This window comes from Bradyrhizobium sp. WD16, assembly GCF_024181725.1.
Classification (GTDB): Bacteria; Pseudomonadota; Alphaproteobacteria; order Rhizobiales; family Xanthobacteraceae; genus Bradyrhizobium_A.
The window spans coordinates 4,301,124-4,413,898 of record NZ_CP028908.1; the positions used below are offsets into that span (position 1 = coordinate 4,301,124).

Here is a 112,775-nt window from a genome sequence, read left to right on the forward strand (position 1 = left end):
TAAACACATCCGCCTGCCGGCGCAACTCGTCGGCGATCATCGGCGGCTGGCTGGCGATGGTGGAGACCACTGTGACACGCACGCCCCGGCGCTGCACCGCCTCGACCAGCGAGCGGAAATCACCGTCGCCGGAGAACAGCACCATCTGGTCGATGTGCTCGGCGAGTTCCATGGCATCGACCGCGAGCTCGATGTCCATGTTGCCCTTGACCTTGCGGCGTCCGGTCTGATCGACGAACTCCTTGGTGGCCTTGGTCACCACCGTGTAGCCGTTGTAGTCGAGCCAGTCGATCAGCGGGCGGATCGAGGAGTATTCCTGATCCTCGATGATGGCAGTGTAGTAGAAGGCGCGGACCAGATTGCCACGGGACTGAAACTCGCGCAGCAGGCGCTTGTAATCGATGTCGAAACCGAGGGTCTTGGCGGTCGCATAGAGGTTGGCGCCGTCAATAAAGAGCGCAATCTTGTTGGCAGCAGCAGAAGGCATCAGTGGGTGTCCCGATTCTTATTTTCGTTCGTGCGATTGGCGCGACCCGTGCCGCCGCGCAATTCTAAAATGGTCAGGTCGAAACCGGCGCCCACCGGCCAAACCTGCGGCGTGATCTCCTGACCCTTGGTCCGTGACCGCTGGTCGGTGACCTTTAAGTCGGCGACCCAGGTCTAGAGGTCTAGAGGCCCAAGTCTAGAGGCCCAACTCAGCGACCCAAGTCCGTAACCGTTGTCGGATCGGAGTGCCACTGTCCTGGTTGCTGACCTTCGAATGCCCTTGCAGCGAGCGCTTCTACGAACGTTAGAACCAAAGGGACACTAGCATGATTATGATTTTAGTGCGGTTTTGGATTTGACTCTCGGTCCGAGCGAGACGCTGCGACGCCGGTTTGAGCGCCAAATCCATCGAGCCCAACAATGGTAAAGCAAATTAGCCTTATTGGTGTCCATCGCCGCTTTCCCGGTGCAAAAACCTGAGAGTTGGTTCTGTACAAAGGCCTGGGATGGGAGCCCCTAGTGTGGCGTCTCGCAATTGCCTATGCCCTTTGCGGCAAGCCCCTGTAGGCAATTGCGAGACATAAGCCACACTAGCACTTTGATTTTGCTAGTGTCCCTATGTCTCCGAATGACCGTGCGAGCGCGAGGCAAACGTAGCGGTAATTCGGAGACGGGACACTAGTGTCCCGTTTCCAACGTTCGTATCCCATTGCAGCAGGCGCTCATACGAACGTTGGAAACAAGGGGACACTAGCATCATTATGATTCTAGTGTGGTTTTGGATCTGACGCTCGTTCGAAGAACTCGCTGCAATACTGAAACGAGCGTCAGATCCACCACACTAGGCGCCGACCTCGGAAAAATCCGCCGAGGTACCGTCCAGAGAGGGCGCGGCGGGAAATTGCTGCTTGCGGTTTGCCCCCAGCCGCTATACCTAGCGCAGATAATCTGAAACATCAGCCAATTGGACGGAGTGACGGTATGGCCCGCGTCACCGTGGAAGACTGCATTGACAAGGTGAACAACCGGTTCGACCTGGTCCTGCTTGCGGCGCATCGCGCCCGGATGATCTCCTCCGGCTCGCAACTGACGATCGATCGCGACAACGACAAGAACCCGGTCGTGGCGCTGCGCGAGATCGCCGACCAGACGATTTCACCCGAGGATCTGCGCGAGGAACTGGTTCATTCGCTGCAGAAGTTCGTCGAGGTCGACGAGCCCGAACCCGATTCCGTGCCGCTGATCGGCTCGGCCGGCGCCAGCATCGACGCCGACGATACCGAGGTCGCCGTCGAGCGCATGACGGAGGAAGAGCTGCTGAAGGGGCTCGAAGGGCTGGCTCCGCCCGAGGAGCAGCCCGAGGAAGAGGAATAACCCCTCTTCTGGCCGGCCGCGGCCGGCGCCGCGAAACGAACAATCGAGCCAAGGCCCGGCGTTGTCCGGGCCTTTGCATTTTCACGCGAATTTTCAGCATTCCTTGCGAGAAAGGCTGCTAGAAGCCACTATCTCTATCGAGTGTGGTGGGTCTGACGCTCTTTTCAGCACTGCAGCGAGTTCTTAAACGCGCGTCAGATCCAAAACCGCACTAGAATCATAACTATACCGGTGACCCTTTGGTTCGAACGTTAGAACCGGGACACTGGAAGCGGCTACATAGGAATCCGATGCCGCAGGGCGTCGGGGCGCCTTCCGGCGAGTTGTCGCCAGGGCTCCAGAGGTCAGTTGTCGAGGTCGTTACATGGCGTATTGGCGCCGCTTCCCCCGCCAGATGCAGGCTGCCGCCGATGCCGCGGCGGCGCCCCCTCCGGTCGCGCCCGTTGCCAGGTCCGCCAAGCGCTCTCCGACCCGGATGATGCGTCAGTACGACCTGGTCGAACGGGTGCGGGCCTATAACCCCAATACCGACGAGGACCTGCTGAACCGCGCCTACGTCTACGCCATGATGGCCCATGGCGAGCAGAAGCGGGCGTCGGGCGATCCCTATTTCTCCCATCCCCTCGAGGTCGCGGCGATCCTGACCGACCTCAAGCTGGACGATGCCACCATCGTCGCGGCCCTGCTGCACGACACCATCGAGGATACCGAGGCGACGCGGACCGAGATCGATCAGATTTTCGGTCATGAGATCGGAGCGCTGGTCGAAGGGCTGACCAAGCTCAAGCGGCTGGAACTCGTCTCCCGCGAGGCCAAGCAGGCCGAAAACCTGCGCAAGCTGCTGCTCGCCGTGGCCGATGACGTCCGTGTGCTGCTGGTCAAGCTCGCCGACCGGCTCCACAACATGCGCACCCTCGAATTCGTGCCGCCGGCGTCGCGACGTCGCGTCGCCGAGGAGACCATCGATATCTATGCGCCGCTCGCCGGTCGCATGGGTATGCACGAGATGCGCGAGGAACTCGAGGATCTGTCGTTCCGCGAGCTCGATCCCGAGGCCCATACGGTGGTCAGCGGCCGGCTCGGCGCGCTCGCCGAGCGCAACCGCAACCTGATCGGCGAGATCGAGAGCCAGCTCTCCGCCAATCTGACCAAGCATGGCATCTCGGCCCGGGTGGCCGGGCGGCGCAAGCGGCCTTTCTCGATCTGGACCAAGATGGAGCGCAAGTCGGTCGGTTTCGAACAACTGTCCGACATTTTCGGCTTCCGCCTCGTCGTGAAGACGGTCGAGGAGTGCTACGCCGCGCTCGGCATCGTCCACACCGTCTGGCCGATGGTCCCGGGCCGCTTCAAGGACTACATCTCGACGCCGAAGCAGAACGACTACCGCTCGCTGCACACCACCGTGATCGGTCCGGGCAAGCAGCGCGTCGAGCTGCAGATCCGCACCGAGGAAATGGATCGGGTCGCGGAATACGGCATCGCCGCCCACGCCTTCTACAAGGAGGGGGTGGGCTCGCCGACCGAAATGCTCAATCGGGAATCGAACGCCTTCGCCTGGCTCCGCCACACCGTCGAGGTGCTGTCCGAGGGCGCCAATCCGGAGGAGTTCCTCGAGCATACCAAGCTCGAACTGTTCCATGACCAGGTGTTCTGCTTCACCCCCAAGGGCAAGCTGATCGCATTGCCGCGCGAGGCAAATGTCATCGACTTCGCCTATGCGGTGCATACCGATGTCGGCAACAGCGCCGTGGGCTGCAAGATCAACGGCAAATTCGCGCCGCTGTCGTCGGAACTGCAGAACGGCGACGAGGTCGAGGTGCTGACCTCGCCGGCGCAGTCGGCGCCCCCGTCGGCCTGGGAATCGCTGGCGGTGACCGGGAAGGCTCGCGCCGCCATCCGGCGGGCCACCCGTGCGGCGGTGCGCGAGCAGTATGCCGGTCTCGGCCGGCGCATCGTCGAGCGCCTCTTCATTCGCGCCAAGATCGCTTACGACGACGACAAGCTGAAGGGGGCGCTGCCGCGGCTCGCCCGCACCTCGATCGAGGACGTGATGGCTGCGGTCGGCCGCGGCGAGATGAAGGCCTCCAACGTCGCTCGTGCGATGTATCCGGACTACAAGGAGGAACGTCTCGCCCTGTTCGGCGCCAAGAAGGAGGGCGCGGAGAAGGCGGTCAAGCCGGCGGCCAAATCGGCCATTCCGATCCGCGGCATCAACAGCGATCTGCCGGTCAAGTTCGCGCCGAACGGCGGCGCTGTGCCGGGAGACCGCATCGTCGGCATCGTCGCGCCGGGCGAGGGCATCACCATCTACCCGATCCAGTCGCCGGCGCTGAAGGATTTCGAGGACATGCCCGAGCGCTGGCTCGACGTTCGCTGGGACGTCGACGAGAGTTCGCCGCAGCGCTTCCCGGCGCGCCTGTTCGTGCAGAACGTCAATGAGCCCGGCAGCCTCGCTCAGATCGCGACGGTGATCGCCGAGCATGACGGCAATATCGACAACATCTCGATGAGCCGCCGCTCGCCCGATTTCACCGAACTCACCATCGACCTCGAAGTGTACGATCTCAAGCATCTCAGCGCCATCATCGCCCAGCTCCGTGCCAAGGCGGTGGTGGCGCAGGTCGAACGCGTCAATGGCTGATGGCTGATGATCCAATCCGGAGTTCGCTTGTTCGCTTCCCGTGAGTAAACTTCGGATTCCACGACCCCACCGCGACGGCGGCCGGTTCCGCTGCCGTCGCTCTCGCTCTCGGAGAAGAATTCCATGTCGCCTCCGCCGCCGCTGCGTCTAGGAGTCAACGTCGACCACGTCGCCACGCTGCGCAATGCGCGCGGCGGGCGGTCTCCCGATCCGGTACGCGCGGCGCTGATGGCGATCGAGGCCGGCGCCGACGGCATCACGGCCCATCTGCGCGAGGATCGCCGGCACATTCGCGACGACGATATGGCGCGCCTCATGGCCGAGATTTCCAAGCCGCTGAATTTCGAGATGGCCGCGACTCCCGAGATGCTGGCGATCGCGCTCAAGACCGCGCCCCATGCCACCTGTCTCGTGCCGGAACGCCGCTCCGAGGTCACGACCGAGGGGGGGCTCGACCTCGTGACCCATGAGGCGGCGCTGCGGGCCTTCGTCGCCCGCCTGAAGGATGCCGGCATTCGCGTCTCGCTGTTCATCGACGCCGATCCCCGTCAGATCGAGACGGCCGCCCGTCTCGGCGCGCCGGTGATCGAGCTGCACACCGGCGCCTGGTGCCACGCCGTCGAGGAGGGACTCCAGGCCGAAGAGGAGACCGAGTGGCTGCGGCTCGCCGCTGGCGCGGCGCAGGCCGCGGAGCTGGGGCTGGAGGTCCATGCCGGCCACGGTCTCGACTTCGCCACCGCCGAGACGATTGCCGGGCTGCCCCAGGTGGTGGAGCTCAATATCGGGCATTTCATGATGGGCGAGGCGCTCTTCGCCGGCCTCGATGCGACGGTGAGAACGATGCGCGCCGCGATGGCGCGCGGGCGAAAGAACGCAGGGTTCGCCAAATGATCCTCGGCATCGGCTCCGATCTGATTGATATCCGGCGAGTCGAAAAGGTGATCGAGCGCCACGGCGAGCGCTTCCTCGACCGTGTCTTCACTGACGTGGAGCGGGCGAAGGCGGGCCGGCGCGCCGCCAATGCCCGCATGGTGGTGGCGACCTATGCCAAGCGATTCGCCGCCAAGGAGGCCTGCAGCAAGGCGCTCGGCACCGGCATCCGTCAGGGGGTGTGGTGGCGGGACATGGGCGTCGTCAACCTGCCCGGCGGGCGGCCGACCATGCGCCTCACCGGCGGCGCGCAGGCCCGTCTGGAACTGCTGACCCCGCCTGGGTTCGAGGCCCGGATCGATCTGTCGATCACCGACGATTGGCCGCTCGCCCAGGCTTTCGTCATCATTTCGGCCGTCCCCGGTCCCTAGTGTGGCGTCTCGCAATTGCCTATGCCCTTTGCGGCAAGCCCCTGTAGGCAATTGCGAGACATAAGCCACACTAGCGCTTTGATTTTGCTCGTGTCCTTTATGTCTCCGAATGACCGTGCGAGCGTGAGGCAAATGGGGCGGTCATTCGGAGACAGGACACTAGTGTCCCGGTTCTAACGTTCGTATCTCTTTGCCGCGAGCACTGATACGAACGTTAGAACCAAAGGGACACTAGCAATGATCGTGATTCTAGTGCGGTTTTGGATCTGACGCTCGTATGAAGAACTCGCTGCAATACTGATACGAGCGTCAGATCCACCGCACTAGTGGCCGGCGAATCCCCGGCTGCAGCCCCGGCCGGGGCCTGAGTCCGGCCGCCGGTCAAGGCGGCGTGCGCCCCCGAAAATTGCGAGCGCGGGTCAAAAATCACTGATTCGTCAAATGATTACGTAGATTTACCGGTTCCATTGATTGCGCCGGGCCGGACAACCGTCTACAACCGCGCGGGCGCTTCGCATGGGCCCAGCCGCCCGTCCGACCGGCCCACTGCGGCGGGCGCCCAACAGGACCAAGAACGGGAATGAGCGTGACATCTTCGACCAAGACCGAGGGCGGCGTCGGCGAAACCGTTCGCGTCGTCATCCACGCGCTTCTCATCGCGCTGGTCATCCGGACCTTCCTGTTCCAGCCGTTCAATATTCCGTCGGGATCGATGAAGGCGACGCTGCTGGTCGGCGACTACCTGTTCGTCTCGAAATACTCTTACGGCTACAGCCACTATTCCTTCCCGCTCTCGCCGCCGTTGTTCTCCGGCCGCATCTTCGGCTCCGAGCCGTCACGCGGCGACATCGTCGTGTTCCGGCTGCCCAAGGACGACACCACCGACTACATCAAGCGGGTGATCGGACTGCCGGGCGACCGCATCCAGATGAAGGAAGGTCTGCTCTACATCAACGACAAGCCGGTGCAGCGCGAGCGCCTGTCCGATTTCGTCGGTGAGGATCCTTGCGGATCCGACGCGACTGCGAGGGTGAAACGCTGGAAGGAGACGCTGCCGAACGGGGTCTCCTATGAGACCCTCGACTGCGTCGACAACGGCTTCTACGACAACACCAGCGTCTACACCGTGCCGCCCGGCCATTTCTTCATGATGGGCGACAACCGTGACAATTCGACCGACAGTCGCGTGCTGTCGGCGGTTGGCTATGTGCCTCTGGAGAACGTCATCGGTCGTGCCCAGATGATCTTCTTCTCGATCGCCGAGGGCGAGCAGGCATGGCAGATCTGGCGCTGGCCGGTGTCGGTGCGCTGGAACAGAATTTTCCACATCGTGCGATGAACGACGACACGCATCTGATCCGGGCCCCAGCCAAGGCGGACGAGACCCCATCGCCGCCGCAAGCCGTCGCGCCGGAGCCTGCCCCGGCAAAGCGGGTGCGCAAGCGCGTCAGCACCAAGGCTGCCGCCAAGGAGATCGAGGAGCGCATCGGTCATGCCTTCGCCGATCCCTCGCTGCTCGCCACCGCCTTCACCCATGTTTCGGCGCTGAAGTCCTCGCGCAGCCGCGCCGACAGCTACCAGCGTCTGGAATTTCTCGGCGATCACGTGCTCGGGCTGATCGTGTCCGACATGCTCTACCGCGCCTTTCCCAAGGCCGATGAAGGCGAATTGTCGAAGCGCCTCGCCGATCTCGTCCGCAAGGAAACCTGCGCCGAGGTCGCAAGGTCGCTCGGCCTGAACGAGGCGATCAAGCTCGGTACCGTCGGCGCCGGTGTCGGCGAGCGGCTGCGCAAGTCGGTGCTCGGCGACATTTGCGAGGCGGTGATCGGGGCGGTATTCCTCGACGGCGGCTATGTCGCTGCGGCACGCTTCGTCGAGGCGAACTGGACCGAGAGGATGCGCAAGCCGGCGCGGCCGTTGCGCGACGCCAAGACGGTGCTGCAGGAATGGGCCCAGGGCAAGGGCCTGCCGACGCCGGTCTATCGCGAGATCGAACGGACCGGTCCGCATCACGATCCGCGATTCCGCGTGGCGGTGGAACTGCCCGGGCTGGCCCCGGCCGAAGGCGTCGGCGGCAGCAAGCGCGCCGCGGAAAAGCTCGCCGCCCAGGCGATGCTCAAGCGTGAAGGCGTGCCGAGCGGCAACAATGACAGCTGACACAGACGCAACCGGGACAGGCGCAACCGCGCCGGAGCATGCCGGGCCGGCCGCCGGATCGACGCGCTGCGGGTTCGTGGCGCTGATCGGCGCGCCCAATGTCGGCAAGTCGACCTTGGTGAATGCGCTGGTCGGCAGCAAGGTCACCATCGTCTCGCGCAAGGTGCAGACCACCCGGGCGCTGATCCGTGGCATCGTGGTCGAACAGGGCTCGCAGATCATCCTGGTCGATACGCCCGGCATTTTCGCCCCGAAGCGCCGGCTCGACCGCGCCATGGTATCGACCGCCTGGAGCGGCGCCCACGATGCCGACCTCGTTTGCGTCCTGCTCGATGCCCGTGCCGGCATCGACGCCGAGGCCGATGCCATTCTCGCCAAGCTCGAGGCCGTCGCTCGCCCCAAGATGCTGGTGATCAACAAGATCGATCTGGTGCCGCGGGACAAGCTCCTCGCCCTCACCAAGGCGGCCAATGAACGGCTTGCCTTCGTCCACACCTTCATGATCTCGGCATTGTCGGGGGATGGCGTCGACGACCTGCGCTCGGCGCTGGCGCAGGCCGTGCCGGAGGGGCCGTTCCATTATCCCGAGGACCAGATGTCGGATGCGCCGCTGCGCCATCTGGCGGCCGAAATCACCCGGGAAAAGATCTATCGCAACCTGCACCAGGAGTTGCCCTATCAGTCCACTGTCGAAACCGACAGCTGGACCGAGCGCAAGGACGGATCGGTGCGGATCGAGCAGACGATCTATGTCGAGCGTGAAAGCCAGCGCAAGATCGTGCTCGGCAAGGGGGGCGCCACCATCAAGGTGATCGGCGCCGAAGCGCGCAAGGAAATCGCCGAGATCGTCGGCCAGCCGGTGCACCTGTTCCTGTTCGTCAAGGTGCGCGACAGCTGGGGCGACGATCCGGAGCGCTATCGCGAAATGGGCCTGGAATTTCCGCAGGACTGATCCGGTCGCGGGCGAGGCGGAGCGATGGAATGGAGCGATGAAGGCATCGTGCTTGGCGTGCGTCGCCATGGCGAGGCCAATGCCATTGCCGAATTGCTGACCCGCGGCCATGGCCGCCATCTCGGCATGGTGCGCGGTGGCGCCGGCACCCGGCTCCGGCCGCTGCTGCAGCCGGGCAATACCGTCAGCGCCACCTGGCGTGCGCGCCTCGACGAGCATCTCGGCTTCTATCAGATCGATGGTATCCGTCTGCGCGCCGGCACCATGCTGGGCTCGTCCCATGGAGCCTATGGCGCGACGCATCTGTCGGCGCTGGCGCGGCTGTTGCCGGAGCGCGATCCGCACGGGGACATCTATGAAAGCCTCGAGGGCATTCTCGACGACTTCGATGATCCCCGGGTGGCGGCGGTGCAGATGGTTCGGTTCGAGCTCGCGATGCTTGCCGAGCTCGGCTTCGGCCTTGATCTTGCCCATTGCGCCGCCACTGGCGTCACCACCGAGTTGATCTATGTCTCGCCGAAATCGGGCAACGCGGTCTCGCGTCAGGCCGGCGAACCGTGGCGCGACCGTTTGTTGCGGCTGCCGCCGTTCCTGCGCGGGGAGGCTGATCCGTCCTGTTCGGTTGCCGATCTGCGTGACGGCTTCGCCCTGACCGGACTGTTCCTGATGCGCCATGTGCTGGAGCCGCGCGGCCAGCGCCACTCCGACGCCCGCGAGGGGTTCATCGCCGCAGTCCTGCGCCGTGCCGGCGAGGCTCCGTCGCCGATGCCGCTCGGCTCGTCAACGTGAGCGCAACTCCCTGCAATGCGTCGCCCTCAAAGCAAAACGGGCCGCGCTGGGCGGCCCGTCGGACGTCAATGACAGCTGCCCCGGTGGCTGCGGGGCAGAGAGAGGGCGATCAGTACCAGCCCCACGGGCGCGGCCCATAGTAATAGGGACGCGGCGCGTAGTAGCGGGGGCGCGGCGCGTAATAGCCGCCACCATAGTACCCGCCATCGACGTCGACGCAGCGGCGAACCCAGCGATAGCCGTTCCAGAAGCGGGTGCAGCGGACATAGACCTGTTCGGCCGCGCGGTCGGCCTTGGCAACGCCGGGCAGCGTCATGGCTTCGGCGCGGTTGACGCCCAGCGCACCGGCGGCGAGGGCCGCGACGGCTGCTGAAGCTAAGATGAAACGACGCATCGATATCCTCCTGTTCCCGACGCCCTCCGGCAGGGCCGCATGTTGCGATGGCCGGACTGTAGTTCAGGAGACAGCCGGCTTCCAGCATTGGTTCCGTCGACTCGGCGCCAGGTTCAATGATGCGTCACCAAATGCGGACAAGTCGTGGCCGGTGAATTCATTCCTTGTTCATAGGGGCGACAGGAGTTAACGGGAGGCATGGGCAAGAGACTGATTCCACCCGAACCCGCCGAGGTCGAGGAAGTCGCACTGCGCGAAGCGCTGGAGGAGCGCTACCTCGCTTACGCGCTGTCGACCATCATGCACCGGGCGCTGCCTGACGCGCGCGATGGCCTCAAGCCGGTGCACCGCCGGCTGCTCCACGCCATGCGCCAGCTCCGCCTGGAACCGGGCGGCGGCTTCAAGAAGTCGGCCCGCGTGGTCGGCGACACCATCGGTAAATTCCATCCGCACGGCGACCAGTCGGTCTACGACGCCCTGGTTCGCCTCGCCCAGGATTTCGCCCAGCGCTATCCCCTGGTGGATGGCCAGGGCAACTTCGGCAATGTGGACGGCGATAACGCCGCCGCCATGCGTTACACCGAGGCCCGCCTCACCGAAGTGGCCCGCCTCCTGCTCGAGGGCATCGACGAGGATGCCGTCGATTTTCGCGCCAATTACGATGGCAGCGAGCAGGAGCCGGTGGTGCTGCCCGGGGCCTTCCCGAATCTTCTCGCCAATGGATCGCAGGGCATCGCGGTCGGCATGGCGACCGCGATCCCGCCGCACAACGCCGCCGAACTGTGCGACGCGGCACTGCATCTCATCGACAAGCCGCAGGCGAAGTCGCGCAACCTGATGCGCTGGGTCAAAGGCCCCGACTTCCCCACCGGCGGCATCGTGGTGGATTCGCAGGAGAGCATCGCCGAGGCCTACGCCACCGGCCGCGGCTCGTTCCGCGTCCGCGCCAAGTGGCACCAGGAGGAGGGCGCCCGCGGCACCTGGACGGTCGTCGTCACCGAGATTCCCTGGCTGGTGCAGAAGTCGCGGCTGATCGAGAAGATCGCCGAGCTGCTCAATGAGCGCAAACTGCCGCTGCTCGGCGACATCAGAGACGAATCCGCCGAGGACGTCCGTATCGTCATCGAGCCGAAATCGCGCACGGTCGATCCCGGCCTGCTGATGGAATCGCTGTTCAAGCTCACCGAGCTGGAGAGCCGGATTCCGCTCAATCTCAACGTGCTGGTGAAGGGCCGGATCCCGAAAGTGCTCGGCCTCGCCGAGGTGCTGCGGGAATGGCTCGATCATCGCCGCGAGGTGCTGCTGCGCCGCTCCAACTATCGGCGCCAGCAGATCGAGAACCGCCTCGAAGTTCTCGGCGGCTATCTGATCGCCTACCTCAACCTCGACGAGGTGATCCGCATCATCCGCACCGAGGACGAGCCCAAGCCGGTGCTGATGAAAACCTTCAGCCTGACCGAAGTCCAGGCGGACGCCATCCTCAACATGCGCCTGCGCTCGCTGCGCAAGCTCGAGGAAATGGAGATCAGGAGCGAGGACAAGAAGCTCCGCGCGGAACTCAAGGGCATCCAGGCGATCCTCGGCTCCGAGACCGCGCAGTGGGCGAGGGTCGGCGAGGAGATTCGTTCGGTGCGCGAGAAGTTCGGCCCGAAGACGCCGCTCGGCAAGCGTCGGACCCAGTTCGCCGAAGCTCCCGAGCACGACCTCGCCGCGATGGAAGAGGCGCTGGTCGAGCGCGAGCCGATTACGGTCGTGGTGTCGGACAAGGGCTGGGTGCGCACGCTGAAGGGGCAGGTCGCCGATCTCTCCAACCTGACCTTCAAGACCGACGATCATCTCGCCTATGCCTTCTTCGCCGAGACCACTTCGAAGCTTCTGCTGTTCGCCACCAATGGCCGCTTCTACACGCTCGACGCGGCCAAGCTGCCGGGCGGTCGCGGCCATGGCGAACCGATCCGCATGTTCATCGACATGGAGCAGGATGCTGCAATCGTCGCGCTGTTCGTCAACAAGGGGGGCCGCAAGTTCCTGGTCGCGAGCCACGATGGCCAGGGCTTCGTCGTCAACGAGGACGACTGCATCGCCAATACCCGCAAGGGCAAGCAGGTGCTCAACGTCGCGCCGCCGAACGAGGCGCGCGCACTGACGCCGGTCGACGGCGACACGGTGGCGGTGATCGGCGACAATCGCAAGATGCTGGTGTTCGGCCTCGATCAGGTGCCGGAGATGGCGCGCGGTCGCGGTGTGCGTCTGCAGCGCTACAAGGACGGCGGCCTGTCGGACATCGTCACCTTCAATGCCAAGGACGGCCTGACCTGGCGCGATTCCGCCGGACGCGTATTCGGCACCAGCATGAAGGAGCTGGCCGACTGGCGCGGCAGCCGGGCCGATGCCGGGCGCCTGCCGCCGAAGGGCTTCCCGAAATCGAACAAGTTCGGCAAGACCATCGAATGAGGCGTCTTGCGCTTCGCCAACCATTGCGGGGCGAGGTTCTTGCGTGACACTCTCCGCCGCGCCCCGCAGATCGGGCGCGGCAATCGAGGGCGAGCAGCATGGCGAGCGAGGAATTCAGCGTCCGCGAAGGTGAGCTGGCGGTCGAGCCGCCGCCGCCGACCGATGCCGGTCTCGTCTTCATCGGGCGCATCCATACGCCGTGGACCTCACGCGAGGAGACACCGCGTCAGGGTCGGCAGGATGGTCCGGTCTGCCGTATCGAGATCTTCGATCCATGGGTGCCCGGCCTCAAGGGCCTCGAAGACTACAGGCAGGTCGAGGTGTTCTACTGGCTGCACCGCGCGCGGCGCGACCTCGTGCTGCAGAACCCGCGCAGGGATGGCGATATCCGCGGCGTGTTCGCGCTGCGCTCGCCGGTGCGTCCCAATCCGATCGGCCTGTCGGTCGCGGCGCTGGTGGGCATCGAAGGCAATGTCGTGCTGGTCCGCGGCCTCGACTGTCTCGATGGCACGCCGCTGATCGACCTCAAGCCAGACCGCTGCGCCTATTCGCCGCCGAAGCCCGGTCACTAGTGTGGCGTCTCGCAATTGCCTACCGCCTTTGCGGCAAGCCTGTCGTAGGCAATTGCGAGACGAGCGTCAGATCCATCGCACTAAGGCGTTTTCGAGCGAAGCGGAATGGCCGCGGCGTCATGGCCGTCGGGCTGCCTCGCCAGCGTCACCGCCGGCGACAGCAGGATGTAGCCGGCCTGGACGGCGAAGCCGGCCATGGCGAGGCACAGGCAGGCTTCGGCGCCAAAACGTGCGCCGACCACCGCGCCGATGGCGGCGCCGAGCGGTCGCGCGCCGTAGCTCAGGATGTTGATCGCCGAGACCCGGCCGAGCATCTGCGGCGGTGTCACCGCCTGGCGCAGGGTGGTGGTGCTGATCACCCACAGGATCGGACCGACGCCGAGCAGAAAGAAGCCGCTGGCGGCAAGTGCGGCGGACGGCACGATAATGGTCAGGGCGAGCAGGGCGGAGGCGGCAAACCCGGTCAGCGGGCCGAGCGCGACCACGGTGCCGAAGGCGACATGGCGCAGCAGCCGCGTCGCCGCGAGCGCGCCGATCATCATGCCGACGCCGTACATCGCGAGCGTGGTGCCGACGGCGGCGGCGCTCATCTGCAGATGGCGCAGCGCGTAGGGCACGAAGATCGCGAGGATGACGAAGAACGAGGTCCCGAAGACGAGCTGGGTGACGAACACCGGCCGCAGCAGGGGGTGGGCGGCGACGAAACGGACGCCGTCGCGGAATTCGTCCAATGGACGACGCCCTGACGCGCGCGGTCGAGGCGGTTCGGCGATGCCGGCGAGCAGCCGCGCCGCGACGAGCGACAGGGCCGCCGCCAGCGCGAAAGCCGGTGCCGGCCCGGTCCAGCCGACGAGGAGGCCGCCGAGGGCCGGTCCGCCGGCGAAGGCGACGGTGCGCGCCAGTTCGATCCGGGCATTGGCGGCGGCGAAGGCGGCCGGCGCGACCAGCGCCGGCACCAGTGCGGGCGCGGCGACGCTGAAGGCCACGGTCCCGCAGACCGAAACGAAGCCGAGGCCGGCCAGCGCCGCCATCGTCAGTTGGCCGGTCGCGATCAGTGTGACGATCAGCGCCAGGGCGAGCGCCCGCAGGACCTCGGCCGACGCCATCAGGCGTCGCCGCGGCATGCGGTCGGCGAGGAGGCCGGCCGGAACCGCGAGCAAAAGGAAGGGGAGGGTCAGGGCGGTCTGCAACAGGCCGCTCAGCCCTTCCCCGGCGCCGAGGAGCAGGACGGCGGCGAGCGGCGCGGCGGCCAGGGCGACTTGCTCGGCGCATTGGGCCGCGAGATTCGACCAGGCGAGACGGTGGAAAGTGGCGGGCAGGGGAGCGGTCAGGGACATTTGCGAATGACACTTGCGGCGGATCAGGGGGGACGGCGTGGGACTCGCGCTAGTGTGGCGTCTCGCAATTGCCTACCGCCTTCGCGGCAAGCCTCTCCTAGGCAATTGCGAGACATAAGCCACACTAGCTTTTTGATTTTGCTAGTGTCCCGATGTCTCCGAATGACCGTGCGAGCATGAGGCAAATGGAGCGGTCATTCGGAGACGGGACGCTAGTGTGGCGTCTCGCAATTGCCTACCGCCTTTGCGGCACCCCTCTCCTAGGCAATTGCGAGACATAAGCCACACTAGCTTTTTGATTTTGCTAGTGTCCCGATGTCTCCGAATGACCGTGCGAGCGTGAGGCAAACGAAGCGGTAATTCGGAGACAGGACACTAGGATGTCCGTGTCCATAGGATGGTCGGCGGGTTCCACCCACCCGATCTCCGACAAGGGATTTCTTGCAGTTGCAAATCAGTTGCAATAGAGGCCGGCTTCGTGTTGTCTGAGCGGATGCACGCCAAGTCCCCGCCCTCCGCCGACGTCATGACAGCCGGCCAGCCGCCCGGCGGCTGGCGCGCCGAGCGCGGCGAGCCGTCGTTGTCGGAGGTCTTCGGCTCGGTGCGGGTCGCCGCCGGGGCGTCCTTCTGGCGCAAGCTCGTCGCGTTTCTCGGCCCGGGCTATCTGGTGGCGGTCGGCTACATGGATCCGGGCAACTGGGCGACGTCGCTGGCCGGCGGCTCCCGCTACGGCTACGCACTGCTCTCGGTCGCCCTGATGTCGAACGTCATGGCGATCCTGCTGCAGGCTCTGTGCGCCCGGCTGGGGGTGGGGGCGGGCCGCGATCTCGCTCAGGCCTGCCGGGACGCCTATCCGCGCTGGGTGGCCTGGCCGCTGTGGTTGTTCGCCGAAATCGCCATTGCCGCTACCGACCTCGCCGAGATCATCGGCACCGCGATCGGGCTGAACCTGCTGTTCGGCGTGCCGCTGGCGATCGGGGTCCTGCTCACCGCGGCGGACGTCTTCCTGATCCTCGCCCTGCAGGCGCTCGGTTTCCGTTGGGTGGAGGCGCTGGTGGTCGCGCTGCTCGCCGTCATCGCCGCCTGCTTTTCCATCCAGATCGCGATGGCGCATCCCGACTGGGGCGGCGTGCTGCGCGGCTTCGTGCCGACCCCGGCGCTCGTCGCCGACCGTGACATGCTCTATCTCGCGCTGGGCATTCTCGGCGCGACGGTGATGCCGCACAATCTCTACCTGCATTCCGGCCTGGTGCAGACCCGCGCCTACGAAGCCGACGATGCCGGGCGGCGGCAGGCGATCCGACTCTCCACCATCGATTCGACCATTGCGCTGTGCTTCGCGCTGACGATCAACGCCTCCATCCTCATCCTCGCCGCCGCGACCTTCCACAGCACGGGCCGCTACGATGTGGCCGAACTCGACCGCGCCCACGCCTTCCTGGCGCCGTTGCTCGGCTCGTCGCTGGCGCCGACGCTGTTCGGCATCGCACTGATCTGCTGCGGCTTGAATTCGACAGTCACGGCGACCCTTGCGGGACAGGTCGTGATGGAGGGATTCATCGCCATCAAGCTCGCGCCCTGGCTGCGGCGACTGGTCACCCGCAGCATTGCCATCGTGCCGGCGGCGCTGGTGACGATCTGGTCGGGCGACAAGGGCGCCGGTCAGCTCCTGATTCTCAGTCAGGTGATCCTGAGCCTGCAATTGCCTTTCGCCATCGTGCCCCTGGTCTGGATTACCGCCAGCCGGGCCAAGATGGGCCGCTTCGTCGCGCCGCGATGGCTGACGGCGGCAACCGCGGTGATCGCCGCGCTGATCATCGCCCTCAACATCAAGCTGGTGGTCGATTTCGCGGTCGGATGACGCTCGCTCGTGCGGCGGATCTGACGCTCGTATCAGTCCTGCGGTTCGGGCGCGGCGGCGCCATCGTCGGCCCGCACCCAACCGCTTGCCGCAAGCCGCTGCTGCGGCATGAAACGGGCCTTGTAGTCCATCTTCTTCGAGCCCTCGATCCAGTAGCCGAGGTAGACATAGGGCAGGCCCATGCGGCGCGCCCGGGCGAGATGGTCGAGAATCATGAAGCTGCCCAGCGAGCGGTCGCGCTGGGCGGGGTCGAAGAAGGAATAGACCATCGACAGGCCGTCGCTGAGGATGTCCGTCAGCGCCGCGGCCACCAGCGTCTCGCCGCGGCCGCTGACGCCACTGTCGGGGCCGCGCAGGCGGTATTCGATCAGCTTGGTCTCGACATGGCTGTCCTCCACCATCATGGCGTAGTCCAGCACCGTCATGTCCGCCATGCCGCCATGGCGATGACGCTCGTCGAGATAGGCGCGGAAGATCGCGTACTGCTCCGAGGACGGGGCGGCGGGGCGCAGTTCGCCGACGATGTCGCTGTTGCGCGCCAGCACCTTGCGAAAGCCCCGGGTGGGGCGGAACTCGTTGGCCATCACTCGCACCGAGACGCAGGCGCGGCAATTGTCGCAGGCCGGCCGGTAGGCGATCGACTGGCTGCGCCGGAACCCGCCATGGGTCAGCAGGTCATTGAGCTCGCCGGCCCGGTCGCCGACCAGATGGGTGAAAACCTTGCGCTCGTGGCGGCCCGGCAAATAGGGGCAGGGCGAGGGCGCCGTCAGGTAGAACTGCGGGGTATCGCGCGAATGCTGCGTCACGAAGGTCTCGTCCGGCCTCCCGATGATGCATGATCGCGTCCGCGCGTCGCTCGGTCAACGAGTTTCACGCCGGAGGTGCTTTTTGCGGTGTCAGAATTCCGTGTCATCGGGGGGCGATCTCAGAACGTGCGGACCGGCCCATAGGCCGCGTCCTGGGCGGAGGCATTGATGATCACCGTGCCGAGCACGAAATCGTGCAGCAGGCGGCGGCGGGCGTTGAACAGGCCGACCAGCAGCACCAGCGGGCTCAGGAACGAGATCGACACCCAGAACAGGACGGCGTGACAGGCGCCCAGCACGAAATAACCGGGTGCACCGTACCAGGTCCTCAACTGCAGGTCCAAGGCGCGCATGCCGAGGGTCGCCGAGGCCGGTCCGCCGATCGTCATGCCGTAATAGACAAGAGCCCAGATCACCGACAGCGGCGACACCAGCCAGAACAGCATCCAGCCGAGGCCGAGTGTGATGACGCCGAACACGGCGATGAAGACGTAGGCCAGGATTACCGGGATCGCGAGCACGATCAGGTCGATAAGGAAGGCGAACATCCGGCGGGCTGCGACGCCACGGAACAGCTCCGGCTGGGTATAGGGATCATAGGCGTGCGGACGCGCTTCGAAGCCGCCGCCGCTGCGCCAGACATTGTTGCGCCCGGGATCGTCGCGCCCGGGATCGCTGCCGAAACCGGACCCGGGACCGTTCGAGCCGTCAGCATTCGACATGGCGAAGTCCTTCCCGTCTCATCCAGCCTTGTTCATCGCAGCCGCCCGGCCGACCAAACGCCAGCCAGGAAACTCCGACCAAGTGAGTCTGTCCAACAAATGGCGATGCCGGATTCCGGGCACAAGGGGCAGCGACCAGGGGAGGGTACCTCAGCGGTGGGCCTTGAGGCCCTCCGCCACCTTCGGTGCAAAATAGGTCAGCACGCCGTCGGCGCCGGCGCGTTTGAAGGCGATGAGGCTCTCCACCATGGCGCGGTCGCCATCGATCCAGCCATTCAGGGCGGCGCCGGCGATCATCGCGTATTCGCCCGACACCTGATAGGCGAAGGTCGGCATGGCGAAGGTGTCCTTCACCCGCCGGATGACGTCGAGATAGGGCAGGCCGGGCTTGACCATCACCATGTCGGCGCCCTCGGCGATATCAAGCTCGACCTCGCGCAGCGCCTCGTCGGAATTGGCCGGGTCCATCTGGTAGGTGCGCTTGTCGCCGCTCAGCGTCTTGGCCGAACCGATGGCGTCACGGAACGGACCGTAGAAGGCCGAGGCGTATTTGGCGGCATAGGCCATGATCTGCACGTCGCCGAGCCCGGCCTGGTCGAGGCCGGCGCGGATCGCGCCGACGCGGCCGTCCATCATGTCCGAGGGCGCGATGACGTCGCAGCCGGCCTCGGCCTGGGCCAGCGCCTGCCTGACCAGAACCTCGACGGTCTCGTCGTTGAGGATGACGCCGTCGCGCAGCAGGCCGTCATGGCCGTGGCTGGTGAAGGGATCGAGGGCGACGTCGCACAGGACGCCGAGCTCGGGGAATTCCTTCTTGATCGCCCGGACCGAGCGGCACACCAGATTTTCTGGATTGACGGCCTCGCTGCCGGTCTCGTCGCGCAACGCGGGGTCGGTGTAGGGAAACAGCGCGAGGCAGGGAATATCGAGTTTCAGGGCGCGCTCGGCGTCGCGTACCACCTGGTCGACGGTGACGCGCTCGACGCCCGGCATCGAGGCGATCGGCACGCGCTGGTTGTTGCCGTCGACGACGAAGATCGGCCAGATCAGATCGTCGGTGGTGAGCACGTTCTCGCGAACGAGCCGCCGGGCCCATTCGCTCTTGCGGTTGCGGCGCGGACGGATGGAGAGGCCGAGATCGGGCGCCTGCGCGGCCTCCGTGGCCCGCCGCTCCGTGTCACGCAATTCAATCGGCCGTCCAAACTTGATCGCCATCTTCTGGCCTCCTCACGGGTCCAAATCGCGGATCCAAGCCACGGATCCAAGGCGCAGGTCACACGCAGGGGCCAAGACGCGACTATCTGCAGCAACCTTTACTCCGCCGGCGCGGTGTAGCACCACGCTGCGGCGGCGTCACGATCGCTGTAAAGCCGCTGGATGATTCGTGACTGCTGTGGTTTGGTGCGCCGCAACGGGCGACCCGCCGGCGCTCGGCTCGAACGAGATCGAGCGCGAATCCGGCCTGCGTGCCTCGCATTCGAATCCGGAGTTCAGGATGGTTTCAGGCCACAAGGTGAGGGGATGACGGACGGCGCATCGCAGGAAAAGGTCCGCGAAGGCGTCCTCTCCGCCATTGTTGCCGGCGCCATCGAGCGCGGCGACGGCGCCTGGACGCGCCGGCTCGTGATCTTTCTGCGGATCATGGCGGTGGTCGCCGTCGCCAAGGGGCTCTATCACTGGGCGCAGGTGACGGGATTCATCGGCACCGAGGATCAGGCGTTCGAAAACCAGCCGATGTCGTGGCAGACGGCAACGGTCTATTTCGCCGTCATCGAACTCGTCGCCGCGGTGGGACTGTGGCTGGCGACGCCGTGGGGCGCTGTCGTCTGGCTGACCTCGATCGTCTCGATGGCCGTGATCGAACTGATGTTTCCGAACATCTACGGCGGCTCCATCTTCGTGATCGTCATCGAAGGGGTGCTGCTGGTCGGCTATCTCGCTCTCGCCTGGAAGGCGGCACTCGAGCGACCGCCATGACGCAGCGAAGTTCGTGTCCGGAAGACGCCCCCGCTGACTCGCGAACTTCGGAAGTGCGCGAACGCGCCGCCCAAAAAGCGGCGACTGAAATGAGCTGAAGGAACATGCCGCCGCAGGGCGGCTTTTTTTATGCGCGATTTTGAGATTTCGCGTCGCGGCAAGGTTGCCATGGTTACGACTTTCCCAAGACGCCGGGCACAGGTCTTACCGCAACGTTTCGAATTTGAAGCGTTCTGTTCCGCTTTGCGACAGCGCGTCATCCAAAGCGTGAACAGGGGCGCGTCTTGCTCAACGAGGAATTACGAAAACCCCCTATTTTACGGGCTTAATCGACGATTCACTCTCGCAAATTCATGATCTCTTTATGCTGTTGTTTAAGCTGATCTTCAAAGGGCAAGCTTAGGTTGGCCCTATCAGACGAGGCAGAAGTTTCGTCGAATAAGTCGATAAAAGACGACAGGGGAAGTGTCATGATCAAAGCCGTAGCAACGGCGGTCGAAACCGTCGAACGCGATGCGGGCAAACCGTCGATCCAGCCGCTCTATCTCGAGGCTCTTACTCTGGTGGAGCGTCTGCATCGCCGGTTGCTCGACGTCATCAAGGACGAATTCGATCGCCGCGGTCGCGCCGACATCAACTCCGTGCAGGCGCTGCTGCTCTACAACATCGGCGACAAGGAGTTGACCGCCGGCGAACTGCGCACCCGCGGCTATTATCTCGGCTCCAACGTTTCCTACAATCTCAAGAAGCTCGTGGAAATGGGCTTCCTGGATCACCAGCGCTCGCGCGTCGACCGCCGCTCGGTGCGCATTCGCCTGACCGCGCAGGGCCAGGAAATCCGCCGTATCGTCGAGGCGCTCTACCAGAAGCACGTCAAGACGGTCGAGCAGGTCGGCGGCATCTCCGGCGAGGAGTTCGCCACTCTCAACAAGTCGCTCCATCGCCTCGAGCGGTTCTGGACCGACCAGATCCTGTACCGGCTCTGAACCATCCCGCCGGGCCGCTCCCGCGTCGCGCGGGACGGCCCAAGCGGCCCATTCGCCTTCGCCAGTGCCCTCTGGCCTCTACGACGTGCGCGCAAGACGCACGCTTCTTCACCCGCGCGGGTTCCCCTGGCGCGGTCGCAACTCAAGGCGCCTTCGGGCGCCTTTTTGCGTTGAGCCGCCGGGATCGTGCCTCGCGGCGATCTTCGCGGCGATCTTGGAGGCTTGCGCAGTGTTCTTGCTTTGTTCATATTGCGAGGTGTCCGCGGCTCATCATCCCCCGGTGCGCTGCTGACGGTCGAAGGCCTTCGACATCCCCAGAGCCCCGCCTGCCGCGGCCCCGGCAGGCGGGATTTTTTCCCGCTCCAGGGGACGGCTCGGAGCCCGACGGCAGAATCGGTTTGGGAGCCGGTTTGGTAAACGAGACCTGAATCCGGCGCCCTGGCCGGCGAAAATAAACCGCGGGACTCTTGGCGCTGCAGTTTCCATCATCCACGAGCCATGAAGACGATTCTCCGATTGACCTCTCGGCGGGCCCAGGTCGCCCTGGCGGCGGCGCTGCTGCTCGGCTGTTCGCTGAACGTGATCGTCGCCGCGGCCTATGTGGCCCGGTCGGGCGACGCCGTCTCCGAGACGCCGGCGCGCTGGGGGAGCATTCCCCTCGTTCCGACCCGCCTGGCCGGCGAAATCGCCGGCAAAGCTGCGGGCCGCGCCGCGGGTGAGGGCGGGGCAGTGCGCTACCCCTTCCGACCGGGCGCCGGCAGCGCCCCGCGCGCCATCGGCCGCTCGTCCTGACCTGTTGTTCCCGGGCGGGGCGGGAGGTCATTCCCAGAGCGGGCGGGGGCCTGGCATCCCGCCTTTCGAATGACGCGTCGTTTGCCCATGCTCGGACAGTTATTCGGATCCGCACTGGCAAAACGCCATATCTGGGGAGCGCCGGCCGAACTTGGTCCTAGGCCCAAGATATGGTATGTCGCCGCGATCGCTTCCGCCCCACACAAGGATCCGCTCGCGCCGGCCATCGGGTGTCCCTCTCGACACCGCATCGCCCGCCGCAACGGGGGAGATATTTCCGCCTATGACCTCGTCCGCCAAGCCCGCCGCTTCTTCGATCGACACGTTTTTCGCCACGCCGCTCTCCAAGGCCGATCCCGAGATCGCCGCCGCGATCCAGGGTGAGCTCGGTCGCCAGCGTCACGAAATCGAATTGATCGCGTCGGAAAACATCGTCAGCCGCGCCGTGCTCGAGGCGCAGGGCTCGGTGATGACCAACAAATACGCGGAAGGTTATCCGGGCGCGCGCTATTACGGCGGCTGCGAATTCGTCGACGTCGCCGAAAACCTGGCGATCGATCGTGCCAAGAAGCTGTTCGACGCCAAGTTCGCCAATGTGCAGCCGAACTCCGGCAGCCAGATGAACCAGGCGGTCTTCCTGGCGCTGCTCCAGCCGGGCGACACCTTCATGGGCCTCGATCTGGCGGCGGGCGGTCATCTCACCCACGGCGCGCCGGTGAACATGTCGGGCAAGTGGTTCAAGCCGGTGCACTACACCGTGCGGCGCGACGACCAGATCATCGACATGGACGAGGTCGCGAGGCTCGCCGAGCAGCACAAGCCCAAGCTGATCATCGCCGGCGGCTCGGCCTATTCGCGGGCCTGGGACTTCAAGCGTTTCCGCGAGATCGCCGACAGCGTCGGTGCTTATCTGCTGGTCGACATGGCGCATTTCGCCGGCCTCGTCGCCGGCGGCGTCCATGCTTCGCCGGTGCCCCATGCCCATGTCACGACGACGACGACGCACAAGTCGCTGCGCGGTCCGCGCGGCGGCCTGATCCTGTGCAACGACGAGGTGATCGCCAAGAAGCTCAATTCGGCGATCTTCCCCGGCCTGCAGGGCGGCCCGTTGATGCATGTGATCGCCGCCAAGGCGGTGGCCTTCGGCGAGGCGCTGCGGCCGGAATTCAAGGTCTATGCGAAGAACGTCGTCGAGAATGCCAAGGCGCTGGCGGAATCGCTGCGGGCCAGCGGCTTCGACATCGTCTCCGGCGGCACCGACAACCACTTGATGCTGGTCGACCTGCGGCCCAAGGGGCTGAAGGGCAACGTCTCGGAGAAGGCGCTGGTGCGCGCCGCCATCACCTGCAACAAGAACGGCATTCCGTTCGATCCCGAAAAGCCCTTCGTCACCTCCGGCATCCGCCTCGGCACGCCGGCGGCAACCACCCGCGGCTTCGGCGTCGCCGAATTCAAGCAGGTCGGCGGCCTGATCTCCGAGGTGCTGAACGCGGTGGCGCAGTCCGGCGACGGCCAGGCGCCGCTGGTCGAGGCCGCGATCAAGGCACGGGTGCGCGAGCTCACCGATCGCTTCCCGATCTACCAGTAAGGCATCCGCATGCGCTGTCCGAGTTGCAGCAGTCTCGATACGCAGGTGAAGGATTCACGGCCGACGGAAGATTCGTCCGTGATCCGGCGCCGGCGCGTGTGCATGACCTGCAACTTCCGCTTCACCACTTTCGAGCGCGTGCAGCTGCGCGAGCTCACGGTGATCAAGCGCAACGGCCGGCGCGTGCCCTTCGACCGCGACAAGCTGATGCGGTCGGTGCAGATCAGCCTGCGCAAGCGCCCGGTCGATCCCGAGCGCGTCGAGAGGACGGTCTCCGCCATCGTGCGCGAATTGGAGAGCGCCGGCGAGTCGGAGGTGTCCTCGGAGGCGATCGGCGAAATCGTGATGGAGCATCTGCGCCAGCTCGACGACGTCGCCTATGTGCGCTTTGCCTCGGTCTACCGCAATTTCCGCGAGGCCAAGGATTTCGAGGCGGTGCTGGGCGAGCTCAGCGGTGACGACGAGCCGCGCCCGCTGCTCGTGCGCAAATGATCTTCCGCATCCTCGAAACCAAGATCGCCCAACAGCTCAAGGACGACAGCGCCGCCGACCGCCGCTTCATGGCGCTCGCCCTCGCGCTCGGCCGCCGCGGCCTCGGCCGCACCGCGACCAATCCCGCCGTCGGCGCCGTCGTGGTCAAGGACGGCATCGTCCTCGGCCGCGGCTGGACCGCGCCGGGCGGCCGTCCCCATGCCGAGCCGCAAGCCCTGGCGCGGGCCGGTGCCGCGGCCCGCGGCGCCACGCTCTATGTCACCCTCGAGCCCTGTTCCCATCACGGCAAGACGCCGCCCTGCGCCGATGCCGTGGTCGCCGCCGGCATCGCCCGCGTGGTCAGCGCCATGGAGGATCCCAATCCCGAGGTCGCGGGGCAGGGCCATGCGCGGTTGCGCGCCGCCGGCATCAAGGTCGACGTCGGCCTGTTTCGCGCCGAGGCGGAGCGCGACCACGCCGGACATATCCGCCGGGTCCGCGACGGCCGGCCCCACGTCGTCATCAAGCTCGCAGTGTCGCGCGATGACAAGATTGCCGGCGAAGGGCGCCGGCCGGTCGCGATCACCGGGCCGGCAGCTCAGGCCCGCACCCATCTGTTGCGGGCGCAGTGCGACGCCATTCTGATCGGCATCGGCACCGCGCTGGCGGACGATCCGTTGCTGACCTGCCGGCTGCCGGGCCTGGAAGTCCGCTCGCCGCGGCGCGTCGTGCTCGACAGTCATCTGCGGCTGCCGCTCGGCGGCCGGCTCGCCCGCAGCGCGCGCCAGGCGCCGCTGTGGGTGATCACGTCGGCGGCCGCCGAGGCGCCGGCCGCGGCGCTGCTCGGCGCCGAGGGTGCCGAGGTGATCCGGCTGGACGGTACGGCGCAGGCGGCCGATCTCGAGACGGTGTTGCGCGAGCTGTCGCGCCGCGGCGTCACGCGCCTGCTGGTCGAGGGCGGCTCCAGGGTGGCGGCCAGTTTTCTGCGCGAGGGCCTCGCCGATGAATTCTGGCTGCTGCGCGGTCCTGGCGAGATCGGTCCGAAGGGGCTCGATGCGCTCGACGGCCTTGCCCTCGCGGCCATCACCGACGCGCCGCAATGGCGCCTTCGCACGAGCGAGCCTCTCGCCGGCGACACCCTCACAATCTACGATCATCAGAGCTGAGCGGAAGGACCATGTTCACAGGCATCGTCACCGATGTGGGCGACATCGAGCGCGTCACCCCGACCGCCCAGGGCCAGCTTCATCGCCTGCGCATCCTCTGCAGCTACGATCAGGCGACGATCGCCGACGGCGCCTCGATCGCCTGCAACGGCATCTGCCTCACGGTGGTCGCTTCGGGCGTCGCCGGCGGGCGGACCTGGTTCGAGGTCGATGCCGCCGCCGAGACCCTCGGCGTCACCACCGCCGGTGACTGGGCGGCGGGTTCGCGGCTCAATCTCGAACGCGCGCTCAAGATCGGCGACGAACTCGGCGGTCATGTCGTCACCGGCCATGTCGACGGCATCGCCACCGTTCTGACCCGCGAAGACCTGCCGGACATGGCGCGGTTCGTCCTGCGCGTGCCGCGGGAGCTGGCGCGCTTCATCGCCGCCAAGGGCTCGGTGACGCTGGACGGCGCGTCGCTCACGGTCAACACCGTCGAGGATGACCGCTTTTCGGTGCTGATCATTCCCCATACCCTGTCGGTGACGACCATCGGCGCCTGGCGCGGCGGCCAGGCTGTCAATATCGAGGTCGACCTGATGGCGCGCTACGCGGCGCGGCTGACAGAGACGTCGCGTTGATGCGTTTTCGAGCGAAGCGGGGGCGCGCATGTCGGCATTTGGAGAGCCGCTGAAGACGCTGGCGGACATCGCGCGCTTCGAGCGCGAGGCGCCGCTCGAGGCCCGCTACGACGCCCGCAGCATCTACGACATCTTCAGGAAAAGCGCGGTGCGCCACGACGCGCGCGACGCGATCACCATGGTGATGACCGGCGCCGACGACGAGACGCCGCGCCGTGTCAGTTACCGCGAACTTCTCGCCGGCATCACCAAGGCCGCCAATCTGTTCGCGCGCCTCGGCGGCGAGGCGCCCGGCGTCGCCTATCTGCTGCCGAGCCTCGTCGCGACGCATTTCACCCTGTGGGGCGCCGAGACCGCGGGCTACGCGGTGCCGGTCAATTTCCTGCTGCAGGCGCAGAACATCGCTGATCTCGTCCGCGCGTCCGGGGCCGGCATTCTGGTGGCGCTCGGGCCGCATCCGCAGCTCGACATCTGGGACAAGGCGGTGGCGGTGCAGGCGCTGGTGCCCGGCCTCAAACTCGTCCAGGTCAGGGTCGGCGCCGCGCCGGTGCCCGAGGGCGTGACCGATTTTGTCGCGGCGCTGGCCGCCGAGCCGGCCGATCGCCTCGTCTTCGGCGAGGCGCGAGGGGGCGACGACGTCGCCGCCTATTTCCACACCGGCGGCACCACGGGGCTGCCCAAGCTCGTCACCCACACCCATCGCAACCAGCTCGCGGCCGCCTTCGGCGGCACGGTGATGCAGGACCTCGACGAGACCGACGTCATCCTCAACGCGTTGCCGATGTTTCATGTGGCGGCGACGATCTCCTGCGGGCTGTCGTTCTTCATCGCCGGCGCGGGCCTCGTGGTGCTGTCGCCGGCGGGGCTGCGCAATCCCGCCATGGTCGCCAATTACTGGCGCCTCGCCGCGCGTCACCGCGCCACGGTGATCGGCGGCGTGCCGACCGCGCTCGCCGCGCTGATCAATGTTCCGGTCGATGCCGATCTCTCGACGGTGCGCTACAGCATCGCCGGCGCGGCCTCGCTGCCCCGCGCCGTCGCCGAGACATACGAGGCGATGACCGGCACCCATATCCACGAGATCCTCGGCATGACCGAGGCCGGCGGCCTCGTCGCGCTGCTGCCCGGCGCCGCGGCGCCGGCGCCCGGCTCGGTCGGCTGGCGCCTGCCTTACAGCGAGGTGGTGGTCCGCCGCCTGACCTCCGACGGCGGCCTCGGCGAGCCCTGTGCGGCGGGCGAGATCGGCGTGCTCACGGTCCATGGTCCCCATGTCACGCCCGGTTATCGCGATCCGGCGCACAATGCCGGGCTGCTCCGCCAGGGCTGGCTCGACAGCGGCGACCTCGCTTACACGGACGGCGAGGGCCGCCTGTTCATCGCCGGCCGGGCCAAGGACCTGATCATCCGCAGCGGCCACAATATCGATCCCCTGACCATCGAGGAGGCGTTGCAGGCCCACCCCGCCGTGGCGCTCGCCGCCGCCGTCGGCCAGCCCGATCGTTATGCCGGTGAATTGCCGGTCGGCTATGTCAGTCTCAAGCCGGGAGCGTCGGTGAGCGCGGAGGAGCTGCAGCGCTTCGCCGAGCCGCGGATTGCGGAGCGGCCGGCCTGGCCGAGGCAGATCTTCGTGGTCGAGACCCTGCCGGTGACCAGCGTCGGCAAGATCTTCAAGCCGCAATTGCGGTGCGACGCGGTCGAGCGCCTGCTGCGGCCGCAGGTGGTGGCCGCGGCTCAAACCGACGCCGTCTCGGTCACGGCGACCGCCGGGGGCAAGCGCGGAACCGCGGTCGAGGTGAGGCTGCCTGCGGCCGCCGCCGCGCGCCGCGCCGAAATCGAGGCGGTGCTGCAAGGTTACTTGTTCGACTACGATGTTACGGTGGTAGGATGATCTGATCGCCGCACCGGGCTTGGCTTCATCCCTTGCGGCGACTAAAACCCGCCACACTTGCTCATCCGGCCTGCTCGTCCGGCTCGCTTATCCGGCCAGCCCGACCTGCTCGCTCAAATCCAGCCTGCTCGATCCGCCGAGCGCCACTATCCCGGAGATCCCATGGCCGACGCCCGCCGCGCGCCTCTCGACGACCAGACCGACATTCGCGGCGCCCGCGTGCTGATCGTCGAGGCGCGCTTCTATGACGATATCCAGGACGCGCTGCTCGAGGGGGCGCGGGCCGAACTCGATGCCGCCAAAGTCAGCCACGATGTCGTCACCGTGCCCGGGGCGCTCGAAATTCCGGCGGCGATCTCCATCGCGCTCGAGGCTGCGGAGCGCAGCGGCCGGCCCTATGATGCGGCCGTGGCGCTCGGCTGCGTCGTGCGCGGCGAAACCATTCATTTCGAGATCGTGTCGATGGAATCGGCGCGGGCGCTGATGGATCTTTCGGTGGCGCGCCGGCTGCCGCTCGGCAACGGCATCATCACCGTCAACACCGACGAACAGGCCTGGGCGCGGGCCCGGCGCAGCGATCTCGACAAGGGCGGTGACGCCGCCCGCGCTGCGCTGGCGATGCTGCGGCTCACGCGCCGCCTTTCGAAAGCATGACCATGACCGAGGCCAGGAAACCGGGCGGGCACGCCGCCGACAGCAAACCCGCCGACAAGAAGGCCAATCGTCGTGGCGCCGCGCGCCTCGCCGCGGTGCAGGCGCTCTACCAGATGGACATCGGAGGCGCCGGCCTCAACGAGATCTTCGCCGAATTCGACAGCCACTGGCTCGGCGGCGAGATCGAAGGCGAGACCTATCTGCCGGCCGAAGCGGCCTTCTTCCGCGACATCGTCTCCGGCGTGGTGCGCGACCAGAAGGCGATCGATCCGCTGCTCGACGAGGCCCTCAACAAGGGCTGGCCGCTCAAGCGCATCGACGCCATCCTGCGCGCGGTGCTGCGCGCCGGCACCTATGAGCTCGAGCACCGCAAGGACGTGCCGGGCCGGGTCGTCATCAAGGAATACGTCGACGTCGCCAATGCCTTCGTCGATCGCGACGAGACCGGTCTCGTCAATGCGGTGCTCGATCAGATCGGCCGCCGCTTCCGCGCCGACGAATTCACCGCGGCGGGGTAGGGCTTTCTTCGTCATGGTCGGGGACAGGCCCGGCCGTGACGATTGTTTCGAGAGTGGCCGCCGCCATGACTGCCTCCGCCATGACTGCCTCCGCCGAAGACGAGCTGATCGCCCGCTACTTCAAGCCGCTCGCCACCGCGCCGGGGGCGCTGGCGCTCGTCGACGACGCGGCGCTGCTGGCGCTGCCGGCGGGGGACGAACTGGTCGTCACCACCGACGCCATCGTCGAGGGCGTGCATTACCTGCCTGACGATCCCCCCGACAGCATCGCCCGCAAGGCCCTGCGGGTGAACTTGTCCGATCTCGCCGCCAAGGGCGCAGACCCGGCGGGTTTCGTGCTGACGATGGCGCTGCGGGCGCCCACCGACGTTTGGCTGGCGCCGTTCGCGCGGGCGCTGGGCGAGGATGCCGCCGCCTTTTCCTGTCCGCTGCTCGGCGGCGACACGGTCGCCACCCCCGGGCCCATGATGGTCTCGATCACCGCCTTCGGCCGCATCGCGGCCGGCACGATGGTGCGTCGCGATCGCGCTCGTGCCGGCGATCGCGTCTTCGTCAGCGGTGCGATCGGCGACGCCGCTCTCGGCCTCGACGTGCTCAAAGGCGGCCGCGCCCATGAGGTGCTGGCCGATGCGCCGCAAGCGCGTGCCGAACTGATCGCCCGCTATCGCGTGCCGATGCCGCGCAACGCCCTGGCGGGGGCGGTGCGCGCCCATGCCAGCGCCGGCATGGACGTTTCGGACGGACTTGCCGGCGATCTCGCCAAGCTCTGCGCCGCCTCCGGGGTGTCGGCGCGGATCGAGGTCGACAAGGTCCCGCTGTCGCCAGCCGCGCGCACCGTGCGCGATCGTGGGGGTTGTGCGTTGCCGGCGCTGCTCGCCGGCGGCGACGACTATGAGATTTTGTGCACTGTTCCGGCGAATCGCGGCGCGGCTTTCCGGGCCGACGCTGCCGCGGCAGGCGTGCCGGTGACCGAGATCGGCGTCATCGTCGAGGGCGCAGGTGCACCGGAATTCCGCGGCGCGGACGGCGCGCCCCTGGTGCTGAAAAGCCTGTCCTACAGCCACTTCTAGTGTGGCGTCTCGCAATTGCCTATGCCCTTTGCGGTAAGCCCCTGTAGGCAATTGCGAGACATAAGCCACACTAGCACTTTGATTTTGCTAGTGTCCCTATGTCTCCGAATTACCGTGCGAGCGCGAGGCAAACGTAGCGGTAATTCGGAGACAGGACACTAGCGTGGTTTTCGATCTGACGCGCGTACGACGAGCTCGCTGCAATACTGATACGAGCGGCACGAGCCTCAGGCGCCCCCCCCCCGACCAATTGCCGAGAGAAATTCCCCCCTCCGAGCCCGGCGCCGCCCGTGCAGCGTTGCGCCCAAGTAACGATTTTGGCATTGTTCGCGCCAAATTAAGGCAGCACGTGCCTTTCGGCGCGGCATGCCTGGTTTTTCGGGGCGCTGGCCGAACGACGCTCGGTCACCACGGCGGCTCGGGGGAACAATTCGGGGAAACAACAGGATAGGCGTACGTCATGACAATTCTTGGGGCGATTGTGCTCGCCGGAGCGCTTTCCATCGTCTACGCGATCTGGGCAACCAGATCCGTGCTCAGCGCCGATGCGGGCAATGCGCGCATGCAGGAGATTGCGGCGGCGGTTCGTGAAGGCGCGCAGGCCTATTTGCGTCGTCAGTATGCGACCATCGCGATGGTCGGCGTCGTCATCTTCATTCTGCTCGCCTATTTCCTCGGTGTTCTGGTGGCGGTCGGCTTCGCCGTCGGCGCCGTGCTGTCGGGCGCGGCGGGCTTCATCGGCATGAATGTGTCGGTGCGCGCCAATGTCCGCACGGCGGCGGCCGCGACCAAGTCGCTGGCGGGCGGCCTCGAGCTCGCCTTCAAGGCCGGTGCGATCACCGGTCTCCTGGTGGCCGGCCTCGCACTGCTCGGCGTCACGATCTATTTCGGCATCCTGACCGAGGTCATGAAGCTCGCGCCCAACAGCCGCACGGTGGTGGACGCCCTGGTGGCGCTCGGCTTCGGCGCCTCGCTGATCTCGATCTTCGCCCGTCTCGGCGGCGGCATCTTCACCAAGGGCGCCGACGTCGGCGGCGATCTCGTCGGCAAGGTCGAGGCCGGCATTCCCGAAGACGATCCGCGCAATCCGGCCACCATCGCCGACAACGTCGGCGACAATGTCGGCGATTGCGCCGGCATGGCCGCCGACCTGTTCGAGACCTATGCGGTGACCGCGGTCGCCACCATGGTGCTGGCGGCGATCTTCTTCGCCAAGTCGCCCCTGCTCGGCAACATGATGATGCTGCCGCTCGCCATCGGCGGCATCTGCATCGTGACCTCGATCATCGGCACCTTCTTCGTCAAGCTCGGTGCCAGCCAGTCGATCATGGGCGCGCTCTACAAGGGCCTGATCGCCACCGGCGTGCTGTCGCTGGTCGGCGTCGGTGCCGTCATCAACTTCCTGGTCGGCTTCGGCCCGCTCGCCGGCGTCGCCTACACCGGACTGTCGCTGTTCGAATGCGGCATCGTCGGCCTCGCGGTTACCGGCCTGATCATCTGGATCACCGAATACTACACCGGCACCGACTATCGCCCGGTGAAGTCGATCGCCCAGGCGTCGGTGACCGGCCACGGCACCAACGTCATCCAGGGACTCGCCATCTCGATGGAGGCGACGGCGCTGCCGGCGCTCGTCATCATCGCCGGCATCCTGATCACCTACAGCCTGGCCGGCCTGTTCGGCATCGCCGTCGCCACCACCACCATGCTGGCGCTCGCCGGCATGATCGTCGCCCTCGACGCCTTCGGCCCGGTCACCGACAACGCCGGCGGCATCGCCGAAATGGCCGGACTGCCCAAGGAGGTGCGCAAGTCGACCGACGCGCTCGATGCGGTCGGCAACACCACCAAGGCGGTGACCAAGGGCTACGCCATCGGCTCCGCCGGTCTCGGCGCGCTGGTGCTGTTCGCGGCCTATAACGAGGACCTGAAATACTTCGTCGCCAATTCGGCCACCTCGCCGTACTTCGCCGGCGTCGCTCCGGACTTCTCGCTGACCAATCCCTACGTGGTGGTCGGCCTGCTGTTCGGCGGCCTGCTGCCTTATCTGTTCGGCGCCATGGGCATGACCGCGGTCGGTCGCGCCGCCGGGGCGATCGTCGAGGAGGTCCGTCGCCAGTTCCGCGAGAAGCCCGGCATCATGCAGGGCAAGGACAAGCCGGACTACGGCAAGGCCGTCGACCTGCTCACCAAGGCCGCGATCAAGGAAATGATCATTCCCTCGCTGCTGCCGGTGCTGTCGCCGATCTTCGTCTACTTCGCGATCTACGCCATTGCCGGCGGCGGCACCGCCGGCAAGTCGGCGGCGTTCTCGGCGGTCGGCGCCATGCTGCTCGGCGTCATCGTCACCGGCCTGTTCGTGGCGATCTCCATGACGTCCGGCGGCGGCGCCTGGGACAACGCCAAGAAGTACATCGAGGACGGCCACTTCGGCGGCAAGGGCTCCGATGCCCACAAGGCGGCGGTGACCGGCGACACCGTCGGCGATCCCTACAAGGACACTGCGGGGCCCGCGGTCAACCCGATGATCAAGATCACTAACATCGTGGCGCTGCTGCTGCTGGCGGTCCTCGCGCACTGAGCAGGTCGCCCTCGAAACTCAAAAAGCCCGCGGCAGTCGCCGCGGGCTTTTTTATATCTAGTGTCCCTTTGGTTCTAACGTTCGTAGAAGCGCTCGCAGCAAGGGAATACGAACGTTGGAACCGGGACACTGGCGGTGTCCACATTCCGGCGTGGCCCCGACCGCCTCGTCAAAGACCGGCGCCGGCCTCGCCGTCGCCGCGCTCAGCGGAACGCGATGAGCTTGAACAGCGGCGTCAGGTAGCTGATCTCCTGGCCGCTGGTCGGCGTGGTGCGGCTGATGAAGTCGAAGATCTTGCCGTCCTTCAGGCCGTAATTGGCGAGCCGGGTGACGTTCCGGTTCTTGTCGAAATAGACCCCGATCACCCGCTGATCGATGATCTGCTGGTTCATGAAGGCGACCTTCCGCTCGGCGCGCTGCGAGATGTAGTAGAACACATCGCCGTTCAGCGTCGCCACGGTGGAGGGCGTGCCGAGCACGATCAGCACCTGGTCCTGGCTGGCGCCGATCGGGATCTGCTCGAGGGCGCCTTCGGGCAGGATGTAGCCCTTCTGGTACTGCTCGGCGGTACACCCGGCGAGGGCGGTGCCGGCGAGAGCGGCGGCGAGAGCCAGGGCGAGACCGCGGCGGCGCGGTCGAGAGGCGCCGGGCCGGGCGGCGCGGCGGCGGTAGCGGATCGTATCGGTCATTGGCGGGGCTGGCCCCTTCCTCTTGCATCGAGCGAGGCGTTGACGTACCGGGCAGGGCGCTGGCTTGCAAGCCGCAAGACCGTCGCAGACCCGACCGGAACCGGTGATGCTCTCGTCCCTGAAACGCCTTCTGAACCCCCGGGCGACATCGCGCGGCACCATCGAAGCCATCTATGGCATGATCGTGGCGCAGGCCCGAGAACCCCTTTTCTATCAAGCCTTCAGCGTGCCCGATACGGTGGACGGCCGGTTTGACATGGTAGTCCTGCATCTGTGGCTGGTGCTGCGGCGGCTGCGCCAGGTGCCGGGCGGCGCCGGCCTGTCCCAGGCCCTGTTCGACTGCTTTTGCAGCGATATGGACGCGAATTTGCGCGAAATGGGCGTCGGCGACCTGACGGTGCCCAAGCGGATGCAGAAATTCGGCGAAGCCTTTTATGGCCGCACCGTCGCCTATGACGCCGCATCCGCCGATCCGGTCGCCTTGCGCGCGGCGCTGGCGCGCAATGTGCTCAATAGTGCCGATCCTGATCGGGCCGCGGCGCTTGCCGCCTATGTCGAAACTGCCGCCGCGGCGCTCGGTGCGGTGTCCGGGGCGGACATCGCCGCCGGAACGCTCCGATTCCCGGCGCCGAAACCGCAAGGAGGCTTGCCATGAGCCCGAGCAAGGATAGCCCAAGCAAGGACAGCCCGAGCAAGGACGCCCGGACCAGGGACCGCGCGGCCGCGCTGCCGTGGAGCGCGACCATCGCGGTCGCGGAAATTCCCGAAGGAGGGCTGCATCAGGAGCTCGTCGCCAATGCCGCCCAGAACGCGGCGATGAGCGATCTCGCCGGCCTGCACGGCGTCTCCGGCGCCCATGCGAGCTTCGACCTGCGACCCGTCGGCCGCGGCCGCGTCCGTGTCACCGGGCGGGTCGGCGCCACCGTGGGGCAGACCTGCGTCGTGACGCTGGAGCCGCTGCAGAACGCCATCGACGAAGAGGTCGACGTGCTGTTTGCCCCGCAGGATCAGATCGAAGCGATCACCAGGGCGATGGAGGAAGAAGAAAAGGCGGGCGGCGAGGCGGGCGATCCGCCGGAGATCATCGAGGGGGACCGCATCGACCTCGGCAAGCTCGCCGCCGACGTGCTGTTCCTCGGCATCGACCCCTATCCTCGCAAGGAGGGGGTGGTGTTCGAGCCGCCGGCCGAGCCGGAAGACGCCGAAAGCCATCCCTTCGCCGCGCTCAAGGCCCTCAAGGAGCCGCCGCCGAAAAGCTGAAGGGTGATTCGCCCGGGAAGAGGGGCGGCCGCCGGTGCGCGCCTGCCGGCTGCGAACACCCGCGTCAAGATGTTGTATAGGGGCGCGGACACGCTATTGTCCCGCCGCTGCGGAGGTTCTGGGGGCTTTCGCGGGCCGTCGCAATTGCGACACGCCGCACCAGGACGGAAAACAGACTGACACCGCGACGCCGTCGCTACAGGGAATTGCCGGGACCTCCATGCCGCAAAAGGTTCGAATCGCGCTGGACGCCATGGGGGGCGATGTCGGCGCTTCGGTGGTGATTCCCGGCGCCGCGATCTCGTTGGCCCGGCACCCGGACAGCGAATTCCTGCTGTTCGGCGACAGCGCCAGGATCAATCCGCAACTCGAGGCCCATCCGGCGCTCAAGGCGGTGTCGCGGGTGATCCATACCGATGTCGCCGTCCGCATGGACGACAAGCCGAGCCAGGCCCTGCGCAGGGGCCGCAAGACCTCGTCGATGTGGCTGGCGCTGGACGCGGTGCGCAAGGGCGAGGCCGATGTCGCCGTCTCCGCCGGCAATACCGGGGCCCTGATGGCCATGGCGCGGTTCAACCTGCGCATGCTCGAAGGCATCGACCGGCCGGCGATCGCCGCGATCTGGCCGACCATCCGCGGCGAATCGGTGGTGCTCGATGTCGGCGCCTCGATCGGCGCCGACGCCCAGCATCTCGCGGCGCTTGCGGTGATGGGCAGCGCCATGGCGCGGGTGCTGTTCGATCTCGACCGGCCGACGGTCGGCCTGCTCAATATCGGGGTCGAGGAGGTCAAGGGCGTCGAAGAGGTGCGCGCCGCCGCCGACCTTCTACGCACGCTCAATCTGCCCCATATGGATTTCGTCGGCTTCGTCGAGGGCGACGGCATCGGCAAGGGTGCCGCCGACGTCATCGTCACCGAAGGATTTACCGGCAACATCGCGCTGAAGACCGCCGAGGGAACCGCGCGCCAGATCGGCGAATACCTGCGCAGCGCCATGAGCCGCACCTGGCGCTCCAGGATCGGCTATCTGTTCGCCCGCTCGGCATTCCAGGCGCTGCGCGAAAAGCTCGATCCGGGCAAGGCCAATGGCGGGGTCTTCCTCGGCCTGAACGGCATCGTGATCAAGAGCCACGGCGGCACCGATGCGGCGGGCTTTGCCGCCGCCGTGGATGTCGGTTATGAGATGGTCCGCTACGATCTCCTGACCAAGATCAATCAGACATTACACCGCGAAGGCGGCGGGCTGGTGCTACCCCCAGCCGCCCAGGAGGCTCTCTCGTGACAGTGACGCGTTCGGTCGTGCTCGGCTGCGGGTCCTATCTGCCGAAGCAGATTCTGACCAATGCGGAGCTGGCGACGAGGATCGACACCTCGGACGAATGGATCGTGCAGCGTACCGGCATCCGCCAGCGCCACATCGCGGCACCAGGCGAATACACCTCGGATCTCGGCACCAAGGCGGCGATCGCGGCGCTCGACGACGCCGGTATCGATCCCCAGTCCATCGACCTCATCGTGCTCGGCACCTCGACGCCGGACAACACCTTTCCTGCCACTTCGGTGGCGATCCAGAACGCGCTCGGCATCCATCACGGCGCCGCCTTCGATCTCCAGGCGGTGTGCTCGGGCTTCATCTTCGCGCTTGCCACCGCCGACAATTTCCTGCGCAGCGGCGCCTTCAAGCGGGCGCTGGTGATTGGCGCCGAAACCTTCTCGCGGATCCTCGACTGGAACGACCGCACCACCTGCGTGCTGTTCGGCGACGGCGCCGGCGCCATTGTGCTGGAGGCGCAGGAGCAGGCCGGGACCAACGCCGATTCCGGCGTGCTCACCACCCATCTGCGTTCGGACGGCCGGCACAAGTCCAAGCTCTATGTCGACGGCGGGCCGTCCACGACGCAGACCGTCGGCCATGTGCACATGGAAGGCCGCGAGGTGTTCAAGCACGCCGTCGGCATGATCACCGACGTCATCACCGACGCCTTCGAGGCCACCGGGACCAGCGCGGCGGACATCGACTGGTTCGTGCCGCACCAGGCCAACAAGCGGATCATCGACGCGTCGGCCAACAAGCTGCATATTCCCTCGGAGAAAGTGGTCTTGACGGTCGATCGTCATGGCAATACCTCCGCGGCCTCCATCCCGCTGGCCTTGGCGGTCGCGCGCAGCGAGGGCAAGATCAAGAAAGGCGATCTGGTCCTGCTCGAGGCGATGGGCGGGGGCTTCACCTGGGCTTCGGCGCTGATCCGCTGGTAGGCCCGGTCGGGATTGAACTGTATTTGAATCGATCTTTCGCGACATCGGCGGATGGAACAGGCTTGGCCTTGCAGTTGACCGCTGCAAGCTAAACCCCTAATTTCAGTGCCGAATTGTTCGCCGTATGGGGCAGGCGATGACCGGAACCGGAAAAACTGTAACGCGTGTCGATCTCTGCGAGGCGGTCTACCAGAAGGTGGGACTGTCGCGGACGGAGTCGTCGGCCTTCGTTGAATTGGTGCTCAAGGAGATCACGGACTGCCTCGAGCGGGGCGAGACCGTGAAATTGTCGTCGTTCGGCTCCTTCATGGTTCGCAAGAAGGGCCAGCGCATCGGCCGCAATCCGAAGACCGGCACCGAGGTGCCGATCTCGCCACGGCGGGTGATGGTGTTCAAGCCATCGGCCATTCTCAAGCAGCGCATCAACACCACCACCAATGGCAACGGGGCCAAGAACGGCGACAATTCGCCGGCGCGGTCCGGCGGCGCGCAGGCCTGAGCGCGCGGAGTTCGCGTCAGTCGCGTTCGCGTTGGCCGGTCGCTTGAGTTGACCGGCGAAAGCAGAAGTGCCGTTCTCTCGAGCGCTGTTCTCTTGACTTGAGAGATCGCTGCAATCGCTGCGGAGGAGCGCAATTGGACAAGGCACCCGACGCATTCCGCACCATCAGCGAGGTCGCCGACGACCTCGACATTCCCCAGCATGTGCTGCGATTCTGGGAAACCCGCTTCGCCCAGATCAAGCCGATGAAACGCTCCGGCGGCCGGCGCTACTACCGGCCGGACGATGTCGCCCTGCTGCGCGGCATCCGCCGCCTGCTCTATGGCGAGGGCTACACCATCCGGGGCGTCCAGCGCATCCTGCGCGAGCAGGGCATCAAGGCGGTGCAGGCGCTGGCCGATGCCGAGGCGCCATCGCCGTCCGCGGTGACGCGCCCCAGGGCGGGCGGGCCGAAGGACGCGGCGGCCGTCTTCGCCGGCGAGGAGGCGATCGAGGCCGAGGACTTCGATGCTACCGAGGACGCGGAGGACGCGGCCGCCGAAGCCATCGCTGCCCGCGGCTATGACGCCGGCGACGACGAAGAGCACGAGGGCCAAGACGAGGGAGAGGCCGACGAGGGAGAGGCCGAGGACGAGGAGGACGACGCCGAGCCGGCGCCGCTTCACCGGCCGGTTGGCGTGGCGCCGCCGGTGGTGGCTGCGCCGTCGCCGCGGCCGCAGCCCCGCCCGGCCGAGCCACCTCGTCCGTCCGGCCTGCCGCGCGCCGAGGCGATGAGGCTCCGTGGCGCCCTCGACGACCTCCTGGCCTGCAAGCGCCTGATCGACGACGCCATCAAAACGAGTCCGCCGGAGCTGTTTCCGATCAAGGATTGAAGAGGTTACGGCGATCGGTGCAGGTTGCGCTTGAAGAGCGCCGAGGGCGCAAGGCCGGCGCCGGGACTACGTTGCGCCTCTTGCCGGCGCCTTGGGGCCGCTGCGAACAGGGCGGCCATCGTCGGAAGCACGCGCATCATCGCAACACCTCCATGATGTGAGGACGCCAGCGCTCGAAGGCTGGCCCCGAGAAAACCGCCGAGGGGCCATTCTGGTTCCTATGGGGGAGCGAAGGCCGGATCGGCAGCCGCTCCGCCGGGCCGGGGCGGACAGGGCTCGCTCGGCCTGGCCTGGTCCGCCCACGGAATCAGTCCGTCGTGGAGTTTTTCGGGCCAACCCGGCTGGACAATGCGCTTCTGCAGGTGATCGGGGGACCATAACAGCTACAGGTCGCTTGCGCGGCGAAGCGAATTTCCCTATGCCATGCGGGCCGGCCCGCGAGGGCAGTTCGGCACGGAGCGTAGCGCAGCCCGGTTAGCGCACTAGTCTGGGGGACTAGGGGTCGGAGGTTCGAATCCTCTCGCTCCGACCAAAATTCAAAATATAATCAAACAGATCTGACGGGCGATCATTGTACTGATGGCCGCCCTTGTACGGCGTTGTACAAAATCCGTTCGCGCTCGTATGAAGAACTCGCTGCAATGCTGAAACGAGCGTCAGATCCACCGCACTAGGAGCCTGTCCGAATAGTCTCTGTCCAGTTCTGAGCGAGTCTGGGCGCTTGAGGGCTATTTGCTTCGGTCGCAGCTCGCCGCCGCAGGCTGATCCTTCGGCCGGCGCTCATGACCCGGGCGCCGGCCTTTCAATTGCCGACAAACGGCATGGTTCGGCAGCATGTCTTGCACCTTGAAGCGCTGCGCGCCAAGCCTATCAGGCCACGATGGCCTTTTTGGCTGCCTGCGCCAGAAAACCTGACCGTGTAAAGCCATGGCTCTCTACATATTTATCAATGGCAGCTAGCGTGTCGGCCGGCAGCGTCACGTTCACACGCACCGTTTTTACTTCGCTAGGTGGTGCGTCGACGAGAACCGCTACCGCGCCTCTGTTTTCTGCAATCGCCATGATCTCCTCAAGAGAGGAGGGCTCCGGAACAGCCTCGCCATCTTCGGCCAGTCCCTCCAAGTGAAGGGCCAAGGCTTCCTCCGCCATGAGACGAGCTTCGTCTAAGTTGCTTCCGGCGCTGATCACTCCCGGAAGATCCGGAAATGAAACGCCAAAATCGCTTCCTTCGTCCCTGTGAATAAGGGCAATGAACTGTCGCATTTTTATTTCTCCCACCAGCTTGGGGGCGAGGCGCGATGCCTCGATTTTCATTTACGAGCCTCATCGGCTCTAGTTGGATTTGGGAACTCCCGGCGTGGGGGCTCGATTCTCTTCTCTATGTGAGTTTCAGGTTCGCCTGCTTTTCGATGCTCCGCAGCGTTCCTATCGGGATGTCCCTCTTCGGGTGAGGAACGGTCACGCGGCCCTTCTTGGTGGGGTGCTTGAATTGAACGTGGCTGCCCTTCTAGGCAACCTGTTCCCAGTCATCCGCCTCAAGGCCGAAATGACGTTCGTCGACTTCATGTGTGTATAAATACACACTGCGAGCACGGAGGAGGGCGCGGCGGTCCCGCACCGTTCCGACCCCCCTCGCGTCGAATTCATTGCTCAGGCGCGGTAGAAGCCCCATCACCCGGCTTGCTGGCAAAACCCGCTAAAAAGATTCGGCTGCTCGATGTTCATGAGGCGGTCGAGGATACGAAGCTGTTTTCAATGCATCGCACGCCTCCCTGCAAGTCATGCGCGGTGGGTGGCAACATCCTTGATGCTCTACAACCGACCTTGGCCCGGGCGCGCAAGGCGCTCGAAGATGAACTCGCAAAAGCCACCATCGCGGATATTGCGGCCGAGGTCGCACGGCTCGGGAAGTTTTCCATCCCACTCGTGTGGTGATGGCTGCCACATTACCGCTCGATCTCGATCGGATTGCAGTTGGTGCGGCCCGACATCAGGCAATCCTGCATCCGGCTGGCGGCGGTCAGTTCGCGGGCGAGCCACCAGCCGGCCAGCACCAGCACGACGGCGATGACGAGGCCGATCAGGGTGGCACGGCGGCTCGGCCCGTCCGGTGATGGATCGCGGTTGGTCATAAGCTTGCCGGGTCTGCCTGGCTGAGATTGCGTCCGCCATGGTCTAGCGAGACATAAGCCACACTAGTGTCCTGTCTCCGAATTACCGCTTCATTTGCCTCACCCTCGCACGGTAATTCGGAGACATCAGGACACTAGCAAAATCAAAAAGCTAGTGCGGCTTATGTCTCGCAATTGCCTACAGGGGCTTGCCGCGAAGGGCATAGGCAATTGCGAGACGCCACACTAGCGCGGGATCGCGCAGAGAACGCCATCAGCCGGTTCAGTGTTTCCGCGGCTTGCGATGGCCGGTGTTGCCTTGCCGGGAATGCCGCTTCGACGCGCTGCTGTGACGCTGCCGCTTTTCTGCATAGGCATTTCGCCACGGGTGGCTGGTTGCTGTCTTGGCATTCGTCGGCTTGTTGTTCGTTGCATCGGTGTTGGTCGTCTTCGCGGCCGGCGCTCCTGATGCCTTCGCCTCCGCGAATGAAGCCGCCGGGATCGAGGCTTGTGCTGGTGACGCGGTCTCGTCTGGCGCCGCCGTCAGTGGCGGCAAAGCGGTGATCGCGCCGCCGGCGAAGTATCTGTAGGGCGCTTGTTCAGTGGCGGCGATCGGCAGTCGATCGGATTTGGCGAGGGGAAGGTCCTGTTCGATATTCGCTGTCGAGGCTGCGACCGGCCGCAACGCGTCCTGTTTGGGCATCAGCGCAATGCTTGCCTTCAGCGCCACCAGCGCGCAGAAGCTGATCAGAAAATACAGGGCGAGCCAAATCGATCTCACCATTACGCCACTCCGAATTACGCCACTCCGAACAGAACTCGGATCAGTCGTGGATGTCGTTCGCGTGTTCCTGCGGCCTCTATCGTCAATTTTACCGTTAATTGAGGCTATCCGTCGCGCAATCCGACGTTCTTGACTACCAGCGTCAGATCAAAAAACGCACCAAAGTCATAATCTGGCATTTATGCGCAGAAGAGGGAAGGCGCGTCCTCAGCCGGTCCCGCGGCGGCGGGCCTCCGGGCCAGAGCATGTCACCCTACCTGCGCAAGGTGATCGATGTAAGGGCCCGGCCGACAAGCCCAGCGTGTGGGCGATGGAATGATCGCCTGTCCGGCATCTGCGGCATTCCCCTCCACATCCGGCGCGCGCCGATCCGCCAGTCGACTTCGATTTCGAAACTGACGGCCATGTTCCCGGCACGCGCGCGCCGCCGGACCATTCCCTGGTGAATGTCGGGCGCGATGGCCTCGTCATCCAACCAAGGCGCGTTCCTCTACGACGGGGCGCGCTTCTCCCTGCAAGATCCTCGCGCCAGGGCCGCCCGGTCGGTCGCCGGGTTGACGGAGATCGGAGTGGGCGAGCCTTGATCAGCCGCCGGCTGAAATCGTCCGGCGGCGGCGGTCCACGATACAGGCGAGCGCCCAGGTGAGCCGGGCGAGGGTGGCGCAGGCGAGAATGGTAAGCGTCATCGGATATGCCGTCGCATTCTGGGTCTGGGAGACGACGGCACTGGCGGCGAAGGCGCAGGCAAATTGCAGCACGCCAATCAGCGCCGAGCCGCTGCCGCTCGCGCTGCCGGCAGCAGCCATGGCGATCGCCGTGGCATTGGCGCCGATGAATCCGACCGAAGCGATGGTGAGCCAGAGGGGGATGAACATCACCCACAGGCTGTGGCTGCCGGCAGCGGCGATCAGGATCAGGGAGGCAACCACATTGGCGGTCAGCGCCGCACTGAGCAGCGTCGCCGTGCTCCAGCGGCTCAGGGCCGAGCGGTTGACCTGGGCGGCGATCACAAGGCCGAGGGCGACGAGGCCGAAGAGATAGCCGAAACTCCGCTCGCCGACGTGATGAAGCTGGATCAGTACGAAGGGCGAGCCGCTGATGAAGGCAAACATGCAGCCGAGGGCGAAACCGCCGGCGAGCGTCGGCAGCAGGAAGCTGTGGTTGCGCAGCAGTCGCCCATAGTCCGCGAGCCCCGCGGACAGCGGCGTGCGGCTGCGCTTGGCGGCGGGCAGCGTCTCCGGCAGCAGCAGGAAAGTGAGGAGGCCGCAGCCGGTGCCGATGATCAGGATCACGACAAAAATCGCCCGCCAGGAAGCGACCGCGAGAATGATGCCGCCGATGCCCGGCGCGACGATCGGCATCATGGTCATGACGATCATGAGCAGCGACAGGGCGCGTGCGCCCTCGGTCTCGTCATAGAGGTCGTTGACGATGGCCCGTCCGACCACCATGCCGGCGCATCCGCCGACCGCCTCGACGAACCGCGCCGCGGTGAACAGGTTGATATCGGTGGTGACGAGGCAGACCAGCGTCCCGGCGATGTAGATTGCGATCCCGGCGAGCAGCGGTCCACGCCGGCCGTAGCGGTCGATGACCGGACCGTAGAGCGCCTGGCCGAGCGCCAGCCCGAGGAAGAACACCGACAGAGTGATCTGCACCCGGTCGTCGCCGACGCCGAAGGACTGGGCCAGGAGGGGGAAGCCGGGAAGGTAGAGGTCGGTGGCGAGCGGCGCGAACGCGGACAAAAGGCCGAGAATGACCACAAGCAGCTGCGGCGAGGTTGGCGCGCGATCATGGGCTGCGGTCACCGTCATGCGGATCAGGTGCTCCTGGCGAGGCCGGATCGATACCCATAGGCCATCGCGCCGATCGTCAGCTTGACCCGGATCAATCGGCCGGTGCCGATCCGGCCGCGGTTGCGGGATGCTGACAGTCTGATGCAAGTCCGCGGAGCGGTCAGGGATCGGCGGTCCGATACCGCGACCGCACGGGCGGTCATCGCCGGCCCCAGGCGATTCCGGCCCAGATCCTTTCGTGCAGGTAATACCATGCGATCTTGGTGATGATCTCGAGCCCGGCGATGGACCCTGCCATGGCGACGCGCCCGGTCATCACCCAGCTGATCACGAAGGTGTCCATCGTGCCGAGGGTGCGCCAGCTCAGTGCCTTGATCACCGAGCGGGTGTGGGTTTCCCGGCCCTGAAAAATGAGCACATGTTCCTCCCAGCCCTCGGGCGCCGCCGAGCAGGGCGTCGTCCATCAATGGGAATGTGGCCGAGAAGTTTTGGCAAGGGGAAAGCACCCGCTTCGGCGAGGTTTCAGTTGCGCCGCGGGTTCGTTCCCATCGCGGCGGCGCGGAACAGGCGCAGTCAAGTTGACGTTGATCCAGCGAGCGAGGCAGTGGAGCTGGAAACATCCTTCACGGGCAAAGTCATCTTTCACGGGAGAACGAGATGGGCCTCGTCGACGGCATCATCGAGGAAGCGAATGACACCGCCGGCAATGTCGACGACAACGCGGTCCTTGATGCGGCGCTGATCAATGCCGCGCCCGCGCGGCGGGCTTTTTGCTGCGCCGCGCAGCGGCGCGAGCCGCGGTCCTGGCCGGGCCGTGGACGAGGCGCATGAGCGCGAGCGCATCGAATGGCGCCGCACTTTTCTGATCGTTGTCGAAATAGACGTAGACGTCGCAGCCCTGGCGCCGCCAGCCCTTGATGCGGCCGGCCCATCGCTTCAGCGTCGCGCCGCTGTAGCGGCCGCGATACTGGCCGCCGGGGCCATGGCCGCGGACATAGACGAAATCGGCGGTGCGTCGCCACGGCGCCGGCGCATCATGATGGTCCGACAGGCACAGCGCGCAATTGGCCTCGTGCAACAGCCGCAGGATGGCGGGCGCATACCAGCTCGCGTGGCGGAATTCGAAGGCATAGCGCCGGGTCTTCGGCAGCATCGGCAGGAAGGCGGCGAGCCGGTCGGCATCGGCGGTGAACTGCGGCGGCAGCTGGAACAGCACCGGTCCGGCCTTGTCGCCGAGCAGCTTGAGCCGGCCTTCCATCAGGTCGATGCTGTTGGCGCTGCGCTCGCTCAGCCGTTTCCAATGGGTGATGAATTTCGACGCCTTCCAGGCGAAGACGAAATCCCGGCCGGTGTCGTTGCGCCAGCTCTTCACTGCGGCGACGGAGGGGGTGCGGTAGAACACGCCGTTGAGCTCGGTGGTAGCGAATTGGCTCGCATAATAAGGCAGCTGGTGACGCCCCAGCAGTCCCGGCGGAAAGAACGGGCCACGCCAGGAGTCATAATGCCAGCCTGAAGTGCCGATCAGGACCTGTGCCATGCGGCTGCAACCGTTGCGGGGGCAGGCAAGTTCGGCCGGCTGCGCGGCTGAATTGGGGCCGCAGATCCGCCCGGAACGGTCACCTTTGTCGGCGATCAGCGCGAAGCCGGCAAAATCGCTGCGTCCATCGTCGCTGTTGCGGCCGGTTGTCACCCGGCGCCCGCAACTGTCAACGCCGACGAGAGGTTTCCCCGCGGCGGCAGACAGAACGCCGCGGACGGAACGAAAAAGCCCGGCCGGAGCCGGGCTTTGGTTGGTCGGCGACCGAGGTCTGCCGGTCAGCGGCGGACGATCAGGCCCTTGGACGTGACCACCACCCAGCGGCCGTCCTGATAACGCACGGCATCGACGCGGCCGAGGCCCGGCAGCGGATCGCCGGGATAGGCCTCATAGAGCCCGCCAGGCCCGTCGACCATGGCGCCGCCCCCGGTCACCTTGGTGAGTGTCCAGCCATCGATGATCGCCAGCCGTTTCGGCTCGGTCTTGCCGTCGAGACGGGCGTCGCTCTTCTGCGCGATCGAGCCGGTAACCTCTCCGGTTGCCACGGCGCGCAGCCTGTCCTGAGCCTCGGCGAGCTTGGCAAGCTTGGCCGCACCTTCGTCCTGGGTCTTTTCCACCTTGTCGAGGCGCTCGCTGACCTTGCCGATCTGGGCCGTGCGGCCGCGGCCGGCGCGGTCGAAATCGCCGCGCAGCGCGGCGAGGTCGTTGGTCAGTTGCGCGAGGTTGCCGCGCAGGGCGGCGGCTTCGGTTTCGGCGCGATGATCCGGCGGCGGCTGGTTCGCGGCCAGATGATGGCCGACGGCAATCGTGGTGGCGGCGCCGCCGGCGGCGCCGAACGCCGCAGCGATCAGGGCGACGGCGGCCATCGACACCATGCGCCGGCGCTGACGCCTGCTGCGCGGGTTCGAGCTCGCAGCCGTGTCGTCGCCCCGGTCATCCGCGCGGCTCGATCGATCCGGCCAAAGGATCATGATGTTGGAGCTGCTGGCTGCATCCTGGGGCGAAGTGGCTTCCGCCCGAACAGGGTCCGGACGGGCGGGAATGAGGTCGCCAGAACCAGCCGTCGTCGGCTGGTCGGGGTCGGGTTTGGCGTCGGAATCACCCTCGCGGTTCGGCTCGATCACGGCAAGTCTCCTGATTTCGTTGACTATTCAGTGACCTTGATTGGTTGCCAATCAGTTACCGAATCCTTGCTTTGCTGCGATGCACGGGGACGACCATTCACAAAGATGTGGGGAACTCGGAACGAACCCGCGGGTTGGTTATCGCGTCAAACCGGCGCCTCGAGCCGTGGTGCGAAGCGATGCCCCTGGTGCAGTCGATCCTGGTTCTGCTCGCGACGGTTCTGGTCGTGCTTGCTGCGGTCCTCACCTACATCTTGCTCGCGCTGTCGGGTGGGGCGGGCGTCCTGGCCAACCGGATCGGGCAGGGTCGCCACGAGGGCTTGGTCATCAGGCCGCTGCGGCCCGCTGCCGCAGCGTGGGCGGCTGCATCGCCGGTGGTGCCAAAAAGTGGCGGTCGCGTCCCGGTGCCCGTGGTGGCGTTTCGCGGCACCTGAACTCGGCCGATCTCCCGCGGCCGTCACCAAAATTTGGCGATAGCTCGTCCAAGGATGAGGTGAAGTCGATGCCGGAGTTCAAGTACTGATTGCGTTCGCATCGAACGGAAAGACCGGCGCTCGCGCCGTTTTTTTTTTCGCCAAGAGGCGCATTTTGCCAGGAGCGCGTGACGGTCAGGCGTTGAGATGGATGAAGTCGCGCAGCAGCGGGTAGATCTCGTTGTTCCAGCGCCGACCGCTGAATACGCCGTAGTGGCCGACGCCGGCCTGCATGTGATGCAGCTTGCGATAGCGGCGCACGCCGGTGCAGAGATCCTGGGCGGCGACGGTCTGGCCGATCGAACAGATGTCGTCCTTTTCGCCTTCGACCGTCAGCAGCCCCATCTTGCGCACGGCGGCAGGATCGACCGGGCGTCCGCGATGGGTGAGCCGGCCCTGGGGCAGCAAGTGCTCCTGAAACACGTCGCGGATGGTTTCGATGTAGAAGTCGCCGGGCAGATCCATCACCGCGAAATATTCGTCGTAGAACGTCTTGATCACCCGGGCCTTCTCGATCTCTCCGCTGGCGAGGTGTTCGTAGAGTTCGACATGGGCTTTCAGATGCCGCTCCAGATTCATCGAGACGAAGGCGGTGAGCTGGACGAAGCCCGGATAGACCTTCCGCAGCGCGCCGGCGCATTGCAGCGGCACCGAGCTGATCATGTGCTGCTCGAACCAGGACAGCGGCTTGCTCTTGGCGAATTCATTGACCTTCGTCGGCTGGATGCGGGTGTCGATCGGGCCGGCCATCAGCGTCAGGCTTGCGGGCTTCGCCGGATGATCATCCTCGGACATCAGCGCCGCGGCGGCCAGCGCCGACACCGAGGGCTGGCAGATGGCCACCATATGCGGGCGCGGCCCGAGTTCGCCGAGAAAGGTGACGAGATGATCGGTGTAGTCGGCGAGACCGAATTCGCCGGCGCCGCGCGGGATGTCCCGCGGGTTGTGCCAGTCGGTGATATAGACGTCGTGGTCCTGGAGCAGCGTCTGCACGGTGTTGCGCAGCAGCGTGGCGAAATGGCCCGACATCGGCGCCACCAGCAGCACGCGCGGCTGCTCCAGGCCGCAGTCCTTGCGGAAATGCAGCAGCGAGCCGAACGGCGTCGCATAGGCCACCTCTTCGACCACCTCGCAGCTGCGGTTGCCAACCATCACCGGTTTGATGCCGTAAGGCGGCCGCCGGTAGGTCAGGTTGCTTCGGGAGACGAGCTCAAGGGCCGCAGCGAGGCGCCGCAGGCCGGCATCGGCGGGTCCGATCTTCTTCATTTCCTTGGGGATCAGATCGAACCAGCGAAGCGCCGCGGCGGCGCTGGCGCGTAACGGCGATCCCAGGGAGGTCAGGTTCTCGAAGGCCTGGTAGAGCATCAGGTCCCGCTGTGCATGGCGGCGTGCGCGCCGGAGCTGCTTGCAAGTCCCGGCACCCTCGTTTCATGCAAGTTCAGCGCCACATCGTTGGCGACGGACGCCGGAGCCGTCTGGCACGCGCCTTGCTCGTTTTTTCGCGGGCAATGCCGTCCGGGGAGGAGCGCCGTGGCCAAGGCGACACTGACCATCAGCAGCCGCAACTACTCGTCGTGGTCGATGCGCGGCTGGCTGCTGACGAAATTTTCCGGTCTGGAATTCGACGAGATCGTCGTTTCGCCTGACGATGCGGCGGCCCGCGCCGAGATCCTGCTGCTCTCCTCATCCATTCTGGTGCCGTGCCTCCGGCACGACGGCGCGGTGGTCTGGGACACCCTCGCCATCGCCGAATACCTCAACGAAGTCAGGCCCGACGCCGGGCTATTGCCGCAGGATCGGCTGCTGCGGGCGCGCTGCCGGTCGATCTGCGGCGAGATCCATTCGGGATTCACCAATCTGCGCTCGTCGTTGCCGGTCAACCTCAAGGCGCACATCCCCGGGTTCAAGATCTGGTCGCGAGCCCAGGCCGACATCGATCGCATCGTGACGATCTGGAGCGACTGTCTCGCCGAATCCGGCGGCCCCTTCCTGTTCGGCGAGCGCAGCATGGCCGATGCCATGTATGCGCCGGTGGCGACGCGCTTCAGGACCTACGACGTCCCGCTCAGCGACCGCCTGGCCGCCTATGTCGACTTCATCATGCAGCTGCCTGAAATGCAGCAATGGGTGGCGGCGGCGAAGCTCGAGCCGGCCGAAATCGAAGAACTCGAGGTCGATTTTTAGGCGAGCCCCGTTCGCCTCGCGCGAGCCGACCGGCTCAGAAATAGGCGATCGCTGCCCAAAGCATCTCCACACCGGGGAAATGGCACGATTGCGCCGACGGTTCGGCGCCATCTAGTGTGGCGTCTCGCAATTGCCTGCCGCAAAGGAATGCGAACGTTGGAAACGGGACACCAGGGCTCAATGCCAAACTGGCGCAGCTCAATGGTTTTCCAGGGCCGGGTGCATGGAAGCCCGGCGCTGGCGTGGTTTTCGCATGGTGCCACCCGGGGCTGCAGGCCGCGGAGGTCGGTGCGGCGTTCCGGCCCACGAGGCGCGCGATCTGCCATCGCGCTGAAGAGCCATGGAGGCCGTGATGAACCAGCACAGCAGCGTGATGAAGTTCTCCCATGTCAAACCGGGCGACACCGGCTATGTCGGCGGCGGCTTGCGCGATTTCTTTCTCTATCGCGATCTCGGTATCGCCGAGGCGACCGGCGGGCAGGTGATCGCCCATCTGGTGAAGGCCAACCTGCCGCCGACCGACGGCACCGGCTGGCACCGCCACGATTGCAATTTCCAGATCGTGCTGATGATGAAGGGGTGGGCGAAATTCATGTACGAGGACACGGTCACGCTGGTCGAGGCGGGCGACTGTGTCCACCAGCGGCCCGGCATGACCCATTACCTTTTCGACTATTCCCCGGACATGGAATATCTGGAGATCGTCAGTCCGGCGGATTTCAAGACGGTCGACACGCCTGCGCCGACAGGCGAGGTGCCGGCGGTCACGCCCTGGAAATAGTGGGGACTGCGACGCCTGCGTGGTCGAGCGGACGCCGCGCGAGGCGCGGCGTCCGTTGGTTTGATCTCCGTTGGTTTGATCTCCGTTGGTTTGATCTGCGTTGGTTTCATCTCCGGCAAATCAGGCCGATGCGGCGGCGTCGGCGACCACGCGCCGCCGCCACGGCTTGAGCACGACAACCGCCAGCAGGGACGCGAGAATGTTGGCGCCGGCGGCGATCAGGAAGACCCTGTCCCAGCTGCCGCTGCCCTGCTGGACGTAGTTGGCGATCGGCACCAGCAGCGCAGCCGTTCCCTTCGCCGTATAGAGCAGTCCCGCATTGGTCGCGGCGAATTTGGCGCCGAAGGTATCGGTGCAGGTCGACGGGAACAGGCTGTAGATCTCGCCCCAGGCGAAGAACACGAAGCCCGACAGCAGCACGAACCACACCGGATCCTTGCCCCAGAGATAGAGCATGAAGATGCCGACGCCTTCCATCGCAAAGGCGATGAACATCGTGTTCTCGCGGCCGATATTGTCCGACACCCAGCCGAAGAACGGACGGGTGAGGCCGTTGAGCACCCGGTCGATCGTGGCGGCGAAGGTGATCGCCGTCATCGTCATGCCGAGCAGGGTGACCGGCACGGCATCGACCCTGATGTCGGCGGCGATCGGCTTGAGGTTGGCGGTGATCATCAGGCCGCCGGCGCCGACGATGACGAACATGAAGTACATCAGCCAGAAGATCGGCTGCTTGATGACTTCGACTGGTCCGTAATTGCGGCGCGACTGGATCACGTTGGCATTCGACGTCACCGCCGGCACCTGTCCCGGTTTCGGCGCCAGCAGCACCAGGGAGAGCAGGCAGATCACGATGCCCTGTCCGATGCCGAAATTGAAGAACGCCGCCTGGAAGCCGCTGCTGGCGATCATCGCCTGGATCGGCGCCACCGTCAGCGCCGAGCCGGCGCCGAAGCCCGCGGCGGTGATGCCGGCGGCGAGCCCGCGCTTCTCCGGGAACCACTTCAGGGCGTTGCCGACGCAGGTGCCGTAGACCGCGCCGGCGCCGATGCCGGCGATGATCTGGGCGAAGTAGAATCCGGTCAGCGTATCGGCAAACGAGTTCATCACCCAGCCGACGGCGCAGAGCACGCCGCCGAACATCACGACAATTCGCGGGCCGTATTTGTCGACGAACCATCCTTCGATCGGCACCAGCCAGGTCTCGAACAGCACGAAGAGCGTGAAGGCCCACTGGATCGCGGCGCGATCCCAGCCGAATTTCTTCTGGATGTCCGGCACGAAAAAGGTCCAGCCGTATTGCAGATTGGCGATCATGACCATGCAGACGACGCCGATCGTCAGCTGCATCCATCGATATCCATCCCCGACCCGTGCCGTCGGCACGGACGCTGTCATCGTCATCGTCGTCACTCCCTTTTTGCCTTGCGGCCTTGTCGGCCGACTTGGGTGTTCAGGAACTCGGTTGTTCGCGACTTCGGTACTCAAGAACTCGGGCACTTGAAAATAGCGTGCTTCGCTTGCGCCCTCTTCAGAAAGGGCCTGTCATCCAGCCGCGGCCGAAGCCGAGTTCGGCCTCGGCGATGGCTTCGGCCCCGCGCAACAGCGTCTGCAGCAGCGTTGCCGCCGAGATCGACTGGCCCTGCAGCAGCGTCGACAGAAAGACAAGCGAGAGCGGCACCATCGCGAGATGCAGGACAAAGATGTCGCAGCTCTCGCGCCAGGTGTGACGGCGGCGCGCCGGCAGGAGGGTCGGCATGGTGTTTCCTCCGTGTTGTCTCAGCCCTTCATCAGCGTATCGGCAATGCCGCGCATCACGTTCGCCGGCCGCCGGCCGGTGAGGGCGTAGAAGGTCGAGCCGCGCTGCCAGTAGACCGTGGTTTGATCCTGCGTTCGCGCCACCGTCAGGCCGATGGAGTGCGGCCGGTCGGTGCGCATGGCGAACAGTGACAGTTCGCCGGCGTCGCCGGCCGACAGCGTCGCTTCGACGCCGTCGCCGCCCTGGGACGGATAGATCAGCGCGTCGGCGAGCCGCCAGCCCTGCTTGAGGTGGGGCATGGCGACCTGGCTGCGCGCGAACACCCCTTCGACATTCTCCGATCGCGCCTGGGCGCGCTGCAGGCTCATGCGATAGGCATGCACGGCGTCGACGACGAAGGCGGGCGTTTCATCGCTGTCGGCGATGACGAAGGCGCCGGCCTGCCAGTGAGCATACCAGCCGATGGCGATGAGGGCGACAACAGCCGCTGCGCGGCCAGCCATCCGGCTGGCGCGGCGCAGCAGAAATCGCGTCTGGAGCCTGCGGGCCGCGGCACTCAGCCGCGGCGATGGCGGCGCCGGCACGGCGGTGAAGGCCGATTTCAACGAACGGCGCGCATGGATATCGGCGAAGATGCGGGTTGCGGCAGCGGGATTGCGGGCGAGGAAGTCGGCAACCGCGGCCTCGCGGCGAGGATCGAGCTGGCCGTCGACATAGGCCAGGAGATCGTCTTCGGCGACGGGATCGGCAAGGGCGGCGTGGGCGAGGAGATCAGTCATGGCGGACGCTCACCAGTCGCGGTCGGCCACCGGACAGCGCCGCAACGCCTGGCTGATCGTTACGGTCCTCCGTGGCGCGCAGGGCGGCGCGCGCCCGGCCGATCCGCGACATCAGCGTGCCGAGCGGAATGCCGAGGGTTTCGGCGGCTTCGGCGTAGCTGAGATCCTCGACGGCGACGAGATAGAGCGCGGCCCGCTGTTCGTCCGGCAGGGCTTCGAAAGCGCGCATGGTGTCCTGAAGCTGAAGATGGGCATCCTGCGGCGGCGCCGCTTCGTTTGCCGCGGTGCCGGCAACGTCGCCGGCCCGGCGGGCGTCGGCGGCGGCCCGCCGCCGCTGGTCGATGAAGGTGTTATGGAGGATCGCGCGCAGCCAGCCGCTCAGGTTGTCGCCGTCGCGATAGGTCGAGGCGCGCTCCATGGCCCGCAGCAGCGTGTCGTGCACCAGGTCCTCGGCGCGGCCGTGGTCCCGCGTCAACGCCCGCGCGTAGCGCCGAAGCGATGCCAGCGAGGCGATGATGTCATGGCGCCCGAAAATGCTCATCGACCGGTATACGAAGTCGCATCCGGTTTTCATCCTCGCAGGCGGAGGGAAATCAGGGAGGTGGTGCGAAATGTCGCGGTGGCGTGACATATTGCCACGCCGCGGCGAACATCCCCCACAGCAGGCCCAGCATCATCCAGAAATGGCGCCAGTGATCGGTGTCGATGATGAAGCTTTCGCCGACGGCGCCGATGAAGGCGGCGAAGATCGCGAGGTAGGCGCGCTGCCAGGGCACCCGCACGAAGACGTGCCGCGATGCGAGATAGACGCTGGAAAAGATCAGCGCCGGATAGCAGATCCCCGACAGCCAGCCTCCGGACATGAAGGCGTTCAGGTACGAGTTGTGGGTGTCCTCCGGGAAATAATTGTGAAACTGCAGGGGGCCGATGCCGAGAGGCAGGTCGAGCGCCATCTGGGCGCCGAGGACATAGCGGCCGAAACGACCGAAGCGGCCGGCATCGTAGCTCTGTTCCAGTGCGGCGCGTTCCTTGAACAGGTTGCCGATGGTGTCGAAGGACAACAGCACAGCCAGCGCGGCGGCTGCGAGCGCGATGCCAAGGACCGCGAGGACGACCATTCTGCGGCGCAGCATGGTCGACGGGGTGGTCAGGTACATCAGCGCGAACAGCAGCACCGAGGCGAAGACCAGCTGGCCCCAGGCGGCGCGCGAGAATGACAGCAGCACGGCAAGGGCAATGAGGGCGAGAGCCAGCGCATTGCGCAGCGCCCGGCCGGGAGTGTCGATCAGCACGCTTTGCAGCGCGAACAGGGCCGGCAGGATCAGGAACGCGCCGAGCACATTGGGATCCTTGAACGTGCCGGCGGCGCGGCCGTAGAGGGTGAAGGCCTCCGGGTGGCCGGGCACCAGATGGAAGTAGCCGACGATGCCCGCGAGCGAGGTGACCACCGCGCCGGCGATGAGCCCGCCGCGCAGGGCGTCGAGCCGCGCGGCGGTGTCGTCGGCGACGATCATGGCAAAGATCACGGCACAGACCGCCATGTACCAGGAGGTGAGGATCCAGCTCAGGATCTCGGAGCTGTCCATCAGCCAGGCGGCGCAGATGGTGTAGCCGATATTGAGCAGGAACAGCAGCGCGATCAGCGGCAGGAACGCGGCGCGCAGCCGCAGTCCGGTGGCGCCGAACACCAGCAGCATGGTCAGCACGGCGATTTCATAAGGGCTCGGCTCGACGATGACGATCGCGCCGGCGAAACCGGCGAACCACAACAGCGCGCGCTGGAGGGGCACGACACCCGGCGCCTGCGAAGTTGCCGGAACGACGAGGCGGGCCGCCGTGCTCTGGGCCATCACTGAACTCTTCACCCTAGTGTCCTGTCTCCGAATTACCGCTCCATTTGCCTCATGCTCGCACGGTCATTCGGAGACATAAGGACACTAGCAAAATCAAAGTGCTAGTGTCCTGTTTCCAACGTTCGTATCCCATTGCAGCAGGCGCTCATACGAACGTTGGAAACAAGGGGACACTAGCATCATTATGATTCTAGTGTGGTTTTGGATCTGACGCTCGTTCGAAGAACTCGCTGCAATACTGAAACGAGCGTCAGATCCACCACACTAGTGTGGCTTATGTCTCGCAATTGCCTACGAGAGGCTTGCCGCAAAGGCGGTAGGCAATTGCGAGACGCCACACTAGGCCACGCCGGCCGATGCCGGCACTCGCACTTCGCTATCGTCGCTCAATAGGCATTGTCGGTCTTCAGCAGCGCCAGCGGCGTCTTGAACAGGATGTACAGGTCGAACAGCACCGACCAGTTTTCGATGTAGTAGAGATCGAACTCGACGCGCTTCTGGATCTTCTCGGCGTTGTCGATCTCGCCGCGCCAGCCGTTGATCTGGGCCCAGCCCGTGATGCCGGGCTTGACGCGGTGGCGGGCGAAATATCCGTCCACCGCCTCGTCGAACAGCTTGTTCTCCAGCTTGCCCTGCACCGCATGGGGGCGGGGGCCGACCAGCGACAGGTTGCCCTTGAACACCACGTTGAACAGCTGGGGAAGCTCGTCGAGGCTGGTCTTGCGGATGAAGCGGCCGACCCGCGTCACCCGTGGATCATTCCTGGTCACCACCCTGGAGGCTGCAGGGTCTGCCTGGTGGTGATAGAGCGAGCGGAGTTTGAAGACGTCGATGCGTTCGTTGTTGAAGCCGAAGCGCTTCTGGCGGAAGAGCACCGGCCCCGGGCTGTCGAGCTTGATGGCCAGGGCCACCAGCGCCATGATCGGCGACACCAGCAGCAGGATGAGGCCGCCGACGACGCGATCGAACAGCGATTTCAGGACCAGGTCCCAGTCGGTGATCGGCTGCTCGAAGACGTGCAGGGTCGGCACGTCGCCGAGATAGGAATAGGAGCGCGGCCGGAAGCGCAGCGCATTGGTGTGGGCCGACAGGTGGATGTCGACCGGCAGCACCCACAATTTCCGCAGCATGTCGAGGATGCGCGTCTCGGCCGAGATCGGCAGGGCGAACAGCACGAGGTCGACGCGGGTGCGGCGGGCGAATTCGACGATGTCGTCGATCTTGCCGAGCTTGGGCAGGCCGGCGCAGGTGGTCTGGACGCGGCTGTCGCTGCGATCGTCGAACACGCCGAGCAGCTTGATGTCGCTGTCCTCCTGGGTCCGCAGCGCATTGATCAGCTGTTCGCCGTTGGTGTCGGCGCCGATCACCACGGTGCGGCGGTCGAGCCGGCCGTCGCGCCCCCATTTGCGCACCACCATGCGAAGCGCCAGGCGCGAGCCGACCAGCACGGCGATGCCGCTGAAATAGAAGGCCGACAGCCACAGCCGCGAAAAATCGCTGCCGTGCTTGGCGAAGAAGGTGGCGCCGATGAACAGGAGAAACACCAGGGACCAGGATGAGATCAGCCGCGTCAACTGCACCAGGCGGCCGCGGAAGGTTTGCACGTCGTAGATGTCGGCGGCCTGGAAGCCGATGACCGCCGCCACCGCAACGCCGAGGATGACGAGGAGATAGGTCCAGCTGAAGCCGTTGCCCGGCACGACATAGGCGAGGTCGATCGCAATTCCGGTCGCGGCAATCAGCACGAAGTCGATCAGGCGCACGACGCCGGCGATGACCACCGGCGAGTAGGCGGAGCGGACCTTCTGGTTGGTCACCGCCAACGCGGCCGGCGACAGCCGCCGACGGCGCTCGACGAGCGGGGCGCCGGCCGGGCCGATCGCCGGCGCAGCCGCGGCGGCGTCGATCGTGGATCGGGCATCGGTCGGAGTCACGGGCAAGGCATCCGGTAGTTGCAATAGAATACGACAACAGATGGCGGCGGACGATGGCGGTCGACGATTTGATCTTCCCCGGATACCGGAGAAATCGAAAAAAATCGTTATTGCAGAAGGGTTCGGTTAACGGCGGGCGAACGCCGCGCGGTAGCCCGCGAGGACCCCTTCGACCATCGCCTTCTGGGAAAAATGCATGAAGACGCGCTCGCGCAGGTCCTTGGCCCGGGCGATCGTCCGGTCGGGGGCGGCGAGGGCGGCGGCGATGCCATCGGCCATGGCGCCGACATCGCCGGCTGCAAACAGCCCCGCCTCGTGCGGACCGAAGATCTCGGGAATGCCGCCGATCCGGGCGGCGATCATCGGGATCCCGGCCGCGGCGGCTTCGATGACGACATAGGGCATGGAATCGCCGCGCGAGGGCACCACCAGCAGACGTCCCTTGGAGAAGCCGTAGCGCGCCTTGACATGGCCGATGAAGCGCACGGCCTCGGTGAGGCCGAGACGCTCCACCTGGGCCCTGAGCGCTCCGGTCTCCTCGCCGTCGCCGCCGAGGGTCAGCGTCACCGATCGCCCCGCCGCCCGCAACCGTGATATCGCCTCGATCAGGAGGTCGGCCCCCTTGATGTGGCGAAACTCGCCCACATAGACGACGTCGGTGGCGTCCGGGGCGGTGACGACGGGATCGAATTCGCCGGCGGTGACGCCGTTGAAGACGGTGTGCACGAGGCCCGACGGCTCGCCGATGCGCGCCTGATAGGTGTCGCGGGCGAAGGCGCTTTCGAACAGGAACAGTTCGGTACGGTTCATCAGCGCCCGTTCCAGCCGCAGGTAGAACTGGCCTTCGAACGTGTTCGGTCCGAAATGCAGCGATCCGCCATGGGGCGTATAGATGCGGATGCTGCTGCGCGCAGAGGGCCGCAGCCGGACGAAGGCGCCGGCCTTGGCGCCGTGACCGTGGAGCACGTTCGGCTTGAGCCGGTGCACGAGGTGGGCAAAGCGCAGCCAGACGACGAAGTCGGACGGGTGCGGCGCGCGATGGATCGGGATTCGATGGATGCCGAGTTTCATCCGCGGCGCGAGTTGGCCGAATGCTGTGTCGGCACGCTCGCCCCCGGTGAGGCTGTCGGCGACGATGCCGACCGCGTGGCCGCGTTCCGCCTGGCCCGCCGCGATATCGACGATATGGCGAAAGATGCCGCCGACCGGCGCGCGCACCGCGTGGAGGATGCGCAGGGGCTTCTCGCTCGTGGTCGTCGCCATCGTCATGTCAGGACCAGCGCTCGCTGACGACGACGGTGTCGCCGGGCTTGAGCAGGGCGCCGAGCGGCACGCTGGCGCGCACCGGTCCGCTCGCCTCGGTGCGGGTGATGCAGCCCGACAGGGCAAGCGCGAGCAGGCTGGCAGGCAATCGACAGGTCATTCTGCGGCGGCACCGCATGTCGAGAATCCATTGAAAAATAATCGGGCGATTAACGGCTTTGATGGTTAACAAAGGGTGATTCCGTCGCCGGGGCGGTGCCTGACCTGCCCGCGACCGTGTGGATTAACGCCGCAGCAACCTTAATGGAGTGTAATCGGCGGGTGGCGGATCTCGTCGGTTGCGATTGAGGAGCGTGGTGATGCGTTGGGCGTTGGGGCGCCGCTGGGGAAGCAGCGCGGCAGGATCGGTGCCGGCGCGAGAGGCCGCCATGCCCCGGAGTCCTGCGGAGATCGAGGCGGCCGATGCGGCGGAGGAGAGGGGCGCGCTGCTGCGCGGCGACCTCGACATCCGTGAAGTCGGCCGTGCCCTGGCCCGGCACAGGCGTTGGGTGATCCTGCCCACCGCCTTCGCCTTTGTCGCCGCGCTGCTCGTCGTCAACATGATCACGCCGCGCTACAAGTCCGAGGCGCGGATTCTGATCGACGCCCGCGAGAATATCTTCCTGCGTCCCAACGCCGAGCGCAGCGATGAGCGGACCACTCTCGATCCCGAGGCGGTGACGAGCCAGGTCCAGCTCGTGTTGTCGCGTGACCTCGCGCGCGAGGTCATCAAGAAGAACAAGCTCGCCGATTTGCCGGAATTCGATCCGGTCCTGCGCGGCGTGTCGCCGCTCAAGTCGCTGCTGGCGCTGGTCGGCATCGGGCGCGACCCGTTCCGCCTGACGCCCGAGGAGCGCGTGCTGGATTCCTACTACGAGCGGCTTGCCGCGTTCGCGGTCGACAAGTCGCGGGTGATCGCCATCGAGTTTCAGTCCCAGGACCCCGAACTCGCGGCCAAGGTCGCCAACTCCATCGCGGCGGGTTATCTGGTGCTGCAACAGGCCGCCAAACAGAACCAGGCCCGTTCCGCGGGCCAATGGCTGGCGGGCGAGATCGAGAGCTTGCGCGGCAAGGTCGCCGATGCCGAGGCGAAGGTCGAGGAATTCCGCTCCAAGTCCAGCCTGTTCGTCGGCACCAACAACACCACGCTCTCCAACCAGCAGCTCGGCGAGATCAACACCCAGCTCACCAACGCCAAGGCACAGAAATCGGACGCCGAATCCAAGTCCAGGCTGATCCGCGACATGCTGCAGAGCGGCCGTCCGATCGAGGCTTCCGAGGTGCTCAATTCCGAACTGGTGCGCCGCCTCAACGAGCAGCGCATCACCCTGCAGGGCCAGCTCGCCGAGCAGTCCTCGACGCTGCTCGGCAACCATCCGCGCATCAAGGAGCTCAAGGCGCAGATCGCCGATCTCGATCGCCAGCTCCGCGACGAGGCCAGCAAGATCTCGCGCTCCCTCGAGAACGACGCCCGCATCGCCGGCGCGCGGGTGGAAAGCCTCACCGCCAGCCTCGACCAGATGAAGCGGCAGGCGACTTCGACCAACAGCCAGGACGTGCAGTTGCGGGCGCTCGAGCGTGAAGCCAAGGCGCAGCGCGACCTCCTGGAATCCTACCTGGCGAAATACCGCGAGGCGACGGCGCGCGAATCCATCGACACCGTGCCGAGCGACGCGCGCATCATTTCGCGCGCCATCGTCACCAACATGCCCGCCTTCCCCAAGAAGCTGCCGATCGTGCTGATCGTCACGCTCGCGACCCTGATGCTGACCGCCGGCGCGATCGTGTCGGGCGAGTTGCTGCGCATGACCGCGCCGCAATCCGCGGCGCCGCGATCGGCGGTCGCCGTGACCGGCCTCGAGCCGGTGTTCGCACCGACGATCGCGATTGCGGTGGCGCCCGACAGGGCGACAGCGCCGATCGGGGCGGTGACCGGGCCGGGTGCCGTGCTTGCACCGCCGCCTCCTGCGCCGCCGGTGCCGCCCGCGCATCATCCCGAACTCGCGGCGCCGGTGACCGAGATCGAGCAGCTCGCACAGAACCTGGTGGCGCTCGGCGAGCGGGCCCGCAAGGTGACGATGATCGGCGCCGGCCAGAACGAGACCGTGACGCTCACGGCGCTGACATTGGCGCGCCTGATGGCGCGCCGGGCTTCGGTGGTGCTGGTGGAATTGTCGATCTCCTCGCCGACGCTCGGCGCGGTCTCCAACGATCCGATGGCGCCGGGCCTCTCCGATCTGATCCTCGGCTCGGCTTCCTTCGGCCAGATCATCTCTCAGGACCGTTTGTCGCAGGTCCACCTGGTCGGCGCGGGCCGCGCCTCCAGGGATCGCGCGCTGCTGCAGTCGCCGCGGCTCGGACTCGCGATCGATGCCTTGCTGCGCGCCTATGACCATGTGGTGCTGGACGCCGGCACGGCCGCCGACCTGCCGGCGGCGCTGCTGTCGTCCAGTGCCCAGGCGGTGGTGATCCCGGATTCGGCGATGACGCCTGCCGCGCGCAGCGTGATGAGCGACCAGCTCCGCGCCACCGGCTTCCTCGGCGTCGCGATGCTGAGCGGTCCGGTCGATCCGGCCGGCACCATGTCCCGCACGGCAGCGGCCTGAGGGCGCCCGCCGCCGCTGTGAGGCGTGGCTCGCAGGCGCCATGCCGGCGAAGAGCGCGGGCCTGGCGATGGAAATGGTTTCCGACGTCGTTGCTTGCCCTTGGCTGGAATCCCCTTGGCGAGGCGGAGCGGGTGCGTGGCGCTACGGTCAGCGCTGCAAGGTGCCGCGCAGCAGCTGCGCCACCTGGCTGAGCGCCGGGCTGCGCTTGACGAGGCGCTTGGCATGGCCGAGCGACGACAGTCCCAGGGCGGCGACGCTGCCCTTGGCGCCGAGCGGCAGGAAGCTGTCGAACAGCGGCTCGTCGTTCTTGCAGAACATCCGCTTGTAGTCGTCGGTGCCGATGCCGAGATCGATCGCGGTGTAGCCGCGCTCGGCATAGTGGTCGATGATATTGCGCAGCAGGATCAGGCCGGGGCTGTATCGGGCGAGACCGGAGACCGTATAGGTATTGAACATCATCGAGAAGCGGTGGCCATCGGCGACACCGGCAAACACGGCGATCAACTCGTCGTCGCATTCGAGGGCATGGATGTCGACGGTGCGCCCGCCGCTCGGCTGCCGGCTCAGGCAGGCATCGAACACGAATTCGCGGACGCCCGTGTCGGCGAAGACATTCGGCAGTTTCTGGGCCGCCATGCGCAGCGGCTTGATGACGAAGAAGGCATCGAGGACGCGCTGGATGTCGGCGTCGCTGCGGGCGATCGTATAGCGATAGCCGGCAGTCGCCTGCAACTTGCGCTCCTTGCTGCGAAGCCGCTTGCGCATCGAATTGCTGATGCGCTCTTCCGGGCGGGCACCGGGCGCGAGCTTGAGCAGCGGACAGCCGGTGATGGCCGGCTGGCCGGGGAGCCGCGCCAGCGGGTTGGCGATGCCCTCCCATGTCCGGGGCTGCCGGGCCAGCGACAGCAGATCGGGCCGGTCGGCGCGCCGGCGCAGCATCGCGATCGCGGCATCGACATCGGCGCGCCCGGCATTGGCGGCGTAGGCGCGATGGACCAGCGGCATGTTGAAGGTCGCGTGCTTGCCGCCGAGAAAGCTGGCGACCTGCAACCCGTTTTCACTCTGGATGCCGAGCGGCAGCAGCAGCAAGGGCTGGCGGGCGGCGTCGAGGCCGGCCACGACATAGGGGGCGACACCTTCGCGGCTGCCGACCTGGCGCTGCCAGGCGGAGAGGAAGTCGTAGCGCTGGAACGGGGTGTAGAGATGGTTGGCATTCTCGAAGCTCCGCCAGAGAGGCTCGGCTTCCTCGAAGCGGTGCAGCACCTCGACCTGCGCCATTCGTGATGATCGCGTCAGGGTTGGCATTGGGCTCTCGTCGGTCGTGGCAGCCAACGTCATTGCAGGAATCGAACCCCTGGGCGCAATGAGCAATTTTCGGATGTGTCTGAAACCTTTGCAGACAAACGTCAAGAAAGCGTAAGAAGGGCGTCGCGCCCCCTGAGAGCGGCATGCCGGCATGCGCATCTGGCATGCCGGCAGTGCGCGGCGTCAAGCTGCGGTGTCGAGCCGCGGCGTCAAGCTGGTGTGTCCGGGCGCGCCATCCAGCTGATCAGCGGCATTGCCGGCAGCACCCAGCCGAGCCCGGCGACCACATAATAGATGAACTGGACGAGGCGCGAGCTGGCGATGAAGGGCGCCTGCGCGAAGGCCATCGCCAGCAGCGACCAGACGATCACCAGCACCAGGAGGGCGACGGTTCCGAGCAGTTTGCGCTGGCGGATTTTCATGACGGAATTGTGCGTGGTCCGGCGGTTTCACCGCTTTTCGCTGCGGTGCGGCCGGACTATAAGCACGGGACCTGTGCAATCAAGTTCAATCGCCTGTCCAACATGACCGAATCCTCCATCGCGGCCCGCCGCCTCAACGTCATTCGCGTCTGGCTGATCGCGGTCGCGGCGCTGATCGCCGCCATGGTGCTGGTCGGCGGCGCGACGAGGCTGACGGAATCGGGGCTGTCGATCGTCGAGTGGAAGCCGGTCACCGGCGCGCTGCCGCCGCTGGGCGAGGAGGCCTGGACCAGGGCGTTCGAGGCCTACAAGACCATTCCGCAATATCGCGAACTCAACCGGGGCATGAGCCTCGAGGAGTTCAAGACGATCTTCTGGTGGGAGTGGAGCCACCGCCTGCTCGGGCGCGTCATCGGCATGGTCTATCTGCTGCCGTTCCTGTTCTTTCTCGCCCGCGGCTGGTTCGTGCCGGATCTGCGCCGCCGCCTGTGGGTGATCTTCGGCCTCGGCGCGCTGCAGGGCGCGGTGGGCTGGTGGATGGTGGCTTCGGGGCTGACGGAGCGCGTCGAAGTGTCACAGTATCGCCTCGCCGCTCACCTGATTCTCGCACTTGTGATCTTCGCCGGGATCGTCTGGACGTTGCGGCGGTTGAGCTCCGCCGCTGGCGCGGTGACTTCGGCGCGGCTGCGGATCGGCAGCCGAATCCTGCTCGGGCTCGTTTTCCTGCAGATCTATTTCGGCGCGCTGGTCGCCGGTCTTCGCGCCGGCAGGGTGTTCAACACCTGGCCACAGATCGACGGCGGCCTTATCCCCTCGGCCGAGCGGCTGTTCTTCGAGGCGCCATGGTGGCGCAACTTCTTCGACAGCGCGCTCACCGTGCAGTTCAGCCACCGCATGCTTGCCTATCTCATCACCGTCGCGGTGCTGTTGCATCTCCTCGATGCTCTGCGCCACGGCTCGGCCTCGGTCCGTCGCGGCGCGCTGGCGCTGTTGGCGGCCGTGCTGGTCCAGGTCACGCTCGGCATCCTCACGCTGATCCACATGGTGCCGCTCGATATCGCGCTCGCCCACCAGGGCGTGGCGATCGTGGTGCTGACGCTGGCGCTGGTCCAGGTCGAGCGCCTGACGCCGGCGACCTCCGGCGCCGCGCAGCCCCGGCTCGGGCTCGCCGGCCAGCCGGGTTGACCAGGGCGGAGTGCGGCCGGGCTTCGCGCCGATCTGCGCGGCGACAGGCAAGATGGCGCGGCACCTCTTCAGGGGGGAGGCGATGTCGAAACAGTTCCCGGCCATCGAACCGTTCGACCGCGGGATGCTCGATGTCGGCGAGGGGCACCGCGTCTATTGGGAGTGCTGCGGCAATCCCCTAGGCAAGCCCGCGCTCTATCTGCACGGTGGTCCCGGCGCCGGTTGCTCGGCAGGACAGCGCCGGTTCTTCGACCCGGGTCTTTACCGCGCCGTGCTGTTCGATCAACGCGGCTCCGGACGCAGCCGTCCCCTGGCGAATGAGCCTGACGCTCAGCTCAGCGCCAACACCACGGCCCACCTCATTTCCGACATCGAGGTGCTTCGCGAGGTGCTCGGCGTGGAGCGCTGGACCATCTTGGGTCTGTCCTGGGGCACGACTCTCGCACTGGCCTACGCCCAGGTTCACCCCAAGCGGGTGAGCGCAATGGTGCTGGGATTCGTGACCACGACCTCGCGACGCGAAGTGCAATGGATGACCGAGGATGTCGGGCGGATCTTTCCACGGGAATGGGACCGCTTTGCGAGCGCAGTCCCTGTCCACCTGCGGCATCTGCGCCTGGTCGACGCTTACGCCACGATGCTTGTGGATCCCGATCCTGCCGTGCGAGATCACGCGGCGCGCGAGTGGTGCACTTGGGAGGATGCCCATGTCTCGCTGACGCCAGGTTCTACGCCGAACCCGCGCTACCAGGACCCGGAATTTCGATTGCGCTTTGCTCGGCTGGTCACGCACTACTGGCGCAATGCCGCTTTTCTCGAGGAGAACCAGCTCATCCGTGACGCCGCCCGGCTGGACGGCATCCCCGGCGTTCTGGTCCACGGACGTTTCGATGTCAGTGGACCGCTGGTCACGGCCTGGGAGTTGTCCCGGCGGTGGAGGTCCAGTCGGTTACACATCCTCGACGATGCCGGACACGGCGGCGGCAACGAATTCATGCCGCTGGCGCTCCGCGCCCTGGATGAGTTTTGGAAGCTTTAGTCTGCTCATCCCGGCTCGGCCCAAGGTAGCAGAGCCCTAACGTTCGTACGAACGTTAGAACCAAAGGGACATCAGCATGGCGGTGATTCTAGTGTGGTTTTGGATCTGACGCACGTACGGAGAATTCGCTGCAACGCTGATAGGAGCGTCAGATCCACCACATGAGCTATCGCCAAATTTTGGTGACGGCCGGGGCGGTCAGGCGGCGGCGGTTATGGGCTGACGGTCGGTCGGCTTGGCGACGACCTCGATCCCGTCGTTGAATGTCACACCGAGAACGAGTTTTGGCAACTGGTTGTGGCCATCGAGGCGACGCCAGCTTTTTTGTGCGCCTTCGAGCAATTTGAAGGTAAGCGTCGTTCCGGCGCCACCTTCCGGCTGATGTCCGGATCTGCGAGTCTGCGGCTTGGCTTTGACCGTTAGGCTTAGAATGGACACAGTGGATAGTGCTATCACCAGGCCGGTTCGACGGCTTGAGGTGTTCACCGGCGCGGGTCGCCGGCGGACGTGGAGCGACGAGGACAAAGCTCGGGTGGTCGCGGAGATCGAGACCGGCGGCGATTCTGTTTCCGGCGTGGCTCGGCGGCATGGATTGTCGCCGCAGCAATTGTTCGGCTGGCGCCGGCAAGTCAGAGAAGCTCAGACGGTCGCTTCCAGGGATGAGGAGCTGCGGTTCGTTCCGGCGGTGGTCGATGCGGCACCGCGCGGCGCCGCCGGCCCCCGGCAGCGCAAGGCCACGGGTCGGCACCAGGACGAACCGCTCGCCGGAACGATCGAGGTTGCGATCGACGGCGTGATGGTGCGCATCGGCCCCGGTGCTTCGGCGGAGACGATCGCCGCGGTGTTGCGGGCGTTGAAAGCCGGCGCGTGATCGGCCCGACCGGCGCGGTGCGGGTGATGGTGGCGACCAAGCCTGTGGACTTCCGCAAGGGCGCGGATGGATTGGCGGCCCTGGTGCGCGAGAGTTTGGCGGCGGATCCGTTCTCAGGCGCGATCTACGTGTTCCGCGCCAAACGTGCGGATCGGATCAAACTGGTGTTCTGGGACGGCACGGGGTTGTGCCTGTTCGCCAAGCGTCTTGAGGATGGCATCTTCCGCTGGCCGAAGATCGAAGACGGCGTGATACATCTGTCGGCTGCGCAATTGTCGGCGCTGCTCGAAGGGCTGGATTGGCGGCGTGTCCATGCCTTGCGCGAGACGGTGACGCCGGCGCAGCCGGGCTGATACTTGGCTCTGCGACGAAGTGAATCAGCATCGTTGGAATCGTCGCAAAGTGCGGGAAAATATGATCTGATTTGATCATGCCGAGCGATGGATTGCCTGACGATTTCGAGACCCTGAAAGCGATGCTACTCGCCGAGCGGGTGCAGAACGAACGGCTGCGTCAGATCATCAGGGACCTGCAGCGCCACCAGTTTGGCCGCCGGGCGGAGACGCTGCCCGAGGAGCAGATGCTGCTGGGCCTGGAAGACGTCGAGCAGGCGGCGGCGTGTGACGCAGCGGGCGCCGAGCAGGCGACACCGGCCGCGCGACAGGCCGGAGCAGCAAAGCGGCGAGCCAACCGCGGCGCGCTGCCGGCGCATCTGCCGCGGATTGAGACGACCATCGACATCGACGACAGGACTTGCCGCTGCTGCCAGGGCGTGTTGCACCGGATCGGCGAAGACAAGAGCGAGCGGCTGGATATCGTGCCGGCGCAGTTCCGGGTGCTGGTCACGATCCGACCGAGATACGCTTGCCGCCAATGCGAGGACGGCGTCGTGCAGGCCCCGGCGCCGGCGCGGCTGATCGAGGGCGGGATGCCAACGGAAGCCACCATTGCCCAGGTGCTGGTCTCCAAATATGCCGACCATCTGCCGCTGTACCGCCAGGCCCAGATCTATGCCCGGCAAGGCGTCGACCTCGACCGCTCGACGCTGGCAGACTGGGTGGGGCATGCCGCCTGGCACCTGCGTCCGCTGCACCAACGCCTGCTCGACAAGCTCAAGCAGCGGCCAAAACTGTTCGCCGATGAGACGACGTTGCCGGTGCTGGATCCCGGCCGCGGCCGCACCAAGACCGGCCAGTTGTGGGCCTATGCCGCCGATGACCGGCCATGGGGCGGATCCGATCCGCCGGGCGTGGCCTATGTCTATGCCCCGGACCGCAAAGCCGAGCGGCCGATCATCCATCTCGACGGCTTCAAGGGCATCTTGCAGGTCGACGGCTATGCCGGCTACCGCAGGTTGGCCGAGCGCGGCGACGTGCAGCTTGCGTTCTGCTGGGTCCATGTCCGGCGCAACTTCTACAAACTCGCCACGGCCGGACCTGCGCCGATTGCCAGCGAAGCGCTTCAGCGTATTGCTGCGCTGTATGCGATTGAGAAGGACATCCGTGGCCGCAGCGCCGAGGAGCATCGCCTGGCCAGGCAGCAGAAAAGCCGGCCGCTGATCGACGCATTGGAGCCGTGGCTGCGCACAAAACTCGGTCTGATCAGCCAAAAGGGCAAACTCGCCGAGGCGATCAACTACGCCCTGTCGCGCTGGGAGGGACTGACCCGCTTCCTCGACGATGGCCGCATCGAGCTCGACAACAACACCGTCGAGCGTTCCATCCGCCCGATTACGCTGAACCGGAAGAATGCTTTGTTCGCTGGCTCTGACGGAGGCGCTGAGCACTGGGCCACCATCGCAACACTGATCGAGACCTGCAAACTCAACGACATGGATCCACTCGGCTATCTCACGGATGTCCTCACCAGGATCGTCAACGGTCATCCCAATCGCGATATCGACGCGCTATTGCCGTGGGCCTACCGAAAGCAAGACCTCAGAGCCGTGGCCTGAGAACGACGCTTACGCTCTATCAAGACAAGCGGCAGCTGCTTGTTGGCGTCACGGGCGCTGCCAATGACTTCCCCTGGGACGACGGCGGACGACAGCCGCTTGACGATCCCCTTAAGGAGTTACGCTATCGGCTGGTTGCTGCCCTTGCCTTCGGACTTACGCCGCGACTGATTCATCTCAGCCGACTGCCCATATCGGAGGTGCGGCACTATCCGGCGCTGGCGGAGAATTTCCATGAACGCGTCATGCCGAAATGCCGGGCCGACATCGAAGCTGCGGCGAAGCGCGCCATGGCCGCCGTGCTGGGGCCGAATACCGGCGAAGTCCCTGCGGTGACGAGCGCTTTGCTCGGCGCGGTGTGGGGCGAGTTACACTTGGTAGTGTTGTTCGGCAAACTCGACGCGCCGAAACCGGGACGAATTGACGCCCAGGTGGATTGCGCGCTGGGCATCTGCGGGTTTCTGCCGGGCAAAGACCCGGCGGTCGAAGTCGCTCGCCCTGAGCCCTCACGCCGTCGGCCTGATGACCCCGAGGGCTGAGTAGAAGCGCCAGTCCTCAAGGAAATCCGGCAGCGTGACGGTCATTTGGTTCAGGTCCATGGAGAGCTAATGTCCCGTTTCCAACGTTCGTATCCCATTGCAGCAGGCGCTCATACGAACGTTGGAAACAAGGGGACACTAGCAATGATCATGATTCTAGTGTGGTTTTGGATCTGACGCTCGTTCGAAGAACTCGCTGCAATACTGAAACGAGCGTCAGATCCACCACACTAGAGTAGATCGCGCGAAGGCGGAATCGCCTCTGGGTGGGAAGCTGTTCGCGGACAGACTCATCTATAGCCGACTGTGGTTCCGATTAAACGCAGCCGACTATAAACACTTAATAGTTGAATTGGCGTCCGTGGAAAGCCAATGCGCTGCGCCTCAGGCGACCCTTGGGCCAGCCAGCACCGACAGCGCCGTCGCAGCCACGGCGGCATGGGCGAGTTCTATCGACGTTTTTTGCGCCTGCTCGCCGCGCGACATGTTCTCCGCCCGAAGGAAGGCGACATCCTTGATGCCCATGAAGCCGAAGGCGGCCTTGAGGTAGCCTTCCTGGAAGTCGAGCGGTGCCAGCGGCCCGCTGAGATAGGAGCCGCCGCGCGTCGAGACGACCACCACCTTCTTGCCGCCGGCAAGGCCGATCGGCCCGGTCTCAGTGTAGCGGAAAGTCTTGCCCGGCTGCATCACCCGGTCGATCCACGCCTTGAGCTGGCTTGCCACCGAGAAATTGTACATCGGCGCGCCGATCACCAGCACGTCGCTCGCAAGCAGCTCGCCCACCAGCGCGTCGGAGCGGGCATGCTCGCGGGGCGTCGTCTCGTCGAACTCACCGAAGGCCAGCGGCCGGAAGCCGGCGCCAATCGGCCCGTCGAGATGCGGCACCGCCTCCTCGACGAGGTCGTGATAGATGACCTGCGCCTTGGGCTCGGCCTTCAGAAGGTGGGCGACGAGCGCCTTGGTGAGTGCCCGCGAGGCGGAGGCGGGACCCTGGATGCTGGAATCGAGATGGAGGATGTGCATGGCCTGGAACTCCTGGGACGGTTGATGGCCGAACGTTACGCTCTTGCCTCGCTGTCCCACTAGCCGTGCTTATGGTACAGATTGTTCTTCCAATAGGACAATCGACGCGCCATGGACGACCTCAACGACCTCCTGATGTTTGCCTCGGTGGCCCGGCACAGCAGCTTTTCCGCGGCCGCGCAGGCCCTCGGCATCCCCAAGTCGCGCGTCAGCCGGCGGGTGGCCGATCTGGAAGCGCGGCTCGGCGTGCGCCTCCTGCAGCGCTCGACGCGCGCGGTCCACCTCACCGACACCGGGCGCGACTTCCTCACCCATTGCGAGGCGATGATCGCCGCCGCCCGCCAGGCGTTCGAGGTGGCCGAACGCTCGGGCGAGGCGCCGGTCGGCCGCCTGCGTGTGAGCTGCCCAGTCGGTGTCGCCCACATGTTCCTCGCGCCCGTGCTGCCAAAGTTCATGGCCGCGCACCCGGCGGTACGGCTCGAACTCGACCTCACCAACCGCAGGGTCGACGTCATTGCCGAGGGCTACGACATTGCCCTGCGCATCCGCTCCACCGTCGACGATTCCCAGCTGACCATCCGCCGCCTCGGCCTCAGCGAGCAATCGTTGGTGGCAAGCCCCGCCTTCATCGCCACCAACGGTCCGTTCGACACGGCCGACCGGCTGCAGCGCCAGCGCGGCCTCGGCCCGGCCGGCGTGCGCGGCGAGCGCAATTTCTGGCGCCTCACCGCGCCCGGGGGCGACAGCCTCGCCGTCGAATACACGCCGGGCCTCGCCACCGACGACATCTACATGCTGGGTCAGGCTGCGCTTGCCGGTTTGGGCATCGCGCTGTTGCCGCGCAACCTCTGCGGCCGGGCGGTGCGCGAGGGCCGGCTCGTGCGATTGCTGCCCGACTACCGCATCGATCCCCATCAGCTCCACGCCATCTTCCCCTCGCGGCGCGGGCTGGTGCCGGCGGTGCGCGCCTTCCTCGACTTCCTCGGCCACGAGTTGCCGATCCTGACGCGCGACCACGACGAAGGCTACGCGGCCACCGCGATCTAGCCTTCGCCCGCCATCAGCCCGAGCCCCCTGAGCGTGGTCTCGGCCAGAAGCCACAGTTCGGCTTCCGAGCGCACCACCTTGGAAATGACGTTGAGGCCGATCATCAAATTCTGAAGCGCCAGCGCCAGGGCGTGGATATTGGCGTCCGCGGCGATCTCACCCGCATCGCGCGCCATGGTTAGCAGATCCTCGATGCGCCGGGTGGAGCACGCCGCGAGGTCGGCGAGCAGCAGCGCCGGCCCTTCGGACGCCGGGCAAAGCTCGGCAATGGAGTTGACGATGATGCAACCCTTGCCGCCGACATCCTCAGTTCGCACGTGGCAGATGGCCCGCACCACGCGCTCGATCAACTGCAGGATGGCTCCCTCAACTTCGTCGTAGAGCGGGGCATCCGGCGCCGTCGGCGCGTAGCGGTCGATCACCTCGGCGAACAGCGCTTCGCGCGTTCCAAAGGTGTTGTAGAAGCTCGACCGCGAAATCCCCAACTTCTCCGACAGCGCCTTCACCGACGCGTGCTCATAGCCGTCGCTGCGGATCGCCTCGGTGGCAATGCGGATCGCCTCCTCACGGTCGAACTTCATGGGTCGCGCCATCACGGGCCTCTCGATTTCAATTTTTTGTACATCAGTGGACAAAATCTACGCTCTCCGATATATACATATATGTACAAAATATCATCCCATCCCAGGAGGTCGAAATGACAGCACTCGTGATTGTCGAAGCCCGTCTTAAGAACCCGGCCAAGATGGCCGAATATTCCGCCGCTGCCGCGCCCATCGTCGCCGCCTTCGGTGGCGAGTTCATCCACCGCGCCAAGTATGTGGAGACGCTGGGCGGCAGCCCGACGCCGCACGGCCTTGGCATCCTGCGCTTTTCCTCGGCCGATGCCGCCCGGATTTGGTTCAATTCGCCCGAATATCAGGCCATCGTGCCGCTGCGCGAGGAAGCCGCCGAGATGACCTTCCGGCTCTACGAGGAGGCGTGAGCGATGACGGTGACCTCCCTCGCTTCCCTAGGGCGTGACCTTCGGCAAGGTCTTCTGGCGCTGGCCATGGCCTTCGCCGCCGCCTTTCTGCCCGCCCAAAGCCGCGCTGCCGAGATCGGGCTTCCCAACATCGTGCTCGTCCACGGCGCCTTCGCCGACGGGTCGAGCTGGTCCGACGTGATCCCGCTGTTGCAGGCGAAGGGCTACCACGTCACGGCGGTGCAGATCCCGCTGACCTCGCTCGCCGACGACGTCGCCGCCACCCGCCGCGCGCTGGAGCGGCAGACCGGCGACGTGCTGCTGGTCGGCCATTCCTGGGCCGGCGCGGTGGTGACCGAGGCGGGCAACGGGCCCAACGTCAAGGGCCTCGTCTATCTCTCCGCCCTGGTGCCCGACGCTGGGGGATCAGTGGCTGAGCTGCTTCAAAAGCGCAATTCGCCGATGCATGGGCTGACGCCCGACAAGAACGGCTTCGTCTGGCTCGACGACCCCACGGCCTACGCCCATGTGATGGCCGCCGACGTGCCGCCTGCCCGCGTCGCCCAGCTCGCCGCCATCGAAAAGCCGATTGTCGCCAGTGTCTTCGGCGACAAGGTGACGGACGCCGCCTGGACCAACCGGCCGAGCTGGTATCTCGTCACCGAGGGCGACAATGCGCTGCCGACGGCCGCGCAGACATGGCTCAGCCAGCACATCGGCGCCACGACCAAGACCATCGCCTCCAGCCACATGTCGATGATCTCCCACCCCGACGTGGTAGCCGACTTCATCGCCGGGGCCGCCAGCAAAGCCGGCAAGTGACAAGGCCGCGGCGGCAAAGCTCTTCCCGTCCGCCTGTGTCGGACCTCGCCTCTTCGGCCCGAGATACCCTCTCGGCCGTGGAGGAGTGGTGGCCTGGCAGCCACCACTCAAGAGGCTATCCCGTCTCCCCCTCCGTGAGAAAGAGGATCTTCGGCAGAATGGAGCTAGTGTGGCGTCTCGCAATTGCCTACCGCCTTTGCGGCCAGTCTCTCGTAGGCAATTGCGAGACATAAGCCACACTAGCGCTTTGATTTTGCTAGTGTCCTTTATGTCTCCGAATGACCGTGCGAGGGTGAGGCAAATGAAGCGGTAATTCGGAGACAGGACACTAGAGCAGACTCCGATCAAGGTGGATCATATCCGCATGCGGCGAAGTAGTTTGCGCATTGGGCGGGCTTGAAGATGTCGGCGCAGGTTTCGAGGGCGCGCATCAGGGCGGCGACGGTCCGCTCGGCGATTTTGCGCAAATGCGCTTTCAGCTTGGAAAACGCCTTTTCGATCGGGTTCATGTCGGGGCTATAGGGCGGGAGGTAGAGCAGCTCGGCGCCCGCGGCCTCGATCAACTCCTTGACCCGCGGCCCCTTGTGGGCGGACAGATTGTCCATGACGACAACGTCGCCTTTCGAGAGGGTGGGAACGAGGCAGTGTTCCACCCAGTCCTCGAACAGGGCGGCGGTGATCGGACGATCATAGGTCTTCGCCGCCACGAGCCCGCGAAGGCGGATGCCGGCGACGAGCGTGACCGTCTTGTAATGGCCGTGCGGCACGCCGACACGCAACCGCCGTCCGCGCCGGCAACGCCCACCTTTGCGCGCCAAATTGGTCGAGGCGCCCGTTTCGTCGATGAAGACGAGCTTCTCGGGATCGAGATCGAGCTGTCGCTCGAACCATTCGAGGCGTTGCTTCAGGACGTCCGGGCGCTGCTGCTCCGAGGCGTGTGCGGTCTTTTTTTAAACGTGACGCCATGACGGTCGAAGAAGCGCCACAGCACGGAACTCGAAAAATGCTCGCCACAATTCCTGATCAGACGTTCCTGGATCTCCAGCAGGGTGACGTCCGGCGTGCGCCGGATCAGCCCCATCAGGTAACCGTGATGGGCTTCGATGCGGCCGGAGCGGCGATCGCCTCCAGTCGACTTCGGCGACATTTCTCCCGTCGTCTCGAATTGCTTAACCCAGCGCACGGCGCTCGCAATGCTGACTTCGAAACGCTTGGCCGCCGCATTGCGCGACAGCCCGCCCGAGACGACAGCTTCCACCACTCGTTTGCGAAGATCGTCGGAAAGCGCCATTCCAGCCGCCTCCATTCTGCGGCAGGAATCATGAATCAGATGTCAGCCGATTCGGGAATCCTGATTCGATTCACATCGCTCGGAGCCTGCTCTAGTGTGGTGGATCTGACGCTCGTTTCAGTATTGCAGCGAGTTCTTCGAACGAGCGTCAGATCCAAAACCACACTAGTGTTCGTATGAGCGCCTGCTGCAATGGGATACGAACGTTGGAAACTGGACACTAGCAAAATCAAAAAGCTAGTGCGGCTTATGTCTCGCAATTGCCTACAGGGGCTTGCCGCGAAGGGCATAGGCAATTGCGAGACGCCACACTAGAAGACCTCAGTCCTCCAGCCCCTGGGCGAGGTCGGCGATCAGGTCTTCCTTGTCCTCGATGCCGACCGACAGCCGCACCACGTCGACGCCGGCGCCGGCCAGTGCCTTCTGGTCGTCGTCGAGCTGGCTGTGGGTGGTCGAGGCCGGATGGATGATCAGCGAGCGGGTATCGCCGACATTGGCGAGATGCGAGAACAGCTTGACGGTCGACACCAGCTTGATGCCGGCGTCGTAGCCGCCCTTCAGCCCGAAGGTGAAGACCGCGCCGGCACCCTTGGGCGCGTATTTGCGGGCGAGGTTGTGGTAGCGGTCGCCCGGCAGGCCGGCATAGTTGACCCACGCCACCGCCGGATGGGTCGACAGCCATTCGGCGACCGCCTTGGCGTTGTCGGAATGTCGCTGCATGCGCAGCGCCAGCGTCTCGATGCCGGTCAGGATCAGGAAGGCGTTGAACGGCGACAGCGCCGGGCCGAGATCGCGCAGCCCGAGCACCCGGGCGGCGATGGCGAAGGCGAAGTTGCCGAAGGTCTCCTGGATCTTGAGGCCGTGATATTCCGGCCGCGGCTCGCTCAGCGCCGGATAGCGGCCGTCGCGCGACCAGTCGAAAGTGCCGGCGTCGACGAGGATGCCGCCCAGCGAATTGCCGTGGCCGCCGAGGAACTTGGTCAGCGAATGGACGACGATGTCGGCGCCGTGGTCGATCGGCTTGATCAGGTAGGGCGACGCCAGCGTGTTGTCGACGATCAGCGGCACGCCGGCCTTGCGCGCCACCGCGGCGATCGCCTCGATGTCGGTGACGGCGCCGCCCGGATTGGCGATGGATTCGATGAAGATCGCCTTGGTCTTCGGCGACACCGCCTTCTCGAAACTGGAGACGTCGTCGGGGTCGGCCCAGACCACGTTCCAGCCGAAATTCTTGAACGAGTGGTTGAACTGATTGATCGAGCCGCCATAGAGCTTGCGCGCCGCGATGAATTCGTCGCCCGGCTGCATCAAGGTGTGGAAGACGAGAAACTGCGCGGCATGGCCGGAGGCGGTGGCGAGCGCCGCGGTGCCGCCTTCGAGCGCCGCGACGCGCTCTTCCAGCACCGCGGTGGTCGGGTTGGTGATGCGGGTATAGATGTTGCCGAAGGCCTGCAGCCCGAACAGCGACGCGGCGTGATCGGCGTCGTTGAAGACGAAGGAGGTGGTCTGGTAGATCGGCGTCGCGCGGGCGCCGGTGGTCGGATCCGGCTGGGCGCCGGCGTGAATGGCGAGCGTGGAAAATCCGGGCGTTCGTTCGGTCATTATTTTTCCTTGGTTGCGTTGTCGGCGGGAGTTCCAGCAGCGAGGGGCGCCATGCTGGTCACGGTGCGCGGCGGCGTCAAGCGGCGGGGCCCGACGATGTCGATTTGGCAAATCTGTCCTACCGCAACGTTGACGTGCGACAATTAAATCCTGCTGCTTCACCGTCCCGGCGGCAATCGTTTCGCCGCCCGGGAGGCGGCGATGGCAGGTGGTCGCCAGATGTCGTGCTGCTGGAATGGGCGGGCGAGGCTTTGGTCGACATTCGCGATTTCCGCCATGCCCGCTACATGATGGACGGCGCGGTGGTCGAACTCCTCAGACCCCGCCTCACGTCGCGCCCTTGTCCTTCGGCGGCTCCGCCGCGCGGTCGGCGGCAGTGGTGGCGCCGCCGGACACGCTCTGGCGGTTGAGCGACAGTCGCATGCCCAGGGTCGGCGGCGGCGCGCGCCGCGCGCTCAAGGTGCGCGAATTGACGCCCATCCACTGGATCTCGGAGCTGAGGCGGCCGTATTCGATCTTGGGGCAGCGGTTCATCACCACCTTGATGCCGTGGGCCTCGGCCTTCGCCGCCGCTTCGTCGTTGCGGATGCCGAGCTGCATCCAGATCACTTTCGGCCGCGGCGCGAGGTTGAGTGCCTCGTCCACCACCGGCATCACATGAGCGGCGCCGCGGAAGATGTCGACCATGTCGACGGGCCGGTCGATATCCGCGAGCCGGCCGACGAAGGGGCGCCCGACCAGCATCTTGCCGACCTGGCCGGGATTCACCGGGATCATGTCGTAGCCGCGTTCGGCCAGATATTTGAAGACGAAGTAGCTCGGCCGCACGTTGACCGGCGATGCGCCGACCATGGCGATGGTCTTCACGCCGTTGAGGATGCCGCGAATGTAGTTGTCGTCGTAGGCGTCGTGATTCATCTGCAAGATCGCGCCGGTAGTCACCGGTCCTCCCAGCTCGGCTGGCGCTTCTCGATGAAGGCGCTGATGCCTTCCTCGGCGTCGCGCGCCAGCATGTTCTGCGTCATGACTTCGGCGGCGTAGCGGTAGGCCTCGGCGAGCGGCATCTCGGCCTGGGCGTAGAACGCCTCCTTGCCGACCCTGAGCGTATAGGCCGATTTCGCCGCGATCCTTTTCGCCAGCGCGACCGCCGCGGCGCGCTCGGTGCCCGCCGTCACCACGCTGTTGACGAGGCCGATTTCCGCGGCACGGTGTGCCGTCACGGCTTCTCCGGTCAGCAGCATGTGCATCGCATGCTTGCGCGGCACGTTGCGCGACAGCGCCACCATGGGGGTCGAGCAGAACAGGCCGATATCGACGCCGGGCGTCGCAAAGCTCGCCGCCTCCGAGGCCACCGCGAGATCGCAGCTCGCCACCAACTGGCAGCCGGCGGCGGTGGCGACGCCCTGGACGGCGGCGATCACCGGCTTCGGCAGGCGCACAACGGCCTGCATCATGGCGCTGCAGGCGGACATGATCTTGGCGAAATAGGCGCGACCGCGGTCGGCGTCGGTCCGATGCGCGGTCAGCTCCTTGAGGTCGTGGCCGGCGGAGAACACCGATCCCGCGGCGGCGATCACCACCGCGCGCACGCTCGCGTCGTCGCGGACGTCGTCGAGCGCGGCGTGCAGGGCGGCGATCAGCCCCTCCGACAGGCTGTTGCGGGCCTGCGGCCGGTCGAGGACGAGCACGGCGACCGGTCCATCGGTTTCGCGCAGCAGGAGGTCGCGGGAGGGTGTGGTCGCGGGCAGTGCGGTCATGGCTTGTCGATCCGGCGCATGGAGGGCCGGCACGGTAGGGCGCGACGGCCACCGGTTCAATCGCCGGCGGGCAGGGAGGTGCCCTGCGTCCGCCAAAAAGCGGTCCGGGTTTCCACCACCGGTTTCCACTCGGCGCGAAAACGCTCTATAGGGGCGAAACGGGCGCGCGGGGGGCGCGCGAACGTCAGGGGGCAGGACGACGATGGCGGCGGCGAAAATGACGGTTCCCGAGCTGGAGGGGTTTCTCCATCGGGAGTTTCCCCAGGCCTTCGCCAGCGGCGACATCGTGATCGAGAGTGCGGACGGGCAGACCTGCCTGCTGCGCCAGACCTATAGCGAACGCATGCTGCGGCCGGGCGGCACGGTGTCCGGACCGACCCTGATGACACTGGCGGATTTCGCCATGTACGTCGTGCTGCTGTCGGCGATCGGCCCGGTAGGGCTCGCGGTGACCACCAGTCTCAACATCAATTTCCTGCGCAAGGGGCAGCCTGGCCAGGACGTGATGGCGGCGGCGAGGCTGCTCAAGCTCGGCAGGCGGCTCGCGGTGGGGGAGGTCAACCTGCTGTCGGGCACCTCGCCGGACCCGATCGCCCACGTCACCTCGACCTATTCCATTCCCAGCGCAGCGTTTCCTTGATGGTATTATTGCACCATATTTATAACTCATTGTTTTTGATGATGTAATTTTGACGCCGGAGCGTTGACGCCGGCGGTGCGGTTCTCTAGAAATCCGCGGCAATGCGGTGCGTCGCGCCGCGGTGTGTTTTACGGGCCCGCGCGCCTCCGGCACGCTCGTCCGTTCTTCTCAACTGATTGATTCAGACAGGTTCACTCAAATGGCAACCTATTCGGCGAAGCCGGCGGAGGTCGAAAAGAAGTGGGTGCTGATCGACGCCAAGGGTCTGGTCGTCGGCCGTCTCGCCACGCTTGTCGCGATGCGCCTGCGCGGCAAGCATCGCCCGACCTACACTCCTCACGTCGATGACGGCGACAACGTCATCATCATCAATGCGGCCAAGGTCGTGCTGACCGGCCGCAAGCGCGAAAACAAGGTCTATTATCACCACACCGGGTTCATCGGCGGCATCAAGGAGCGCACCGCGAAGGCGATCCTCGAGGGTCGTTTCCCCGAGCGCGTGGTCGAAAAGGCCATCGAGCGCATGCTGCCGCGCGGCCCGCTGGGTCGCAAGCAGCTCGGTAATCTGCGGGTCTATGCCGGTGCGGAGCATCCGCATGAGGCGCAGCAGCCCGAGATCATCGACGTCGCATCACTGAACCGCAAGAACACGAGGGTCGCGTAACATGGCCGAGACCATTCAATCGCTCGACCAGTTGTCGTCGCTGAAGCCGGCGGCTGCCGAGGCGCCCAAATACGTCAAGAAGGTCGACAAGTTCGGCCGCGCCTACGCCACCGGCAAGCGCAAGGACGCGGTGGCCCGCGTCTGGATCAAGCCGGGCTCCGGCAAGATCGTGGTCAACACTCGCGAGGTCGAGATCTATTTCGCCCGGCCGGTGCTGCAGATGATGATCCAGCAGCCGCTGACCGTTGCCGCGCGCCAGGACCAGTATGACGTGATCTGCACCGTCTCCGGTGGCGGCCTGTCGGGCCAGGCCGGCGCCGTGCGCCACGGCCTGTCCAAGGCGCTGACCTACATGGAGCCGGAACTCCGCACGGTGCTGAAGAAGGGCGGCTTCCTGACCCGCGACTCCCGCGTGGTCGAGCGCAAGAAGTACGGCCGCGCCAAGGCCCGCCGCAGCTTCCAGTTCTCGAAGCGCTGATCGGCGGTTCGCATCCCGGCGCTCGCCGGCAACAGGGTTCGAAAAGGGCAGCTTCGGCTGCCCTTTTTGCTTTGGTGGATGGTGTCGAGCCTGCGGCGTTGCGGGTGGCGAGCGCTTAACGATTGCTTAAAAAAAGATTGTGCGGGGCTGCCGCGTTTTCCCGAAAAATGCCGGGCAGGGAGCAACGTTTTCCGAAGATGCCCGCGGCTAGGATGGCTCGTCGGCAGAAAGCCGGCAGGCAGGCATCACGCGCCCGGATGTCGCGTCACTTGGCTGGTGGACACAAATGTCGCTCGATATCTCAACCCTTTACGTCGTCGCAACGCTGGTTGCCGGCATGCTCGGCGGCCTCTTGCTGTTTTTCTGGCGTCAGGAAAAACTTCCAGCGCTGGGCTGGTGGGCGGCCGCCTATCTGATCGGCGCCGTCTCCATCGGTCTGTGGTCGCTGGCCGGCGCCGTGATGGCCCCGCTGCCGCTGCTCGCGGTCAGTGGCGCCGGCTTCGTCGCCTGCGGTCTGGTGTGGAGCGCCGCGCGCGTGTTCCACGGCAAGACCCCGAACTGGCCGATGGTGACGGTCGGCGCGGCGGTCTGGGTCGGGTGCGGACTCCTGATCTCCTCGTCCTATCTGCGCACCATCGTCGGCACCGCGATCGTCGCCGCCTACGCCGTCATGACCGTCAGCGAATTGTGGTCGGAGCGGCGCAAGTCGCAGCAGAGGCGCTGGCCGGCGGCGGTGATCCCGATGCTGCACGGCACGGTGCTGATGCTGCCGATCGTGCTCGGCGGCCTGATGTCGCCGCAAGGCGAGGCGTTTCGGCCCAACAGTCTGTGGGTCGTCATCTATACCATCGAGCTCGTGCTCTACGGCGTGGGCACCGTGTTCGTCATCTTCATGATGGTCAGCGATCGCGCGGTGCGGGCCCACAAGGCCGCGGCCGCGATCGATCCGCTGACCGGGCTGCTCAACCGCCGCGGTTTCGGCGAGGCGACCGAGCGCATGATCCAGCGCGAGGCCAAGGCCGGCCGGCCGGTGAGCGCGATGATCTTCGACATCGATCACTTCAAGTCGGTCAACGATCGGTTCGGCCATCCCGCCGGCGACGAGGTCCTCAAGGCCTTCGCGAGCGTGGTCAGCGGTAACTTGCGGATCTCGGACCTGATCGGCCGCATCGGTGGCGAGGAGTTCGCCGCCTTGCTGCCCTGTTCCATCGAGGAAGCGGTGCTGGCGGCCGAACGGGTGCGCGAGGCCTTCCAGACCAGCGGCATCAAGGTCGGCGAGGTGGCGGTCGAGACCACGGTGTCCATCGGCATCGCCGGCGGTCCGGCCAATACCGAACTCGAGGTCCTGCTGGCGAGCGCGGACACGGCCTTGTACCGCGCCAAGCGGACCGGCCGGAATCGGGTCGAAGCGGTGAGCGAGGAACCGCTGTCGCTCGGCGGTGGCCGAAAGCTCGCGGCCGGTGCCGCGGCGCCGCGGACCGTGCCCGAAGTCGAAGCCGAAGTCGTGGCGTGACGCGTTCCTAACCTTTCATTTACCATGCGGCGTTTAGCATCGGCCGCATGACGATACGCAGTGACGTCCACCAGCAGATCGCGCTCAATACGCTCGACCGGGCCGTTGCCGCCACGCGGGCCGGTTTCGGTTGCCTGTTTTCCGGCTCGGAGGATTACGAGCGCGCGCTGATCGCCGAGCGCCGCGCCGAGGGCCGTTACACGCCGCCGGCGAGCCGGCTGCCCTGGCTGTTGTTCGCGGGGCTGGCCTTCCTGGTTGCCGGCACCGCGCTGCTGCTGGCCTGATTTTTCCGGCTTGCCCGATCGGGTCGGCGCGTTCCGCTCGCAGGCGAAACGCGCTATGCAGGTCCGCCCATTTTAAGAACAGGTGGACTTAGATGATCACTGAAATCGCCCAGATCGAGATCAAGCCCGGCTCGGAAAAGGACTTCGAGGCCGCCGTGGCGAAGGCCCGCGATGCCTTCGGCCGCTCCAAGGGCTTCCTCGGCTTCGAACTGCATCGCTCGATCGAGAAGCCCCAGCGCTATCGCCTGCTGGCGAAGTGGCAGAGCGTCGAGGCCCATACCGTCGACTTCCGCGGCTCGGACAATTTCGCCGAATGGCGGACGCTGGTCGGACCCTATTTCGCCTCGCCTCCGGAGGTCGAGCACACCGAGACGGTGGTGACGACCTGAGGGGCGGCTGGACAGGCGTTCGCTGGCGCGGATGTGGCGCGCGCGAGTGCGCTTCATCCGACAGCGAGCGCCGACTGGCTCATCTCGAAGGCGAGGTCGAGCAAATTCGGCAGGGCCGGATTGCGGTTGTGCTCCGACCACACCGCATCGAACCGGCCCTGTTCGATCTCATGGCGATGGTGCGGAGCACGGCGCCGATGACGCCGCTCGAACGGGAGAATGCCTAACGTCTCTTCCACCGCCTTGATCCGGGTGCAGACACAAGATTGTGTGGTACCCGGTACGTTCGCCGCATGTCGGAAGTGCAGGTATTCCGCGACAACAGCATGGCGCAGCGCGGCAAGCGGGATGAGCCAAAAGCGTCATGCCCCGGCCCGGCTTACTCCTCATAAGCAACGCGATAGTGTTCCCCCGTTCGCACGATGCGCGCGAAGCCGAGTTCTCCAAGGTGCATTCCGGCAATCAGCAGCTTCTCTGCGCTGACAAGGTCCAGTAGCCTCGACCGCGTTTCCGCCGCGAGGTGGACGTCCTGATCGAACGAGATCGACACGTCGGGGCAGGCGATCTGAATCTGCGGGAAATGAACGATGTCTCCCCAGACCAGCAGACTCCGATCGCCGGAATCGAGACGGTAGCCGGTGTGCCCGGCCGTATGCCCCGGCAGCGGCATGGCCGTGATGCCGGGGAACACTTCGCCGTCGCTGAAGGCGCGCAGACTGTCGCGGTAGCCGTCGAATGCCTGACGCGCGATCTGGAAATTGCCGCGAGCGCGCTCGCTGACGCGGCTCAGATTGCCGTCATCTCGCCAGAACGCGAGTTCTCTCTGATGGAGGACAAGCTCGGCGCTGGGAAAAGCCTTTTCTCCCGAAGCCTTCGTCAGCCCTCCGACATGATCGGGATGGGCATGGGTCAGGAGTATCGTGTCGACGTCGGAGGGCTGCACCCCGGCCAGCGCCAGATTGGTCGTGAGGCGACCGCCCCATTGTCTGATCCCACCGGCTCCCGCATCGATCAGGATGGTGCGGCCAGCGCCGCGTACCAGATAGCCGTTGATATGGACGGCTGAAGGCTCCGCTATTCCCGCGTCTTCCTGCATCCGGCGGCCGTCGGCAGGATCCATACCGGACAGGAAATCGAGACTGGCCGTCAGATAGCCGTCGCTGATCGCGGTGATGCTGAAATCGCCGATCCTCCGGCTGGGAAGTGTGGAAAGGGACATGAAGCGTCTCCAGACGGTCGATCAGTTGCGCGCGTGAATGTTCGCCGGGGCGTAACCGAAGCAACGGATACGGACAGTGACGCCGGTCGCCTTGCCAATGGCGTCATCAAGGCCGTTTATGAACCGCTCCATCACCGGGGGCGTGCGGGAAGCGGCGAGTCGATAGCGGATGTCCGCGAAAACCAGGTGGCCGCGACCGTGCCGGACAGGCACATAGATGACATGCACGGTCTCCAGCGCCGCCCGGAGGATATCCGTGCAAAGCTCGGTGCACCGGTCGGTCAGGCTTGAGAGGACCGCGTCGGATGGCATCTTGTCCGCCGGAATGAAGATCGTGACATTCGGCATCACGATCCACCTTGATCGGCCAAGCCAGTGCCGCTGCCGCTCGTCAACTGGGCCGTCATCGGCGCATAGACGTGGATGTCTTCCGGCAGATGATCGATGGCAGGCAGCAGGCCGCGGCTGACCTTGGTGAGCCAGCGGCGTTCGGGGAATTTCTCCAGCTCGACCGCTCGCATCGCGCAGGGACTATGGCCAAGCCGGATCAACGAGTCGGGGCCGTTAGCGCTCGTCAGCAGAAACTCATCGTTCCCGACCGCTGGCGCCGGGTCGAGGCTGTCATAGAGATTGCGGTGCCAGTCGGTGATGTGCTGCTGCCAGCGCGCGAAATTCCCGCCGCCCTTCCGGCGATATTCCTCGCCGGTCAGCACGTCGGGGCCGTCGATCGAGTGAAGGGCGAGATAGACGGGACTGCCGCCGCGCAACGCCTTGAACCGCTGCGAGGTATGAAAGCCGCTCACCGAGATCAGCGCCGGCAGCTTGTCCAGGCTGTAGAAGTCGTTCCATTCCGCTTCGCTGACTGGATCGGCGAAGCTGCATTCCACCGTGTAGATCATCGGACCATCCTCGGCCGGACGTGACATGCTCCGGCCTTCTCTTTCGTTGATGTCTGATCACGGTAATCATGCAATTTTGCTCTATATATCGATATTCGATCATCCTTTAGTGACTGAAAGTCATGGTGAGGTGAGCCGCGTGTTTGTTCATTGCCCTGGAGACGCCCATGCGCCGCAAGATCCCCAGCCATTCCGCGCTTATGGCGTTCGAGGCGGCGGCCCGTCATGGCAGCTTCGCACGCGCGGCCGACGAACTATCCCTGACCGAAGGTGCGATCAGCCGCCAGATCGGACGGCTGGAAGCCTTCCTCGGCGTCACGCTGTTCGAGCGGGTCGGCAATCGCGTGCGGCTTCTGCCGAACGGCGAGCGCTACGCGGCGCAGGTTCGCGAGACGCTCGACCGCTTGGAGCGCGACAGCCAGTATCTGATGGGCCAGCCGAGCGACGGCGCAAGCCTCGACATCGCCATCCTCCCGACCTTCGCCACGCGCTGGCTCATTCCCCGCTTGAGGCGGTTTCAGGAACGTTACCCGAACATCACCGTGCATCTTGCCGAGCGGATGGAGCCTTTCGTCCTCGCCGACAGCGGCTTCGACGCCGCCATCCATTTCGAGCACCCGGCCTGGACAGGAATGCGGACGCACCGGCTGCTGCACGAGGTTCTGGTGCCGGTCTGCCATCCGGTGCTGATCGACGGGAAGGATGCTGCAACGGCTCTCGATGCCCTGCCGCGCCTGCATCGCCGTCAGAACCCGGACGCCTGGCAGCGCTATGCGGAGGAGACCGGGATCGCGCTGACCAATCCGGCGATCGGCGCGCGTTATGATCTGCACGCCATGTTGATCGAGGCGGCCTTGGCTGGTCTCGGCGTGGCGCTCGTGCCGCGCCTCTATGTTGAGGCCGAGCTGTCCGATGGCCGGCTCGTCGCGCCGTGGCCGGAGGGAGCGTCGATCTCCAAGACCTTCTGCCTCATTCTGCCCGAGCCGATCCGGCTGAGCGAGAATCCGGTGCAGGTATTTGCAGACTGGATATTGCACGAGGCAGTTGTTTAAGCGCGTCGATGCTGATCGACGGTCATCAGGTCCAACGGGGGCGGGACCCGAATGATGGTGACGGTGCACTGAATTAGCCGAGGCTCCCAGCGATCGCCCATCTGGCCCGCGTCGTCATTCCCGGCATTTCGCATCACGTTACCCAGCGCGGCAACGGCCGGCCAAACCAAGTGCATCTGATCCTGACGAGGGTATCGGCATGAAGGCTCGAGAGAGGTGAGGTGATCAGGAAGGCGTCGTGCATTCTCAGGAGGTTGTATCTATGATGTTTCGACGATCAATCCAATGCTGCAGTCAGGCAGCGCGGGCCGAGAATACAATCGGGGATAGAGGAGGAATTGAGTGCACTGTCACCATAATCCTTCACCCGCTACGGCCTGATCGGCGGCAAGGTAGTCGGCGTGTCGCGCGACGCGATCATCCGCGACAAGCCGCAGGATCCGAATGCCAAGGGTAAGCTCGGGGGCGCCCTATCGGACAGCAGCGAGCCGGCGGGGCAGGAATTGATCTACTCCGCGCGGATCGCGCTCGATCGCGCCGAGATGTCGATCGACGGCAAGCGGGTGTCACTGGCGCCTGGCATGGCTGTCACCGTCGAGATCAAGACCGGCTCGCGGCGCATCATCGAATACCTGATGTCGCCGGTGCTGCGCTATCGGCAGGAGAGCTTGAGGGAAAGATGATGAACGTGAGGCGTTGGGGAGGGGCGAGTGTCGTGGGGCTGCTGTTCGCTGGGATCGCTGCAATCATTATTCATGCACAACATGCAACGCTGCGCTACCGCCTGACATTAGATGCTGAGGTTGAAGGATTGCGAGCTTCGGGTTCTTCTGTAATCGAAGTGTCTTACGCCAGGAACTTAAAGGTGCTTGGCGCTTCTGCGGAACGAACTGCGAGCGTCCGGGGAGAAGCAGTTGCCGTTGAGTTTGGAGCTTCTGGCATTGTTGTCGCACTATTAGCCGCTAACGGAAAATCCCCAACCGACCCCGAACAGCTAGCCTTGTCCGCCTTTTTCGGCAGTGGCGAAATCACGTTCGATCGCATTAGGAAATTGGCGGAAAGCGGCGATGAGGTCGACCTGCCTCCAAGTTTATTCCCTCCGGTCGTGTACCTTCGCTCCGCCAACGATCCGACGTCCGTGGAGTTCCTTACGCAGCAAGGTGGTGGGGGTGCACCGGTAACGGTGCTGGGCATTAGGTTGGCTGTTGTCAACAGCGGTGTATGGCCTCTCAACACGGTCGACCTTACCGGCGTTCAAATTACTCGCGGATTGGATCGACGGCTTCCTTGGCTGAATGATGCGAGATCTCGCGATCGCTTCTGGCAATCTCTGATCAGAAGTGGCTTTCGTTCAGCTGGTTCTATTGATTTGAAAACGATGTTTGTGAGAGGGCTTTGAGATGACTATTAGCAACCAGGATCTGCTTCTCGCGATACTTGCGATGGATGCCTATAATCGCGGCTATGGAGCGGGTCTCAAAAATCTCAATACAAGTATTGGATCCGCATCGCTGCTTCCAACATCTGCCCTTCCCGATGGGTCGCAGGCGGCCGGCTTCTTTGCTCAAGCGTATTCGCTTCAAGACGGGCAGACCGTCATTTCATATCGCGGGACAGACGTAAATTTTTCTCTCGGTGCGACGGGAAGTGATCTCCTCAATGGATACGGAGTGGGAGCGGGATCACCTTTTGGCCCTCAAGCACGATTGGCAGTTCAGTTCTATAATTCGGTCGTAAGCCAAGCGAACGTGACCGGAAATCTGCTGATGACCGGACATTCTCTGGGCGGAGGGCTCGCCGGTTATGTTGGCTCCCTATTTGGGAATTACGGTGACACTGCACTAAATTAGCCGAGGCGCTCCGCCATGGCCCGTCTCGCCCGCGTCGTCACTCCCCGAATTCCGCATCACGTCCCGGCGCGGCGGCAATGGCCGCCTGAGCCGGGCGACGACAGCGATGGGGGTGGCTGTGCGTCGCGGGACCACTCCCGTCACTGCGCCGCCTCCGCCCGCTCAAGCCGCGACCGTCTTCGCCTCCGGCTTGGCGCCGCGCTCGCGGTAGACGTGCCGCAGCACGACCTTGATGACGGCGATCAGCGGCAGCGCCAGCGCCAGTCCCCACAGGCCGAACAGCACGCCGAGGAAGATCTGCGAGGCGAACAGCGTCGCCGGCGGAATGTTGATGGCATGGCGCTGGATCAGCGGCGTGAGGATGTTGCCCTCGAGAAACTGCACCAGCAGGTAGAGCCCGAAGGCGCTCACCACCGCGGTGAAGCCGGAGCCGAGGCTCGCCAGCACGATGATGGTGCCGGCGGCGAGGGCGCCGACGGTCGGCACGAAGGTCAGAAGCCCGGCCTGGAAGCCGAGCACCAGCGCGCCGGGAATGCCGATGATGGTCAGCCCGGTCCAGGTGATGACGAAGATCGTCGCCATGGTCGTCATCTGGCCGAGCAGCCAGCGCCGCAACGTCTCGGCGGCGTCGTCGACGAGTTGCGCCGCCACCTGCCGGTGGCGCCTCGGCACGAATCCGATGAGCCCCTCCCGGTAGATTTTCGGCTGCAGCGCCAGCATCAGCCCGAGCAGGATCACCACGAAGATGTTGCCCATGGCGCCGAAGAAGCCGATCAGGATGCGTGCGGTCTGGCCAAGCACGGCGGTGGTGCCGGAAGCGATGGTGCCGGCATTGGAGAAGTCCGGCGCCCGGCTGCGCGTCGGTTCGGTGGCGGTGGTCGCATGCGTGGCAGGGCCGCCGGTCAGGGTGGTCGCCGGATCGAGGAAGCTGGTGTCGATGCCGCGTTTCTCCAGGAAGCCTTTGACGGTGCCGACCTGGGAGCGGATCGTCGTCGTCAGGGCGCTGGCCTGTTCGGCGATGGTGGCGCCGCCGAGCACGACGACGCCGGAGAACACCGTTGCCAGCAACAGGCAGACGAGGGCGAGGCGCAGGACATAGGGGCCGCCGATCGCCTGGCCGAGCAGACGGCTCAGCGCATTGAGAAAGACGCCGAACAGGATGCCGGCGAACAGCAGGAACAGCGTCGCCGCGGAATACCAGATCAGCGCCAGCAGGGCGGCGAAGGCGACAATGACGCAGCCGCCCGCGCCGATCGACCAGGCCAGGGAGCGCGGCGGGGGCTCATCGACGATCGTCATGGTATCCTCTCATGGCGTTTTGGGCGGGCGCAGCACCGATCCTTGTCGCCGAATGTTTAGTCCCGATCAAGCAAGGGCACGGCTGGCGCGCCGGGGCAAGACAAGCTCGACGACGAGACTTGGACACATGCGCACAAAACCTGGACACGGGAGACGAAAAAGGCGCCCCGAGGGGCGCCTTTGACGTCGCGTGGAGCGAAGCGGAAGATCCGCCGCCTCACACCGAGTAGTACATGTCGAACTCGACCGGGTGCGGGGTCATCTCGAAACGGGCGACCTCGGTCATCTTCAGTTCGATGTAGCTGTCGATGAAGTCGTCGTCGAACACGCCGCCGGCCTTGAGGAAGCCGCGGTCCTTGTCGAGGCTCTCCAGCGCTTCGCGCAGGCTGCCGCAAACCGTCGGGATCTGCTTCAGCTCTTCCTTCGGCAGGTCGTACAGATCCTTGTCCATGGCCGCGCCCGGATCGATCTTGTTCTTGATGCCGTCGAGGCCGGCCATCAGCATCGCCGCAAAGCCGAGATAGGGGTTCGCGGCCGGATCCGGGAAGCGGACTTCGACGCGCTTGGCCTTCGGCGAGGTGGTGTAGGGGATGCGGCAGGAGGCCGAGCGGTTGCGCGCCGAATAGGCGAGCAGCACCGGCGCTTCATAGCCCGGGACCAGACGCTTGTAGGAGTTGGTCGACGGGTTGGTGAAGGCGTTGATGGCCTTGGCGTGCTTGATGATGCCGCCGATGTAGAACAGGCAGGTCTCGGAGAGGTCGGCATACTTGTTGCCGGCGAACACCGGCTTGCCGTCCTTCCAGATCGACTGGTGCACGTGCATGCCCGAGCCGTTGTCGCCATAGACCGGCTTCGGCATGAAGGTGGCCGTCTTGCCGTAGATGTGCGCGACCTGGTGGATGCAGTACTTGTAGACCTGCATCTGGTCGGCCATCAGCGTCAGGGTGTCGAACTTCATGCCGAGTTCGTGCTGGGCGGAGGCGACCTCGTGGTGGTGCTTCTCGACCTTGACGCCCATCTTGGCCATGGCGCCGAGCATCTCGGAGCGCATGTCCTGGACGCTGTCCTGCGGCGGCACCGGGAAGTAGCCGGCCTTGGTGCGGATGCGGTGGCCGAGGTTGCCGCCTTCGTAGTCGGTGTCGGAGTTGGTCGGCAGTTCGACCTGGTCGAGCTTGAAGCCGGTGTTGTAGGGGGTCGCCGCATAGCGGACGTCGTCGAACACGAAGAATTCGGCTTCCGGACCGACGAACACCGTGTCGCCCACGCCCATGGACTTGACCATGGCCTCGGCCTTCTTGGCGATGCCGCGCGGATCGCGGTTGTAGGGCTCGCCGGTGGTCGGCTCGAGCACGTCGCAGGTCAGCACCAGCGTGGTCTCGGCGAAGAAGGGGTCGATCGATGCCGTAACCGGGTCCGGCATCAGGCACATGTCGGATTCATTGATGGCCTTCCAGCCAGCGATCGACGAACCGTCGAACATGACGCCTTCCGCGAAGGTCTCTTCCTCGATCATGCTGACGTCGAACGTCACGTGCTGCCACTTGCCGCGCGGGTCGGTAAAGCGGAAGTCGACATACTTGACGTCGTTGTCCTTGATCGTCTTGAGAACGTCTTTGGCGGTCTTCATGAGTACCCCTTGTCGTTACAGGTCGTGAAAGTCTTCACAAATCGTGAGAGGCTTGTGATGCGGCAGCGAATGCGGCCGAATGGCGGGAGGGCAGTCGGAAAAGTCGTCGGGTGTTTTTGCTCAAATAGCGTCGAGGCCGGATTCTCCAGTTCTGATGCGGATGGCTTCCTCGATATTGGACACGAAGATCTTGCCGTCGCCGATCCGGCCGGTCTGCGCGGCACGGCGGATAGCATCGATTGCCTTCTCGACCAACTCGTCGGAGATCACAATTTCGATTTTCACCTTGGGAAGAAAATCGACGATGTATTCCGCGCCCCGGTAGAGTTCGGCGTGGCCCTTCTGCCGTCCGAAGCCCTTGGCCTCGGTAACGGTGATGCCTTGCAGTCCAACCTCCTGGAGCGCTTCCTTCACCTCGTCGAGCTTGAAGGGCTTGATGATGGCCTCGATCTTCTTCACCTGAATCTCCCCGGCACTTCCAAAGCATGCAGCAGCCTGTCGTAGCACCGGACGTGCTGATCTGCCCGGCTGCGCAGCGGCGCCCCGCAACCGACGACGGATCAGCCCCATTCGCCGCGGTCGGCTGCGAGAGGCCAATTGCGGCCTGCTAAAAGCAGGGTCTGTGCCAACTTGGAAGGCATCTGGATTGTGGAGTATTATCAGCTTGTTAAATGGCCGGCGCGGAGCTTTTTTGCAGGTATCGCGGCCAGCGTCTGCCGTCTTTTTGTGCTGTCAGCTTAATTTTTAGGCTGATTTTTCGCGGTCCGGGCTGTGCTGGATCAAGTTTCGGCTGTTTGCCTGCGGATGAGGCGGCAAACCGGAGGCGGTATATGGAACTCCTGACGTCTGCGGAAATGGGGCGGGCCGACGCGCTGACCATCGGGGCGGGGACGGCCGGCTTCGTGCTGATGTCCCAGGCGGGACGGGCGGTGGCCGATGCTGCCGCCGAACTGGCGCCGGTCGGGCCGGTTCTGGTGGTGGCCGGCCCGGGCAACAATGGCGGCGACGGCTTCGTCGCGGCGACCGAGCTCGCGGCGCGCGGACGCCGGGTCGCAGTCATGCTGCTCGGCGACCGCGCCCGGCTCAAGGGTGATGCCGCCCGCGCGGCCGCGGGCTGGAGCGGGGACGTCGTTGCCGCGGATGCCGGCGCGGTCGGTCATCCCGCCCTCATCATCGACGCCCTGTTCGGCGCCGGTCTCGACCGTGAGGTCGCCGGCGCGGCCCTGGAGCTGATCCGCGCCGTCAATGCCAGCGGCGTCCCGGTGCTCGCCGTCGACCTGCCGAGCGGGGTCAACGGCACCACCGGCGCGGTCATGGGCGAGGCGGTGCGCGCCAGCGCAAGCGTGACCTTCTTCCGCCGCAAGCCGGGCCATCTGTTGTTGCCCGGCCGCCTGCGCTGCGGACCGGTGCGGGTCGCCGAGATCGGCATCGCCGCGTCGGTCCTCGATGTCGTCGCGCCGCAGACCTTCGAGAACATCCCGGAGCTGTGGCGCGCGCGGGTGCCGGTGCCGCGGATCGACGGCCACAAGTATTCCCGCGGCCATGCCGTCGTGGTGTCCGGCGGCATGGCCGCGACCGGCGCGGCCCGGCTCGCGGCGCGGGCGGCGTTGCGCGGCGGGGCGGGGCTCGTCACCGTGGCATCGCCGCGAGCGGCGCTGGCGGTCAATGCCGCGGCGCTCACGGCGGTGATGGTGCGGCCGATCGACGGCGCCGTCGAACTTGCGGCCCTGCTCGCCGATCGCCGCCACAACGCCTGCATCATCGGGCCCGGGGCCGGGGTCGGCGTCGAGACTCGTGACCTGGTGCTCACCGCCCTCGGCGATGGTCGCGGCGTGGTGCTCGATGCCGATGCCCTCACCAGCTTCGCGAGCGCTCCCGCCGACCTGTTCGACGCGGTGAAGGCGTTTCACGATCCGCAGGTGGTGATGACGCCGCATGAAGGAGAGTTTTCTCGTATTTTCAATGAATTGAAAAGAGAAGATAAAGTTCATTCAAAACTTGAACGGGCGCGCCTCGCGGCTCAGTCCAGTGGCGCCGTCGTGCTGCTCAAGGGGCCCGACACCGTGATCGCTGCTCCTGACGGCCGGGCGGCCATCACCGCCAATGCGCCGCCCTGGCTGGCCACGGCCGGCTCCGGCGATGTTCTGTCGGGCATCATCGGCGGCCTGCTGGCCCAGGCGGTTCCGGCCTTCGAGGCGGCGTGCATGGCCGCCTGGATGCACGGCGAGGCCGGTGGCGAGGCCGGCCCCGGCCTGATCGCCGAGGACCTGCCCGAGGCGTTGCCCAAGGTGTTCAGGCGATTGTTCGCAGGGCTCGCCTGACACAGCTTCTCATTCCACCATGTACCAGCGGGCGAGGCGCGGCGCGTCCCAGCGCGTCGCCATGGCTTCGATCAGCCAGGGGCCCGCCTGATCGGCCAGGAAGGCGACGCGCTGGGTCGCGCCGCCGGCCAGCAGCAGGGTGTCGAGCCAGAACGGTTTCCAGCCGTCGTCCAGCCGGTCGAGCCAGCGGAAGGCGTGGCCATGGAGATGGAAGGTCACCGGCTCGGGGGCGGGATTGCTGATCGCCACGACGCCGACGCGACCTCGCTTGATGCGGAACGCGGGCGCGGCCGTCGCATTGAGGTTCGCCGGCCGCAGCCATTCGTTGCCCGCGGAGCCCGGTTTGACATCGAGCGGCAGGTCGATCCGCAGCGCCGACGCGAGGTCGAGCTTCGCCGGCAGCCCATTGTCGGGCAGCGGGTCGGGCGGCGGCAGCGGCGCGGGGCGCACCGGATCTTCGGCGCCGTAGACGAGGCGGGCGATCGGCCGCGGCGCCTGGCCGTCGTGAAGCTGGAGGACGGCGACGGCACCGGGCCGCAGCACGGCGTCGACGAAGGCGTCGACTCGGCTGCCCGGCGCCAGCGTCAGCTGGCCGTCGCGGCTGATGAAGGGTTCGGCGGGCTGGCCGTCGATCGCCATCACCCGCACCTCGTGGCCATCCAGCCGCAGTGCGATCGGCGCACGCTGGCAGCCATTGATGAAGCGCAGCCGCAGCCGCTGGTGGCTGCGGACCGCGATGTCCAGCGACGGCCGACCGTTGATGGTGAAGAGGGCCGGCGAGGCTGTGGCCGCCGTGCCCGGCGCGGCGGTGCCGCCATTTTGCGCAAGGCGCCAGTCCTCGATCAGCATGAGGATGTCGCGGTCGACCGCCACCGCGTCGCGTTCGGCCACGGTGAGGCCGAGCGCCGGCAGCGCGTGGTCCTGGCCGTCGCCGAGCAGCCGGGCGTCGCACAGCACCGTGCCGGCGTGGCGCAGCGCCAGCGCCGCGGTCGTGGTCTGGCCGGGGAGCAGCGGCGGCCGCGCCGCCAGCGGCTCGATCGCGGCTCCGCCGCCGCCGCGCCAGCTCAGCGCCAGCGGCGCGGCGACGGCGTTGTCGAGGCTGAGCTGAAGCTCGCTGCCCTGAAGGAGCGGCGAGGGGAGCGCGGTCTCGAACATCCAGCCGGCGGCTTGGGAGCCGTCGCCGCGCAGGTCGATGCCGCCCGGCTTGACCCGGAGTGACAGGACCGGTCGCGTCGCCTCGACCGGTCCCCTGGCCGGGGCGGGCTGGCTGGCCGCAGGCCGCGGCAGGGCGGCGGCGAGGGCGCCGGCCAGCACGGCGCGGCGGTCGGGGCGCAGGTTTCTCAATGTCATGATCGATGCGGACCATGTCGGCGCCGGCCTGTCCAGAGCCGGCGGCCGCGGCGTCGCGTCGCCGTCCCGGGGTGTCGTGCCAGGAGGGCCATTTTTTTGCTGCGAACAGGTGCGCCCATGTTATAAGCCCGCCGCTCGCGGCATCGCCGCCAGATCAGAGGCGCCTCGCGGGCGTGGCGGAATTGGTAGACGCGCTGGATTTAGGTTCCAGTGACGAAAGTTGTGGGGGTTCGAGTCCCTCCGCCCGCACCATCCCCGACGCGGACGAGACGTCGACGCCTCCCACAGCCGGGATGTCCGGTTGCGGCTGGCTGCCGTCGCGAGCCGCGAAGCGAAATTGATTGCAACCCCCGGTCGCCGGACCGGCGAAGGAAGAAGACGAGCGCCATGCAGGTGAAAGAGACCGTCGCCGACGGACTGAAGCACGAGTTCCAGGTCAGCCTCCCGGCCGCCGAGATCGAGGCCAAGATCGATGCCCGCCTGGTCGACCTCAAGGACAAGGTCCGCCTCAACGGCTTCCGTCCCGGCAAGGTGCCGCTCGCCCATCTCAAGAAGGTCTATGGCCGTTCCGTCGGCGCGGAAACCGTCGAACAGCTGATCCGCGACACCAATGCCCAGATCTTCACCGAGCGCGGCTTCCGCCTGGCGACCGAGCCCAAGGTCACCATGCCGACCGAGACCAAGGAGATCGAGGACGTCATCGACGGCAAGTCCGATCTCAACTACTCCGTGGCGATCGAAGTGGTGCCGGCGATCCAGCTCGCCGACTTCAAGAGCTTCAACGTCGAGAAGCCGGTCGCCGAGGTGACCGAGGCCGATATCGACGAGGCGATCAAGCGCATCGCCGACCAGAACCGCCCCTTCGAAGACAAGGGCGCCGGCGTCAAGGCGGAGAACGGCGATCGCGTCACCGTTTCGTTCAAGGGCACCATCGACGGCACCGCCTTCGACGGCGGCACTGCCGAGGACATCCAGGTGGTGATCGGATCGGGCAGCTTCATTCCCGGCTTCGAGGACCAGCTCGTCGGCATCGGCGAGGGTGAGACCCGCACCGTCAAGGTGTCCTTTCCGACCAACTACGCGGCGGCCAATCTCGCCGGCAAGGCGGCCGAGTTCGAGACCACCGCGAGCAAGGTCGAGGCCCCGAAGGATGCGGTCATCGACGACGAATTCGCCAAGAGCCTCGGCCTCGAATCCCTCGACAAGCTCAAGGAGATCATGCGCGAGCGCCTGACCCAGGAATTCGCCGGCGCCACCCGCCAGCGCGTCAAGCGCATGCTGCTCGACCGCCTCGACGAGGCCCACCGCTTCGATCCGCCGCCGTCGCTGGTGGAGGAAGAGTTCAATCTGATGTGGAATTCGATCAAGGCGGAGATGGAATCGAGCGGCCGCAGCTTCGCCGACGAGAACACCACCGAGGAGGCGGCGCGCGAGGAATACCACAAGATCGCCGACCGCCGCGTCCGCCTTGGTCTCGTGCTGTCCGAGATCGGCGACAAGAACAAGATCACGGTGACCGACGACGAGGTCAGCCGCGCCGTGGTCGAGCGCGCCCGCCAGATGCCGGGCCGCGAGAAGGAAGTGTGGGATTTCTATCGCAAGAATCCCAGCGCGCTCGCCCAGCTCCGCGCCCCGATCTACGAGGACAAGGTCGTCGACTTCATCCTCGAGCTCGCCAACGTGACCGACAAGAAGGTCAGCCGCGAGGAGCTCTACAAGGACGACGACGAGAAGAGCGCGGCCTGACGCTTCGGCCTCGGCCGGATAGCAGCGGCGCGTTAAGCATGTCGACCGATCGGCGCCCCACCGGGCGCCGATCGCTGGTTCGCCCGGGGCGAATCGGCTTCAACTTCCGCCCGGAATGCGGGCGCCGGCCGGCGCCTTTCCTCTCGCGGGGCGGTCTTGCCGGCTTGCGATCGGGGCTTATCTTACCTCCCGCATCATGGGGCGCCCGGTGCCGGTCTGCGAGGCAAGCCGCCCCGCGCGGCGGTCGCTCCCAACCTCAGGTGATTCATGCGCGATCCGGTAGAAACCTACATGAACCTGGTGCCGATGGTGGTCGAGCAGACCAACCGCGGCGAACGGGCCTACGACATTTTTTCGCGGCTTCTCAAGGAGCGCATCATCTTCCTGACCGGCCCGGTCGAGGACGGCATGGCGACGCTGGCTGTCGCCCAGCTGCTGTTCCTCGAGGCGGAGAATCCGAAGAAGGAAATCTCGATGTACATCAATTCGCCGGGCGGCGTCGTCACCGCTGGCCTGGCGATCTACGACACCATGCAGTTCATCCGTCCGCCGGTGTCGACGTTGTGCACCGGCCAGGCCGCCTCGATGGGCTCGCTGCTGCTCGCCGCCGGCGCCAAGGACATGCGCTTCGCCCTGCCGAACGCGCGGATCATGGTGCACCAGCCGTCCGGCGGCTTCCAGGGCCAGGCCACCGACATCATGCTGCACGCCCAGGAAATCCTGAACCTCAAGAAGCGGCTCAACGAGATCTATGTCAAGCACACCGGTCAGCCCTACCAGGCGATCGAAGACGCGCTCGAGCGTGACAAATTCCTCACCGCCGAGATGGCCAAGGATTTCGGCCTGATCGACAAGGTGCTCGAGAAGCGTCCCGAGGAGCATGCGGTGCCGAAGCCGGCGATCTGAGGTTTCGACACGTCACGGTCAATGCGCAAGGCGCCGCGACGCGGCGCCTTTTCGTTGTCGCAGATCGTCGTCGCGCGTCGTCGTCGCGCCGCTTCGCATCGTCGTGGCGGCGACGCTCCGACGACGATCCGCAACGGCTGCGCGAGGCCGGGAATTTGTCGGTATCGCGCTTCGCGACGCAGAGACATCGACTGGTCTTTCAGTACCGTCACGGGCGAGGTTTCGCCGGATCGTGTCGCGCGTGACGTGTCGCGCTTCCGACCACGCCGGCGATGTCGCGACTGCCGCGCGAGGGGGTGGATTCATTGCTTGAGCGCGTTGTTCGCGGCGGCTCCGGCGCTTCGGAGCGTGACTTCGTGGCCACGCTGGCGGCGTGAATTCGTCATTCGCTGCCCCCAGCATCATTATGATTTTAGTGCGGTTTTGGATCCGACGCACGCATGAAGAGCTCGCTGCGATGTTGAAACGAGCGTCAGATCGACCGCACGAGCTGGAATTTGCCGTGCGAAGGTCGTGCAAATGACCCAAATCAAGTTAGATTCGCGATCTTGGGACTTTCCTCGGATTAGCGAATTCTTGATAGTCGGTTGGCACCATGGTTCGATGGCGTCGTTCGGGTATAATCCAGCAGGATTGTTCGAGTGCGAACCGATCCGATTCGTGCGACATCTGAATTGAAGGGGTCTTTTCTGGTACGGTTTTTGCTCCTATCTACCCCAAGCCCCGGTCTGTGCCGGGGCGGAGCGATCGTCCGGTCGAGATCGAGCGGCAGACGGAGACAGGAATGAGCAAGGTCGGTACGAGCGATTCAAAGAACACCCTCTATTGCTCGTTCTGCGGGAAGAGCCAGCATGAAGTTCGCAAGCTGATTGCCGGTCCGACCGTCTTCATCTGCGATGAATGCGTCGAGCTGTGCATGGATATCATCCGCGAGGAGAACAAGTCCTCGCTGGTGAAGTCGCGCGACGGCATCCCGACGCCGAAGGAAATCTGCAAGGTGCTTGACGACTATGTCATCGGCCAGCAGCATGCGAAGAAGGTGCTCTCGGTGGCGGTGCATAACCACTACAAGCGCCTCAACCACCAGACCAAGCACAACGACGTCGAACTGGCGAAGTCGAACATCCTGCTGATCGGGCCCACCGGCTCGGGCAAGACGCTGCTGGCGCAGACGCTCGCCCGCATCCTCGACGTGCCGTTCACCATGGCGGATGCGACGACGCTGACCGAAGCCGGCTATGTCGGCGAGGACGTCGAGAACATCATCCTCAAGCTGCTGCAGGCCGCCGACTACAACGTCGAGCGGGCGCAGCGCGGCATCGTCTATATCGACGAGATCGACAAGATCTCGCGCAAGTCCGACAACCCCTCGATCACCCGCGACGTGTCGGGCGAGGGCGTGCAGCAGGCGCTGCTCAAGATCATGGAAGGCACCGTGGCGTCGGTGCCGCCGCAGGGTGGCCGCAAGCATCCGCAGCAGGAATTCCTGCAGGTGGACACCACCAACATCCTGTTCATCTGCGGTGGCGCCTTCTCCGGCCTGGAGAAGATCATCTCGGCACGCGGACGTTCGACTTCGATCGGTTTCGCCGCCCAGGTGATGGCGCCGGAAGACCGCCGCACCGGCGAGATCTTCCGCGAGGTCGAACCCGAGGATCTGCTGAAGTACGGCCTGATCCCGGAATTCGTCGGTCGCCTGCCGGTGGTGGCGACGCTGGAGGACCTCGACGAGAGCTCGCTGAAGAAGATCCTGCAGGAGCCGAAGAACGCGTTGGTGAAGCAGTACCAGCGTCTGTTCGAGATGGAGAATATCGAGCTGACCTTCGCCGACGAGGCGCTTGGCGCCATCGCCCGCAAGGCGATCGAGCGCAAGACCGGCGCTCGCGGCCTGCGTTCGATCATGGAGGGTATCCTGCTCGAAACCATGTTCGACCTGCCGGGCCTCGAGGGGGTCGAGGAGGTGGTGATCTCGCGCGATGTCGTCGAGGCCACCGCGCGCCCGCTGTACATTTACGCCGACCGGTCCGACCGGGCGGTGGAGAACAGCGCCAGCGCCTGACGCCCGGCATCATTGTTGTTCACACCTGCGGCCGCCGGAGCGATCCGGCGGCCGCATTTTTTTGTGCGCGGTCCCGCTCGACTGGTTTGAAGTGACGGGAAGTGGCGGTGTCGACACAGGTTCACGGCACGGGTTTTGCTCGGCAACCAGAGCGGTTGAAGGAGCTTGCGCCACATCGGGCGTTCACTTGACACCCGGGAAGGCCATAGCCACCTTAATGATCGCTGCGGCACTGAAATCTCTTCGGGATTCGTTGTCGTTTCGACCCCGACAGACGGGGGACCGCGCCCGCGGTCACTGGCTCAAGAGAGCCCCCGGTCTGGCAGGCACACTGGCACCCTGTGGCAATCGCGTCCTGGCGGCGGGTTGCGGGCAGGGGGGCACAACACAAGGATCAACGGCATGACTGCCCCCAAGTCTCGGCCAACAATCGTCCACGGCGAAAGCCATTCCTATCCGGTCCTGCCGCTTCGCGACATCGTGGTTTTCCCGCACATGATCGTGCCGCTGTTCGTCGGCCGCGAGAAGTCGATCCGTGCGCTCGAAGAAGTGATGAAGAACGACGCGTTGATCATGCTGGCGACGCAGAAGAACGCGTCCGACGATGATCCGAGCCCGGATTCGATCTACGAGATCGGTACGCTGGCGAGCGTGCTGCAGCTCCTCAAGCTGCCCGACGGCACCGTCAAGGTGCTGGTCGAGGGCCTCGAGCGCGCGCGCGTCACCAAATATGCCGACCGCCCCGACTATTACGAAGCGACTGCGACCGCGCTCGCCGACGCCGATGCCGACAGCGTCGAGGCCGAGGCGATGGCGCGTTCGGTGGTGGCCGAGTTCGAGAGCTACGTGAAGCTCAACAAGAAGATTTCCGCGGAAGTCGTCGGCGTCGTCCAGCAGATCACGGACTTCGCCAAGCTCGCGGACACCGTCGCTTCGCATCTCGCCGTCAAGATCTCCGATCGTCAGGCGATCCTGGAGACGCTGTCGGTGTCGCAGCGTCTCGAGAAGGTGCTCGGCATGATGGAGAGCGAGATCTCCGTGCTGCAGGTCGAGAAGAAGATCCGCTCGCGCGTCAAGCGCCAGATGGAGAAGACCCAGCGCGAGTACTATCTCAACGAGCAGATGAAGGCGATCCAGAAGGAGCTCGGCGACGACGAAGGCCGCGACGAGCTCGCCGATCTGGAAGAGAAGATCAAGAAGACCAAGCTCTCCAAGGAAGCGCGGGACAAGGCCCAGCACGAGCTCAAGAAGCTGCGCCAGATGTCGCCGATGTCCGCGGAAGCGACGGTGGTCCGCAACTATCTCGATTGGCTGCTGTCGATCCCGTGGGGCAAGAAGTCCAAGGTCAAGAAGGACCTCGCCGCCGCACAGGAAGTGCTCGACGCCGATCACTATGGCCTGGAGAAGGTCAAGGACCGCATTGTCGAGTATCTCGCGGTGCAGTCGCGCGCCAACAAACTGACCGGACCGATCCTGTGCCTCGTCGGGCCTCCGGGCGTCGGCAAGACCTCGCTCGGCAAGTCGATCGCCAAGGCGACCGGACGCGAGTTCGTCCGCGTCTCGCTCGGCGGCGTGCGTGACGAAGCCGAGATCCGCGGTCACCGCCGCACCTATATCGGCTCGATGCCCGGCAAGATCATCCAGTCGATGCGCAAGGCAAAGACCTCGAACCCGCTGTTCCTGCTGGACGAGATCGACAAGATGGGCGCCGATTTCCGCGGCGATCCGTCATCGGCCCTGCTCGAGGTGCTCGATCCGGAACAGAACGGCACCTTCAACGACCATTACCTGGAGGTCGACTACGATCTCTCCAGCGTGATGTTCATCACCACCGCGAATACGCTCAATATTCCCGGACCGCTGATGGACCGCATGGAGATCATCCGGATCGCCGGCTACACCGAGAACGAGAAGGTCGAGATCGCGCGCAAGCACCTGATCCCGAACGCCGTGTCCAAGCACGGCCTCGACTCCAAGGAGTTCTCGATCGACGACGAGGCGCTCTTGCTCCTCATCCGCCGCTATACGCGGGAGGCGGGCGTGCGCAATCTCGAGCGTGAGCTCTCGACCCTGGCCCGCAAGGCCGTCAAGGAGCTGATGCTGTCGAAGAAGAAGTCGGTGAAGGTCAACGAGAAGACCGTCGAGGAGTATCTCGGCGTGCCGAAGTACCGCTACGGCGAGATCGAGAGCGACGATCAGGTCGGCGTGGTCACGGGGCTCGCCTGGACCGATGTCGGCGGCGAGCTGCTCACCGTCGAAGGCGTGATGATGCCCGGCAAGGGCCGCATGACGGTGACCGGCAACCTGCGCGATGTCATGAAGGAATCGATCTCGGCGGCGGCGTCCTATGTCCGCTCGCGGGCGATCACCTTCGGCATCGAGCCGCCGCTGTTCGACCGCCGCGACATCCACGTCCACGTGCCGGAAGGCGCGACCCCCAAGGACGGTCCGTCCGCGGGCGTGGCGATGGCCACCACCATCGTGTCGGTGCTGACCGGCATTCCGATCCGCCGCGACATCGCCATGACCGGCGAGATCACGCTGCGTGGCCGGGTGCTGCCGATCGGCGGCCTCAAGGAGAAGCTGCTGGCGGCGGCGCGGGGCGGCATCAAGACGGTGCTGATCCCCGACGAGAACGCCAAGGATCTCTCCGAGATCCCCGACGCCATCAAGGGCGGCCTGGAGATCGTGCCGGTCGCCCGCATGGACGAGGTGATCAAGCGGGCCCTGGTGCGCCAGCCGCAGCCGATCGTGTGGGAGGAGGACACCTCCACCCCGCCGGCCAAGGAGGCGGACGATCTGCCGGGTCTCACCGCGCACTGAGCGGTTTGCCTTCACTGCAAATGACGACGGCGCCCCGCGAGGGGCGCCGTTCTTGTTCGGCGAGTGCCGTCGGGGCGCCGGAACTGCCAATGGGAGGACGGACGTCGGTGGGCTTTCGCCGCGCGTCGCAGCTTCTAGTGTGGCGTCTCGCAATTGCCTATGCCCTTTGCGGCAAGCCCCTGTAGGCAATTGCGAGACATAAGCCACACTAGCTTTTTGATTTTGCTAGTGTCCCAATGTCTCCGAATAACCGTGCGAGGGTGAGGCAAACGAAGCGGTAATTCGGAGACGGGACACTAGTGCCTTGCGCAGCCGTCCCGGGCGAGGCTAAACAGAGGGCCGGCCGCTTCCTCTCCGGAGTAGCCTGGTGGCCCGATGGCGTTCGGGCGGTTAGCTCAGCTGGTTAGAGCGCCTGCTTTACACGCAGGATGTCGGGAGTTCGAATCTCTCACCGCCTACCAAACGCCTCGCACGCCCTCCTGTCACTGCGTCAGTGCCATCCACCCTCCGTCGCCGCGATGGCGGCGACCCAAGGCGGCGGGGCGGGCTGGCCACGGTGCAATGCCTTGCCGACTTCGCAGATCGCGACGAACGCGCTCGAGCGGGCCTCCTCGATCTCGAGCGATTGCTCGCCCCAGCTGCGTCGCGCCAGCTCCACCATCTCGTTGAGGATCGCGAGCGCGGCCTGCGGTTCGGCCGACTGGGCGGTCGTCAAGGCCAGCACCACGCGGCGCGCTCCGTCATGTTCGGTCACGACGATGGAGCCCTCACGCGCGCTGTTCCCAGATCATCGCCAGATGGACCAGGGTGTCCACCGCCCGTTCCATGTCCTGGCGGCTGACCCATTCCAGCCGCGAATGGAAGGCGTGCTCGGCGGCGAAGATGTCGGGTCGGGGCAGGCCCATGAAGGACAGCCGCGAGCCGTCGGTGCCGCCGATCGCACAGTGCGGCATTTCCGGACGCGTGATCAGGAGGCGTACCAGATCCATGATCTCGGCGACGCGCGCCTTGAACATGAGGGAGGATGATGTCGCCGCGTCCGCGACCGACGAGAGAATTCCCGCCGGCGTCGCACAGGCGACCGAGCCGCGCGGTAACCAACGCAAAAGCCTCGGACGATGCGGGGCTTTGCGTTTCGGCGCGTTGGCGGCAACGCCTTCGTTACTTTGGCGAAGGCGGTGGAGGTGATGGGGGCGGGCAGCACTGGTCGCCGCAGACATGGTAGCCGCTCGGACAGTACATGTCCTTGCAGCAATTCTCGCCGCATCTGTGAGTCCCCGCGGGACAATAGGCTTGGGCGAGAAGCACCCGGCCCGATGCCGCAAGGGGCGCGGAAAACTGGGACGAGGCAATCAGGATCGACATTGAAAGGGCAGCAATCAGCTTCATTGTCTTCCTCCCTTGTGTTCGCGTGCAATATTGCCCGGTTGGGTTTTACTCGCTTGATTCATGTCAAAGGCATGGATCGCACCGATGCGCGCCGGCATGGCGGCACACAACGGCAGGGGGCGCCGCGCGCTGCTTCAGCCCGGTGCGGCGCGTCACTGTCGATTGGGCGATTGGGGATTGCTCGCCGCAGCCGCTGCGCGGACCTCCGTTCGCGCGAGGGCTCGGCCTTCGTCTACCGCGTCAGCGCCACCCACCGCTCCGTCGCCGCAATCGCCGCCGCCCACGGCGGCAGGGCGGGCTGGCCGCGGTGCAATGCCTTGCCGACTTCGCAGATCGCGACGAACGCGCTCGATCGGGCCTCCTCGATCTCGAGCGATTGCTCGCCCCAGCTGCGTCGCGCCAGCTCCACCATCTCGTTGAGGATCGCGAGCGCGGCCTGCGGTTCGGCCGTCTGGGCGGTCGTCAAGGCCAGCACCAGGCGGCGCGCTTCGTCATGTTCGGTCACGACGATGGAGCCCTCACGCGTGCTGTTCCCAGATCATCGCCAGATGGACCAGGGTGTCCACCGCCCGTTCCATGTCCTGGCGGCTGACCCATTCCAGCCGCGAATGGAAGGCGTGCTCGCCGGCGAAGATGTTGGGGCAGGGCAGGCCCATGAAGGACAGCCGCGAGCCGTCGGTGCCGCCGCGAATGCTGCCGCGCACCGGCTTGAGCCCGGCGCGGCGGATGGCCTCCAGCGCATAGTCGGCGACCTGCGGGTGAGCGTCGATCACTTCCTTCATGTTGCGGTACTGCTGGGTGATCTCGACGGTGGCGCTGGAGCGCGGAAAATCGCGCATCACCTCGCGGACGATCGATTCCAGCAGCGCTTCCTTCTCGGCGAGGCCTTCGCTGCTGAAGTCGCGCACGATCAGCTTGAGCACCGCCTGTTCGAGACCGCCCTCGATGCCGGTGACATGCAGGAAGCCGTCGCGGCCCTCGGTGGTTTCCGGCGAGCAGGTCTCGCGCGGCAGCCGCTCGACGATGCGCGCGGCGATCTTCACCGCATGCTCCATCTTGCCCTTGGCGAAGCCGGGATGGGCGCTGACGCCGCGGATCTCGATCACCGCCGCATCCGCCGAGAAGGTCTCGTCCTCGAGATGGCCGGCGCTCTCGCCGTCGACGGTGTAGCCGAAATCGGCGCCGAGTTTCTTGAGGTCGACATTGTCGACGCCGCGGCCGACCTCCTCGTCCGGCGTGAACAGGATCTTGATGGTGCCGTGGGGGACCTGCGGATGGGTCAGCAGGAAGCGCACGAGATCCATGATCTCGGCGACGCCGGCCTTGTTGTCGGCGCCGAGCAGCGTGGTGCCGTCGGTGGTGATGATGTCGTGGCCGATCTGCTGGCGCAGCGCGGGATGTTCGTCCTCCCGGATCACCTGGGTGGGATCCTTTTGGAGCACGATGTCGCCGCCCCGGTAGTTCTTGACGATCTGCGGCCGCACGTCCTTGCCGCTGCAGTCCGGCGAGGTGTCCATGTGGGAGCAGAAGCAGATCACCGGCACCTTCCTGGCGCTGGTCGCGGCAAGGGTGCCGTAGACGTAGCCGTGGTCGTCGAGATGGGCATCAGCGACGCCGAGGTCGCGCAGCTCCTGCGCCAGCAGCCGGCCGAGATTCTTCTGCTTCTCGGTCGAGGGGCTGGTCGGGGAGGTCGGGTCGGACTGGGTATCGATCGCGGCGTAGCGCAGGAAGCGCTCGGTGACCGTATAGTCGTAGGGAAAGGGCAGGGGCACTGGCAGAACCGCCGCAGCGGTCGCGGGACACAAATCGGCCGGGGCAGTCGCTGCGTCTTGCCCCTGACTGACTATAGCCGAGCGCGACGCGGCGACAAGCCGTCGCGCTACACCGCTTCCGCTACACCGTCTCCTTGAGTTCCTTGGCGGCGCGGAAGGCCACCTTCTTGCTGGCCTTGATCTGCATCGGCTCGCCGGTGGCCGGATTGCGCCCGGTGCGGGCGGCGCGCTTGCGGACCTGGAGGATGCCGAGGCCGACGATGCGGATGCGGTCGCCCTTCTTGAGGTGCTTGGTGATGCGGCTGACGAGGCCGGTGAGTATCTCCTCAGCCTGCTTCTTCGACATGTCGTGGTCTTCGGCCAGCGCGGCGGCGAGGTGCCTCAAGGTGACCGTGCTCGGGGCCGCAGCCTTCTTCGCCATGGCAGGCTCCTCGGATTGGCGGGGGCGTCGAAATGACGACACCGCGGCTTAGTCGATTCGCTTGCCGCCTGCCTATGCGCCCCGGCCCAGTCGGCTGGGGATCGCGGTGGATGGCGCGCGGGGAGCGGCATGGAAGAAAGGGAAGGCTGCTGCCGGGTGTGCGGCGCACGCCCCGAGCCTGCGGAAGCCGCCGGAACGGCGGAAAAACGGCGCCAGAGCGGGCCTCGGCCGGCCGGCGCCGGCGGTCCGCCGGTGTTCACGACTTTCTCCTGAGTTTATCTTGACTTGGGGGAGGCGCCCCTTTAAGTCCCACAGCCATTCGCTGGGGCGTTTCGCCCCTGTGCGGGAGTAGCTCAGTTGGTTAGAGCGCCGGCCTGTCACGCCGGAGGTCGCGGGTTCGAGCCCCGTCTCTCGCGCCAGTCATTTCAATGACTTGCTGCAAAAAGGCCATCCCCTGTTCCAAGTCGGGGGACTCCAGCATTCCAACTTCCCGCTGCCCTGGAGTTCGGTCCTTCAACTTTTCCCGTCCCTTGAGGCGGGATTCGTCTGCCTCCCTGACGATCTCGACGATCTATTGCCGGAGTTGCTTGATCATTTCCGCGAGCCCGCGGTCGCCGGGATACAGCCCCGCAAGCCGCTCGGCATACGCCAGCGCCGTTGCCAGATCGCCTTTCTCCCGGCTGAAGGCGATCATCGCCGAGAGCGCGTCCGGATCGTTCGGGTGCCGGCGCAGGCTCTCGATCAGGACGGCGGCCGCGTCGTCGCGGCGGCCTGCGGAATGCAAGCCCAGCGCATAGACATAGGCGTAGCGCGCCTGGGCCGGATCGAGGACGACGGCGCGCTGCAGTTCTTCGAGCGCCGCGTCGAGCCTCTTCTGCCTGACCAGCAGGAGGCCGAGCGCATGGTGGAGCGACGCATCTTGGTCCGATCGCGCCAGGGCCTCGCGCAGCACGCGCTCGCCGTCACCTTCCCGCCCCAGCTGGCGATAGAGATCGGCGAGGTTGATCGCCGCCGCTGAAAATGACGGGTCGAGGTGGATCGCGGCGCGGTATTCGGCTTCGGCGCCGGCGGGATTGCCTTGCCGGGCGTAGAAATTGCCGAGCGTGGCGCGCGCGTCGGCCCGGTCGGCGTTGAGCTTTTGGGCGTCGACGAACTCGGCCGCGGCCCGGGCGAAAGCTTCATTGTCCGCGGCAGGCCGTTGCGCCGGCGGCAACGAGGCGAGAAGTTCTGCCGCGCGCATCCGGACGCCGCGAACCGGATCGCTCAGGCGCGGTGAGACCAGCGGCCAGAGCTGCGCGACTGGGACGGATTCGAGCATGTCGAGGGCGCCGAGGCGGACCATCGGGTCGGGATCGGCAAGGACGCGCCGCGCCAGATCGATATCGGGAGCGGGGAGTTCGGCGAGCGCGCTCGCGCGCGCCAGGGCGGGCACGTCGGGCGACGACGCCAGGCTCGCAAGCTGCGCCTGCGCGTCCGGCTGCTCCCTCCAGGCGGCCGCGAACGCGCCCGCATAAGTCTGGTAGCCGTGCCTTTGCGGGCGGAACCAGCCGGTGATTGTTTCCGCGGCCCATTCCGGCGAATTGTCCCGGTGACAATCGTTGCAGGCGTTTGGCACGCCCAATTGCATCGACAGATCGGGCCTTGGCACGCGAAATCCGTGATCGTGACGCCGGTCGACGACCATGTAGCTGCGGAGGGGCATGTGGCAGGACGCGCAGGTGAGCGATGGGCTCGCCGCGCCATGATGATGGTGGGCCTCGGTCCCATACTTGGTCGCGGCATGACATTGCGCGCAGACGTCGTCGACCGCGGCCTTCAGCGAGCCGCCATGCGGATCGTGGCAATCGCTGCAGGTCACGCCCATGGCGTACATCCTGCTCAGCTTGAACGGGGCGTAATTGTAGACCTCTTCGTCGCTGCGCATCTGTCCGTCGGCTTCAAAGCGCTGGCGGTCGAGCAGGGAGACGCGGTGGGTCTCCGACAGCCAGTGGCCCGGCTTCCAGTCCTCGGAAAGCTGCCCCCGCCGGGCATGGCACAGACCGCAGGTCTCGACTTCCTTGCGGAGCAGCGCATGCGCCGCGCTGCGACGGGGCAGGAGCGTGGTCGGGTTAGAGGTCCATGACACGCCCGCGCGCTCGTCGAACCTCACGGCCAGTCCCTTGTCCGGGCTGTCGGGACTCTTGCCACCTCTCGCCCAGGCGACGTGACGCGAGCCTGCGCCATGGCAGGCTTCGCAGCCGACGCTGATCTCGGCGAAGGAGGTCTTGAAGCGATCCGTCGCCGGGTCGTAGCTCTTGTGCACGCCGGTCGAATGACATTCGGCGCACATGAAATTCCAGTTCTGGCTCGGCTTCGTCCAATGCAGGGGATCGTTGCTGTTGACGGCCGCACCGGGATAGAGGTGGAACCAGCGCTGGCCCCCGGCGTTTTTCGGCCGCGTGTCCCATGCGATCGAGAGCGCCTGGATGCGTCCGTCGGGAAATTCGATCAAATACTGCTGCAGCGGATCGACGCCGAAGGTGTATTTGACCTCGAACGCGGCCAGCTTGCCGTCGGGCCCGTCGGTTTCGACAAAGAACCTGCCATTGTTGCGAAAGAAGCGGGAGCGCGTACCGGCGTAGTCGAAGGTCGCGTCGTTGAAGTCGCCGCGCACGCTCTCGGCCCTGGCATGCGCCATGGCGTGCCGGTGCTGCGAGGCCAGCCACAATCGGGCTTCGGTCTGGTGACAACCGCTGCAGGTTTCGCTGCCGACGAAGGTCGATTCGACCGCCGGGGCCGGCTGCCGATGAGCGTTCGGCGCCCTGAGCCAGGACAGGCCGGTTGCGGCGAGAAAAAACAACGCGCCGGCGCCGATGGCCAGCAGCGCCGACGTCTTCAGGCCGAGCGCCGGGCGCGGCGCAGGTGAAGCGTCGGGTTGGGAGGGCGGCGGTGTTCGGCCGGCCGTATCCTGCCTGCGTTTACTCCGGGACCTCTTCGCCACATCTTCGCTCCGGCCGCGCGCCACGTCCCGATCCTTAGCCGCGCAGGTCGGGGCCGTGAAGCGCAATTCGGGCTTCGCGGGCGAGGTCGACGAGGGAGGTGCAGAACATCAGGAGCGCTGTGATGGACAGTGCACCGCCACGCCATACATGGGCAACCGTGATACCTGCACTGATGAAAGCGACATGATGATGAGGCCGTCCGGTTCGCATGAAAACATGGCCGGTCTGCGTTCGTTAGTCCGGGGGGCGCAGAATCGATGCTGCGCCCCCCGGAAGCAAACATCACTTCATGCAATTACGAACGTAAGCGACTCGCTCGGCGACGCCGAGGTTCTGCGCAACGGCTTCCTTCCGGCAGGTCTCGAGCTTGTCCATGTGGATATCGACCTTTTCCATCAGACCCAAGCCGATACCGCTCGATACTTCCGGCGTAACCGCTTCGATCGGTGCCGTCCCTGCATCGGCCGATGGTCCGTCTCCAGCCGCCCGCGCGGTCTCCTGAAGGCGCTTGATGTCGTCCGGGCTCAATTTCGGACGGTCGATGTTCAGGGTGATCTTGTCGAGCTTGCCCGTGAAAGTGAACGGCGCGCTGTAGTCGTTGTCGTCCACCGGTGTGCCGGTATCGGATCCGATATCGAGCGCCTCGTCCCACTGCAGAATGAAGGGAAGCGTATGGTCCATCTTCTCGGTCGCTACGGCGCGGCCGTCGACCTTCAGCACTCCGGTGCCGCCCTTTCCGATGCCGCTGTAGTCGCCAAACACCATCGTGGCGGCGCCGAGACCATCATATTTGAAGTCGAACTCGATCACATGCTTGCCCGGCGTAAGCTCGGGTCCCTCCCACCGAACCCGCTTGAGGTCGACCAGATTCCAAGTGAAGACGGGCTTGTTCTTCAACACGTAGAGGCCATACCCGCCAAACCGCCCCCCCTGTGTAATCAGCATCCCCTCGGCACCGCCCTGCGGAATCTCGACGTCGGCTTTGAGATTGTAAGAGGTGTTGAGCAGGCTCGGCGCATCGCCGTTCGGCGTTCCGGTGATCGGCTGGGTCCATGCGAAGGAGGTGCGCCCGGCGCTGAGGCTCGGCCGCGGTATCACCAATCGTCCGGCTACCGAGGCGTCGAGCGGCAACACCTGATATTTCTCCGCTTCCTTCCAGAACAGATCCTGCAGCTCCTTCAGCTTGTCAGGATTTTTGGCAGCAACATCCTCGTACTGCGTCCAGTCGTTGTTGAGGTTGTAGAGCTCCCAGGGATAGTCCATCGGGCTTGGCAGCTTGACGCCCGCTGTGACCCACGGCGGCCGCAGGACCTTGGTGCTGGCGATCCAGCCATCGTGGTAGATGGCGCGATCGGCGAACATCTCGAAATATTGCGTCTTGTGCGTTGAAGGCGCGTTCGCGTTCCTGGCATCGAACGTGTACATCATGCTGACGCCCTCGATCGGGCTCTGCTTGATGCCGTCGACGAATTCAGGCTGCTTGATCTTCGCAGCCTCGAGAATGGTCGGCGCGACATCGATGACGTGGTGGAACTGGTTGCGGATGCCGCCCTTGTCCGCGATCACCTTCGGCCATGAGATTGCCATGCCCTGCCGGGTGCCGCCGAAGTGCGAGACGATCTGCTTGGTCCAGGAGAACGGCGTGTCGAATGCCCAGGCCCAGCCGATCGACATGTGATTGTAGGTCTTGTCGGTGCCCCAGACGTCATAGAAATATTTGAGCTGCTCCTCGACCGACGGGTTGATCTGGTTGAACATCGCCACTTCGTTCGGCGTGCCGTTCGGCTGACCCTCCGCGCTGGTGCCGTTGTCTCCTTCGATATAGATGATCAACGTGTTGTCGAGCTTGCCCAGGTCGTCAACAGCCTGAACGACGCGACCGATCTCATTGTCGGCATAGGCGACGAAGGCGGCGAACACGTCGGCCTGGCGAATGAAGAGCTTCTTCTCGTCGTCGGAGAGCTTGTCCCAGCTCTTGATCAGGTCGTCGGGCCAGGGCGTCAGTTTCGCCGTCTGCGGGATCACGCCGAGCCGCTTCTGGTTGGCGAAAATCTGCTCGCGAAGCTTGTTCCAGCCCTGATCGAATAGGTGCATGTCGCTGATTTTCTTGATCCACTCCGGCGTCGGATGATGCGGCGCATGGGTCGCGCCGGGAGCGAATTTGATCAGGAATGGCGTCTCGGGTGACAGCGCATTGATGCGATTCATGTAGTCGATGGCCTCGTCCGCCATCGCGGTCATCAGGTTCCAGCCTGGCTTGCCTTCGTAGGGGTAGATCGGCGTGGTGTTGCGGACCAGGTTGCCGGGCTCCCATTGGTTGGTGTCGCCACCCATGAAGCCGTAGAAATATTCAAAGCCCATGCCGGTCGGCCATTGATCGAACGGGCCGGCCTGGCTCGCCTGGTACTCGGGGGTGTTGTGGTTCTTGCCGAACCAGGCCGTGTGGTAGCCGTTGTCTTTCAGGATCCGGCCAATCGTCGCCTTGTCTCTGGTGATGACGCTGTCGTAGCCGGGATAGCCCGTAGCCTGCTCGGCGATCACGCCGTAGCCGACCGAATGATGATTGCGCCCCGTGATCAGCGCCGCTCTTGTCGGTGAGCACAGCGCTGTGGAGTGGAAATTCGTGTAGCGCAGACCGTTGTCGGCGATGCGGTCGAGCGCAGGGGTCGGAATGACGCCGCCAAACGTGCTCGGCACACCGTAGCCGGCATCGTCGGTGAGGATCAGCAGAACGTTCGGCGCTCCCTTTGGTGGCACGACGCGAGCCGGCCAGTAGGGGGTGGACTTGGTTGCTTCCCGTTCGATCTTGCCGCCGAATTTCTGCGGCTGCGGCGGAAGCTGGTCGCCTGGAATGGTCATGGTTGCTGCCGGAGAACCGAGTGGCGGCGCTGGCGACTGTGCCTGCTGCGCAAGCGCAGGAGATGACACGGCCGAAGTGAACAACAGAGCGGCTAAGATGGCACGGAGACTCATCGCTGGCCCTCCCGCAAGGCGCGCAAAGCGCAATAAGATAATTTGAGAAGGGTCGCGACGCCGCGTGTTGAGGCAGATCAAGCGCGCGGATATCGCATCCGCGGCGCACGCCAGCGCATCGCCGATCACGCCCAGGCATTGGAGAGCTTCCGGTACCATTCAACTGCTTCGGCAACGGTTGTTGAAATAAAAGCTGTCTTCGCGCGTCGGGGATGGGACCACTTCCGTCAGATTTCCTCCGGAGTTTTGCGGTGCGCAGGTCGGCACGGCGGCGATTGACGTGCGTCAACATCAAGTCTCCCGCAAAGTGTCTTACTTGGATGCTCATTTGGGGCGCGCCGCGCTGTGGCTGTGACCCGTCTTCACGCAGGTGTTGAGCAGGAGATGCCGGTGCCGTGGGGAATGTCTGCGCGCATTGGCCGGAGTTGTCGGGCACGCATTTCAAACAGAGGGGAAAATCCATGAAGCGCATCATGACATGGCTGGCGTCTGCGGCTGTCTTGCTGAGTCCGGTCGTTGCCAAGGCGGCGGACCTTGCGGTGAAGGCGCCACCGCCCACGCCGGTCGCAGCGGTCTACAACTGGACCGGCTTCTACATCGGCGTGAACGGCGGCTACGGCTGGGGCAGCCAGGATCCCCTGAACCTGTTCACGGACCGGTTCGATCGCGTCAGTTTCGACCTGAACGGCGGATTCATCGGCGGCACTGCCGGCGCGCAGATCCAGCAAGGGAATATAGTGCTGGGCGTCGAGAGCGACATCGACTGGGCCGGCATCAGGGGATCGGGAACCGTGACGCCCGCGGTCGCGGGCGTGCCGGCCACGATCACCTTGGATCTCACCAACAAGACCGATGCCATCATCACCGCCCGGATGCGCGCCGGTGTGGCCCTCAATACCGTGCTGCTCTATGCCACCGCCGGCGCGGCCTTCCTGCATGAGACCGCCGCCGGCAGCAGCATTGCGGGCGTGCCGTGCGGAACGGCCGGCGTGCTGACGAGCTGCGGCGAAAAGCGCTGGCGGCCGGGCCTCGCCGCGGGTCTCGGCGCGGAGTGGGCGTTCATGCCGAACTGGAGCGTGAAGGGCGAGTATCTGTATGTCGCGGCTACGGGCACCGGCGTCAGCAAGGATCAATTGAACCTGCTGCGCTTCGGCGTGAACTACAAGTTCTAGTGTGGTGGATCTGACGCTCGTTTCAGTATTGCAGCGAGTTCTTCGAACGAGCGCCAGATCCGAAACCACACTAGAATCATAATGATGCTAGTGTCCCCTTGTTTCCAACGTTCGTATGAGCGCCTGCTGCAATGGGATACGAACGTTGGAAACGGGACACTAGTGAACCTCCTCCGAATTGATTGACTCCTGTAGTAGGCTCAGAGAGCCAGGAGGTGTCGGATGGAAACACGTCAACGTCGGTCGTTCACGGACGACTACAAGCGGCAAGCGGTCGATCTGGTCGCTTCGAGCGGCCGCTCGATCGGGTCGGTGGCCAAGGAACTTGGCCTGCGCGATTCTGTATTGCGGCGCTGGGTTGAGTTGCGCGCGGCAGGCCGGGAGCCGACGGAGGCGGCGCATCGCGGTGGCGCGTCACCCGCCCAGCCGACGCGCGGGAGGTTCACTTCGGATATCGACGGACGCCAAGGTCTGAGCCCGGCCCGGTCCTTCAGACCGGCGGGCGGGCTTCAGACCGCGAGGGGGGTATGGGGGAGTGTGTGGACAGGCGGTCTGAAGCGGTCTGAAGGCGGTTCGAAGGGGCGGTCCGAAGGGCTCATACCCGCACGATCCGCCGCGTCTGCCGCGACGGCGGGCCGGCGATCTCGACCCTGATCCGATTCGCTTCGAACAGCCGCAGCATGGCGTCAGCCAGCATCTTGCTGTTCAGCCGCTTGGCCTTGGCCGCCGGTTCCTTGGCGAATTGTGCCGGCGCATAGGCCGGGCTTTTCTTGTCACTGACATCCCTGCCCTGCAGGGCGTAGCGGTCGAGCAGGTTCAGGAACTCGACCTCGGCCATCTGCTCGAAGGCCTGCCTGCTGAATGCCGCCGGCCCAACCTCGGGGACGAACACGCCATTGCGCCAGCGCAGCACAATGCGTTCGCCGAGCGGACCATAGTTATTCTTCAAGAACAGCAGCTCGCGCAGCTCGGGGGCGGGCTCCTCGTCGCCCTCTGTCGCGATCGGCTTGAAATACATCCTGCTCCTGACTTTGTCGTGCCAGCCGGTCGAACCAGCGAGGCCGCTGCCGCTGCTGATGCCGGTCAGGCTCGGATGGGCGTTGACGATGATGGCGGCGCCCGATTGCAGCGCCATCTTGCGCAGTAGCCCGATGAAGGCGGCGACCTGCATGCGATCGTGCTCGTTGCCGCCGTAGATGTCGCTGATGGTGTCGAGACCGATGACGCGGGGTCGGATGTCGCAGGCCTGCTCAAAAAGCCGGTTGAACAGCGGCGTTGGCTCGATGACGCCGCCGCGATTGGGCCGACCCAAGGCCGCGTCTTCGCCCGCGTAGCTCGTCAGGTGCAGCCGCTTCGCAAGCGTCGCAAACTGCACGTCGCTGTAAGCGGCGTAGTGATCGCGGATCGCGGCGAGGCGGCGGTGCAGCTCGTCGGCGTCGTCCTCGGCGCCGAGATAGATGATCGGTCCCGCCTCCGGCAGCGTGCCAATCCAGTCGAGCCCGGCGGCTACGGCGAAGCTGAGCTGCAGCAGCAGAATGGTCTTGCCGATGCCACCCGCGCCCGACAGCAGGCTCGGCTGCAGACTCGGAATGCGATCCGGCACGGCCCACAGCCGTTTCGGCGGTGCCTCGGCGTCCCAGCGCGCGATGTCGATGAAATCGATCTCCGGCGCCTGAGGCGTGCCCTCGGGGTCGGGGATGCCGCACTGCTGGCGGGCTTCGTCGATGACAGCCTGTATGCGGCTGTCCTTGGGGTTGTTGCTGTAGACGGCCGCCATTGAGCCCTTGATCTGGGCATTGCTCCAGCCAGCCGTCATCTGGCCGACCGCGATCTTGATGAAGCCGGCGCGCACTTCCGGGCTCCGGCGTGGGTCGATCCACGGCTTGTTCACGGTCGCACCTCCATCAGCCGCCTGAGGTCGCGCTGCGACACGCCAATGCCGGCATTGGGCGACGCGCGATAAGGCCTCACTGTGAATTCAAGCGACAGTGCCGCGACGATCAGGGCGCCGTTGCTGATGTAGCGGCGCCGCTTGATCGGCCTCAACATCGACAGGAAGGCCGCTGCGAGCGTGACCTGTTCGGACTGGATCGGTCGCGGCGGCGTGCCGGGATAGGGTCGCAGCCCATTGGCGGAAAGCTGCGACGGGCGTCGCGCGGCGCTGGGCTTGTCTGTCGCCCTGACGCGCGCCATGATGACGATGTCGCTCATTGGGGGACCCTCCGATGGGGGGCGCCCCTGATCTGCGTGAAACACGATTTGCCTGCGCGACGGTGGCGGCCGTCACGCGGGTTGCGCTTGGAAGGTGGGGGGAATGGCGTGCCCAAAAACGAACGGATCGAATGGTTTTGAAGCGTTCGGCTTGGGTGCAGTGTGTTGATTTTGCTGAGAAAAATGTCGCCGTGGTCCGGCCTGCCACGCCGGAGGTCGCGGGTTCGAGCCCCGTCTCTCGCGCCATTAAATCAATGGCTTAGCGCTCTTCCCTGCCGCCAGACTTCCCCGCCGCCGATCGTGTCGCTTTGGGTGGGCGCCGTGACAGGTTCCGACGCTGCTTTTTCCAGACTGTTCGCGCAGGATTTCAGCGCCATAGCCCCGCGCCGCCCGACGGCGCGGCCGCAGAGGCATTGGCGATCGCCATTCATTCATCCATCGAGGCAGGACAGCTAATGCAGCGGATCACCATCACCATCGACGACGATCTCCTGGCGGAGATCGACGCGGCGGCCGCCGAGCGCGGCTATCAGAACCGCTCCGAGATCATCCGCGATCTCGCGCGGGCCGGGCTGCTGGAAACCGCGCAGGAGGTGCCCAAGGGCAAATGCGCGGCCGCGCTGGTCTATGTCTATGACCATCATGCCCGCGAGCTCTCCCACCGGCTGACGGAGAATTTTCATCATCACCATGACCTGACGGTCGCGACGCTGCATGTGCATCTCGACGATCATCACTGCATGGAAGTGTCGGCGCTGACGGGACCGGGGCCGGCCGTCAAGCATCTGTCCGATCATGTCATCGCCGAGCGTGGCGTGCGTTACGGCCGGCTGGTCGTCATTCCGCGGTCGTGAGGGTCGTTCAGAACATGCCGGCGAGCGTCAGCCGCAGCGCCAGCGGCTCGATTGGATGGCCGACCATGCCCATGACGCCGTTTTGGCAGACCGCGGCCGGCGCTACCTGGACTGGATAGCACAGGTTGTAGAGGCTGTCGGTCTTGAGCAGCGAGCCGTAGCCGTAGCTGATCTGGTTGGTCTTGCTGTTGAGGAGATTGAGGACGTCGAGCTGGATTCGCCAGGCCTCCGTCCGGTAGCCGATGCGGCCGTTGACGACGCTGATCGGCTCCGAGCGGAAGGCGTTGTCTTCCGTCAGTGGAACGGACCCGAGATAGCGCCAGCGCAGTCCGCCGAACCAGCCCGTCTTCTCGCCCAGCGCGATGCCGGCGGAAGCGACCACTGCGGGCGCGTTGGCGATGTAGTTGCCCGGCGCGCTGCCGATCTGGGCCTCGGGATAGCCGGCGAGCGAGGCATAGACCTGCGCCTGGTCGCTGTCGTAGCCGACGAACCGGGCATGGGTCAGCGCAAGATCGGCGTCGATGTCGATCCACGACCGCGGACGGTAGTGGTTGGTGAATTCGACGCCGTAGCGGCGGCTGGCGCGGCTCGGCGAGGTGTCGCCGCCATCGCCGTTGAAGATGATTTCGGACGCCTGGTTGAGCATGAACAGGCTGACGGTCGATTCCAGGCCCGGCACCGCCTTGGTCCGGACGCCGACCTCGGCGCCCTTGGTGCGCACCAGGAGGGGCGAAGGGTCGACCTTCGTGGTCGGATCGGTCGGGGACTCGCTGATGGTGGTGCCGCGGACGTCGTTGCTGTGCATGCCCATGCCGGCGCCGAGGAAGAATTCCGTCCTATTGAAGGGGCCGACCACCATGCGGAATTTCGGGCTGCCGATTGCCGCGTGCGAATTCCCCGAATTGTTGGCGTCGTACAGCGAAGCGACCCTGGCGTTGTAGTAGTCGCCGCGCCAGCCGACGGTGGTGCGCAGCCAGTCGGTCCAGCGGACGGTGTTTTCCGCATAGATGCTGACGCTGCCTTCCTGGACCTTGTCGCTGCGGATGTTGGAGAGGAAGTCGCGCCGGTAGGTGTTGGTCAGCCCGAGATCGATGTCGTCGTAGCGGGTCTGAATGCCGAACGTCGTCTCGACCGGGCGTCCACCCAGCGTGCTATTGACGGTTCGCGACGCGTTGGCGCCGGCCATCAGGCGCCCGTCGTGCTGGTGGAATTGGTCGCCCAGCACCGGGTTGGACAGGAAATAGGTGAAATCGTTGTAGAGATCGAGCGAACTCCTCACAGCGTAGGCGTTGGCCTTCCAGGA

General features: G+C 65.5%; 107 protein-coding genes, 4 tRNA genes and 5 pseudogenes (2 of these 116 cut by a window edge). 65 read left to right on the plus strand and 51 right to left on the minus strand.

The window, feature by feature from the left end; genetic code table 11:
* Nucleotides 1-487: the 5' portion of an NYN domain-containing protein gene (locus DB459_RS19965; protein ID WP_253706975.1), read on the minus strand. The gene continues 161 nt to the left of window position 1, outside the view; 487 of the gene's 648 nt are visible here — the first part of the coding sequence; it begins with the start codon at nt 485-487; the stop codon falls past the left edge of the window.
* A gap of 980 nt (nt 488-1,467) precedes the next feature.
* Here DB459_RS19965 and rpoZ point away from each other — a divergent pair.
* The 8 genes from rpoZ (at nt 1,468) to recO (ending at nt 9,700) form a co-directional block, all read left to right on the plus strand.
* Nucleotides 1,468-1,860, plus strand: coding sequence for a DNA-directed RNA polymerase subunit omega (rpoZ, locus tag DB459_RS19970; protein WP_253706976.1), 393 nt, complete (start codon nt 1,468-1,470; stop codon nt 1,858-1,860).
* Between the two features lie 364 nt (nt 1,861-2,224).
* Entirely contained in the window at nt 2,225-4,501 is a 2,277-nt protein-coding gene (locus DB459_RS19975; protein ID WP_253706977.1) for a bifunctional (p)ppGpp synthetase/guanosine-3',5'-bis(diphosphate) 3'-pyrophosphohydrolase, read from the plus strand.
* A gap of 123 nt (nt 4,502-4,624) precedes the next feature.
* Nucleotides 4,625-5,392 (plus strand): pyridoxine 5'-phosphate synthase, encoded by a 768-nt coding sequence (locus DB459_RS19980; RefSeq protein ID WP_253706978.1) that lies wholly within the window; start codon nt 4,625-4,627, stop codon nt 5,390-5,392.
* Nucleotides 5,389-5,802, plus strand: coding sequence for a holo-ACP synthase (gene acpS / locus DB459_RS19985; protein ID WP_253706979.1), 414 nt, complete (start codon nt 5,389-5,391; stop codon nt 5,800-5,802). Before DB459_RS19980 ends, acpS begins: the two co-directional genes overlap by 4 nt.
* Before the next feature lie 580 nt (nt 5,803-6,382).
* The gene (gene lepB, locus DB459_RS19990; protein ID WP_253706980.1) at nt 6,383-7,141 is read left to right on the plus strand and encodes a signal peptidase I; all 759 of its coding nucleotides are present in this window, start codon (nt 6,383-6,385) and stop codon (nt 7,139-7,141) included.
* On the plus strand, nt 7,138-7,959 hold the full coding sequence (rnc, locus tag DB459_RS19995) for a ribonuclease III (protein ID WP_253713643.1): 822 nt from the start codon (nt 7,138-7,140) through the stop codon (nt 7,957-7,959). Before lepB ends, rnc begins: the two co-directional genes overlap by 4 nt.
* On the plus strand, nt 7,949-8,911 hold the full coding sequence (gene era / locus DB459_RS20000) for a GTPase Era (protein ID WP_253706981.1): 963 nt from the start codon (nt 7,949-7,951) through the stop codon (nt 8,909-8,911). Before rnc ends, era begins: the two co-directional genes overlap by 11 nt.
* Nucleotides 8,912-8,935: 24 nt before the next feature.
* A complete protein-coding gene (gene recO / locus DB459_RS20005; protein ID WP_253706982.1) occupies nt 8,936-9,700 on the plus strand; it encodes a DNA repair protein RecO in 765 nt (254 codons plus the stop codon).
* Nucleotides 9,701-9,809: 109 nt separating this feature from the next.
* Here the strand turns inward: recO and DB459_RS20010 are convergent, their stop codons facing one another.
* Nucleotides 9,810-10,094: a hypothetical protein gene (locus tag DB459_RS20010; RefSeq protein ID WP_253706983.1), complete on the minus strand. Its 285-nt coding sequence runs from the start codon at nt 10,092-10,094 to the stop codon at nt 9,810-9,812.
* 198 nt (nt 10,095-10,292) lie between these two features.
* Here DB459_RS20010 and parC point away from each other — a divergent pair, with 198 nt between their 5' ends.
* On the plus strand, nt 10,293-12,548 hold the full coding sequence (gene parC / locus DB459_RS20015) for a DNA topoisomerase IV subunit A (RefSeq protein ID WP_253706984.1): 2,256 nt from the start codon (nt 10,293-10,295) through the stop codon (nt 12,546-12,548).
* 98 nt (nt 12,549-12,646) lie between these two features.
* Nucleotides 12,647-13,120, plus strand: a complete 474-nt coding sequence (tsaA, locus tag DB459_RS20020; protein ID WP_253706985.1) for a tRNA (N6-threonylcarbamoyladenosine(37)-N6)-methyltransferase TrmO — start codon at nt 12,647-12,649, stop codon at nt 13,118-13,120.
* Between the two features lie 80 nt (nt 13,121-13,200).
* On the opposite strand, the gene DB459_RS20025 is transcribed toward tsaA, so the two are convergent.
* Nucleotides 13,201-14,457: an MFS transporter gene (locus DB459_RS20025; protein ID WP_253706986.1), complete on the minus strand. Its 1,257-nt coding sequence runs from the start codon at nt 14,455-14,457 to the stop codon at nt 13,201-13,203.
* Nucleotides 14,458-14,950: 493 nt separating this feature from the next.
* Between DB459_RS20025 and DB459_RS20030 the strand changes: the two genes are divergently transcribed.
* A complete protein-coding gene (locus tag DB459_RS20030) occupies nt 14,951-16,318 on the plus strand; it encodes an Nramp family divalent metal transporter (RefSeq protein ID WP_253706987.1) in 1,368 nt (455 codons plus the stop codon).
* Between the two features lie 32 nt (nt 16,319-16,350).
* Here DB459_RS20030 and DB459_RS20035 read toward each other — a convergent pair whose 3' ends face one another.
* From DB459_RS20035 to hemB, 3 genes are all read right to left on the minus strand, one after another.
* Nucleotides 16,351-17,124: an arginyltransferase gene (locus DB459_RS20035; RefSeq protein WP_253706988.1), complete on the minus strand. Its 774-nt coding sequence runs from the start codon at nt 17,122-17,124 to the stop codon at nt 16,351-16,353.
* Between the two features lie 119 nt (nt 17,125-17,243).
* Nucleotides 17,244-17,846, minus strand: coding sequence for an RDD family protein (locus DB459_RS20040; RefSeq protein ID WP_253706989.1), 603 nt, complete (start codon nt 17,844-17,846; stop codon nt 17,244-17,246).
* Nucleotides 17,847-17,996: 150 nt separating this feature from the next.
* Complete coding sequence (hemB, locus tag DB459_RS20045; RefSeq protein WP_253706990.1) at nt 17,997-19,061, minus strand: porphobilinogen synthase; 1,065 nt, start codon at nt 19,059-19,061, stop codon at nt 17,997-17,999.
* Nucleotides 19,062-19,367: 306 nt separating this feature from the next.
* On the opposite strand from hemB, the gene DB459_RS20050 reads away from it, so the two are divergent.
* From DB459_RS20050 to DB459_RS20105, 12 genes are all read left to right on the plus strand, one after another.
* Nucleotides 19,368-19,823 carry a DUF6163 family protein gene (locus DB459_RS20050; protein WP_253706991.1) on the plus strand — a complete coding sequence of 152 codons (456 nt, stop codon included), beginning with the start codon at nt 19,368-19,370 and terminating at the stop codon, nt 19,821-19,823.
* A gap of 470 nt (nt 19,824-20,293) precedes the next feature.
* The gene (gene ldtR / locus DB459_RS20055; protein ID WP_253706992.1) at nt 20,294-20,809 is read left to right on the plus strand and encodes a transcriptional regulator LdtR; all 516 of its coding nucleotides are present in this window, start codon (nt 20,294-20,296) and stop codon (nt 20,807-20,809) included.
* A 516-nt stretch (nt 20,810-21,325) separates the two neighbouring features.
* Nucleotides 21,326-21,601, plus strand: a complete 276-nt coding sequence (locus DB459_RS20060) for a hypothetical protein (protein WP_253706993.1) — start codon at nt 21,326-21,328, stop codon at nt 21,599-21,601.
* A gap of 283 nt (nt 21,602-21,884) precedes the next feature.
* Nucleotides 21,885-23,189, plus strand: a complete 1,305-nt coding sequence (glyA, locus tag DB459_RS20065; protein WP_253706994.1) for a serine hydroxymethyltransferase — start codon at nt 21,885-21,887, stop codon at nt 23,187-23,189.
* Between the two features lie 9 nt (nt 23,190-23,198).
* Nucleotides 23,199-23,681 carry a transcriptional regulator NrdR gene (nrdR, locus tag DB459_RS20070; RefSeq protein ID WP_253706995.1) on the plus strand — a complete coding sequence of 161 codons (483 nt, stop codon included), beginning with the start codon at nt 23,199-23,201 and terminating at the stop codon, nt 23,679-23,681.
* Nucleotides 23,678-24,826: a bifunctional diaminohydroxyphosphoribosylaminopyrimidine deaminase/5-amino-6-(5-phosphoribosylamino)uracil reductase RibD gene (gene ribD, locus DB459_RS20075; RefSeq protein WP_253706996.1), complete on the plus strand. Its 1,149-nt coding sequence runs from the start codon at nt 23,678-23,680 to the stop codon at nt 24,824-24,826. The genes nrdR and ribD overlap by 4 nt, the downstream gene beginning before the upstream one ends.
* A gap of 11 nt (nt 24,827-24,837) precedes the next feature.
* Entirely contained in the window at nt 24,838-25,449 is a 612-nt protein-coding gene (locus DB459_RS20080; protein WP_253706997.1) for a riboflavin synthase, read from the plus strand.
* A 28-nt stretch (nt 25,450-25,477) separates the two neighbouring features.
* Nucleotides 25,478-27,337, plus strand: coding sequence for an acyl-CoA synthetase (locus tag DB459_RS20085; protein WP_253706998.1), 1,860 nt, complete (start codon nt 25,478-25,480; stop codon nt 27,335-27,337).
* A gap of 162 nt (nt 27,338-27,499) precedes the next feature.
* Complete coding sequence (gene ribH / locus DB459_RS20090) at nt 27,500-27,991, plus strand: 6,7-dimethyl-8-ribityllumazine synthase (RefSeq protein WP_253706999.1); 492 nt, start codon at nt 27,500-27,502, stop codon at nt 27,989-27,991.
* A gap of 2 nt (nt 27,992-27,993) precedes the next feature.
* Entirely contained in the window at nt 27,994-28,509 is a 516-nt protein-coding gene (gene nusB, locus DB459_RS20095; RefSeq protein ID WP_253707000.1) for a transcription antitermination factor NusB, read from the plus strand.
* A gap of 80 nt (nt 28,510-28,589) precedes the next feature.
* Nucleotides 28,590-29,579 carry a thiamine-phosphate kinase gene (gene thiL, locus DB459_RS20100; protein ID WP_253707001.1) on the plus strand — a complete coding sequence of 330 codons (990 nt, stop codon included), beginning with the start codon at nt 28,590-28,592 and terminating at the stop codon, nt 29,577-29,579.
* A gap of 460 nt (nt 29,580-30,039) precedes the next feature.
* Nucleotides 30,040-32,160, plus strand: a complete 2,121-nt coding sequence (locus tag DB459_RS20105; RefSeq protein WP_253707002.1) for a sodium-translocating pyrophosphatase — start codon at nt 30,040-30,042, stop codon at nt 32,158-32,160.
* Between the two features lie 203 nt (nt 32,161-32,363).
* On the opposite strand, the gene DB459_RS20110 is transcribed toward DB459_RS20105, so the two are convergent.
* Nucleotides 32,364-32,849: an outer membrane protein assembly factor BamE gene (locus tag DB459_RS20110; protein ID WP_253707003.1), complete on the minus strand. Its 486-nt coding sequence runs from the start codon at nt 32,847-32,849 to the stop codon at nt 32,364-32,366.
* Nucleotides 32,850-32,955: 106 nt separating this feature from the next.
* On the opposite strand from DB459_RS20110, the gene DB459_RS20115 reads away from it, so the two are divergent.
* The 7 genes from DB459_RS20115 (at nt 32,956) to DB459_RS20145 (ending at nt 38,268) form a co-directional block, all read left to right on the plus strand.
* Entirely contained in the window at nt 32,956-33,504 is a 549-nt protein-coding gene (locus DB459_RS20115; RefSeq protein WP_253707004.1) for a ubiquinol-cytochrome C chaperone family protein, read from the plus strand.
* Entirely contained in the window at nt 33,501-34,109 is a 609-nt protein-coding gene (locus DB459_RS20120) for a DUF177 domain-containing protein (RefSeq protein WP_253707005.1), read from the plus strand. The genes DB459_RS20115 and DB459_RS20120 overlap by 4 nt, the downstream gene beginning before the upstream one ends.
* A 220-nt stretch (nt 34,110-34,329) precedes the next feature.
* The gene (gene plsX / locus DB459_RS20125) at nt 34,330-35,391 is read left to right on the plus strand and encodes a phosphate acyltransferase PlsX (protein ID WP_253707006.1); all 1,062 of its coding nucleotides are present in this window, start codon (nt 34,330-34,332) and stop codon (nt 35,389-35,391) included.
* Nucleotides 35,388-36,365, plus strand: coding sequence for a beta-ketoacyl-ACP synthase III (locus DB459_RS20130; RefSeq protein ID WP_253707007.1), 978 nt, complete (start codon nt 35,388-35,390; stop codon nt 36,363-36,365). Before plsX ends, DB459_RS20130 begins: the two co-directional genes overlap by 4 nt.
* A 136-nt stretch (nt 36,366-36,501) precedes the next feature.
* Nucleotides 36,502-36,864, plus strand: a complete 363-nt coding sequence (locus tag DB459_RS20135; protein ID WP_253707008.1) for an integration host factor subunit alpha — start codon at nt 36,502-36,504, stop codon at nt 36,862-36,864.
* A gap of 134 nt (nt 36,865-36,998) precedes the next feature.
* The gene (locus tag DB459_RS20140; protein WP_253707009.1) at nt 36,999-37,736 is read left to right on the plus strand and encodes a MerR family transcriptional regulator; all 738 of its coding nucleotides are present in this window, start codon (nt 36,999-37,001) and stop codon (nt 37,734-37,736) included.
* A 454-nt stretch (nt 37,737-38,190) separates the two neighbouring features.
* Nucleotides 38,191-38,268, plus strand: a tRNA-Pro gene (locus DB459_RS20145).
* A gap of 338 nt (nt 38,269-38,606) precedes the next feature.
* Here the strand turns inward: DB459_RS20145 and DB459_RS20150 are convergent.
* Together DB459_RS20150 and DB459_RS27480 are read right to left on the minus strand one after the other, a co-directional pair.
* Nucleotides 38,607-38,999, minus strand: a complete 393-nt coding sequence (locus DB459_RS20150) for a type II toxin-antitoxin system HicB family antitoxin (RefSeq protein WP_253713644.1) — start codon at nt 38,997-38,999, stop codon at nt 38,607-38,609.
* Between the two features lie 115 nt (nt 39,000-39,114).
* Nucleotides 39,115-39,302: pseudogene (locus DB459_RS27480) on the minus strand (type II toxin-antitoxin system HicA family toxin).
* A gap of 114 nt (nt 39,303-39,416) precedes the next feature.
* Between DB459_RS27480 and DB459_RS20160 the strand changes: the two are divergent.
* Nucleotides 39,417-39,671 (plus strand): Rrf2 family transcriptional regulator, encoded by a 255-nt coding sequence (locus tag DB459_RS20160; RefSeq protein WP_253707010.1) that lies wholly within the window; start codon nt 39,417-39,419, stop codon nt 39,669-39,671.
* An 11-nt stretch (nt 39,672-39,682) separates the two neighbouring features.
* On the opposite strand, the gene DB459_RS20165 is transcribed toward DB459_RS20160, so the two are convergent.
* The 6 genes from DB459_RS20165 to DB459_RS20190 form a co-directional block, all read right to left on the minus strand.
* Nucleotides 39,683-39,868: a hypothetical protein gene (locus DB459_RS20165; protein ID WP_253707011.1), complete on the minus strand. Its 186-nt coding sequence runs from the start codon at nt 39,866-39,868 to the stop codon at nt 39,683-39,685.
* A 262-nt stretch (nt 39,869-40,130) separates the two neighbouring features.
* On the minus strand, nt 40,131-40,577 hold the full coding sequence (locus DB459_RS20170) for a hypothetical protein (RefSeq protein ID WP_253707012.1): 447 nt from the start codon (nt 40,575-40,577) through the stop codon (nt 40,131-40,133).
* 638 nt (nt 40,578-41,215) lie between these two features.
* The gene (locus DB459_RS20175; RefSeq protein ID WP_253707013.1) at nt 41,216-42,445 is read right to left on the minus strand and encodes a multidrug effflux MFS transporter; all 1,230 of its coding nucleotides are present in this window, start codon (nt 42,443-42,445) and stop codon (nt 41,216-41,218) included.
* 181 nt (nt 42,446-42,626) lie between these two features.
* Entirely contained in the window at nt 42,627-42,845 is a 219-nt protein-coding gene (locus DB459_RS20180) for a DUF2061 domain-containing protein (RefSeq protein ID WP_253707014.1), read from the minus strand.
* A 324-nt stretch (nt 42,846-43,169) separates the two neighbouring features.
* Complete coding sequence (locus DB459_RS20185; RefSeq protein WP_253713646.1) at nt 43,170-43,964, minus strand: DUF72 domain-containing protein; 795 nt, start codon at nt 43,962-43,964, stop codon at nt 43,170-43,172.
* Between the two features lie 278 nt (nt 43,965-44,242).
* A complete protein-coding gene (locus tag DB459_RS20190) occupies nt 44,243-45,088 on the minus strand; it encodes a hypothetical protein (RefSeq protein WP_253707016.1) in 846 nt (281 codons plus the stop codon).
* Nucleotides 45,089-45,222: 134 nt separating this feature from the next.
* Here DB459_RS20190 and DB459_RS20195 point away from each other — a divergent pair, with 134 nt between their 5' ends.
* Nucleotides 45,223-45,522, plus strand: coding sequence for a hypothetical protein (locus tag DB459_RS20195; protein WP_253707018.1), 300 nt, complete (start codon nt 45,223-45,225; stop codon nt 45,520-45,522).
* 174 nt (nt 45,523-45,696) lie between these two features.
* Here the strand turns inward: DB459_RS20195 and DB459_RS20200 are convergent, their stop codons facing one another.
* Entirely contained in the window at nt 45,697-46,926 is a 1,230-nt protein-coding gene (locus DB459_RS20200; RefSeq protein WP_253707020.1) for a polyhydroxyalkanoate depolymerase, read from the minus strand.
* A gap of 165 nt (nt 46,927-47,091) precedes the next feature.
* On the opposite strand from DB459_RS20200, the gene DB459_RS20205 reads away from it, so the two are divergent.
* Entirely contained in the window at nt 47,092-47,745 is a 654-nt protein-coding gene (locus DB459_RS20205; protein WP_253707022.1) for a glutathione S-transferase family protein, read from the plus strand.
* Between the two features lie 352 nt (nt 47,746-48,097).
* Nucleotides 48,098-48,526, plus strand: coding sequence for a cupin domain-containing protein (locus DB459_RS20210; RefSeq protein ID WP_253707024.1), 429 nt, complete (start codon nt 48,098-48,100; stop codon nt 48,524-48,526).
* A gap of 120 nt (nt 48,527-48,646) precedes the next feature.
* Here DB459_RS20210 and oxlT read toward each other — a convergent pair whose 3' ends face one another.
* The 8 genes from oxlT to DB459_RS20250 all read right to left on the minus strand — a co-directional run bounded on the left by oxlT (nt 48,647) and on the right by DB459_RS20250 (nt 56,274).
* Nucleotides 48,647-49,930 carry an oxalate/formate MFS antiporter gene (oxlT, locus tag DB459_RS20215; protein ID WP_253707026.1) on the minus strand — a complete coding sequence of 428 codons (1,284 nt, stop codon included), beginning with the start codon at nt 49,928-49,930 and terminating at the stop codon, nt 48,647-48,649.
* Between the two features lie 127 nt (nt 49,931-50,057).
* Complete coding sequence (locus tag DB459_RS20220; protein ID WP_253707028.1) at nt 50,058-50,285, minus strand: hypothetical protein; 228 nt, start codon at nt 50,283-50,285, stop codon at nt 50,058-50,060.
* Nucleotides 50,286-50,305: 20 nt separating this feature from the next.
* Nucleotides 50,306-51,064: an anti-sigma factor gene (locus DB459_RS20225; RefSeq protein ID WP_253707030.1), complete on the minus strand. Its 759-nt coding sequence runs from the start codon at nt 51,062-51,064 to the stop codon at nt 50,306-50,308.
* The gene (locus DB459_RS20230) at nt 51,057-51,605 is read right to left on the minus strand and encodes a sigma-70 family RNA polymerase sigma factor (protein WP_253707032.1); all 549 of its coding nucleotides are present in this window, start codon (nt 51,603-51,605) and stop codon (nt 51,057-51,059) included. Before DB459_RS20230 ends, DB459_RS20225 begins: the two co-directional genes overlap by 8 nt.
* A 52-nt stretch (nt 51,606-51,657) precedes the next feature.
* Entirely contained in the window at nt 51,658-52,914 is a 1,257-nt protein-coding gene (locus DB459_RS20235; protein WP_253713647.1) for an O-antigen ligase, read from the minus strand.
* Nucleotides 52,915-53,303: 389 nt separating this feature from the next.
* Entirely contained in the window at nt 53,304-54,851 is a 1,548-nt protein-coding gene (locus DB459_RS20240; RefSeq protein ID WP_253707034.1) for an undecaprenyl-phosphate glucose phosphotransferase, read from the minus strand.
* Between the two features lie 126 nt (nt 54,852-54,977).
* A complete protein-coding gene (locus DB459_RS20245) occupies nt 54,978-56,114 on the minus strand; it encodes a glycosyltransferase family 4 protein (RefSeq protein ID WP_253707036.1) in 1,137 nt (378 codons plus the stop codon).
* Between the two features lie 7 nt (nt 56,115-56,121).
* Nucleotides 56,122-56,274, minus strand: a complete 153-nt coding sequence (locus tag DB459_RS20250; RefSeq protein WP_371926788.1) for a hypothetical protein — start codon at nt 56,272-56,274, stop codon at nt 56,122-56,124.
* 199 nt (nt 56,275-56,473) lie between these two features.
* Here DB459_RS20250 and DB459_RS20255 point away from each other — a divergent pair, with 199 nt between their 5' ends.
* Nucleotides 56,474-58,759, plus strand: a complete 2,286-nt coding sequence (locus DB459_RS20255; RefSeq protein WP_371926789.1) for a GumC family protein — start codon at nt 56,474-56,476, stop codon at nt 58,757-58,759.
* A 147-nt stretch (nt 58,760-58,906) separates the two neighbouring features.
* Here the strand turns inward: DB459_RS20255 and DB459_RS20260 are convergent, their stop codons facing one another.
* On the minus strand, nt 58,907-60,097 hold the full coding sequence (locus DB459_RS20260) for a GNAT family N-acetyltransferase (protein WP_253707040.1): 1,191 nt from the start codon (nt 60,095-60,097) through the stop codon (nt 58,907-58,909).
* A gap of 176 nt (nt 60,098-60,273) precedes the next feature.
* Entirely contained in the window at nt 60,274-60,486 is a 213-nt protein-coding gene (locus tag DB459_RS20265) for a DUF2842 domain-containing protein (protein ID WP_253707042.1), read from the minus strand.
* 102 nt (nt 60,487-60,588) lie between these two features.
* Here DB459_RS20265 and DB459_RS20270 point away from each other — a divergent pair, with 102 nt between their 5' ends.
* Both DB459_RS20270 and pip read left to right on the plus strand, forming a co-directional pair.
* Nucleotides 60,589-61,671, plus strand: coding sequence for a COX15/CtaA family protein (locus DB459_RS20270; protein WP_253707044.1), 1,083 nt, complete (start codon nt 60,589-60,591; stop codon nt 61,669-61,671).
* Between the two features lie 82 nt (nt 61,672-61,753).
* Nucleotides 61,754-62,710, plus strand: coding sequence for a prolyl aminopeptidase (gene pip / locus DB459_RS20275; protein WP_253707046.1), 957 nt, complete (start codon nt 61,754-61,756; stop codon nt 62,708-62,710).
* 198 nt (nt 62,711-62,908) lie between these two features.
* Here the strand turns inward: pip and DB459_RS20280 are convergent.
* Nucleotides 62,909-63,061, minus strand: a pseudogene (locus DB459_RS20280) (IS256 family transposase); the annotation flags it as partial.
* A 127-nt stretch (nt 63,062-63,188) separates the two neighbouring features.
* On the opposite strand from DB459_RS20280, the gene DB459_RS20285 reads away from it, so the two are divergent.
* From DB459_RS20285 to DB459_RS20300, 4 genes are all read left to right on the plus strand, one after another.
* The gene (locus DB459_RS20285; protein WP_253707048.1) at nt 63,189-63,581 is read left to right on the plus strand and encodes a transposase; all 393 of its coding nucleotides are present in this window, start codon (nt 63,189-63,191) and stop codon (nt 63,579-63,581) included.
* Entirely contained in the window at nt 63,578-63,934 is a 357-nt protein-coding gene (gene tnpB, locus DB459_RS20290) for an IS66 family insertion sequence element accessory protein TnpB (protein WP_253707050.1), read from the plus strand. The genes DB459_RS20285 and tnpB overlap by 4 nt, the downstream gene beginning before the upstream one ends.
* 77 nt (nt 63,935-64,011) lie before the next feature.
* A complete protein-coding gene (locus tag DB459_RS20295; RefSeq protein ID WP_253707052.1) occupies nt 64,012-65,535 on the plus strand; it encodes an IS66 family transposase in 1,524 nt (507 codons plus the stop codon).
* On the plus strand, nt 65,496-66,074 hold the full coding sequence (locus tag DB459_RS20300) for a TetR/AcrR family transcriptional regulator C-terminal domain-containing protein (protein WP_253707054.1): 579 nt from the start codon (nt 65,496-65,498) through the stop codon (nt 66,072-66,074). The genes DB459_RS20295 and DB459_RS20300 overlap by 40 nt, the downstream gene beginning before the upstream one ends.
* Before the next feature lie 384 nt (nt 66,075-66,458).
* Here the strand turns inward: DB459_RS20300 and DB459_RS20305 are convergent, their stop codons facing one another.
* On the minus strand, nt 66,459-67,097 hold the full coding sequence (locus DB459_RS20305) for an FMN-dependent NADH-azoreductase (protein ID WP_253707065.1): 639 nt from the start codon (nt 67,095-67,097) through the stop codon (nt 66,459-66,461).
* 111 nt (nt 67,098-67,208) lie between these two features.
* On the opposite strand from DB459_RS20305, the gene DB459_RS20310 reads away from it, so the two are divergent.
* Nucleotides 67,209-68,144: a LysR family transcriptional regulator gene (locus DB459_RS20310; RefSeq protein WP_253707067.1), complete on the plus strand. Its 936-nt coding sequence runs from the start codon at nt 67,209-67,211 to the stop codon at nt 68,142-68,144.
* Here DB459_RS20310 and DB459_RS20315 read toward each other — a convergent pair.
* Nucleotides 68,141-68,737 carry a TetR/AcrR family transcriptional regulator gene (locus tag DB459_RS20315; RefSeq protein ID WP_253707069.1) on the minus strand — a complete coding sequence of 199 codons (597 nt, stop codon included), beginning with the start codon at nt 68,735-68,737 and terminating at the stop codon, nt 68,141-68,143. The genes DB459_RS20310 and DB459_RS20315 overlap by 4 nt on opposite strands.
* A 104-nt stretch (nt 68,738-68,841) precedes the next feature.
* Between DB459_RS20315 and DB459_RS20320 the strand changes: the two genes are divergently transcribed.
* A complete protein-coding gene (locus DB459_RS20320) occupies nt 68,842-69,129 on the plus strand; it encodes a DUF1330 domain-containing protein (RefSeq protein WP_253707071.1) in 288 nt (95 codons plus the stop codon).
* A 3-nt stretch (nt 69,130-69,132) separates the two neighbouring features.
* Nucleotides 69,133-69,930, plus strand: a complete 798-nt coding sequence (locus DB459_RS20325) for an alpha/beta fold hydrolase (RefSeq protein ID WP_253707073.1) — start codon at nt 69,133-69,135, stop codon at nt 69,928-69,930.
* Nucleotides 69,931-70,274: 344 nt separating this feature from the next.
* On the opposite strand, the gene DB459_RS20330 is transcribed toward DB459_RS20325, so the two are convergent.
* The 4 genes from DB459_RS20330 to DB459_RS20345 all read right to left on the minus strand — a co-directional run bounded on the left by DB459_RS20330 (nt 70,275) and on the right by DB459_RS20345 (nt 74,580).
* Nucleotides 70,275-71,221, minus strand: a protein-coding gene (locus DB459_RS20330) for an IS630 family transposase (RefSeq protein WP_253707075.1) whose coding sequence is annotated in 2 segments (ribosomal slippage) — nt 70,275-70,882 and nt 70,882-71,221 — 948 coding nt in all. Because the reading frame shifts where the segments join, the coding sequence is not laid out codon by codon here.
* Nucleotides 71,222-71,542: 321 nt separating this feature from the next.
* Entirely contained in the window at nt 71,543-72,823 is a 1,281-nt protein-coding gene (locus DB459_RS20335; RefSeq protein WP_253707079.1) for an O-acetylhomoserine aminocarboxypropyltransferase, read from the minus strand.
* Between the two features lie 327 nt (nt 72,824-73,150).
* Nucleotides 73,151-73,741, minus strand: a complete 591-nt coding sequence (locus DB459_RS20340) for a CoA-binding protein (protein WP_253707081.1) — start codon at nt 73,739-73,741, stop codon at nt 73,151-73,153.
* A 20-nt stretch (nt 73,742-73,761) separates the two neighbouring features.
* Entirely contained in the window at nt 73,762-74,580 is an 819-nt protein-coding gene (locus DB459_RS20345) for an enoyl-CoA hydratase (protein WP_253707084.1), read from the minus strand.
* 202 nt (nt 74,581-74,782) lie between these two features.
* Between DB459_RS20345 and DB459_RS20350 the strand changes: the two genes are divergently transcribed.
* The 6 genes from DB459_RS20350 to DB459_RS20375 all read left to right on the plus strand — a co-directional run bounded on the left by DB459_RS20350 (nt 74,783) and on the right by DB459_RS20375 (nt 78,548).
* Nucleotides 74,783-75,220, plus strand: a complete 438-nt coding sequence (locus DB459_RS20350; RefSeq protein WP_253707086.1) for a PaaI family thioesterase — start codon at nt 74,783-74,785, stop codon at nt 75,218-75,220.
* Nucleotides 75,221-75,419: 199 nt separating this feature from the next.
* Nucleotides 75,420-75,884: a 50S ribosomal protein L13 gene (gene rplM / locus DB459_RS20355; RefSeq protein ID WP_253707098.1), complete on the plus strand. Its 465-nt coding sequence runs from the start codon at nt 75,420-75,422 to the stop codon at nt 75,882-75,884.
* Between the two features lies 1 nt (nt 75,885).
* Nucleotides 75,886-76,362, plus strand: a complete 477-nt coding sequence (gene rpsI, locus DB459_RS20360; RefSeq protein WP_253707100.1) for a 30S ribosomal protein S9 — start codon at nt 75,886-75,888, stop codon at nt 76,360-76,362.
* A 286-nt stretch (nt 76,363-76,648) separates the two neighbouring features.
* Entirely contained in the window at nt 76,649-77,875 is a 1,227-nt protein-coding gene (locus tag DB459_RS20365; protein ID WP_253707102.1) for a GGDEF domain-containing protein, read from the plus strand.
* Nucleotides 77,876-77,922: 47 nt separating this feature from the next.
* Entirely contained in the window at nt 77,923-78,159 is a 237-nt protein-coding gene (locus DB459_RS20370; protein WP_253707104.1) for a hypothetical protein, read from the plus strand.
* Nucleotides 78,160-78,251: 92 nt separating this feature from the next.
* Nucleotides 78,252-78,548 (plus strand): antibiotic biosynthesis monooxygenase, encoded by a 297-nt coding sequence (locus DB459_RS20375; protein WP_253707106.1) that lies wholly within the window; start codon nt 78,252-78,254, stop codon nt 78,546-78,548.
* Between the two features lie 53 nt (nt 78,549-78,601).
* Here DB459_RS20375 and DB459_RS27615 read toward each other — a convergent pair whose 3' ends face one another.
* Genes DB459_RS27615 through DB459_RS20395 form a run of 4 tightly spaced genes read right to left on the minus strand, consistent with a single transcriptional unit; the run spans nt 78,602 to nt 80,693 of the window.
* Nucleotides 78,602-78,898: a LysR family transcriptional regulator gene (locus tag DB459_RS27615; RefSeq protein ID WP_371926999.1), complete on the minus strand. Its 297-nt coding sequence runs from the start codon at nt 78,896-78,898 to the stop codon at nt 78,602-78,604.
* A 29-nt stretch (nt 78,899-78,927) separates the two neighbouring features.
* The gene (locus DB459_RS20385) at nt 78,928-79,767 is read right to left on the minus strand and encodes an MBL fold metallo-hydrolase (RefSeq protein WP_253707110.1); all 840 of its coding nucleotides are present in this window, start codon (nt 79,765-79,767) and stop codon (nt 78,928-78,930) included.
* Nucleotides 79,768-79,788: 21 nt separating this feature from the next.
* Nucleotides 79,789-80,115: a hypothetical protein gene (locus DB459_RS20390; RefSeq protein ID WP_253707112.1), complete on the minus strand. Its 327-nt coding sequence runs from the start codon at nt 80,113-80,115 to the stop codon at nt 79,789-79,791.
* Complete coding sequence (locus tag DB459_RS20395; protein ID WP_253707114.1) at nt 80,115-80,693, minus strand: sugar ABC transporter; 579 nt, start codon at nt 80,691-80,693, stop codon at nt 80,115-80,117. The genes DB459_RS20390 and DB459_RS20395 overlap by 1 nt, the downstream gene beginning before the upstream one ends.
* 140 nt (nt 80,694-80,833) lie before the next feature.
* Between DB459_RS20395 and DB459_RS20400 the strand changes: the two genes are divergently transcribed.
* From DB459_RS20400 to DB459_RS20415, 4 genes and pseudogenes are all read left to right on the plus strand, one after another.
* Complete coding sequence (locus tag DB459_RS20400) at nt 80,834-81,718, plus strand: LysR substrate-binding domain-containing protein (protein ID WP_253707116.1); 885 nt, start codon at nt 80,834-80,836, stop codon at nt 81,716-81,718.
* 359 nt (nt 81,719-82,077) lie between these two features.
* Nucleotides 82,078-82,401: pseudogene (locus DB459_RS20405) on the plus strand (HlyD family type I secretion periplasmic adaptor subunit); the annotation flags it as partial.
* A 32-nt stretch (nt 82,402-82,433) separates the two neighbouring features.
* A complete protein-coding gene (locus DB459_RS20410; protein WP_253707118.1) occupies nt 82,434-83,117 on the plus strand; it encodes a hypothetical protein in 684 nt (227 codons plus the stop codon).
* Nucleotide 83,118: 1 nt separating this feature from the next.
* Nucleotides 83,119-83,568 (plus strand): Mbeg1-like protein, encoded by a 450-nt coding sequence (locus tag DB459_RS20415; RefSeq protein WP_253707120.1) that lies wholly within the window; start codon nt 83,119-83,121, stop codon nt 83,566-83,568.
* A 162-nt stretch (nt 83,569-83,730) separates the two neighbouring features.
* Here the strand turns inward: DB459_RS20415 and DB459_RS20420 are convergent, their stop codons facing one another.
* The 3 genes from DB459_RS20420 to DB459_RS20430 all read right to left on the minus strand — a co-directional run bounded on the left by DB459_RS20420 (nt 83,731) and on the right by DB459_RS20430 (nt 86,953).
* Complete coding sequence (locus DB459_RS20420) at nt 83,731-84,867, minus strand: AI-2E family transporter (protein WP_253707122.1); 1,137 nt, start codon at nt 84,865-84,867, stop codon at nt 83,731-83,733.
* Nucleotides 84,868-85,084: 217 nt separating this feature from the next.
* A complete protein-coding gene (glnA, locus tag DB459_RS20425; RefSeq protein ID WP_253707133.1) occupies nt 85,085-86,494 on the minus strand; it encodes a type I glutamate--ammonia ligase in 1,410 nt (469 codons plus the stop codon).
* A 120-nt stretch (nt 86,495-86,614) separates the two neighbouring features.
* A complete protein-coding gene (locus DB459_RS20430; protein ID WP_027537227.1) occupies nt 86,615-86,953 on the minus strand; it encodes a P-II family nitrogen regulator in 339 nt (112 codons plus the stop codon).
* A gap of 371 nt (nt 86,954-87,324) precedes the next feature.
* Here DB459_RS20430 and DB459_RS20435 point away from each other — a divergent pair, with 371 nt between their 5' ends.
* Nucleotides 87,325-88,815 (plus strand): NAD(P)H-hydrate dehydratase, encoded by a 1,491-nt coding sequence (locus DB459_RS20435; RefSeq protein WP_253707135.1) that lies wholly within the window; start codon nt 87,325-87,327, stop codon nt 88,813-88,815.
* Between the two features lie 9 nt (nt 88,816-88,824).
* Here the strand turns inward: DB459_RS20435 and DB459_RS20440 are convergent, their stop codons facing one another.
* On the minus strand, nt 88,825-90,165 hold the full coding sequence (locus tag DB459_RS20440) for a multicopper oxidase family protein (RefSeq protein WP_253707137.1): 1,341 nt from the start codon (nt 90,163-90,165) through the stop codon (nt 88,825-88,827).
* A 167-nt stretch (nt 90,166-90,332) separates the two neighbouring features.
* On the opposite strand from DB459_RS20440, the gene DB459_RS20445 reads away from it, so the two are divergent.
* The 6 genes from DB459_RS20445 (at nt 90,333) to DB459_RS20470 (ending at nt 98,160) form a co-directional block, all read left to right on the plus strand.
* Nucleotides 90,333-90,417: transfer RNA gene (locus DB459_RS20445), tRNA-Leu, on the plus strand.
* A gap of 135 nt (nt 90,418-90,552) precedes the next feature.
* Complete coding sequence (gene tig / locus DB459_RS20450) at nt 90,553-91,911, plus strand: trigger factor (protein ID WP_253707140.1); 1,359 nt, start codon at nt 90,553-90,555, stop codon at nt 91,909-91,911.
* Nucleotides 91,912-92,178: 267 nt separating this feature from the next.
* Nucleotides 92,179-92,817, plus strand: coding sequence for an ATP-dependent Clp protease proteolytic subunit (locus DB459_RS20455; protein ID WP_253707142.1), 639 nt, complete (start codon nt 92,179-92,181; stop codon nt 92,815-92,817).
* Nucleotides 92,818-93,601: 784 nt separating this feature from the next.
* Nucleotides 93,602-94,876, plus strand: coding sequence for an ATP-dependent Clp protease ATP-binding subunit ClpX (gene clpX / locus DB459_RS20460; protein ID WP_253707144.1), 1,275 nt, complete (start codon nt 93,602-93,604; stop codon nt 94,874-94,876).
* A 402-nt stretch (nt 94,877-95,278) separates the two neighbouring features.
* Complete coding sequence (gene lon, locus DB459_RS20465; RefSeq protein ID WP_253707146.1) at nt 95,279-97,699, plus strand: endopeptidase La; 2,421 nt, start codon at nt 95,279-95,281, stop codon at nt 97,697-97,699.
* 384 nt (nt 97,700-98,083) lie between these two features.
* Nucleotides 98,084-98,160 (plus strand) — tRNA-Val (locus DB459_RS20470).
* A 29-nt stretch (nt 98,161-98,189) separates the two neighbouring features.
* Here DB459_RS20470 and DB459_RS20475 read toward each other — a convergent pair.
* The 5 genes and pseudogenes from DB459_RS20475 to DB459_RS20495 form a co-directional block, all read right to left on the minus strand.
* Nucleotides 98,190-98,453 (minus strand): hypothetical protein, encoded by a 264-nt coding sequence (locus DB459_RS20475; protein ID WP_371926791.1) that lies wholly within the window; start codon nt 98,451-98,453, stop codon nt 98,190-98,192.
* 13 nt (nt 98,454-98,466) lie between these two features.
* Nucleotides 98,467-98,634, minus strand: a pseudogene (locus DB459_RS20480) (peptidase T); the annotation flags it as partial.
* Nucleotides 98,635-99,320: 686 nt separating this feature from the next.
* Nucleotides 99,321-99,593 carry a hypothetical protein gene (locus DB459_RS20485; protein WP_253707148.1) on the minus strand — a complete coding sequence of 91 codons (273 nt, stop codon included), beginning with the start codon at nt 99,591-99,593 and terminating at the stop codon, nt 99,321-99,323.
* 13 nt (nt 99,594-99,606) lie between these two features.
* A complete protein-coding gene (gene pepT, locus DB459_RS20490) occupies nt 99,607-100,854 on the minus strand; it encodes a peptidase T (protein ID WP_371927000.1) in 1,248 nt (415 codons plus the stop codon).
* A gap of 127 nt (nt 100,855-100,981) precedes the next feature.
* Nucleotides 100,982-101,323 carry an HU family DNA-binding protein gene (locus DB459_RS20495; protein WP_256519213.1) on the minus strand — a complete coding sequence of 114 codons (342 nt, stop codon included), beginning with the start codon at nt 101,321-101,323 and terminating at the stop codon, nt 100,982-100,984.
* A gap of 300 nt (nt 101,324-101,623) precedes the next feature.
* Here DB459_RS20495 and DB459_RS20500 point away from each other — a divergent pair.
* A tRNA-Asp gene (locus tag DB459_RS20500) sits at nt 101,624-101,700 on the plus strand.
* 152 nt (nt 101,701-101,852) lie between these two features.
* Here the strand turns inward: DB459_RS20500 and DB459_RS20505 are convergent.
* Entirely contained in the window at nt 101,853-104,261 is a 2,409-nt protein-coding gene (locus DB459_RS20505) for a tetratricopeptide repeat protein (RefSeq protein ID WP_253707154.1), read from the minus strand.
* A gap of 283 nt (nt 104,262-104,544) precedes the next feature.
* Entirely contained in the window at nt 104,545-107,235 is a 2,691-nt protein-coding gene (locus tag DB459_RS20510; protein ID WP_253707156.1) for an arylsulfatase, read from the minus strand.
* A 461-nt stretch (nt 107,236-107,696) separates the two neighbouring features.
* Here DB459_RS20510 and DB459_RS20515 point away from each other — a divergent pair, with 461 nt between their 5' ends.
* Together DB459_RS20515 and DB459_RS27620 are read left to right on the plus strand one after the other, a co-directional pair.
* Nucleotides 107,697-108,407, plus strand: coding sequence for an outer membrane protein (locus tag DB459_RS20515; RefSeq protein ID WP_253707158.1), 711 nt, complete (start codon nt 107,697-107,699; stop codon nt 108,405-108,407).
* Nucleotides 108,408-108,629: 222 nt separating this feature from the next.
* Nucleotides 108,630-108,765, plus strand: a pseudogene (locus DB459_RS27620) (transposase); the annotation flags it as partial.
* A gap of 237 nt (nt 108,766-109,002) precedes the next feature.
* Here the strand turns inward: DB459_RS27620 and DB459_RS20520 are convergent.
* Nucleotides 109,003-110,298 carry an AAA family ATPase gene (locus DB459_RS20520; protein ID WP_253707161.1) on the minus strand — a complete coding sequence of 432 codons (1,296 nt, stop codon included), beginning with the start codon at nt 110,296-110,298 and terminating at the stop codon, nt 109,003-109,005.
* Entirely contained in the window at nt 110,295-110,618 is a 324-nt protein-coding gene (locus DB459_RS20525) for a hypothetical protein (RefSeq protein ID WP_253707163.1), read from the minus strand. Before DB459_RS20525 ends, DB459_RS20520 begins: the two co-directional genes overlap by 4 nt.
* A gap of 455 nt (nt 110,619-111,073) precedes the next feature.
* Between DB459_RS20525 and nikR the strand changes: the two genes are divergently transcribed.
* The gene (gene nikR, locus DB459_RS20530; protein WP_253707165.1) at nt 111,074-111,472 is read left to right on the plus strand and encodes a nickel-responsive transcriptional regulator NikR; all 399 of its coding nucleotides are present in this window, start codon (nt 111,074-111,076) and stop codon (nt 111,470-111,472) included.
* Between the two features lie 7 nt (nt 111,473-111,479).
* On the opposite strand, the gene DB459_RS20535 is transcribed toward nikR, so the two are convergent.
* Nucleotides 111,480-112,775 carry the 3' portion of a TonB-dependent receptor gene (locus tag DB459_RS20535; protein ID WP_371926792.1) on the minus strand. It continues 972 nt past the right edge of the window, so only the last 1,296 of its 2,268 coding nucleotides appear in the window; its start codon lies beyond the right edge, outside the window; its stop codon occupies nt 111,480-111,482.

What these genes read in the sequence shown, in the direction of transcription:
- DB459_RS20025 (WP_253706986.1), bottom strand. Translation starts at nt 14,457, where the DNA reads ATGTCCCTGACCGCTCCCCTGCCCGCCACTTTCCACCGTCTCGCCTGG.
- DB459_RS20260 (WP_253707040.1), bottom strand. Translation starts at nt 60,097, where the DNA reads ATGACGTTGGCTGCCACGACCGACGAGAGCCCAATGCCAACCCTGACG.
- ribH (WP_253706999.1), top strand. Translation starts at nt 27,500, where the DNA reads ATGGCCGACGCCCGCCGCGCGCCTCTCGACGACCAGACCGACATTCGC.
- DB459_RS20370 (WP_253707104.1), top strand. Translation starts at nt 77,923, where the DNA reads ATGACGATACGCAGTGACGTCCACCAGCAGATCGCGCTCAATACGCTC.
- rplM (WP_253707098.1), top strand. Translation starts at nt 75,420, where the DNA reads ATGGCAACCTATTCGGCGAAGCCGGCGGAGGTCGAAAAGAAGTGGGTG.
- rnc (WP_253713643.1), top strand. Translation starts at nt 7,138, where the DNA reads ATGAACGACGACACGCATCTGATCCGGGCCCCAGCCAAGGCGGACGAG.
- DB459_RS20415 (WP_253707120.1), top strand. Translation starts at nt 83,119, where the DNA reads ATGACTATTAGCAACCAGGATCTGCTTCTCGCGATACTTGCGATGGAT.
- nusB (WP_253707000.1), top strand. Translation starts at nt 27,994, where the DNA reads ATGACCGAGGCCAGGAAACCGGGCGGGCACGCCGCCGACAGCAAACCC.
- lepB (WP_253706980.1), top strand. Translation starts at nt 6,383, where the DNA reads ATGAGCGTGACATCTTCGACCAAGACCGAGGGCGGCGTCGGCGAAACC.
- DB459_RS20010 (WP_253706983.1), bottom strand. Translation starts at nt 10,094, where the DNA reads ATGCGTCGTTTCATCTTAGCTTCAGCAGCCGTCGCGGCCCTCGCCGCC.
- DB459_RS20400 (WP_253707116.1), top strand. Translation starts at nt 80,834, where the DNA reads ATGCGCCGCAAGATCCCCAGCCATTCCGCGCTTATGGCGTTCGAGGCG.
- oxlT (WP_253707026.1), bottom strand. Translation starts at nt 49,930, where the DNA reads ATGACGATGACAGCGTCCGTGCCGACGGCACGGGTCGGGGATGGATAT.
- DB459_RS20120 (WP_253707005.1), top strand. Translation starts at nt 33,501, where the DNA reads ATGAGCCCGAGCAAGGATAGCCCAAGCAAGGACAGCCCGAGCAAGGAC.
- tsaA (WP_253706985.1), top strand. Translation starts at nt 12,647, where the DNA reads ATGGCGAGCGAGGAATTCAGCGTCCGCGAAGGTGAGCTGGCGGTCGAG.
- DB459_RS20365 (WP_253707102.1), top strand. Translation starts at nt 76,649, where the DNA reads ATGTCGCTCGATATCTCAACCCTTTACGTCGTCGCAACGCTGGTTGCC.
- DB459_RS20440 (WP_253707137.1), bottom strand. Translation starts at nt 90,165, where the DNA reads ATGACATTGAGAAACCTGCGCCCCGACCGCCGCGCCGTGCTGGCCGGC.
- DB459_RS20225 (WP_253707030.1), bottom strand. Translation starts at nt 51,064, where the DNA reads ATGACTGATCTCCTCGCCCACGCCGCCCTTGCCGATCCCGTCGCCGAA.
- ldtR (WP_253706992.1), top strand. Translation starts at nt 20,294, where the DNA reads ATGATCAAAGCCGTAGCAACGGCGGTCGAAACCGTCGAACGCGATGCG.
- DB459_RS20085 (WP_253706998.1), top strand. Translation starts at nt 25,478, where the DNA reads ATGTCGGCATTTGGAGAGCCGCTGAAGACGCTGGCGGACATCGCGCGC.
- DB459_RS20350 (WP_253707086.1), top strand. Translation starts at nt 74,783, where the DNA reads ATGGCGGCGGCGAAAATGACGGTTCCCGAGCTGGAGGGGTTTCTCCAT.
- DB459_RS20510 (WP_253707156.1), bottom strand. Translation starts at nt 107,235, where the DNA reads ATGAGTCTCCGTGCCATCTTAGCCGCTCTGTTGTTCACTTCGGCCGTG.
- clpX (WP_253707144.1), top strand. Translation starts at nt 93,602, where the DNA reads ATGAGCAAGGTCGGTACGAGCGATTCAAAGAACACCCTCTATTGCTCG.
- hemB (WP_253706990.1), bottom strand. Translation starts at nt 19,061, where the DNA reads ATGGCGATCAAGTTTGGACGGCCGATTGAATTGCGTGACACGGAGCGG.
- DB459_RS20245 (WP_253707036.1), bottom strand. Translation starts at nt 56,114, where the DNA reads ATGGCGACGACCACGAGCGAGAAGCCCCTGCGCATCCTCCACGCGGTG.
- thiL (WP_253707001.1), top strand. Translation starts at nt 28,590, where the DNA reads ATGACTGCCTCCGCCGAAGACGAGCTGATCGCCCGCTACTTCAAGCCG.
- DB459_RS20255 (WP_371926789.1), top strand. Translation starts at nt 56,474, where the DNA reads ATGCGTTGGGCGTTGGGGCGCCGCTGGGGAAGCAGCGCGGCAGGATCG.
- nrdR (WP_253706995.1), top strand. Translation starts at nt 23,199, where the DNA reads ATGCGCTGTCCGAGTTGCAGCAGTCTCGATACGCAGGTGAAGGATTCA.
- DB459_RS20305 (WP_253707065.1), bottom strand. Translation starts at nt 67,097, where the DNA reads ATGCACATCCTCCATCTCGATTCCAGCATCCAGGGTCCCGCCTCCGCC.
- DB459_RS20375 (WP_253707106.1), top strand. Translation starts at nt 78,252, where the DNA reads ATGATCACTGAAATCGCCCAGATCGAGATCAAGCCCGGCTCGGAAAAG.
- DB459_RS20345 (WP_253707084.1), bottom strand. Translation starts at nt 74,580, where the DNA reads ATGACCGCACTGCCCGCGACCACACCCTCCCGCGACCTCCTGCTGCGC.
- DB459_RS20150 (WP_253713644.1), bottom strand. Translation starts at nt 38,999, where the DNA reads ATGCGACAGTTCATTGCCCTTATTCACAGGGACGAAGGAAGCGATTTT.
- DB459_RS20050 (WP_253706991.1), top strand. Translation starts at nt 19,368, where the DNA reads ATGACGGACGGCGCATCGCAGGAAAAGGTCCGCGAAGGCGTCCTCTCC.
- glnA (WP_253707133.1), bottom strand. Translation starts at nt 86,494, where the DNA reads ATGAAGACCGCCAAAGACGTTCTCAAGACGATCAAGGACAACGACGTC.
- pip (WP_253707046.1), top strand. Translation starts at nt 61,754, where the DNA reads ATGTCGAAACAGTTCCCGGCCATCGAACCGTTCGACCGCGGGATGCTC.
- DB459_RS20420 (WP_253707122.1), bottom strand. Translation starts at nt 84,867, where the DNA reads ATGACGATCGTCGATGAGCCCCCGCCGCGCTCCCTGGCCTGGTCGATC.
- parC (WP_253706984.1), top strand. Translation starts at nt 10,293, where the DNA reads ATGGGCAAGAGACTGATTCCACCCGAACCCGCCGAGGTCGAGGAAGTC.
- ribD (WP_253706996.1), top strand. Translation starts at nt 23,678, where the DNA reads ATGATCTTCCGCATCCTCGAAACCAAGATCGCCCAACAGCTCAAGGAC.
- DB459_RS20315 (WP_253707069.1), bottom strand. Translation starts at nt 68,737, where the DNA reads ATGGCGCGACCCATGAAGTTCGACCGTGAGGAGGCGATCCGCATTGCC.
- DB459_RS20200 (WP_253707020.1), bottom strand. Translation starts at nt 46,926, where the DNA reads ATGCTCTACCAGGCCTTCGAGAACCTGACCTCCCTGGGATCGCCGTTA.
- DB459_RS20250 (WP_371926788.1), bottom strand. Translation starts at nt 56,274, where the DNA reads ATGACCTGTCGATTGCCTGCCAGCCTGCTCGCGCTTGCCCTGTCGGGC.
- DB459_RS20265 (WP_253707042.1), bottom strand. Translation starts at nt 60,486, where the DNA reads ATGAAAATCCGCCAGCGCAAACTGCTCGGAACCGTCGCCCTCCTGGTG.
- DB459_RS20395 (WP_253707114.1), bottom strand. Translation starts at nt 80,693, where the DNA reads ATGTCACGTCCGGCCGAGGATGGTCCGATGATCTACACGGTGGAATGC.
- DB459_RS20105 (WP_253707002.1), top strand. Translation starts at nt 30,040, where the DNA reads ATGACAATTCTTGGGGCGATTGTGCTCGCCGGAGCGCTTTCCATCGTC.
- DB459_RS20175 (WP_253707013.1), bottom strand. Translation starts at nt 42,445, where the DNA reads ATGACGGTGACCGCAGCCCATGATCGCGCGCCAACCTCGCCGCAGCTG.
- recO (WP_253706982.1), top strand. Translation starts at nt 8,936, where the DNA reads ATGGAATGGAGCGATGAAGGCATCGTGCTTGGCGTGCGTCGCCATGGC.
- era (WP_253706981.1), top strand. Translation starts at nt 7,949, where the DNA reads ATGACAGCTGACACAGACGCAACCGGGACAGGCGCAACCGCGCCGGAG.
- plsX (WP_253707006.1), top strand. Translation starts at nt 34,330, where the DNA reads ATGCCGCAAAAGGTTCGAATCGCGCTGGACGCCATGGGGGGCGATGTC.
- DB459_RS20335 (WP_253707079.1), bottom strand. Translation starts at nt 72,823, where the DNA reads ATGACCGAACGAACGCCCGGATTTTCCACGCTCGCCATTCACGCCGGC.
- DB459_RS20165 (WP_253707011.1), bottom strand. Translation starts at nt 39,868, where the DNA reads ATGACCAACCGCGATCCATCACCGGACGGGCCGAGCCGCCGTGCCACC.
- DB459_RS20295 (WP_253707052.1), top strand. Translation starts at nt 64,012, where the DNA reads ATGCCGAGCGATGGATTGCCTGACGATTTCGAGACCCTGAAAGCGATG.
- DB459_RS19975 (WP_253706977.1), top strand. Translation starts at nt 2,225, where the DNA reads ATGGCGTATTGGCGCCGCTTCCCCCGCCAGATGCAGGCTGCCGCCGAT.
- tig (WP_253707140.1), top strand. Translation starts at nt 90,553, where the DNA reads ATGCAGGTGAAAGAGACCGTCGCCGACGGACTGAAGCACGAGTTCCAG.
- DB459_RS20115 (WP_253707004.1), top strand. Translation starts at nt 32,956, where the DNA reads ATGCTCTCGTCCCTGAAACGCCTTCTGAACCCCCGGGCGACATCGCGC.
- rpsI (WP_253707100.1), top strand. Translation starts at nt 75,886, where the DNA reads ATGGCCGAGACCATTCAATCGCTCGACCAGTTGTCGTCGCTGAAGCCG.
- DB459_RS20270 (WP_253707044.1), top strand. Translation starts at nt 60,589, where the DNA reads ATGACCGAATCCTCCATCGCGGCCCGCCGCCTCAACGTCATTCGCGTC.
- nikR (WP_253707165.1), top strand. Translation starts at nt 111,074, where the DNA reads ATGCAGCGGATCACCATCACCATCGACGACGATCTCCTGGCGGAGATC.
- DB459_RS20325 (WP_253707073.1), top strand. Translation starts at nt 69,133, where the DNA reads ATGACGGTGACCTCCCTCGCTTCCCTAGGGCGTGACCTTCGGCAAGGT.
- DB459_RS20235 (WP_253713647.1), bottom strand. Translation starts at nt 52,914, where the DNA reads ATGGCCCAGAGCACGGCGGCCCGCCTCGTCGTTCCGGCAACTTCGCAG.
- DB459_RS20230 (WP_253707032.1), bottom strand. Translation starts at nt 51,605, where the DNA reads ATGAGCATTTTCGGGCGCCATGACATCATCGCCTCGCTGGCATCGCTT.
- DB459_RS20390 (WP_253707112.1), bottom strand. Translation starts at nt 80,115, where the DNA reads ATGCCGAATGTCACGATCTTCATTCCGGCGGACAAGATGCCATCCGAC.
- DB459_RS20210 (WP_253707024.1), top strand. Translation starts at nt 48,098, where the DNA reads ATGAACCAGCACAGCAGCGTGATGAAGTTCTCCCATGTCAAACCGGGC.
- DB459_RS20030 (WP_253706987.1), top strand. Translation starts at nt 14,951, where the DNA reads ATGCACGCCAAGTCCCCGCCCTCCGCCGACGTCATGACAGCCGGCCAG.
- DB459_RS20320 (WP_253707071.1), top strand. Translation starts at nt 68,842, where the DNA reads ATGACAGCACTCGTGATTGTCGAAGCCCGTCTTAAGAACCCGGCCAAG.
- DB459_RS20220 (WP_253707028.1), bottom strand. Translation starts at nt 50,285, where the DNA reads ATGCCGACCCTCCTGCCGGCGCGCCGCCGTCACACCTGGCGCGAGAGC.
- DB459_RS20515 (WP_253707158.1), top strand. Translation starts at nt 107,697, where the DNA reads ATGAAGCGCATCATGACATGGCTGGCGTCTGCGGCTGTCTTGCTGAGT.
- lon (WP_253707146.1), top strand. Translation starts at nt 95,279, where the DNA reads ATGACTGCCCCCAAGTCTCGGCCAACAATCGTCCACGGCGAAAGCCAT.
- rpoZ (WP_253706976.1), top strand. Translation starts at nt 1,468, where the DNA reads ATGGCCCGCGTCACCGTGGAAGACTGCATTGACAAGGTGAACAACCGG.
- DB459_RS20110 (WP_253707003.1), bottom strand. Translation starts at nt 32,849, where the DNA reads ATGACCGATACGATCCGCTACCGCCGCCGCGCCGCCCGGCCCGGCGCC.
- DB459_RS20340 (WP_253707081.1), bottom strand. Translation starts at nt 73,741, where the DNA reads ATGAATCACGACGCCTACGACGACAACTACATTCGCGGCATCCTCAAC.
- DB459_RS20135 (WP_253707008.1), top strand. Translation starts at nt 36,502, where the DNA reads ATGACCGGAACCGGAAAAACTGTAACGCGTGTCGATCTCTGCGAGGCG.
- DB459_RS19980 (WP_253706978.1), top strand. Translation starts at nt 4,625, where the DNA reads ATGTCGCCTCCGCCGCCGCTGCGTCTAGGAGTCAACGTCGACCACGTC.
- DB459_RS20385 (WP_253707110.1), bottom strand. Translation starts at nt 79,767, where the DNA reads ATGTCCCTTTCCACACTTCCCAGCCGGAGGATCGGCGATTTCAGCATC.
- acpS (WP_253706979.1), top strand. Translation starts at nt 5,389, where the DNA reads ATGATCCTCGGCATCGGCTCCGATCTGATTGATATCCGGCGAGTCGAA.
- DB459_RS20185 (WP_253713646.1), bottom strand. Translation starts at nt 43,964, where the DNA reads ATGGCACAGGTCCTGATCGGCACTTCAGGCTGGCATTATGACTCCTGG.
- DB459_RS20455 (WP_253707142.1), top strand. Translation starts at nt 92,179, where the DNA reads ATGCGCGATCCGGTAGAAACCTACATGAACCTGGTGCCGATGGTGGTC.
- DB459_RS20310 (WP_253707067.1), top strand. Translation starts at nt 67,209, where the DNA reads ATGGACGACCTCAACGACCTCCTGATGTTTGCCTCGGTGGCCCGGCAC.
- DB459_RS20040 (WP_253706989.1), bottom strand. Translation starts at nt 17,846, where the DNA reads ATGTCGAATGCTGACGGCTCGAACGGTCCCGGGTCCGGTTTCGGCAGC.
- DB459_RS20525 (WP_253707163.1), bottom strand. Translation starts at nt 110,618, where the DNA reads ATGAGCGACATCGTCATCATGGCGCGCGTCAGGGCGACAGACAAGCCC.
- glyA (WP_253706994.1), top strand. Translation starts at nt 21,885, where the DNA reads ATGACCTCGTCCGCCAAGCCCGCCGCTTCTTCGATCGACACGTTTTTC.
- DB459_RS20435 (WP_253707135.1), top strand. Translation starts at nt 87,325, where the DNA reads ATGGAACTCCTGACGTCTGCGGAAATGGGGCGGGCCGACGCGCTGACC.
- DB459_RS20080 (WP_253706997.1), top strand. Translation starts at nt 24,838, where the DNA reads ATGTTCACAGGCATCGTCACCGATGTGGGCGACATCGAGCGCGTCACC.